Raw genomic sequence first — 107,401 nt, forward strand, 5'->3', positions numbered from 1 at the left:
CATTTCCACCAGGAAGGCCTGGGCGGTGCTCAGCAGCGCGTGAGGGTAGGTGGAGAATACCGACGCCAATTCCAGACTGGCTTGGGTGCCGCGGACCATGTGGTGAGTTTGTTCGTAATCGAAAAACAGGTTGCTGTAGAGGGTGTACACCAGCGCGGCCGAGCAGAAGGCGCCGGCGACTTGGGCAAGAATGTAGAAGGGCAGTTTGCGCTTTTCGAAATCCGCGAAAATACACAGGGCGATACTCACCGCTGGGTTGAGGTGAGCCCCGGAGATGCCGGCGCTCAGGTAGATCGCCATGCTGACGCCGATCCCCCAGATGATACTGATTTCCCATAACCCAAAGCTGGCACCCGCGACCTTGAGCGCAGCGACACATCCCGTACCGAAGAAGATCAGAAGCGCAGTCCCCAGGAACTCAGCCATGCATTGGCTTGAAAGTGAAGGCTGTTGAAGAGCAGTTGTCATGGAAAACCTCGATTGTTGTTCTTGTCTGGCGCACGGCCTCAACGGGCGGTTGCGCGATTTTCACCGTGACGAGGATCCCCATCCAAGGCACGGCTTACTGCTGGAACTCTGTAGAGGTATTCCTACAGTATTCGGAAACGAAAAAATATAGACAAGAATGACGGCTGTCAAAGGTCGAAAGTGAACTGTTGGTCACTTTCGAACTATTGGTTTGATGAATGATCACGCTCCCTGCGTTAAGTCTTGTCGGCGGGGAGGGCGGACTAGAGCGTTTTGCGCGGGCTTGGCCTAGAATTGGCCATCTTTTTGCCACGCCCGGAGAGGTCATGACCCCCGCATTGGATTTGTTGAAAAAAGTTCGCGCCGAACATCGCATCCACAGTTATGAACATGACCCCAAGGCGGCCTCCTATGGCCTGGAGGCCGCAGAAAAATTGGGCCTCGACCCGGCGCAGGTGTTCAAGACCTTGCTGGCCAGCAGTGAGAAAGGCGAATTATTGGTGGCCGTGGTGCCGGTCGTCGGAAGTCTGGACCTCAAAGCCCTTGCTCATGCGGCGGGGGTAAAAAAAGTCGAGATGGCGGATCCAGCCGCGGCGCAGCGTTCTACCGGTTACCTGCTGGGCGGTATCAGCCCGCTGGGGCAGAAAAAGCGTTTGCGCACATTTATCGACGTGACGGCGCAGCCGTTTGCGACAATTTTTGTGAGTGCGGGGAGAAGGGGGCTGGAGGTGGAGTTGTCCGCCGCGGTGCTGGCGGAACATACCCAGGCCAAATTTGCAGAAATTGGCCGGGTGTAATTCCTAGCCACTGGAGAGCCAATGTGGGAGGGGGCAAGCCCCTCCCACACGTTGATCATCGACTCAGCCAGCCGGGCTATAGCGCCGTACGCCGGACTCGGATCGAGGCACCTGCGCCGCGATGCTGCCTGACGCCTGGAACAGCACCAAATGCTCAGCGGCTACGCGAATGCCCACCTCGGCGCCCACCTGATGGTCGGCATGGCTCGGGAAAATCGACTCCAGCTGCGCGCCGGTCGGCAGTTGCAGGCGGTACAAGGTCGACGCGCCGAGGAAGGTCTTGCCGACGATCCGCGCTTTCAAGGAGCTGTCCGGCGCGTAGACGATGTCGTCCGGGCGTAGCAAGACGTCAACTGCACCGCCCGTAGGCCAGGTGTAGGCCCGGTTACCGCGCAGGTCCCCCAGTTCGGTATGGACGGAATCGGGCGAACTTAATTGGCCGCGGATGAAATAGCCCTGCCCAATAAAGCTGGCGACATAAGGCGTCAGTGGTTCGTGATAGAGGTTGTAGGGCGTGTCCCACTGCTCCAGGCGGCCTTCCTTGAAGACTCCGACGTGATCACTCACGGCGAACGCCTCTTCCTGGTCATGGGTGACCAGGATCGCACTGGTGCCCCGCGCCTTGAGGATATCGCGTACCTCGTGGCTGAGCTTGCGCCGCAGTTCGCCGTCGAGGTTGGAGAACGGCTCGTCCAGCAGCAACAGTTGTGGTTCCGGCGCCAGGGCGCGGGCGAGGGCGACGCGTTGCTGTTGGCCGCCCGACAGTTCGTGGGGGAATCGCTTGCCCAGGTTCTTCAGGTTGACCAATTCCAGCAGTTCGGCGACCACGCGGTCTTTTTGCGGGTGTTTGCGAATGCCGAAGGCGATGTTGTCGGCCACGCTGAGGTGGGGAAACAGCGCGTAGTCCTGGAACACCATGCCGATGCGACGTTTCTCCGGTGCCAAGGTGAAGCCGGCGCTGGAGATCACTTCGCCGGCGAGGCTGATTTCGCCTTCGTGCACCGGCTCAAATCCGGCAATTGCCCGCAACGTCGTGGTTTTGCCGCAGCCCGAAGAACCGAGCAGGCAACCGATATCGCCGGCGTTGAGGTGCAGATTGAGGTTCTGCACCACCCGTTGATCCTGATAGCCGCATGCCAGATTGCGCAAGTTCAGCAGTAAGGGCTGGCTCATGCGTGGTGGTACGCCGGCTCGACGAGGAATTCGAGCAGGGCCTTCTGGGCATGCAGGCGGTTTTCGGCCTGGTCCCAGGCCACGGAGCGCGGGTCGTCGAGCAGGTCGAGGCTGATCTCTTCGCCACGGTGTGCCGGCAGACAGTGCATGAACAGTACATCTGGCGCGGCCAGGTCGAGCAGTTCCCGCGTAACCTGGTAGGGAGCGAACATAGCGAGACGCTTGGCCGTTTCGTCTTCCTGGCCCATCGAGGTCCAGACGTCGGTGCTGACCAGGTGCGCGCCGATCACTGCATCCTTTGGATCGCGCAGGATTTGCACGCGGCCATCGGCCTTGGCCAGGAACTCGGCAGCCGGCTCGAAGCCTTCCGGGCAGGCAATGCGCAGGTGGAAGTCGAACTGAATCGCCGCTTCTATATAGCTGTTGCACATGTTGTTGCCGTCACCGATCCAGGCCACGGTCTTGCCCTGGATCGAGCCACGGTGCTCAAGGAAGGTCTGCATGTCGGCCAGCAACTGGCACGGGTGCAGGTCATCGGACAGGCCATTGATCACTGGCACGCGGGAGTAGGCGGCGAATTCGGTCAGGGTGCTGTGGGCGAAGGTACGGATCATCACCGCATCGAGCATGCGCGACATGACGATGGCGCAGTCGCTGATCGGCTCGCCACGGCCCAGTTGGGTGTCACGCGGCGACAGGAAGATGGCTTGGCCACCCAGCTGGATCATGCCGGCTTCGAAGGACAGGCGAGTGCGGGTCGACGACTTCTCGAAAATCATCCCGAGCACGCGGTTTTTCAAAGGCTCGAACAGTACGCCGCGGTTACGCAGGTCTTTAAGCTCAATGCCTCGACGGATCACGCTGACCAGCTCTTCGGGCGTGCAATCCATCAGGGAGAGAAAGTGCCTTGCGCTCATCATTAACTACCTTTTTGCAACAGACCGCAGATACTCAAAGCCTTGTTTATTGTGACAACGGGCGAGACCTGCGGCGAAAGCCGCACGGGGCGACGAAATAGGGGAAGGCGCGATCTTATAATTAAATGTCGCGTCTTACCAATAGGGCTACGGTTTTTACGGATGTTCAGACGGGCGCGCTAGCGCTTTTGAAGACGATTTCCAGACAGCAGCGGGCCATTTGTACACTGACGCCGCAACCTTTTGCAATGCGCGGGGGCGGGCTTGGGCCAGGCTGCGTCGGTTTCAGGGGTTGATTACAGGTTCTGTAACATTTGCTCATGTTTGCTCATGGCCTGGCTTGATGGCTCTCGATTCACAGGACTAACGATGCTGGTGCCTGTCAGGGTCACGGCCCATAGTCAGGCCAAAGCCCAATAAAGAGACTGGCCATGACCAAGACTCTCCACCACCGTGCATGCCATCTGTGTGAAGCCATTTGTGGCCTGACCCTGGAAACCACCCAAGCCGAAGACGGCAGCCTGGCGATCACCTCGATCAAGGGCGACGCGCTGGACAGCTTCAGCCGTGGCCACATCTGCCCGAAGGCTGTGGCGTTGCAGGACATCCAGAATGATCCTGACCGCCTGCATCAGCCCATGTTGCGGGTGGGCAGCGAATGGCAGCCCATCCCGTGGGATGAGGCGTTTGCCCTGGTCGCCGAGCGGCTGGCGGGCATCCAGGCGCGGCATGGGCAGAATGCGGTGGCGGTGTACCAGGGCAACCCCAGCGTGCACAACTATGGGCTGATGACCCACAGTAACTACTTCCTGGGCCTGCTCAAGACGCGCAACCGGTTTTCTGCCACCTCCGTTGACCAGTTGCCCCATCACCTCACCAGCCACCTGATGTACGGCCACGGCCTGTTGCTGCCGATTCCGGACATCGACCACACCGACTTCATGCTGATTCTGGGAGGCAACCCGTTGGCCTCCAATGGCAGCATCATGACCGTGCCCGATGTGGAGAAGCGCCTCAAGGCCATCCAGGCCCGGGGTGGCAAAGTAGTGGTGGTCGATCCTCGGCGCAGTGAGACGGCGGCGATCGCTGATCAGCACCTGTTCGTGCGGCCTGGTGGGGATGCGGCGCTGCTGTTCGGGGTACTCAATACGCTGTTTACCGAGAACCTGACGCGCGACAGTCATTTGCCGGTAGAAGGCCTTGAGGAGGTGCGTCGTGCAATTGCCGGTTTTACCGCCGAAGCCATGAGTCGCCAGTGTGCAGTGCCTGCCGGGCAGATCCGCCAGTTGGCGCGGGATTTCGCTGCTGCGAATAAAGCGGTGTGCTACGGGCGTATGGGGGTGTCGACCCAGGCGTTCGGCACGCTGTGTCATTGGCTGGTGCAGTTGATCAATTTGGTCACCGGTAACCTCGACCGCGAGGGCGGTGCGTTATGCACCAGTCCGGCGGTGGATTTGGTCGCGTCTACCGGTGGCGGGCATTTCAATCGCTGGCAGAGTCGCGTGTCCGGGCGCCCGGAGTACGGTGGCGAGTTGCCAGTGTCTGCATTGGCAGAAGAAATGCTCACCGGCGGCGAAGGACAGATCCGTGCGCTGGTGACGGTGGCGGGCAACCCGGTGCTGTCGACTCCCAATGGCCGCCAGTTGGAGCAGGCGCTGGACGGCTTGGAGTTCATGGTCAGCGTCGACCTCTATATCAACGAGACCACGCGTTATGCCGATCTGATCCTGCCCTCCACGTCGGCACTGGAAAACGACCACTACGACACCACGTTCAATATGTTCGCCGTGCGCAATGTCACACGTTTCAATCGCGCGATCCTGCCCAAGCCTGAGGGGGCGCTGCATGACTGGGAGATTTTTGTCGGCCTGGCCACGGCATTCGCTGCGCAGACCGGTATGGCGCTCAAGCCAACCATGCCGCCTGCGCAAATGATCGACTTCGGGTTGCGCGCCGGTGCTTATGGTGATGCGTCGAGCCATAAGTTGTCGGTGGCGAAGCTGGCGGATCATCCTCATGGCATGGACCTGGGGCCGCTCAAGCCCAATCTTGCCGCGCGCTTGAAAACCGTGGATGGCAAAGTGCAGGCAGCACCGGCAGTGATTCTGGCGGATCTGGCGCGCTTTGCGGCGCAGCCGATGCCGGTGGCTGGCGAGTTGTTGCTGATCGGCCGTCGCCATGTGCGCAGTAATAATTCCTGGATGCATAACTATCACCGGCTGGTGAAGGGTAAGTCTCGGCACCAGCTGCATATGCATCCCGACGACCTGGCCAGTCGCCAGTTGGCAGATGGGCAGCGGGTGCGCGTCAGTTCACGTATCGGCATGATCGAGGTGGAGGTGGTCGCCAGCCTGGACATGATGCCCGGCGTGGTCAGCCTGCCCCATGGTTGGGGCCACGGCCGTCCGGGCGTGCAGATGACCATCGCCAGCGAGCTACCGGGGGCGAGCGCCAATGACTTGACCGACGAGCGGCAATTGGATGAGTTATCGGGCAATGCGGCATTGAATGGCGTACCGGTCCAAGTCGCTGCCGCATAAGGCGTCCGAGCACCGCGTTGGAATTTTGCGTTACAATGCGCCACCGTGCCGACCTGTGAGTCGCAAAGTTCCAGCCGAGGTGTTCCATGGATATCATCGAAACGATCAAAGAGCAGATTGCCAACAACACCATTCTGCTTTACATGAAGGGCGCACCTAACGCTCCTCAGTGCGGTTTCTCCGCGAAGGCTTCCCAGGCTGTGATGCAGTGTGGCGAGAAGTTCGCTTACGTGGATATTCTGCAAAACCCGGAAATCCGCGCCAACCTGCCGAAGTACGCCAACTGGCCTACGTTCCCACAACTGTGGGTAGCCGGTGAACTGGTCGGCGGTAGCGATATCATCACTGAAATGGCAGCTGATGGTTCGTTGCAGGCGTTGATCAAAGATGCAGCGGCAAACGCGGCGGCCAAGACCGACGCTTGATTCGCCTGCAATAAAAAGCCCCGCTTCTCGTGAGAGAGCGGGGCTTTTTTGTACCTGTGAGCGGGGGGGTTATTCGCCCATCTGCGATTGCAGGTAGTTCTCCAGGCTGACTTTGTCGATCAGGCCCAGTTGGGTTTCAAGCCAGTCGATATGTTCTTCCTGGTCTTCCAGGATGTCTTCCAGCAGTTCACGGCTGCCGAAGTCGCCTTTGGTTTCGCAGTGCGCAATGGCGGCCTTGAGGTCGCTGTGGCTCTTGCGCTCGAAGCCCAGGTCGCTGCTGATCATTTCCTGGGTGTGCTCGCCGATGTTCAGCTTGCCCAGGTCCTGGACGTTCGGCAGCCCTTCCAGAAACAGGATGCGCTTGATCAGCGCGTCGGCGTCCTTCATGGCCTTGATGGATTCTTTGTATTCGCGCTTGCCCAGCTTTTCCAGGCCCCAATCGTCGTACATGCGCGCATGCAGGAAGTACTGATTGATCGCGACCAGTTCATTGGCAAGGATTTTGTTGAGTTGCTGGATGACTGAGATGTCGCCTTTCATGACTGGGGTCCTGCCCTGTAATAGCTGTGTATAAGGCGGAGTTTGAGCGGCGAAAACCCTAGTGTCAAACCTAAGTTATTGAATAATAAATGAAAATTAATCGGAATAAGAATGTTTGTGTTCCGCGTCTTGGCGCTAACTAATTGAATTAAAGGCATAAAAAAACCGGACACTAAGTCCGGCTCTTTAAAACACGCCAATTATGCGTGTGTAAATTCTGCTGTGTAGGGGAGCGCAGCCTGGGCTGTTTGCAGCTGCGTCAGGGTTTCCCGTACCACTTGCTTGGCGAGGCAAGCACATTTACCACACTGGCTGGCAACGCCGGTGGTTTCACGTACTTCCTTGTAGCTGCAGCAACCTTCGTAGATCGCTTCGCGGATTTGTCCGTCGGTGACGCCAGTACACAGGCACACATACATAAGGGAGAACCGTCGCGGGTTTAAGGCTTAAGTGCGATGGATCTTAATGTTAACGAGAATGATTGTCAAAGTAGATTCGTAGGGTATTTGCCTGCGTTGCCCTCACGCTGACGAACGGTTTTTTCAGTGTATGATGGTCGGTCTTCGCGAAGCGTGACTGCGTCACAGGGCTGTCGCTTGAATGCGGCAGACTCAGGGCCGGTCCTTTTACTTCAATCGTCACCTTTACATCAGGAGATACCCAATGAGCGTACTCGTCGGCAAACAAGCCCCGGATTTCGACGTACCTGCCGTGCTCGGCAATGGCGAAATCGTTGACAGCTTCAAACTGTCTGAAGCCATCAAAGGCAAATACGGCCTGGTGTTCTTCTACCCGCTGGACTTCACCTTCGTCTGCCCTTCGGAGCTGATCGCTCTGGACCACCGCATGGACGATTTCAAGGCGCGTAACGTTGAAGTGGTTGCCGTTTCCATCGACTCCCATTTCACCCATAACGCCTGGCGCAATACTGCCATCAACGATGGCGGCATCGGCAAAGTCAAATACACCATGGCTGCCGACATGAAGCACGACATCGCCAAGGCCTACGACGTTGAGTCCGAAGGCGGCGTGGCTTTCCGTGGCGCGTTCCTGATCGACGACAAGGGCGTTGTACGCTCCCAGATCATCAACGACCTGCCACTGGGCCGTAACATGGAAGAGCTGATCCGTCTGGTCGACGCCCTGCAATTCCACGAAGAGCACGGCGAAGTCTGCCCTGCCAATTGGAAAAAAGGTGACAAGGGCATGAACGCTTCGCCAGAAGGCGTTGCGGCTTACCTGACCGAGAACGCTGGCAAGCTGTAAGCCAGATTCGCGGGACAAAAAAACCGGCCTGAGAAGGCCGGTTTTTTTATGCCGATTGGGATTTGACCTCAGTCGCCGAAGTCTTCCCAGCCGCCCATTTGTTTCCAGCGGTTGACGATGCCGCAGAACAATTCGGCCGTCTTCTCGGTGTCGTAGCGGGCCGAGTGGGCTTCGCGACCGTCGAAGTCGATACCGGCCGCCTGGCAGGCCTTGGCCAATACGGTCTGGCCATAGGCCAGGCCGGCGAGGGTGGCGGTGTCGAAACTGGAGAACGGGTGGAACGGGTTACGCTTCATGTCCAACCGCGTCACGGCGGCGTTGAGGAAGCCCAGGTCGAAGCTGCTGTTATGCCCGACCAGGATCGCGCGCTTGCAGCCATTGGCCTTCAAGGCCTTGCGTACGCCACGGAAGATATCGGTCAGCGCCGCTTCCTCACTGACTGCCATGCGCAGTGGGTGGTCGAGCTTGATCCCGGTGAATTCCAGGGCCGCTGCTTCGATGTTCGCGCCTTCAAACGGCTCGACGCGGAAGAAGTGGGTGTGCTCCGGGAACACAAAGCCCTGTTCGTCCATGCCAATGGTGGTCGCGGCGATTTCCAGCAGGGCGTCGGTGGCGCAGTTGAAACCACCGGTTTCTACGTCGATGACAACCGGCAGATAGCCGCGAAACCGCTCGGCCATCGGGTGGCGGGAGCCGCCACCACTGTGCTCGTGTTCGTCATCGTAATGGTCTTCACTCACTTGCTTTCCTCCAGCAGGCGCCAGCGCAGTGTTTCACCGGCGCGCAGCGGGATAACGGTCAGCTCGCCAAACGGCAGGCTGGCAGGGGCGGTCCAGTCTTCACGGACCAGGGTAATGCGGTCGGTATTCGCTGGCAGGCCGTAGAAACGCGGGCCATTGAGGCTGGCGAAACCTTCGAGTTTATCCAGGGCGTTGCGCTGTTCGAACGCTTCGGCATACAACTCGATGGCGGCGAACGCGGTGTAGCAACCGGCACAACCGCATGCGGCTTCCTTGGCGTGCTGAGCGTGGGGCGCAGAGTCGGTGCCGAGGAAAAACTTCGGATTACCGCTGGTCGCAGCATCCAGCAAGGCCACCTGGTGGGTATTGCGCTTGAGGATCGGCAGGCAATAGAAGTGCGGCCGAATCCCGCCCACCAGCATGTGGTTGCGGTTGTACAGCAGGTGATGAGCGGTGATGGTCGCGCCGACGTTGGTCGAGGCCTCGGTGACGAACTGCACGGCATCGGCCGTGGTGATGTGCTCGAACACCACCTTGAGGGTCGGGAACAGCTCGACCACACGGCGCATATGCTCGTCGATGAAAATCTTCTCGCGATCGAACACGTCCACATCACCACGGGTGACTTCACCGTGGATCAGCAGCGGCATGCCGACTTCGGCCATGGCTTCGATGGCGGGCAGGATCTTGTCGATGCTGGTCACGCCGGAGTCGGAGTTGGTGGTTGCGCCGGCCGGGTACAGCTTGGCGGCGTGCACGAAGCCGCTGGCCTTGGCCTCACGGATCTCGGAAGGTTGGGTACGGTCGGTGAGGTAGAGCACCATCAACGGTTCGAAGCGGCTGCCGGCCGGCCGTGCAGCGAGGATACGCTGGCGATAGGCGTCGGCTTCGGCGGCGTTACGCACCGGTGGTACCAGGTTAGGCATGATGATGGCGCGGCCAAACGTACGCGCTACATCGGCCACGGTTTGGGGCAACGCAGCACCATCGCGAAGATGAATATGCCAGTCGTCGGGACGCAGCAGGGTCAGGCGGTCGGACATTGGGGATTCCAGGCGGGTCAATCTGGTGGGAATGCTACCGGAAAAGACTCTTGCAGGCACTCGCTATCAAGTTTTGCGGGATGCATCCGATAGCCTTTCGTATGCCTTATCGATGTATGACGCTTTGAAGTGTTGTAGAAACCAGTGGAGCCTCCCGTGCGCCAGCATTATCTAGCCTTGCTCAGTGTGTTCGCCAGCCTGCCTGCGATGGCCCTCACGTTCCAGACACGTCTGGAGAACATTGAGTGGAAGGTAGAGGGGGACAAGTTCGAGTGCCGCCTGACCCAGCCGATCACCGACTTCGGTTCGGGTGAGTTCGTGCGCCGGGCCGGCGAGCAGGCGACGTTTCGTCTGAAAGCCTATAACGGATCGCTGGGTGCAGGGTCGGCCACCTTGTTGGCCGCCGCTGCCCCCTGGCAGCCCGGTCGGGGTGACATCAATCTCGGTGCCGTACGTGCCGGCAGCGGTGATGTGCTCTTCAATAGCTCTCAGGCCCAGGCCGGGCGTCTTTTCAACGGGTTGCTCGATGGACGCTCGCCCACTGTGCGGCACTATGGACGCGAGGGTGGCTATTCAGAGATTCGCCTGCTGCCGGTGAAATTCAACAAGGCCTACAGCGACTATCAGCTGTGCACGGCCAAATTGCTGCCGATGAATTACGATCAGGTCAAGCAGACCGAAGTGGGCTTCCCCGGTGGCGGCATCGAGCTGGACGCTGCGGCGAAGCAGAAGCTGGCGGTGATTCTCGAATTCATGAAGGCGGACCCGACCGTCAACCATATCGAGTTGAACGGTCACTCGGACAACAGCGGCAATCGCCTGAGCAACCGTGATGTTTCCCGCCGTCGCGCGCTGGCGGTGATGGACTACTTCAAGGCCAACGGTATCCCGGAGTCCCAGATCACCCTGCGGTTCCATGGCGAAAGTTACCCCTTGGCGCCCAACACTACTGCCGCCAACCGGGCCCGTAACCGCCGTGTGAATATTCAGCTCGAACGTGTGGCTGCCCCCGAGAAGCTGGCCCCCCAGGCCACTGGCCCGAGCAACCCTGCGCACACTTCGTAACGTGCGACCATCGGTCGCTCGCTCGACATAATCTGTCGCTTTATCTTCATTTGCTGTCGCGCCCCTGTAAATCCACGGTTTTGATCGGTAGAATCGACGCCTTTCCGTAAAACCCCGTGGAGTGATGGCATGGCCGACGTAAACAAGGTCGTTCTCGCGTATTCCGGCGGCCTGGACACTTCGGTGATCCTCAAGTGGCTGCAGGATACTTATAACTGTGAAGTGGTGACCTTCACCGCTGACCTGGGTCAGGGCGAAGAGGTCGAACCTGCACGTGCCAAGGCGCAAGCCATGGGCGTGAAAGAGATCTACATTGACGACCTGCGCGAAGAGTTCGTCCGCGATTTCGTCTTCCCGATGTTTCGCGCCAACACCGTCTACGAAGGCGAGTACCTGCTGGGTACTTCCATCGCACGTCCGCTGATCGCCAAGCGCCTGATCGAAATCGCCAACGAAACCGGCGCTGATGCCATTTCCCATGGCGCTACCGGCAAGGGCAACGACCAGGTGCGTTTCGAACTGGGTGCCTACGCGCTCAAGCCCGGCGTGAAAGTGATTGCCCCTTGGCGTGAATGGGACCTGCTGTCCCGTGAAAAGCTGATGGATTACGCTGAAAAGCACGCGATCCCGATCGAGCGTCATGGCAAGAAGAAGTCCCCGTACTCGATGGACGCCAACCTGCTGCACATCTCCTATGAAGGCGGCGTGCTGGAAGACACCTGGACCGAGCACGAAGAAGACATGTGGAAATGGACCGTCTCCCCGGAGAACGCTCCAGACAAGCCGCAGTACCTGGAACTGACCTACCGCAACGGCGACATCGTCGCGCTGGACGGCGTGGAAATGACCCCGGCCACTGTATTGGCGACCCTGAACCGTATCGGTGGCGAACACGGCATCGGCCGCCTCGACATCGTCGAGAACCGCTATGTGGGCATGAAGTCCCGTGGCTGCTACGAAACCCCCGGTGGCACCATCATGCTGCGTGCCCACCGCGCCATCGAATCCATCACCCTGGACCGTGAAGTGGCTCACCTCAAAGACGAGCTGATGCCCAAGTACGCCAGCCTGATCTATACCGGCTACTGGTGGAGCCCTGAGCGTCTGATGCTGCAACAGATGATCGACGCTTCCCAGGCCCACGTGAACGGCGTTGTGCGTCTGAAGTTGTACAAGGGCAATGTGATCGTTACCGGCCGCAAATCCGATGACTCGCTGTTCGACGCCAACATCGCCACCTTCGAAGAAGATGGCGGCGCCTATAACCAGGCCGACGCAGCGGGCTTTATCAAGTTGAATGCATTGCGCATGCGCATTGCTGCCAACAAAGGCCGTTCGTTGTTCTGAGTGTTTAGCCTGTTGTAAAAAATGGCCCCTTGTTCAAGGGGCCATTTTTTTTGCCTGGAGATTTTGATTAAGTCCACGTTGTTTAAACTTGTTTAATCAGTGCTCCAACTTATCGGGTCGCTGGTTTTTTTGTCGGGTGAATGATTTTTTATCATTTATGTAGGAACCAGTCTTACAGATAATTCACTCATATAGATGCGAGGAGTACGTAAGAAGTCAAAAATTCTGTAGGAAATAAGGATGTAAGTAAATATGTTAAATGGAACTGAAACTACCGATTTTTCTCTGCCAGCTCCGGCACCTGCAGTCGCCAGGCAAGGGGCATTTCCTGATAGTTGCGTACGGCACGTTTACCTTATCCCCTGGGGACTCTGGAAATTTCACTCAAAATATGTGATGCCCCGGAAAGTTCTGAAAGGCTCCATAAAACTGGAAACATCCGAATCGGTGTTTTTTTGTAGGGGATTTCCTTTATCGTTGTGGGGTGGGTCTCTGCTTGCTGTTGCTCGGGGGGGAACGCTATGCCAACTAGGAAACGACTAGGCTATTGTGTTTGCTCTAAATAATTCGAACAGCGAAATTGGACTTTCTCATGAATAAAGTGCTGATCGTGGATGATCATCCCGTCATTCGTCTTGCTGTGCGTATGCTAATGGAACGTCATGGTTATGAGGTCGTTGCCGAGACCAATAACGGTGTCGATGCGTTGCAACTTGCGCGGGAGCATATGCCGGACATTGTCATACTGGATATTGGGATTCCCAAACTCGATGGCCTGGAAGTTATTTGCCGGCTTTCGTCTACCAAACAGGCTGTACCGTTCAAGGTCCTGGTGCTCACCTCCCAGGCCCCAGGTCACTTTTCCATGCGTTGTATGCAGGCGGGCGCTGCTGGCTATGTGTGCAAGCAACAGGACCTGACCGAGTTGCTGAGTGCGATCAAGGCGGTTTTGTCGGGCTACAGCTATTTTCCAAACCAGGCACTCAACTCGGTACGCTCCACCATGGGCAATGCCAGTGAGGCCGATATGGTCGAGCGTCTGTCGGGCCGGGAGATGATGGTGTTGCAGCAATTGGCTCGGGGCAGAACCAACAAGGAGATTGCCGACGGTATGTTTCTCAGCAACAAGACCGTCAGCACCTACAAGACTCGTCTGCTGCTCAAGCTCAATGCCCGCTCTCTCGTGGACCTGATCGAGTTGGCTCAGCGTAACGGCTTGGTATAGGTGAGGGCACAGCACTGCACACAGGCCGCGTAACCGGCAGAAAAAAGCCTCCGTCAGGGAGGCTTCCGGCCGTCGACCGCTTGATTAGAGGTCGAAGTCGTAGTCGGCCAGTTGTTTTTGCAAGCGTCGTTCTTCCAGAAGGTTGTCGATAGTACGGCGTTTGCTCAGATTGGTCTTGGCGACCTCTGCCACAGGTGCCTCTGCGCCATCGTCCTCCGACTCAACGAGGTCGTCTTCTACGTCCAACTGTTCTTTGTCAGTGCTCATAACGTTAACTCCGGAGTAAGACTGCCGTTGGCGCTCCTTATAACGATAATCCATGAATGGGTAAAAAAGATTTTTTCAATCGGCTGATCGAGAAAACCAATGGACCCTCAATCGTCGGATGTCTTGTCCTTATATTCGCAAAGGTCTTCGATGCGACAGCTGCCGCAGCGCGGCTTGCGGGCCTGGCAAACATAGCGCCCGTGCAGGATCAGCCAGTGGTGAGAGTCGAGTAGGTATGGCTTGGGCACGAACTTCATCAGCTGCTTTTCCACTTCGACCACGTTCTTGCCACGGGCTATGCCGGTTCGGTTACTGACCCGAAAAATGTGGGTGTCCACGGCCATGGTCAATTGCCGGAATGCGGTGTTGAGCACCACGTTGGCGGTTTTGCGGCCCACCCCCGGCAGGGCCTCCAGCGCTTCGCGGGTTTGTGGCACTTCGCTGTCATGCCGTTCTATCAGCAAGCGGCAGGTCTCGATGACATTCTTGGCCTTACTGTTGTACAGGCCGATGGTCTTGATGTACTCCGATAACCCATCCACACCCAAGGCATAAATCGCCTCTGGCGTGTTTGCCACGGGGTAAAGCTTGGCCGTGGCCTTGTTGACGCCGACGTCCGTGGATTGGGCCGACAGGATCACTGCAATCAATAACTCGAACGGCGAGGAGTAGGCCAGTTCGGTCTTGGGCTCCGGATTGTCTTCGTGAAGCCTGCGGAAAATTTCCAGGCGTTTTGCGGCGTTCATGGGGTTCAGGCTTCCTTTCGGGCGGTCAGCGTAGTTTCGAATAATGGGGCCAGGCCTGGGAGCCTGCGAGCGGGATCAACCCGACGGATATCAATGTGGTGTCGGCGATGGACCGTAACAACCCCCAGGATTATTCAGTCATGCACCATGGGCGTCTACTTGGCGCTGCGCGTCATCGAGCTTGTGTTGCGCGTCGGCCAATTGTTGCGGATCAGCCTGTTGATCCAGGGCTTTCTTCAACTCGGCTCGGCGCATCGCCAGTTGGATTTTGGCGCGCTTGAGGTCGGGGTTGTTGACGGCAGGCAGCGGTGTCGCGGGTGTGTGATGCTGGTCCAAGGCTGCCAATACCTGCTCCGCTGCCTCGAACTGCTGTTGCAGGGCGATCAGCTGGGATTGCTGGTCAAAGGTCGGCGGGTGCCCAAAAGCCTTCAAGGATTTGTGCAATTGGGCGCGGCTCATGGCCACATTGATCTTGGCTTTTTTTACCGCCGCATCCTGGGTGGCCCGCACTGCGTCAAGTGGCAAGGGGGGCACTGGCGCTGAGCGCTGGGCCCGCGCCAAACGTTGGGCAATCCTGTGTTCTTCTTCCCGTCGCAGGCGCGCATTGCGTTGTTCAAAGCGTTGCCGGGCACGGTCGCGCTTGAAGCCTCGTTCACGGCGCTCGTTTTCGTTCGCTGCCAGGCCGCCAACGATCGGCAGCCCTGTGGCCAGTGGGCGCATCTCAATGCAGTCGACAGGGCAGGGCGCGACACACAGGTCGCAACCGGTGCACTCATCGATGATAACGGTGTGCATCAACTTGGCGGCGCCGACAATCGCGTCCACCGGGCAGGCCTGGATGCATTTGGTGCAGCCGATGCATTCGGCCTCGCGGATATAGGCGACCTGGGCCGGCGCTTCCCCGCGGCTGGTGTCCAGTTCCAGAACCGGCACACGCAGCAATAGCGCAAGGCCAGCGATGGTCTCCTGTCCTCCGGGCGGACACTTGTTGATCACCTCGCCGCGCGCGATACCTTCGGCGTAAGGCTTGCAGCCCGGGTGCCCGCACTTGCCGCATTGTGTCTGCGGCAGCAGCGCGTCGATACGTTGAATCAGATTCATGGAGTGATCATTGGCGTGCCGGTTGAACAAACAGGGTCTGATTATCCGGCAAGCGAGAAAGGGGGACTAGCTGAAAAGCCCCGTCGCAGAAACGACAGGGCTGTTTTGCAGGGCTTACTTGATACGTTGACCCGGCTTGGCGCCACTGTCCGGGCTCAGCAGGTAGATCTCTTCGCCGCCAGGGCCTGCCGCCATCACCATGCCTTCGGAGATGCCGAACTTCATTTTCCGCGGCTTGAGGTTGGCAATCATCATGGTCAGGCGACCATCGAGCTTGGACGGGTCCGGATAAGCGCTCTTGATCCCGGAGAACACGTTGCGTTGTTCGTCACCAATATCCAGTGTGAGGCGCAGCAGCTTGTCCGCACCTTCCACTGCTTCGGCCTTGATGATCAGCGCCACACGCAGGTCCACGGCAGCAAAGGCGTCAAAGTCGATTTCCGGAGAAATCGGGTCCTTGGCCAGCTCGCCGTTACCGGTCGGTTTCGATTCGCCGGTATCGGTCTGGCTGGCGGCCAGGTCTTCTTTCGATGCGTCGGTCATGGCCTGGACCTTGACTGGGTCGATACGGGTCATCAAAGGCTTGAATTCGTTCAACTGATGGTTGCTGAGCCAGGTGGCGTGGTCGTTCCAGGTCAGCGGCGCGACATTGAGGAACGCCTCGGCGTCGGCGGCCAGCAACGGCAGCACCGGCTTGAGGAAGATCACCAACTGGCGGAACAGGTTGACGCCGGTGGCGCAGATCGCCTGGACCTCAGCCTGCTTGCCTTCCTGCTTGTTCAGCGACCAGGGGGCCTTGTCGGCAATCCAGGCGTTGGCGCGGTCAGCCAGGCCCATGATCTCGCGCATGGCGCGGGCGAAGTCGCGGGCTTCATAGGCGTCCGCGATGCTTGGCGCGGCAGCCAGGAACGCGTCGGTCAGTTCCGGCGCGGCATTCTCGGCCACCAGCAGGCCCGCGTTGCCCTTGTGAATAAACCCGGCGCAACGGCTGGCGATGTTGACCACCTTGCCGACCAGGTCCGAATTGACCTTTTGTACGAAGTCTTCCAGGTTCAGGTCGAGGTCGTCCACACCACGGCCCAGCTTGGAGGCGTAGTAGTAGCGCAGGTATTCCGGCGACAGGTGATCCAGATAAGTGCGTGCCTTGATAAAGGTGCCACGGGACTTGGACATCTTCTGGCCGTTGACCGTCAGGTAGCCATGTACGGCGATGCCGGTGGGCTTGCGGTAGCCCGAACCTTCGAGCATGGCTGGCCAGAACAGGGCGTGGAAATTGACGATGTCCTTGCCGATGAAGTGGTACAGCTCGGCGGTGGAGTCCTTGCTCCAGAACGCGTCGAAGTCCAGCTCCGGCGTGCGGTCGCAGAGGTTCTTGAAGCTGGCCATGTAGCCGATCGGCGCGTCCAGCCACACATAGAAGTATTTGCCGGGCTCGCCAGGGATCTCGAAGCCGAAGTACGGCGCATCGCGGGAGATGTCCCACTGCTGCAGGCCTGCGTCCAGCCATTCGGCGATCTTGTTCGCCACGGCGTCCTGCAGGGTGCCGCTGCGGGTCCAGGTTTGCAGCATCTGCTGGAAATCCGGGAGCTTGAAGAAGAAGTGCTGGGAATCCTTGAGCACCGGTGTGGCGCCGGAGATCGCCGACTTAGGATCCTTCAGGTCGGTGGGGGCATAGGTGGCACCGCACTTCTCGCAGTTGTCGCCGTACTGGTCTTCAGTGCCGCATTTCGGGCAGGTGCCCTTGATGAAGCGGTCGGCCAGGAACATTTTCTTTTCCGGGTCGAAATACTGCGTGATCGAGCGCGTGGCAATGTGCCCGGCGTCTTTCAACCGCAGGTAGATCTGGCTCGACAGCTCACGGTTTTCTTCGGAATGGGTCGAATGGAAATTGTCGAAATCCACCAGGAACTCGGCAAAGTCGGCGCTGTGTTCAGCCTGCACATTGGCGATCAGTTGTTCCGGGGTGATCCCTTCCTTTTCGGCGCGCAGCATGATGGCCGAACCGTGGGCGTCGTCTGCGCAGACATAGATGCATTGATTGCCGCGATGCTTCTGGAAGCGCACCCATATATCGGTCTGGATGTACTCAAGCATATGGCCAAGATGGATGGAACCATTGGCATAGGGCAGGGCGCTGGTGACGAGGATCTTGCGTGGCTCGGACATGGGGCTCGGCTACTTGATGAAACGGAGGTCGGCCACTATAAAGCGCCGGGAAATTTATTTCACCCCGTGGCGCTGTTTCAGAATCTTCTGCATCTGCGAAAGCGTGCCGTAACGCCGCTGGAACGGTTAGGATAGCCGCCTGTTTCAGTCAGTCTTTTTTCGGGAGTAGCCCATGAGCGCCGTCAATCGCGCAGCGGTGGAAGCCGTTCTTCGCCAGTACACCGACCCCTATTTGAACCAGGACCCGGTCAGCGCCGGTTGTGTACGCGCCATCGAAATCCAGGGCGATCAGGTCTCGGTTCAACTGGAACTGGGTTATGCCGCCGGCCTGTTCAAGAGCGGTTGGGCGCAGATGCTGCAAATCGCCATCGAAGGCCTCGACGGTGTGCGTTCGGCCAGAGTCGACATCCAGTGCGTGATTGCCGCGCACAAGGCCCAGGCGCAGATCCCGGGCCTGGCCAATGTCAAGAACGTGGTGGCAGTCGCTTCCGGCAAGGGCGGCGTGGGCAAATCCACCACGGCGGCCAACCTGGCCCTGGCCCTGGCCCGTGAAGGCGCGCGAGTGGGGATTCTCGACGCCGACATCTACGGCCCAAGCCAAGGCGTGATGTTCGGCATCGCCGAAGGCACGCGACCTAAGGTCAAGGACCAGAAGTGGTTCGTGCCGATCGAATCCATGGGCGTGGAAGTCATGTCCATGGCGTTCCTTACAGATGACAACACGCCTATGGTGTGGCGTGGACCGATGGTCTCCGGCGCCCTGCTGCAATTGGTTACCCAGACCGCCTGGGGCGACCTGGATTACCTGGTGATCGACATGCCGCCAGGCACCGGCGATATCCAGCTGACCCTGGCGCAGAAAGTCCCGGTGGCCGGCTCGGTGATCGTGACCACGCCCCAGGATCTGGCGCTGCTGGACGCCAGGAAAGGCGTGGAGATGTTCCGCAAGGTCAACATCCCGGTGCTGGGTGTCGTGGAGAACATGGCGGTGCATATCTGCTCCAACTGCGGTCACGCCGAGCACCTGTTCGGCGAGGGCGGTGGCGAGAAGCTGGCGACCCAGTACGGCGTTGAACTGCTGGCCTCGTTGCCATTGGCGATGGGCATTCGTGAACAGGCCGACGGCGGCAAGCCCACTGTAGCGGCAGAGCCCGATGGTCAGATCGCCCTGATCTACCAGGAGCTGGCTCGTCATGTGGGCGCGCGGATCGTCCTGCAGGAAGCGGCCGCCCCGGCAATGCCGACGATTACGGTCAGCGACGACTGAACTCGCTGAAGGACAAGAAGCCTCGACGTTGTCGGGGCTTTTTCTTGCCTGGGGATCGGTCAACGGGGTTCCCTTGCGCTTTTACGCAATTGCTCGTGTAAGCATTCACTTACTTTCTCGTAAGTGTTTGGTTTTTTTGCTGGGGGGGTGCGTCTCGAATCCTTGAGAGATTTTTCTATCTGTTTGAAATATAACAATTATTTATATTTGTCTGTACGCTGAAGCCTGTCGGTGCCCGGGTTGGATCCCGTTGAACTTCCCTGGGAACTCTCTAACATCAGCCCTGTGTCCACGGATTGACACAGCCATCAAGGAACGATGGTTGAAGGAACGTCGCAGGATGCGATTCATCAGGATGATGAAAAGGAACACAGGGACTAGGGAAAAAATGTGGGCGGGTCATACCGCCCCTTTTTTTTGCCTGTAGAAAAGTGAACGCCTGCCCCTGAATGCAAAAAAGGCCCGCAAGGGGCCTTTTTGGGAGGGCAGCAGCGCGTTAGCGCTCAAGGTCTTTGATTTTGCCTTTCTTGCCATCCCACTCTTCCGCGTCTGGAAGCGGTTCTTTCTTCTCAGTGATATTCGGCCAGATTTCCGCCAGCTCGACGTTCAACTGAATAAATTCCTGCATATCCGCCGGGACTTCGTCCTCGGAGAAAATAGCGACGGCCGGGCATTCAGGCTCACACAGGGCGCAGTCAATGCACTCGTCCGGGTGGATAACCAGGAAATTCGGCCCTTCGTAGAAGCAGTCCACCGGACACACTTCTACGCAGTCGGTGTACTTGCACTTGATGCAGTTGTCGGTGACGACGAAGGTCATTTCTAATTCTCTCCTCAGGCGGCGGCAGCGAAACCCTTTGTGGTAGGGCTCGCGAGGTTTGAGAGCGATAGTCTGCAGGCCAGGCTAAAAGCCAGCAGCATCCCAAACCGCGCGAGAGTCTATCAGCTTGTAAGCGTCAGCGTTATATCCGAGTCTTCAGTGCATATAACATTTCTAGCGCTTTTCGCGGCGTCAAGTCGTCCAGGTCAAGCTTTGCCAACTCATCCAGCACCGGGTGGGGCAGGCTGGCGAACATATCGCTCTGGTGCGGCGCAGCGGGTTTGCGGCTCGTCTTGGCTGGGCTGGCAACTACGGTTTCATGGGGCAGGGCCGTGGTTTCCAGGCGGCTGAGGTGCTCGCGGGCACGGGTGATCACGTCGTTCGGCACGCCGGCCAATTGCGCCACAGCCAGACCGTAACTCTGGCTGGCGGGCCCGGGCAGCACGTGATGCAGGAACACGATGCGTTCGTTGTGCTCGGTGGCATTGAGATGCACGTTGGCCACCAACGGCTCGCTTTCCGGCAGCACGGTCAGTTCGAAGTAGTGGGTGGCGAACAACGTATAGGCACGCAGGTGCGCCAGCCGTTCGGCCGCAGCCCAAGCCAGGGACAGGCCGTCGAAGGTGCTGGTGCCGCGTCCCACTTCGTCCATCAGCACCAGGCTGCGCTCGGTGGCGTTGTGCAGGATATTCGCGGTCTCGCTCATTTCCACCATAAAGGTCGAGCGGCCACCGGCCAGGTCATCGCTGGAGCCGATCCGGGTGAAGATGCGGTCCACCAGGGACAGCTCGCAACTGGCTGCCGGTACAAAACTGCCGATATGCGCCAGCAGTACGATCAACGCGGTTTGACGCATGTAGGTGGATTTACCGCCCATGTTCGGACCGGTGATCACCAACATGCGGGTATCGTCATCCAGCGACAGGTCGTTGGCGACGAACGGCGTGGTCAACACCTGTTCCACCACCGGGTGACGCCCCTGCACGATGCGCATGCACGGCTCGCTGACAAAGCGCGGGCAGTTCAGGTCGAGGTTCAGCGCCCGCTCGGCGAGGTTGCTCAGCACGTCCAGTTCCGCCAGAGCAGCAGCGGTGTCCTGCAGCGGTGCGAGTTGGCTGATCAAGTCTTCGAGCAAGGCCTCGTAGAGCATCTTTTCCCGGGCCAGGGCACGGCTCTTGGCCGACAGCGCCTTGTCTTCGAACTCTTTCAGTTCGGGCGTGATGAAACGCTCGGCACCTTTGAGTGTCTGGCGGCGTTGATAGTCGATGGGCGCCGACTCGGCCTGCTTGCTCGGCAACTCGATAAAGTAGCCATGCACGCGGTTGTAGCCCACCTTCAGGTTGGCCAGGCCGGTGCGGGCTTTTTCGCGGGCTTCGAGGTCGATCAGGAACTGCCCGGCGTTTTCGCTCAGGGACTGCAGTTCGTCCAGTTCGCTGTCGTAGCCGGTCTTGAGTACGCCACCGTCACGGATGATCGCCGGCGGGTTGTCGATGATGGCCTTTTCCAACAGCGCTGCCAGTTCCGGGTAGGTACCAGCCGTTACAGCGAGCTGTTGCAGGTGAGGGGTATCCAGCTCGGTCATTGCCACTTGCAGTTGCGGCAGGGCGCTGAGGGCATCGCGCAGACGCGCCAGGTCGCGGGGCCGCGCATTGCGCAAGCCGATCCGCGCCAGGATGCGCTCGATATCGCCGATCTCCTTCAACTGCGGTTGCAGCTTTTCAAAGCGATAGCCGTCCAGCAGGCAGGTAATAGATGTCTGACGCGCTTGCAGTACCGTCAAATCCCGCAGTGGACGGTTCAGCCAGCGGGTCAGCAAGCGGCTGCCCATGGCCGTCTGGCAACGGTCGACCACCGATTGCAACGTATTATCGCGCCCGCCGGCCAGGTTAGTGTCCAGTTCCAGGTTGCGACGGCTCGCGCCATCGAGCACCACGGTGTCGTCCAGGCGCTCATGGCGCAGGCTGCGCAAATGCGGCAGGGCGGTGCGTTGGGTTTCCTTGGCGTAGCTGAGCAGGCAGCCGGCAGCGCCGATGGCCAGGGTCAGGGTTTCGCAGCCGAAGCCCTTCAGGTCTTGTACCGAGAACTGCTGGCACAGGCTTTTCAGCGCCGAATCACGCTCGAAATCCCACGGCGCACGACGCTTGGTCCCACGACGTTTTTCCGCTGGCAGATCCTTCGGCCAATCATCCGGGATCAACAACTCCACCGGGTTGATGCGCTCCAGCTCTGCCAGCAGGTTCTCCCAGCCCTTGATCTCCAACACGCTAAAATTGCCGCTGGTGATGTCCAATACCGAAAGCCCGAACAAGCGCTCATCGCCCAGCACCGCGGCGATCAGGTTATCGCGACGCTCATCCAGCAGCGCCTCATCACTCACCGTCCCCGGCGTAATAATGCGCACCACCTGGCGTTCCACTGGGCCCTTGCTGGTGGCTGGATCGCCGATCTGCTCACAGATCACCACCGACTCGCCTAGCTTCACCAGCTTGACCAGGTAGCCTTCCAACGAATGGTAGGGAATCCCGCACATCGGAATCGACTGCCCCGCCGACTGCCCGCGCGCGGTCAGGGTGATGTCCAGCAACTTGGCCGCCTTCTTCGCGTCTTCATAGAAGATCTCGTAGAAGTCGCCCATGCGATAGAACATCAACTGATCAGGGTGCTGGTTTTTCAGGCGCCAGTACTGCTGCATCATTGGGGTGTGGCTGGAGAGGTCGGTCATACGGGGGGTTCAGCTCTGCCTGTCTATTTGACGATTTACATCTGTCTAATACTACAGGCTTGTGGCGCGGTACGCTCACTGGCAAGAGGACGCGGAAAATTCATCTATTTAATCTATGCAATCGTGTTGGCGTGTAGCTACACTCCGCGCATGCGACGACGAGCATGGATACTCCTGTCTGCCGTATGCCTTCGACTCAATAGGGAAGTAGCGAGCACAAATGAATCAGAAAATCTCCTGGCAAACTGAATCCGTTAGGCTCACCTTGTTAGGTAGCGTGGAGGTTTCCCCGTACCTTTCTTGGATGGCGCTGACCGGCAAACAGCCTGAGTCAGTGACCAGCCGCCCTCAACAGCAATTGAACGTTGAGGAAGGCGCTTGGGAAAACGGCCATTTAGTTGTTAATTCGCAACCAGGTCGTGTGGAGATTTTGTTCAGTGCTATCCCTAGTGATCCGACGTCCAACCCCACACTTGGGGAGTTTCACGCCGTCCTTCCGAAGTTTGAAGCGCTAACCTCTAAAGCTAAGCTACCAACATGCGCGAGAATCGCTGTCGGTGCAAAGTTGAATGCTTTTCCGGGAAGTCAGGAACAGAGTGAGGTGTTGATTAATAACGCGCTCCCTGACGTAAAGCTTCCTAAGAATTGTTCGGACGTAGTTGTTCAATATAATGTTCCGAAGAAATTTGCGAAAATCGGAGGGTTGGTTGTAAATAGGATTGTAAAGTGGTCTCAGTTAATTGTGCATACTGTGCAGTTTGTAGGTGGTCAGCAGCTCGCAAATGCTCAGGAGCATATTATCCAACTTGATTTGGATATTAATACAAGCCCCTTGTCTAAGTTACCTCATTCGGATCAGTATCGAGTTGTACTTAAGGCATTGTTTGGCGAGGTTGAAAGTCTTAGCAAACTGGAGGGTGAGTGATGGGGTATGGTTCTCTTACTTGCTCGACAGCTGGGGCGCTATCGCTTGGTGAAGTTGTTGGTAATCGAGCCTATTTAGACAGCAGCAAAGATGCGAGTACGGTAGCGACTACTTCGTTTGTAGAGAGGTGGAACTCATCCGGCCCTTCGGTTTTTGCAGGGATTACTGGTTACGATCTAAGTAAGCAACAGTACTCGCTGAAAAATACAAGCTTGCGCCCTATGCGAGTTGTTGTTTCGCTCGAGGATCTTTCCTCGTCACTGCAGGTTAATCTCAGTGTTAGTAAGAATTTAAACGATATTTATGCTATCGATGCGGCTGCCTCTATTGATCCTGATATTAGCCGGTATGCCGTGCGTAAGGGTATCGATGTTGTTGAAGATTATATTGAGTTAGGTGACTTTCATTCTTTAAATGAGTTGCTTGCACGGGCTAAGCCCGAGATGATGCGTAGAGTAACTGCAGTGGCTTTACTTAGGACTGCCTATCGGCTTAGAGGTAAATTGAGCAAATGGATGCGCTTTTATACGGAGGTTTTTGCCCACTTGGAGGCAACCCATCAAGACCCCCAGCGCGCTCTCAAAGGTTTGGTACGTTCGCGAGTGTGATAAGTTTTGGAATATAATTTAATCGGTGATGTGGGAATGTTTGGCGTCGCTTTAGCTCAGTTTAATACTGGCTCTGCCTCGATGCCCGTCCAGAGGCACGCCGCGATCGTTTTTAGGGAAAAAGATAAAGAGAAGCTAAATATGCTTCATCTCGCAACGCATTATGACCTGAGGTGCGAGCCGTTAACTAATAAGTATAAGTGCGTTCCCGGTAGTTATTTTAATGATGAGGATTTGCAGATTCTTGCAGAGACAGCGTCAAGAATGTGGGATCAGAATAAAGAAAAAGGTATTCCTTATGGCTTTATTTATAATGGTGCAAGTGTCTTTAATGGTGACCTGAAGTTTAAGGATCAGGAGGGGGCAGGTCTGACTTGCGCCACGTTTTTGCTTGCTTTTTTCAGTGAGCTTGGCCACGACCTCATTAATATTGAGGGTTGGCAGTCGCGTGAAGATGATGAAGCTTGGCAGAAATTTATTTTAACTCAGCTTTCAGGCGCCTTGGGAGAAGTCAAGTCTAAGCTTATGGAGTCTAGTATTGGTGTCGCTTACCGGTTTCGGCCTGAAGAGGTCGTAGGAAGCTATGGTGGCTTTGAGGGTGATGCTTTAGATTTTAACGATGCTGTGGTTATGGGCGAAAATTTAATCTTGGAATACAACAATCCCTGATTTATCTTCATTATCATATCTATGTTAATTGTACTTTCATTTGTTTCCGCAGCTTGGTGACTAGCAATTTGCATCCTTTTATACGATTAATGTGGCATCGTCGGTGGAAATCCAATATTGGTTTTGCGCAGGCGTAAATAGCGCTTCGTCATCTTGGCGTCGGTATGGCCACCCAGTTTTTGCGCATCGTTGCCTTGGTCGTCCGTATCCGAAAGGGATTTTGCTCGAAGGTCATGAAGGCTCGCGTCCTCGACCCTGGCCTTTCTGCAACTGATGGCGAAGGCGTCCTTGACCGAGCTGTAGTGAACCGGTTTTCCGCCGCGCGGTGAGCAGAAAAGGGTGAGCCCGCGGATCTTCCGTGGTAGCGCCTTGACCCGGGCAATCAGCTCCTCGAGGTCGGGTGTCATCTGTACCAATAGCCTTGCATTGGTCTTTTCCTGCTTGAACGCGATCCCTTCGGCGCTGATGTCCGCCAGGCGGATGGCTAGGACGTCACCAATGCGCTGCCCGGTTAGATAGCACATCTCGTAAATCACCCGCATGTTGGCGCTGGAGTTGGCGCAGATGGCCTGGAATTCACCGTGGGTGATGTATCGGTCGCGCTTGTGCTCGAGGTGCCGGCGGACGCCGATGCACGGATTTGAGTCGACGATCTGCTGCTCCAGGGCGTAAGTGAACACAGCTCGTAGTACCGAGATCACCCGGTTCGACATATTTGGCGTGTCCGCCATGTGCAGCTTGAGCGCGACGACGTGCCGCTGAAGCACCTCGCGAGGCTCGAAGTCGGCGAAGTTTTCCTTCAGGCGTTCGCACGCAGCCTCGTACTGTTTGAGCGTATTCGGCTTGAGTGGTGGCTTCGTTCTGGTACGCATATGCTCGAGCGCATCGTCGATCAGCTTGGGCATTCCGCCCTGGGTGCCTTTGTCCAGCAACTTGGCGTACTCTGCCAGGGATGCCTGAAAGTCGGTGCCCAGGCGCTTCCACTTGCCCTTGCGGACCAGGTAATAAGCGCCATGCTTCTGGTACATGCACGCCGGCAGGTGCCGGTCCTTCTTGCGCGGACGCATCGATCTTCACCTCAACCTAGCCGAAGCTCCGGTCCTTTCCTTGATTGAATGCCACCCAGCCGCCCTATTACAACTTGGCGCAGTACCTTGGGGTGCCCATCACCACCTATCGCGAACCCGTAGCGTTCGGCAGTCAGCCACTTTATCTGCGCCCCTGGCTTTTTATAGCCGGTCAGGTCGGCAACTTCCTCTGCTGTCAGAAACATACCTACCCCCTTTCGTGTCGCGACACGTTTTCGTTATTCGCGAACCGTGTCGCGACATCCCACTTACCCATCGCTTGAACTCCCGCGGAAGTGATCAGCCAGCACCCGGCGCGCGTCGATCCCGCACGAAGCCGACATGGCGTATATCTGGCCGAAAGTGGTTTCTCGGCGCTGCAGGGCATTGAACAGCTCGATCAGGCGTTGGCCCTTGGTACCGTTGCGGCGGGTCATAGCTGTAGCCTCTCTTCACCTGGTGCGGGGGTGGCGGGCAAGAGTGCGTTTTTCTGCACCGAACTGGCCGGAGAGGCCCGGTTTTCCTCGTGTGAGGGGCTGGCGGTCTGCTGGTGCTGGAACGAGTTATCCGGCAGGCAACTGATACCGGTGTTGTTCAAGATCCAGCAGGTGACGCCTCGAACGCTGTCGTGCTGGACATCGATCAACTGCTCGCCGGCGGCCTGGCCAACCATCAGCAGCATTGCAATTGCGGCAATCAGCTTCATTGGTCTTTCTCCTTGGTGTTTGACGTTTGGCCAGGTTCTGGCGTGGTGATAAACAGAAATAGGCAAGCGCTCCCTATCAGCCAAACGGCGGTGCCGAAGAGGGCCCCGGCCACATCGAGACCGGATGCACTGTCGATCAGATGGGGGGCTGTGAAGAGCAGCCACCCCATGGAAACGCTGATGTAGATCAGGATCGACATAAGCACCTTGAACAGCCGGAACGGTGTGACCGGTTTGCGTGACATTCACTTTCTCCTGGCCGAACGAATCCCGGCCGACAATTTGACTTTCGGAAAACTTCGCTAAGCTTTAGTAGTTACTGACCTGATCCCGCGTCTAGAGAAGCCTTGCCTTGCCAGGTTTCACGCGACTCGTGTCGTGTTAGGTCTTCGCGCTGGCCGACCCTCACCATGAAGAGGGGAGCTGCTGGTTAAGCGGTAAAAATGCCTTGGAGCTGTTCTTCGCCTTTGGTGTGGTCGGGGCCTTTGCCTGGTCCCAAATTGCATGCGAACACTATCAAGCCCTGTCGAAATGCCTCTGCTACCAGGGCGCTGCGGCTGTTTACTCCGAGCTTATAGAAAGCGCGCTCAATGCATTTTTTTACTGTCCCCGGAGCGCAGCCCACAATACGAGCGATTTCCTTGTTGGCCATCCCCGAGCAAACTGCAAGGGCGGCACGCAGCTCTTGTTCGGCTAGAACGCCAGTCGTGCCCTGTAGCTTGCCGAAATTGATAACTGTGCTCATATCCGTCTCCATCGAAGCGTTTCAATGGCTCAAAATATAAGTAAATTGATATTTTTAGGCAAGTAGTATTTTTATGTTTTCTCTGCCGTTCTTATTTTTCCACCCGCACGGCGATAAAAAGCCCAGCAATGCTGGGCTTTTGCCGATCTCAAGTAGCTATCAGAAAAAGGATGCGCCCCAGAAAACTCGACCAATAACCTCGATCTCATTCTCGTTTAGTTGCTCTGGCGTATAGCTTTCATCCGGGTGTTCTGCATTGTTGTGGCTTTTCAGTCGTATGCCGCCGCCAGGCAGTCTGTAGAGAACCTTTACTCGCAGCTGGCCGCTGTGTTTGAGGGCGTACATCTTCCCGTCTACCACCGACTTCTGGCCCGTGTTGATTGCTACGGTGCTGCCATCATGAAGCACCGGTTCCATCGAGTTTCCCGAGATAATGACGCAAAACGCCTTATCGAATGGGACGCCGCGAGCACGGAGAGAATGTTTGTCGAATCTAAGTTTTGCCGTATGGCTTTGTTCGATCAAAGTATGCCCTGCTCCTCCAGGCAGTTGGATCTCGCGTAGGAAGGGGATCCCCACTTCATCGTCAAGCAGTGACTCGTCACCCCAAGCGCTAATGGGCGCAGCGCCGACGGTTGAAGCCATATTCTCATCGATGTCTCTGTGGGCAAGCTCCATACCCTCTTCGAATGCCTTCCATTGCTCCCTTCCCTCAAGATCAAAGGCCGCTTGCTCCGGGGGCATAACCATTCCGCCGATGCCTGAAGCCAGCCACATGACCGAGACACCGCAAGCTTCAGCGATCTGTAGAAGGTAAGAGGAACGAAGGGTCTTGCCAGATTCAAGCTGGCTTATAGCCGTTTGAGCAATGCCTACGTGGTCGGCGAGCTGGCTCTGGGTCAGCCCGGCATGTTTTCTCGCAGCTTTAATTCGGTCTGATAGTTCCATCCGTTGATCCTATAAACAAGCTTATGGGCTTGCAAAGAAGTCTGCTTATGTGCAGTCTATAAAAAGACTTATCAGAGACCTCCGTCATGGCTGAAAATATCAGCGAACTAATCAGTTACTTTGGAAGCCAGTCCTCTACTGCCAAGGCTCTGGGAGTTTCTCAGGCCACGATTTCTTACTGGCTGTCTGGTTTTCAAAAAGTGAGCCCTGAAAAAGCGCTGCTCGCTGAGGTTGTCACTCATGGAGCTATCAAGGCTTCTGGGCTGTGCGACCTGATTGCTCAGGTAGAGGCTCGCCACAAGGTAGGTGAATCATCCCCCAAATTTTCGATATCGGCACCTGGGTCGAATGGCTCTGTATGCGTATCCAGTACCGGGCGAGAGCTATGAAAACTTTCGCATGCGAAAACTTGAAATATTCCGCGCATGCGCTGAATTTTAGGTTTTTTATGCGTCGATTAAGCCAAATCGTATGCCGTTCCTGCCAATTAACCCCAAAGCCAAATTTTTACTCCTTATCGGGGACAGTCGGCCAGCACTACTTAGGAAACGGCAACAATTTCGGAGAAATCAAATGATGTCGCATATGTGCGCTTCCAGAAACTCGACCCTGATGAGGCCCTCGCTTAATGAGTACCTTACGGGTATGCACAGTTCCTGGCAAAAGGGAAGGCCCTCGCCAGGGCCTGATCAGCGACTTCCAATGTTTGGCTTTCGCCTGCCAAATGAAAAGGAATCCGGCATGAGCCAGCAAACTCCATCTCAGTTTTTGTTGTCGGGCTAAATCGCAGGCAACAAAAAGGCCCGCATTCGCGAGCCTTCTTAACCAGTCCACGCCAATGGACTTTTTTGAATCTTCGTTCTCGGAGAACGATTTCATGCACCCAAAAAATAGCACCCCCAAACAAACAGTGCAACTCCCGAAGCTAAAGCCTTGTGCTTTTGGAATGGAGTCCACCGATCTTTTTAGCATCAATCCGGACGCGAACTTGATCGACGCTCTCTCTGTTGCATCCGATCTTTCTGACGGAATCAGCCAGTTGTGCGGCCGTCTGGCCCATGCGATCAACGACGGCGAGATCGCTTACCTGTCTGAGGTTCGCACTCTGGGCTTCATCGGCGATGTCGTTTCTGCGCTTACCCGATCGGCAGAGCGCGGGCTCAAGGCAGCCTATGAAGAGGGGGCTACCCAATGAGCACCCACCTCCAGTCGATTACCGAGTTTGCCGAAGAAGTAGAGTTTCAGGTCTTAGCGACCATTGATGTTTGTAATTGGGTTGCAGCAATCGCTCGCGCCATCGCTCGTGATGTTGAATCTGGCGCGGGGGCAGATGTAACCGTGCTGACCGACCTTGCGAAGTATTTCGACGACATAGGCGCCTCCAGCTTGGATGCAGCGTTTGAACAGTTCAGGAAGATCGCTCAAGTCGGTCCTGCGCCACAAATCGTGCAATCCGGAAACGTGGCGCAGGAAAGCGGGGTGGCCGGCCATGAGTCGTAAAACCGTCCTTCCAGATCGCTTGGAAAGCGCGCTGCTCACTATCAACCAGCTCAGCAAAATTCTGATCAACAACGAAGCGTTGCGTGGCAGCGAGCCTGAGCCCCAGCTTGACCACCTGGATGTCGACGCGGTCATGCGGGCAGTGCTGCTGATCTCCGTCCAGGCGCACGACGACTTCTGCGAAATCATGAACTCCGTGGAGGGCGCCCAATGACCATCGTCATCATCAAAGACGGCGATGCCGTCACCACGACCCTGGCAATTGCCGAGGGCACACTTAACGATCACGCGAGCGTCATCGCGTTGGCAAGGCGGTACCAGGCTGATTTGGAAGACTTTGGCTTGGTCCGATTTGAAATCCGACCAAGAGAGTCCGGCCAGCACGGCGGTGGCGACACCGAGTTCGCGATTCTCAATGAACCCCAGTCCACGCTGCTGCTGACCTACATGCGCAACACGGACATCGTCCGGGCATTCAAGAAGACATTGGTTCGCGAGTTTTGGGAGATGGTTCAACAGCGCAATCGGCCTATGACGCCTGCTGAACAGCTTTTGGCCAACGCCCAGGTGATGGTGGACATGGAGCGGCGACAGGACCGGATCGACCATGTCGTTGCAGGGATAGAGCGGCGCGTAGAGGACTTGAGCCAGACAGTTGTGTGGGACCACTGTCCGCAGAACTGCCAATCGCTGACCCGCATCAAGGAAACGATGCTGGGGCGCCACGGACTGTCCGGCGCTGTCGTCGACTACGTGCTGAAGGTCTGGCCAAACCAGCCGAACCCGGCCGGCATGGTCCGCAACGGCCATGAGGAAGCGCTGGGCTCCCAGTACCTGGTCTGGTCCAAGAGCCACGTCACGGCCGCATTCCACCGGTTTGTTTCCGAATCCACGATGGTCACCGCCACCCAGGCGACCCACCCATATTTTGAGGGCCGGTTCCGCCTGGTCCAGAAGGCGCCCCAATGAACAACGTGCTCAACTTTCCGCAGCCTGAAGCGACCGTGCACATCAACGACGAAACCATGAGCCTTCTCACGAACGAACAACTTGCCTATCGCATTTGGGAACTGCTCGACAGCACGGGCGAGATGATCGGTTGCCCGGACGATCAAGAGTCTCGCGACAACTGGTACTTCAATCAGCAGGAAGCGTTCGGGAGCGCGCTAGAGGCGCAGATATGCGCTCGGGTATTGGCTCGCCGAATCATCGGTGTAGAGCCCCGTGAAATTCAGACTGAGCAAACCCGCCGCTTGCGCGAGAAGTGCGGCATTCCAAACGATGGGGGTGAAGCATGAAATCTCAGCCTAAAATCGAGCGTCAAGTTCACCACGATCAACCTTATTTCGAGAAGTTCGACAATCTAACTTTGGCGGCGATGGGTTTTAACCTGACAGACGACGCCTGCGACGAGCTTACCCACACGCAGGATCTGCGCCTTGACGCTGACACCGCCTGGAATTTGTCTGCATCCATCGCCAACGCGAACATGGCTCTTCGTGTCCTAGTGCTGAGACTTTCCAGTGGAACCGCTGAAGCGCGGGCCGCCGGCGTGTACCCGTTGCTTGGGGAGACGCTGCAATGACCACTCCAATGGAATCAACTACCGGAACCCCGGTAGTTTCCGCGACCACTGCCGATGTGGTCGCCGGCCCGTGGCCCTGCTATTCCAACTGCCGCCACCTGCCTGAGCGCGAGCGCTGGGAGATCTATGGCTTGGCCAAGGCTGGCCGTGGTGCCCTAGAGGATCGCGGTGTCGCTATGACCGAGACCTACGACGCGTTCATTGCGCGTATTACGCGGGAGATGGGCCTATGAGCATCATTCGCGCCCCTCGACCAGAGGGAAATTTCTACCTGCTCAACAAGTCGATCAGCGAGGACCTGCGACTCAGTTGGGGCGCTCGCGGGATGTTGGTGTTCCTTCTGGGCAAGCCCGACCACTGGGAAGTGTCCACCCACCATCTTATCGGCCAGACCAAGGACTGCCTGGGCAAGGCATCGGGCCGTGATGCTGTCAGGGGGCTGATCCGCGAACTGGAGCAGGCAGGCTATCTGCAAATCTTCCTTGAGCGCGCCGAAGGTGGCGAGTTCGGCGGACGGTCCTACACCGTGTCGGAATCACCGGCGACGGATTATCCGGGCCCGGTTGAACCGTCGCCGGTAAATCCCCCCCTAGTAAGTATTGAAGGTAAGCAAGGACTGAATAAAGCAGCAAGTACTGAAAAACCTATGGGTGATGCGGACCTTGTTCAAGCCTTTGAGGTGTTCTGGAAGCTGTACCCCAATAAAAAATCGAAGAAGGACGCACGCAAGGCCTGGGAGAAGCTCAAGCCAAGCGCAGATCTTCGCCAGACCTTGATGGCCGCTCTGGGCAGTCACCGCCTTTCCCGCGACTGGACCAAGGATGAAGGCCAGTACGTACCCATGGCGTCGACCTGGCTGAACGGCGAGCGCTGGACGGACGTACTCAAGCCGGCCAGCAACACACAGTCTCGCCACACCAACCTAGACCAGATCAACCATGAAGACGGCCTTGAGCAGCAGGCCGATGGCACCTATCGAATTGCGAGCGTGACCCCATGACCACAAAACCCAAGTACACCCTGGAAACCCGGGCGGGCGAATGCCGTGAGCATGGCCAGTTCCCTGACAACCTTGTGACGCAGTTCGGCGCTAATCCTGTTTGGTTCGGTTGCCCTCGCTGCCAGTTCGATGGCCGACACTCGCAAGACGTTCATCAGCGTTCGAAGGCGTCGGGGATCCACCGCGAAAGAGTGCTGAATGAGCGCCTGCTCGACGCTGGCATCCCGGCGCGCTTCACGGCCTGCACACTGTCCAACTGGAGCGCAGACGCACCTGCGAAGGCCCAGGCACTCGCTGCGTGTGGTGGGTTTGTCGAAGCGTTTGAGGAAAACTTTGCTGTAGGCCGGTCCGCGATGCTGTTGGGGACGGTGGGCACGGGCAAAACGCACCTGGGCACTGCGATGCTGCAGGCTGTGATTCGTCAACACGCGTTGGCTGGGCTTGTCGGGCTTTACGCTACCGCCGGCTCGATCATCCGCGACGTGAAGGCCACCTTCGGGAATCGCGGACGCACCGAGGCTGATGTCTACGCCGACCTGATTCGTCCCGACCTGCTGGTCATCGATGAAGTTGGCGTTCAGCACGGAACCGACTTCGAACGCCAGGTGCTGTTCGAGGTGATCAATGGCCGGTACGAAAAGATCAAGCCCACGATCGTGGTGAGCAACTTGGGCGTGACCGAGCTTCGCCAGTACCTGGGCGATCGAGCTGTTGACCGCCTGCGCGACAAGAGCGGCATTGTGGTGGTGTTTCGCTGGGCATCTGCGCGGGGTGCCGTATGAGCCGCGAACTGTTCAGCATCGAAGCCGAGCATGGCGTCCTGGGCGCGATCATGCTGAAACCGGATTTGTTCGACGAGGTCACCAGCAAGGTCAGCGTTTCCGATTTCCACGACCTGGAGAATGCCGCGCTCTACCAGGCAATCATTGACTGCCACGCCACCGGTGATCCGGTTGATCCGGTCACAGTTGGGCTTTGGCGGCCGAAGTTGCCTAGCGGCGATAGCACCCTGGCGTTCGCAGTCGAGATCGCCAATAACATAACCAGCACCGCCAACTGGAAGACATACGCCAAGCATGTTCGAGAGCGGGCCATCTTGCGGCGAGTGGTCGAAGCTGGCGATGTGATTCGGGAGCAAGCCACCGAAGACCTTCCGCTGGCGGAGATCATCGCACTTGCCCAGCAGGCTACCGCCGACCTTCGTGATCTGGACGACGACGGCCAGCGGGATTACTACAGGGCGAGCGAGATCCTACCTGGCGTGGTCGACACCATCGACTCGAAGTTCAACAAGACGATGCCTACAGGGCTTTCGACCGGGCTGAAAGATCTTGATGAGCTGGTGCGAGGGTTACGCCCTGGCAACATGATCGTTGTCGGCGGGCTCACAGGGTCGGGCAAGACCATTCTCGGCCTGCAGATCGCTCAGCACGTCACCTGCAAACTCGACGGTGTGGGTCTTGCTTTCTCCATGGAGATGACCAAGGAGGAATTGATCACGCGCGGCCTTGCATCGATCGGTAGCGTCAACCTGAGCAAGTTGGACAGTGGCGACCTTGAAGATCACGACTGGCCAAAGCTAACCAGCGCGGTCAGCGTCCTCAACGAAGCCAAGCTGTTCGTCAATGACCAGGCCGGCATGACGATGCCTCGCATCCGCTCAATTGCCCGGCAGTGCCAACGCCGTGAAGGGCTCAGCGTGCTGCTGGTCGATTACGTCCAGCTGATCACTGCCGAGGGTAGTGCCAATCGCTCTATCGAGGTCGGGAAGATCTCCACGGCCCTCAAGAACCTGGCCAAGGAGCTCAAGATCCCGGTGATCGTGCTGGCCCAGCTCAACCGCGGTTCAACCAATCGACCAGACAAACGTCCTCGTCCGAGTGACATCCGAGACTCCGGACAGATCGAGCAGGACGCTGATGTGGTGATCCTGGTGCACCGCGATATGGACAGCGAAGAGGGCCAGAACGGAGTAACCGAACTCATCGTCGGCAAGGTCAGGCACGCCAAGGTCGGTTCGTGCCTTGTGCAGCAGCAGGGCAAGTACGTCAGGTTTGTTGATTTCGGAGGTAAAGCACCAAGCACTGAAGAGGTGGAGATAGGGCGCGTATTGAAATTCACCGGCCGCGCAAAGGGGAGAAAAGACCATGAGTAACGTAGCAGCGGCATTGCCGCGCAAAAGCATGAGCGACCTAGAGCGGCGCTTTCTGAAGATCGCCGGTGAGGAGTTGGCCAAGGTCAAAGTCGGCGGGCCGAATGCGCTGGCTTACCTCCTGGACATGGTCGCCAGTTGGCACTGCACTCGTGTGCAGATCGGGTTTCATGATTTCGGCCAGCGTTGGCTGATCGAGGGGAACGCCAAAAACAAACCCGCTGACCGGTTGCTGCGTGACCTGTTTGGCCTGAGTGATCCAGATCCGAGGAAAGCCGCATGAATACTAGAAAACCAGCACGCCTCCCTTTGGGGGATACCGAATACATGCTTGAGCAGTGGGGCTTCTGGCGTTTGGATGGCATGGGCGTTCCCAGCTACGTCTCGCCCGCCTGGGCGATCATGCGCGACGTGACGCCGTCTACAAGCAAGTCGTACGTGATCACTGACGAGCTCGCCGGGGTTGTGGATGCGGCTGTGGCCCGCCTTTGCAAGCGAGATTGTCAAATGGGGGAGTTCGTCTGGCTCTACTACGGAGCCAAGTGGCCCGCCAAGCGCATCGCTGACAAAAACAGCATGAGCGAGGCGAGTGCTAGGCAGTTGATCAAGACCGGCGTGGGCTGGATTGATTGCGCTCTGGAGCGAATCCGGGAAGCGGCGTAAAAAAGAAGTTGCACGCGCGGAATAGCCCTGTTTTCATGGCACCGTGTTCAGCTTTGCAAGCGCGACACCACCTAAAAAGCCCGTCCCTCCGGTCGGGCTTTTTCACGCAAGCTATCGTCTATTGAGCGAAATCGGTTTCATACCCATGATATCGAGTCCTTTCTCAGTTAGGACTAGGCCATAATATCCGCTGTAGTGGGATGATTTTTTTGCGTGGATATAACCGGAAAGGAAAAGCCATTCGATCACTGGCCCGAAGAATTGCTCATCCTCCGTTTCGGGCTCTCCTCCAGTTGTACCGCCGCTTTCAGGGTCGTATTCACCTTTTGCGGAGATATCTAATCTCAGTGACTCCGGTCCTAGGTCTGAAGGGATGGGGAAAGACATTTTCAGGTATCCGAGAACCTTCTTTGCAACCTCGTCGAACTTCACAAGATTTTGTTCGTGCATATCTCTCCCCTTTCAATTTTTGGTGCCTCCACTCGAGAGTGATGGTTTCAAGCACATCGACGATAGCACGGGGCGGTAATTTCGCCACTGAGCGGGATTTTGTATTCAAATTCCGAGATACTCTCGTATCACTATGAGGGAGCAAGGGTTATGTTTAGTCTTGGAATTGGTCCAGTTTCGGTATCAGAACTAAATAGCGCGTGGATGGAAATATTCGAAATATTGACTTTCGAGTCACAGGCTCCTGAGGAGGTATGGGCGGTTTACTATCTGGGTAAGATCATCGCGATATATTTGACCTCTGATGAGGCTTATGCAGCCCTTAAGGCCGTGATGCAATTATTGGATACAGATCATGCACCACGTATTCAGGGCAGATTGGATGCCATCGACACATGGGATAAGGCCAAGAAAGCCCATGCAAAAAATACTGTTCAGGTCGGCAGTCAAGTCAAGCTGACGGTCTAACATCTGATCGAGCCCGCTGGTTGCCTCCATCACACACCGGTAAGCGTGTGTCCCTGGCTGTGTAGGCCTTAACGCTAGCCTTGTTGTCTACTGAAACTCATAGAGCCTCGGCATTCGCCGGGGCTTTTTGTTTTCGGCTCCACCACACCCGTTGCTATGGCCGGGAGTGCTGATGGGGCCGGATTTATCAATCTCCCCGAGAGGGAGGAAATCCGGATGCCACCCATGCCAGACAAGCCAGACACGTGGGCCCAAATCTGGCTGGCCCTCTCGAACCCGCTATGGCAGGGCGCAATCATGGCCGTCACGATTACTCTTCTTCGGGTGCTGTACGAAGCCAAAGAGCCAAACAAGTGGCGGATCATCTTGGAGGCGCTGATTTGTGGTGCTCTCAGCCTTTCTGCCAGCAGCATCATTGAATGGATGACCTGGCCTCCAAGCTTGTCCGTTGCTGCTGGTGGTGCCATTGGCTTCATCGGCGTGACGGCGATCAGGGACATGATCATCCGCTTCCTGGGCAAGAAGGTGGACTCGGCATGAAGGCGATCGCTGCGGCAATCATCATCGCGCTTGTGGGCCTTCTGTTGGTTGGCATTCAGCAACTGCGGGTCGAGGATCTTCGCGAAGAGAAGCTTGTCGAGACCCAGGCCAAGGATGAAGCCATCAAGGCCAACACCGAGAGCCAAGCCACCATCACCACCCTGCGCGCTGAAGCAAAGCGCAATGCCGAGTACCAGGCCGATCTGGCAAAGCGCCTCAGGGCCAGCCAGGACAAAGCGAAAAAGGCGGAGAAGAACTTTGAAGACCTCAAGCGCAACAGCAAGCCTGTTCGTGATTGGGCTGCTCAGCCTCTGCCTGACGGCCTGCGCGGCAGGGCCGGCGGTAGTGACAAAGGCCCAGGCAGTAAGAATCGAAGCCCCTGAACTGATCCCGTGCGAACGGGTTGATGAGGATGCCGCCGACCTTCGCCTGAATGGCGATGTGTGGGAGTTGAAGGACAGGGCAATCAACCTCCTCGACACGTGTGCCGACCAGGTGGACGCCCAGATCAAACGCAGCCAGAGCAAGTAACCAGCCGTGGTGCTCTCAGATGTTCCAGATCGATGCACGAACCAACATCGAAGAGCTATCGAAGGCGCTTCGAACGGTTGGTGAAAAACAACTGCCGTTCGCCTTCGCGCTGATGGCTACCCGCCTGGCTGTGCTGGTGAAGAAGGGCGAGTTGTCGGTACTGAAGGCCCGTATTGATAGGCCCACGACAACGACCCTCAATAGCCTTTATGTGAAGCCCGCCACGAAGGGTAAGCCTGAAGCCCGCACCTTCTTTAAGGATGCATGGACATCGGGCGTGCCCGCTGACACATACCTGCAGCAGGCCGTGAAGGGTGGCCGACGACCTCATAAGCGGTTCGAGAAAGCCCTGATCGCTAAAGGGATCATGAAGCCAGGGCAGTACGCGCTGCCAGCGGCGTCCGCGCTCAATCAGTTCGGCAACGTTTCTCGCGGCACGATCATGAAGATCCTGTCGGGCCTTGGTGCGGCTGAGACTGTCAGTGGTGTGCAGGCGAACGCGACTGGCAGCAAGCGCAGTAAGCGCAAGGGCAATGCCCAGAAGTATTTTGCCGGTGAAGTCGACGGCACCCAGGGTGTTTGGGAGCGGAAGAAGACGGCGTGGGGTGATGCAGTTCGTCCGGTGTTCATCTTCAGTGATGCTGAGCCTGGTTACCGAGTCATCATTCCTTTCTACAAGATCGCGGAAAACATCGTGAAGGCTAACCGGGTGCGCGAGTTCCAGAGCGCCATGGACACGGCTCTGGCTACGAAACGATAGGGGTTCTCAATTGCGGGCAGGTGTGACGCACCAAGGTGGTGCGCTACCCCCCTTTGGGTCCTTCCCCGGACCCCGGCCCCATGCGGGTAATTCGGGCCCCGCGCGCCAAATATGTATGACCTTTTTCCCACGGTTGGTTGTTGTTTAATCATGGCCAAAAACGAAACAACCAAACAGCGCGGGTGGTTGAACAAATCCGAGATGGCTTCGAGCCTCGGGATTTCCCCGCAAGCCTTTGACAAATGGGGGGTTGCGCCTGTCGCACGCATCGGTCGAGAGGCGTTCTATACCGTGCAGAACGTGGTGGAAAACCGCGTTGAACACGCGCAGAGGAAACAACAACCGACGGGGGATGGAACCGAAGGTCTCGATCCGCTGATCGAGTACAAGCTACTCGAAGAGCGCCGCGGCCTTACCGCCGCTCAGCGCATTGCCCAGGAGAAGAAGAACCTGGTGCTCGACAAGCAGCTCGTGCCTGTCCCATTCGCCACATTTGCCCTGGCAAAAATCGCCGCTCAGATCGGCTCGAAACTGGACACCGTCGGAAAGACCGTCACTCGACGCCACCCCGAGGTTGACCCTCGGATCATCGAGTCGGTCGAGCGGGAGATCGCGCTTGCTCGAAATATTGCCGCCAGCTTTGGTGAGCAACTTCCGGAATTATTAGATGAGTACGCTGAGTCCGTGGCTGAATGATCTGCGCAAGTCGATCAAGCTAGGGCTCCAGGCGCTCTATAAAGAACCACCGCAAACCGCCGTCGAGTGGGCGGACAAGAATTTCTACATGTCGGCTGAGTCCTCCTACAACGAGGGCAAGTGGACGACCGAGCCGTTCCAGGTCGCAATCCTGAACAGCATGGGCAACGACCTGATCAACGTCGTCAACTTCATCAAGTCGGCTCGGATCGGCTACACCAAGCTGTTGATGGCGAACATCGGTTACAAGATTCAGCACAAGCGCCGCAACGTGATGATGTGGAGTCCGACCGACCCGGACGCCGAGGACATCAGCAAGAGCCACGTCAACGGCATGATCCGAGACGTACCTGCGGTGGGTGACCTGGCGCCGTGGTTCGGCCGCAAGCACAGCGACAACACGCTCGACCAGAAGATATTCGCCAACCGCCGGACACTCTGGATCCGTGGCGGCAAGGCTTCGCGCAACTACCGCGAGAAGTCAGCCGACGAGGTGATCTACGACGAGTTGTCCAACTTCGACGAGAGCGTCGAAGGTGAGGGCTCGCCGATCACCCTGGGTGACAAGCGCCTCAACGGTGCGATCTACCCTAAGTCGATTCGTGGCTCAACGCCAAAGCGTGTGGGCTCTTGCCAGATCACCAAGGCGGTCGAGGAGTCGCCATACCTGCTGAAGTTTCACATCGACTGCCCGCACTGCCACCAGGAGCAGACGCTCAAGTGGGGCGGCAAGGATTGCGACTTCGGCTTGAAGTGGGAAAAGAACGCACTCGGCGAGGCGGAAAAAGCTTGGTACTTGTGCGAGCACGCAGCCTGCGTGATCTGGCACAACGAGATGGTCGAGGCCTCGAAGACTGGTCGCTGGATCTGCGAACACACCGGCATCTGGACCCGCGACGGGATGGACTGGTTTGGAGTTGACGGCGAAATCATGCGCACCCCGCGCTCCGTCAGCTTCAGCATCTGGGCGATTTACAGCACCTGGAGTACCTGGCTCAGCCTGGCCGAAGAATGGCTGAAGGTGAAAGGCGATGTCTCCAAGCTGATCACCTTCATGAACACCACGCGCGGCGAAACGTGGGACGACGACCAGGGCGAGAAGCTCGACTCCGAAGTTCTGTACGGGCGCCGCGAAGTCTATCCGCAGGTCCCAGGCCTTGGCCTTGTTCTTGTGGGTGGCATCGATACCCAGGATGACCGTTTCGAGGGGCGTGTTTGGGCATTCGGTCCCGGCGAGGAGGCTTGGCTTGTCCATCGCTTCATCCTTATGGGGGACCCGGCCAGCGAAGAGCTTCGCCGCAAGGTGGGGCTCGAACTGCACCGGCAATTCACCCGGGTTGACGGCACCGTCATGAAGGTTGAGCGCTGGACGTGGGACGCCGGCGGCCACTATGCCGACGAGGTATACGCCGAAAGCCGCAAGCATGGCGTGCACTGGGTCGTGCCAATCCGTGGTGCGACCATCTACGGCAAGCCGATCGCGAACTTCCCGCGCACGAAGAACAAGGTGCACAAGGTCTTCCTCACCGAGGTTGGTACCGACAACGCCAAAGAGTTGCTCTACAGCCGCATGGGTTTGCCGGTCGATACGGCTTCCTCTCAGGCCGGCGTGTCTCAGCCCGGGGTAGTTCACCTCCCGGCCAACGATGTGATCTGCGACGAGTCGGAGGTTAAGCAGCTCACCTCCGAAAAGAAAAAAGCGGCCATCTCCAAAGGCAAGCGCGTGATGCGTTGGGACAGCGGCGGACGACGAAACGAGGCGCTCGATTGCTTCGTGTACGCGCTCGCCGCCCTGCGCATCTGCCAACAACGGTTCGGGCTTGACCTGGATCTGCTTGTTGCAGCTGTCACCGGTGGCAACGAACCGGATGCCGCAGAACGTCCGCGTAAGAAATCCTCTCACTGGAATAAGAACTGATGGCCTACACGATCGAGCAATACAACGCCCTGCAGGCGGCAATCGCTGAAGGGGCGTTGTCGGTCAGGTATGCCGATAAGAGCGTCACTTACCGGTCACTCGACGAGATGATGCGCATCCTTAAGCTGATGGCCACCGACATGGGTCTGAACGCCTGTAACGACGGCGGACGCCGCTACACCTCATTCACCAAAGGATACTGCTCATGAGCATGCTCGACAGCCTGTTCCCTGGGTATGCAGCGAAGCGCTCCGAGATGCGGCTGAAGAAAGCGCGCACGGACATTGCGCTGAAGATGATCGAGCGCCGGTTTGAAGGTGCGGCAGGCGGCCGGCGCAATGATGGCTGGCGCGCCACCGGTGCCGACGCGAACGTTGAGAACGCGCCGGCCCTGGCCAAGCTTCGCAACCGCGCGCGTGACCAGCGGCGCAACAACCCGTTCGGTGAGCGCGGGATAACGGGCATTGCTGACAACGCTGTGGGCGCCGGCATTGTGCCGTTGCCGTTGGCGAAGCGGGATCGCGACGGCCTGAGGCTTATGGATCTGTGGAAGGCATGGGCCGAAACCACCGTTTGTGATGCTGACGGGCTGGATAATTTTTACGGCCTGCAGCACATGATCATGGAGGCCGTTGCTGAAAGCGGTGAATGCTTGGTTCGCCGCCGCCGGCGCTTCAGTTCTGACGGCTTGCCGGTACCCGTTCAGCTCCAGGTTCTGGAGGCCGACTTCCTCGACGAGTCAAAGGCGGACATCGTCGGGCTGAACCGGATTATCCAGGGCGTAGAGTTCGACGCGCTCGGCCGTCGGGTCGCGTATTGGTTGTTCGATGAGCACCCAGGCGCGAACGCAGTTTGGGGATCCCTACAATCGCGCCGGGTACCCGCCGAGGATGTAATTCACGTCTTCCTCCGCAAGCGCCCCGGCCAAGCTCGCGGCTATAGCTGGCTGGCACCTGTCATCCAGCGCATGCGCAACTTCGACGAGATGGAAGACGCGGTGATGGAGCAGGCGAAGATCGCCTCCTGCTTCGCTGCCTTCATCACCAAGGATGAAAATAACGCAGCGTCTGGCGGTAAGACACCACCTCTTATTGACCGGGTGGAGCCCGGCATTATTCAGGAGCTGGGATTCGGTGAAAGCGTCAGCTTCGGCACGCCACCGACATTCAACGGCTACACGACATACTCCTGGCAGCAGTTGCACGCCATGGCCGTCGGCCTGGGTGTTCCTTATGAGTTGCTCACCGGCGACTTAAAGGGCGTCAACTTTTCAAGCGGTCGGATGGGTTGGTTGAACTTCGCACGCCGAGTCGACGTTTGGCAGTGGCGGATGTTGATCCCACAGCTTTGCGATCAGGTATGGCGCTGGTTCATGGAGGCGCAGGTGCTCCTGCCCGGCGGCGTTACCGATGACGTGAAAGCCTATTGGGTTCCTCCGCGCCGCGACATGGTCGACCCAAAGGCGGAAACAGAGAACGTCATCACTCGGGTGCGCAACGGCCTCACTACCTGGCCAGACGCGCTGCGCGAACTTGGCATCACCGACCCCAAGCGGCACGCCGAACAAATCAAGAAAGCAAACGACATGATCGACGAGTACGGGTTGGTGCTGGACTGCGACCCGCGCCGAGTTGCGGCCGCAGGTTCGCCGAGTCAGCCACCATCCACCGAAGAGAAACCAGACGATGCCAACTCCGAACCAGGCGATGACACGCAAGACACATGAGACGCCGATGCTCAGCCTGCGCGCGGCCGTGCGGCCGGGCTCAGTCGACATTGATGCTCGAACCGTCGAACTGACCTGGACGACCGGCGCTAAAGGCCGGCGCTGGTCATGGGATGTCGGAAGTTACATGGAAGAGCTTGATGTCAGCGAGGGCGCGGTTCGCCTCGATCGGCTCAACAACGGCGCGCCACTGCTCGACACCCACAACCAGTACCAGCTGAGTGCGGTACTCGCCGTGGTAGAGCGAGCCTGGCTCGATGGTGGCGAAGGTCACGCTTTGGTCCGGTTCAGCAAGCGTGAAGACGCTGACGTGGTCTTCAAGGACGTTGTTGACGGCATCCTTCGAAACATCAGCGTTGGCTACGCGGTGCACCGATACGAAGTCGTGGAGGAGGAAGACGACAAGCTTCCCACTTACCGCGCTGTCGATTGGGAGCCTTTGGAGCTGTCTCTCGTCCCGATCGGTTTCGATGACGGCGCAAAAGTGCGCAGCGCCAAAACCCCAGCCGAGTACGAAGGCCAACGATTCCACACTATTTTTGAAGTTCGGTCGGCAGTTGAGCCGATCGTAGAACCGGCCGCCGTGCCTATTATCCAAGAGGAAGTTGCAATGACCGAAGAAGAGAAGCGCGCGGCCGACGAGAAGCTTCGCCGTGAATCGGCTGAAGAAGAGCGTAAGCGCAGCCTGACGATTCGCACCATGGCCCGCAAGGTTGGTCTCGATGACGAAGCCGTCGTCGAAGACTTGATCGCCCGCGGGGTTTCCGTGAGCGATGCGAGCGCAGCACTGATCGATGCCGTGGCCGAGCGCCAGAACAAAGATCAGCCACAAACCCGCAACAGCCAGCCAACCACCGTGAACGGTGGCCAGGATATCGCCATCCTGAACGCCAAACGCTCTGCCATGCAGAATGCTTTGCTGCACCGCTGCGACGCCACCGTCAAGCTGGAAGACGCGGGCCGCGAGTTCCGTGGCATGCGCCTGGTGGACATGGCTCGTGAGTTCGTCGAGATGGCTGGCGGTAACGCGCGGGGCATGACGCCGCAGGAACTGGCCCGCGCAGCATTGGGCTGTGATCGCCAAGCAGTGCGCGCGGCCGGCATGCACAGCACCAGCGACTTCCCGCTGCTGCTCGGTAGCACTGTGAACCGCACCCTGCGTGATGCTTACGCCAATGCCCCTCAAACCTGGCGCCCGCTGGGCCGTCAGACCACGGTACCGGACTTCCGCGCCGTAACCCGCGCAGCTCTGGGTGATATCTCCGCACTGGAAGCCGTCAAAGAACACGGCGAGTACAAGTACGGCACGCTGTCCGAGGACGGGGCGCCTATCAAAGTCGCCAAGTTCGGCAAGATCATCGCACTCACCTGGGAAACCATCGTGAACGATGATCTTGGCGCGCTCACCCGCATCCCGGCTGCGCTGGGTAATGCGGCGGCCGCGACTGAGTCGAATGTGGTTTGGGCCCTGTTGTTGGGTAACCCGAACTTCGCTGATGGCGTACCGTTTTACGACGCAAGCCACGGCAACGTTGCGGGCAGTGGCGGTGCGATCAACACCACTACCTTGGCTGCCGCTCGCGCCGCCATGCGCAAGCAGAAATCCAAAGCTGGCGAGTTCCTCAACCTGTCGCCGGAGTTCCTGGTGGTTGGTCCGGATAAGGAGCTGGAAGCCTTCCAGTTCACCAGCTCGGTTTACGTGCCGGCGAAGAACGCTGACATCAACGATGTGCGCAACGCCTCGCTGACTGTGATCGTCGACGCCCGCATCACTGGTAACCAGTGGTACCTGTTCGCTGCGCCAGGTTCCATCGACACCTTTGAATATGCATACCTCGAAGGCGAGCAGGGCGTGTTCACCGAAACCCGCGAGGGCTTCGAAGTAGACGGCATGGAAATCAAAGCCCGCCTGGTGTTCGGCGCCGGCTGGATCGACTACCGCGGCGCATACAAGAACCTGGGCGCTTAAGCCCGGCGTTCGCTCCAAACCCAAAAGGGCGCCGTGTGGCGCCCTTTTTGTTTTCCAGTTTTTGTCTCTAAAGGGGACCTTGCATGAAGACTTTCATCCAGCACGGCGACTGCCTGACTGTTCCAGCACCAGCCGGCGGCACTGTTTCGGGCGAGCTCTACAAAGTCGGTTCGATTGTCGGCGTGGCTGCTACTACCGAAGCAGCCGCTGCACCGGTGGTGCTCAAGCTCGACGGCGTGTTCGGCCTGAACAAAATCAGCGCCCAGGCCTGGGCAATCGGTGACCCGATCTACATGAACACCACCAGCCGTGCCCTGACGAACGTGTCGGCCACCGGCCTGGTGTTGGTGGGTATGGCGACTGAGGTTGCCGCTAACCCATCCGCCACCGGCGCCTGCCGCCTGAACGGCGTATCCGCGCCGGCGGCGGTGGCGTAAATGGGCTGGGCCTCAATGGCCCAGCGCATGCTCGGCGTTTCGATCCGCGCCTTCAGTGAGCCGACAGCAGAGCTTGATCCATTGGGCGCTGTGTACTGGCTGGCCGATGGTGTTGCGCCTGGTGTGCCGCTGGCGCAGGCGGTGTTCGATAGTGCCCACGTTACCGTCGATCCTGAGACGGGCGCGCCGGTGTCTTCTAACAACCCCACCCTCGGGGTTCGAGTGATTGACTTGCCGAACGAGCCTACGAACCGGGATCGCGTCCAGGCGCGTGGCGTTTTGTACAAGATCCACGACGTGCAAGCCGACGGTGTGGCGGGCGTAACTTTGTTCCTTCGCAAGGTTTGAATATGGCTCACCCACGAGAACTGATCCGCAAGCAGGCCGTTGCGGTGCTGCTGGGCGCCACAAATGCGGGGGCCAGCGTCTATGCAAGCCGCGTGGCTCCGCTCATTTCCAACGGATGGCAAAGCGAGCTACCAGCGATCATCGTCTACACGATGGATGAATCGGCAGAGATCTTTAACCAGGCCCCCAGGGAGTACAGGCGCCGCGTAGAGCTGGTGGTTGAAATACACGCCGAAGGCAACGAAGCGTTGGACGACACGCTCGATACGCTGGCCCGTCAGGTTGAGCGTCTCCTGCTTATGGACGACACGCTCGGCGATACGGTGAATGACCTGCAGTACGTGCGTTCGCGCATGGTTCTGCTGGACCAGTCGGAGCACCTGACGGGCGCGTGCCGCCTCATCTTCGACGCTGAATATTTTGATCGTCACCCTGACGACCTGTTCAACCAAAGCCTGCCAGACCTGAAGTCGGTTAAGACCGAATACAGCCTGGGCAACGCGCAGCCGAATCAGGCTGATCGCGCACAAACCATCATCGAGGACCTGAATCCATGACCACGCGCGTGCTCGTGAAACCGGCCGAGGGCCGCCTGGTGCGTCACCCCGACACCTATGAGCAGATCAAGCCAGAAGGCTTGCCTGTGGAACTCAACAGTTACTGGATCCGTAAGGAAAAGGCCGGTGACGTCGTCATCAAAGAGGCTGTAGTACCGGCCGAAACCAAGGGTGAAAAACAATGACCATCGGAATGGATACGATTCCTGGTGCCGGCGCGCTTCGCAAGCCTGGTGTCTACAGCGAGATCGACAACAGCAAGGCGGTGCGCGGCCCTCAGCCGGTCAGCTACCGTCGCCTGCTGATTGGTCAGAAGCTGGCCGCCGGCGCTGCCGCTGCCAACACCCTGATCCGCATCACCAGCCCGGCCCAGGCAGATGTTCAGTTCGGGAAGGGCTCGATGCTGGCTGGTATGGTTCGCGCGGCGATGGCGATCGATACCTATACCGAGCTGCAAGTGATGCCGGTGGTTGATAATCCAGCAGGCGTAGCAGCAGCCGCCACGCTGGCGTTCACCGGCCCCGCCACAGCATCCGGCACCATCGAGTTGATGATTGCCGGACGTCGCGTCTCTGTCGGTGTGATCAGTGCCGACACAGCAACCGTGATCGCGGCATCTGTGGTCGCCGCGATTACGGCCGCAGATGACATGCCAGTTACCGCCACGGCAGCAACGGGCACCGTCACGCTGACTAGTCGCCATAAGGGCGAGGCCGGTAACAGCTTGAACGCCCGTGTGAACTATTACACCGGACAGGTGCTGCCTTCCGGTGTCGCGGTCACCATCAGCGCTTTCACCGGCGGCTCTGGAAACCCAGAACTGGGTTCGGCGCTGGCGGCTCTGGGTGATGAGTGGTTCCAAGTATGGGGGCTGGCATATACCGACGCAGCCACCCTGGCGACGGTGAAGACTGAACTGAACAGCCGCTTTGCCTGGGATCGTGAAATCGAGGCCCACGCCTTCACAGCGGCGCGCGGCACTCAAGGCTCCCTTGGAACCCTTGGCGACAGCCACAACAGTCAGCACCTGGTCATCATGATGGCCAACGACGAGCCGATGCCAACGTACGAGAAGGCCGCGGAGACCATGGCCATTGCGGCCCTGTACGCCGCCATCGATCCGGCCCGGCCAATCCAGAATCTTCAGTACGCCTGGTGCCTGGCGCCTGCCACGGCGGACAAGTTCACCAACCAGGAACGGAACCTGTTGTTGTTCGACGGAATCGCGACCAGCAAGGTCAACAACGACGGCACCATGGTTGTTGAGCGCCTGATCACCACCTACAAAACCAACACCGCCGGCGGCACTGACATCAGCTACCTGGACAGCGAAACGCTGTTCACCCTGATGTACATCCGCCACGACTGGCGCGACTACATCCTGCGCAAGTACCCGCGGCACAAGCTTGCCAACGATGGCACGCGCTACGGCGTCGGGCAGCCAGTGGTAACACCGGTGGTGATGAAGGCCGAGGCGGTCTCGAAGTTCCGTGAGTGGGAGCGTCTGGGGCTGGTGGAGAACATGGAAGACTTCAAGGCCAACCTGATCGCCGAGCGTAACGAGAGCGACCCAAATCGCCTGGATCTGCTGATCCCGCCTGACCTGGTCAACCAGCTGCGAATCGTCGCCAACAAAATTCAGTTCCGCCTGTAACGGCGATTGCCAGGAGAAAGAACATGGCAGGAAAAAACCGTATTGGCGGACTCATCGCCTTGAAGGTCAACGGCGACATTTACTTCGCCAAGGGCGCTTTCACTTACAACCTCGGCAAGCCCAAACGCGAAGGCGTGGTGGGCTCCGACGTTGTCCACGGATACAAGGAAACCCCTCAGATTCCATTTATTGAGGGTGAGATCACCGATCGCAACGAGCTGAGTCTTGAAGACCTGGTCACGCTCGATGACGCAACCATCACGCTGGAACTCGCCAACGGCAAGGTCATCACCCTGAGTGAGGCCTGGTACGCAGGCGAGGGCACCGGCAACACCGAAGAAGGCAACATCGCTTGCCGCTTCGAAGGCATCTCTGCCGAGGAAATCAAGTAATGGCAAAGGAAAAAACGATTCAACTCGCCGAGCAAATCACGTTCGGCAAGGACACGTTCACTGAGCTGACCGTAACCCGCAAGCTGAAATACCTGCGCGGCCATGCGTTGCGTATCACTTCGGATGGCAAGGGCAACGGCGGCGCGGACATGGACTTCGCCACGCTGATTGACCTCGGCGCCAAGATGGTTGGCCATCCTCCTGCATTGCTCGACGAGCTGAGCGAGGACGATCAAGCCGCCGTCATCGGCGAGGCCCGGGATTTTTTGCTGAAGCACCTCGGGGGTGGGAGGGAGGCGTAACCGTCGTCGTCAAAGTTATGAGCGTTCAGCCGTCGGAAGTCATGGAAATGGATTTCGACGAGCTGAACTGGTGGCTTGAGCGCACCGAGGAGTGGGTTGGATGGCAGACAAAGGATACTCCCTAAACGTCATCATCGCGGCTGTGGACAAGATTACGGCGCCGTTGCGTGGGATCTTCGGCAAGGTAAAAGCGGCGAGCGCTGGAATTGCCGGTGCGCTTGATCGTACCGGTCTGCCGATTTTTGCGAACAGCCTGAAGAACGTTGGCGGTGCGATTGGTGGCGTGGGTAGTGCGGTTGCCTCGAGCACTCGCAAGCTGCTGGGGCTTGGGGCCACGCTGGGCATCACAGGCGCTGCACTGAACATGTTTTTCCAGGGCTTCGCTGATGCGACCGGCGCAATTGGTGACACTGCCGAGCGTACCGGCATCAGCCGCGAGCGATTCCAGGAACTCAGCTTTGCAGCGAAGCTCAGCGGATCGTCAGCGGAAACACTGGGCGGTGCGCTGCAGAAGATGCAAATCAACATCGGCGCAGCAACGGCGGGCTCGAAAGAGCTTTCGCAAATGTTCAAAGGCCTGGGCATCAATATCAAGGATTCGTCCGGCAAGCTGAAAAGCTCCGATGCTTTGTTCGACACCTTCGTTGATCGAATCTCGAAGATCAAAGACCCTTCCCTACAAGCGCAGGCGGCGGTGAAGATCTTCGGCAAGAGTGCCACTGAGCTACTGCCGCTTATCCGCGGCGGCAGTGCGGGGCTCAAGGAAATGTCAGACGAGGCTCGTCGCCTCGGCGTCGTCATTTCTGACAGCGCCGTTCGTGAAGGTGAGGATTTCGGAGATACGCTTGACACGATCCATGCGGCACTCGGCGGTGTCAGCAATAGCATCGGAAGCTCCCTGGTGCCGCAGTTGAATATGCTGGGCAAGCGGTTGATTGAGACGATCGTCAAGTACCGTCCCCAGATTGAAGCATTCGCCACGGCGTTCGCTGAAAACCTGCCTGGGAACATCGAACGAGTCACCGGCTTTCTTGGTGACCTGTACGACGGTGTTCAGCCGGTGATCGAGATATTCGGTTCGCTTTCCGAAACCTTCGGCACCGCCAACCTGATATTTACGGCGCTGGGCTTGTACATCGGCGGCGGCTTCCTGATGGCGGTGCTGAACCTGGCGCTGGCCCTGAAGGGGCTCGGGTTGGCTATCACTCTAACGCCGGTCGGCTGGTTCCTGGCGGCCATCGTGGCCATCGGCGCCGCGGCCTATGTCATCTACAAGAACTGGGACAACATCGTCGGGTTCTTCGAGGACAAATGGGCGGGCGTCAAGGCGGCCTTCAGTGACGGAATAATCAACGGTATCTGGAAGCTGTGGAAGGAATACAACCCCATCACTTTGATGATGGAAGGCTTCAACGGCCTCATCAAGTACCTGACCGGCTGGGACCTCGGCGCAATTATGGGGGCGAAAATCGCCGAGGCCGTATCGGCTATCAAGAACGGTCTCCCCGATTGGGCTAAGGAATTGCTGGGGATTGATGGAGTTAGCGTGACTGTTGGGCAAGGAGGCGCGCCGGAGTCCGGAAACGGTGGTCGTGAAAGCGCTTTGCCCGGACCGGGAACCGCCGCAGCCAACACAGATCTCGGTCGTCGTGCGGCACAGATTGGCAGGGATGCTGCCCAGCAACTGGCACCGGCACCGCAGGCGGTTAGGGTGCAGGTTGACCTGAATAACGTGCCAGCAGGATCCAAGGTTAAGACCGAGGGCAGCCAGGGCGCGACATTCGATACCGACATTGGCTACTCAATGATGGCCCCATAACCGGAGCTCCCCATGGCTTGGAGAGACAACTACCGCGCCGCGACTTTTCGCGGCGTTGGCTTTTTTGTGGCTACGGCAGACAGCAGTCACGGCCGGCGCCAGGCGGTACACGAGGCGGCACAGCGCGATATTCCCTATACAGAAGACCTTGGCCGTAAGTCGCGTGAGTTCGGTATCACCGGCTACCTGCTGGGCAAGGAATACGATGTAGCCCGGGAAGAGTTGATAAAGGTCTGCGAACAAGCGGGCCCTGGTGTGTTGGTTCACCCGTACCGGGGCGAGCTGACTGTAGTCTGCCGCGGCCTCACCGTTAGCGAGTCGTCGGACGAGGGGGGTAAATGCACGATCTCGATGACTTTCCTCGAGGCCGGCGAGGCGTCTTATCCGTCTGCCAAGGTCGACAGCGTCAATGCGATCAGCGCAAAGGCGGGCGAGGTCACCGAGGCCAGCAAGGAAAACTTCGTTGCCGACTTCCTCACCAAGGGTTACCCGTCGTTCGTAGCCGAGGCGGCCGCTACGCAGATAAAAGGGTTGAGCGATTTTTTGAGCTCGCCTGAGTTCATCGTTTCAAGCGACATACAGGCAGTATCCGACTACTACGACAAGGTCAAAGGCATCGGCTCTGATGCGTTCAATCTGATCCAAGCCCCGCTCGAGTTCGCTGGCCAGGTCGTTGACGCTATCAGCAGCATCCGGTCAGCCTTCGGCGGCAGCGCCTTCGGAATGCTTATGAGTCTTTACAGCCAGTATTTCCCAAGCTCCGACGGTACATCCTCTTCTGCTACGCCGAGCCGTCAGCAGGTCGTGAGGAACACCGGCGCTGTTTCCGCGCTCGTTCGTCAGGTCGCCATTTCTGAGGCAGCTGTCGCCGCAGTGGTCACGCAGGCAACTGAGGATGTTTCCAACGGCGGGACGAAAACAACCTCCGAGCCGACTAAATACGATAGCTACGAGGCGGCCGTTGCGGTGCGCACTGAGCTTTCCGACAGGTTGGACGAAGAGAGCGAGTCGACCAGTAACGACCTGGTGTACGTCGCGGTTACCGATTTAAGGACCGCCGTAGTTCAGGCCGTTCCTGACCCTGAACAGGACTTGCCCCGACTCGCGACATTCTCGCCCAAGCAGACGCTGCCGTCTCTCCTTGTTGCATATCAGCTCTACGGTGACGCCAGCAGGGCCGAGGATATCGTGTTGCGCAACGACCCGCGCCGCCCAGGCTTCCTGATCGGCGGCCAACAGCTTGAGGTTCTTGCAAATGGATGACCTTGAACTGCTGGTCAACGGCATGAATTACGCGGGGTGGACCCAGGTTGGAGTAACGCGTGCCGTTGATGCTTCCTCTGGCGCGTTCACTGTGACCCTTACGGAGCGCTGGGAAGGGCAGGAGGGCAGGGGCGCTCAAGTAGAACCCTGGCCCATCCTCCCTGGCGATAAGTGCGAGGTCCGTCTCGGCGGAATAACGATGGTGGTTGGCTATGTCGACATCTTCAAGCCTTCGTTCAGTGCGAATGACCACACCATCAATATCCAAGGGCGCGACCGGACATCGGACCTGATCGACTGTAGTGCCGTGCACACACCGGACGAGTGGAAGAACATTGACCTACTGCGCTTCGCTCAGGTCTTGGCCCAGCCATTCGGCGTCGGCGTTTCGGCTGATGTCCCGGTGGGCACTCCATTCACCGTCTGCAAGTTGCAGCAGGGCGAAACAGCGTTCGAGGCAATTGAGCGTTACGCCAAGCAGAGACGCCTATTGCTTACGACGGATGGCGCCGGCGGCCTACTAATCACCCGCGCGGGTAACAAGCGGGCCGACGTCGGACTGATTCAGGGTGAAAACATCCTCAGTGCCACCGGTAGCATCGATCACAGTCAGCGGTTCCGCAATTACCTGGTTAAAGGGCAGGCCGGATACAACCCAAACAGTGATGGAGGTACTGAGGCGCACGTCGAGGGCGGGGCAAGCGACAGCGGAGTCAGGCGTTATCGACCGATGCTGATCGTCGCTGAGTCCGGTGGATCGAACGGCAGCGCCCAAGAGCGAGCTACCTGGGAGGCCAACAGCCGGCTGGGAAAATCAGCTTCCGCTTCCATAACCGTCCAGGGCTGGCGGCAAAGCCCGGGGGGGGCAATCTGGGAGCCAGGAATGCTGGTGCAGGTCAGGTCGCCATGGTTGCGTATGGATGGGCAAATGATTATTCGGCAGGCCACCTACGAGCGGGGGGAGGGCGGTACCACTACCAAGCTCGACATCGTCAGCCCGCAAGCCTTTTCGCCGGAGCCTCCCGATTCGAAGAAGGGCAAATCTGGGAAAAAGGGCGGTCGGAATATTTGGGCGGAAGCCATCGGGGAAGAGGACAAAAAAGATGGGTAACCCAATTCGCGATCTCAGCAACCGCGTGATGATGATGTTTGCCCGAGGTGTTGTGCGCCGCGTCACCGACACGAACGGACGGCAGCAGTTGCAGGTGGAGTTGCTCAAGGACGAGTTGCGAGACGATATCGAACACATGCAGAACTACGGCTTCACCAGCCACGCAAAAGGTGGAGACGTAGCGGTGGCCTTCATTGGTGGCAACCGCGAGCAGGGGATTGTTCTCGCTGTTGATGACCGGCGCTATCGCATCACCCTGAAGGCTGGCGAGGTCGCGATGTACGACGACCTTGGCAACAAGGTTGAGCTGCTGCGCGACATGGTTAAGGTCACTGCCGTTCAGCATGCGGAGGTTCAAGCCCCGACCATCAAGATGATCGGAGAGATTGAGATGGTCGGTAACGTAAAAATCCAGGGGAATATTGATTCCACCGGCACCGTTACAAACAACGGTAAGAACATCGGCAGCACTCACCAGCATGGCGGCGTGTTGTCTGGACCTGCGAACACGGGAGCGCCCATTTAATGGCTGACGCCGCAATGGTAATGACCGAGTTTGGCGGTGACCTGGTGCTTTTTGGTTTCGACCTCGAGCGCGATGACGGCCTTGAAACTGCCGTGATCATCAGCCTATTCACCGATCGCCGCGCCAGTGCTGAGCAGATCCCGCCCGAATATGAGCAGGACGATTTGCGCGGTTACTGGGGTGATCTCACAAATGTCTCGGCGACCGACCAGACGGGCTCGCTGCTCTGGCTACTGGCCAGGGAGAAAGAGCTGCCCCAAACGCTGAGCCGCGCTGAGCAGTATTGCCGTGACGCCTTGGCCTGGATGATTGATGACATGGTGGCCACGACGATCGAGGTCGCCGCTTCATATCACTCGCGCGGCGTGATGCTGCTCGTTATCGACATCTATCGGCCGACCGGCCAGGCCGTTCGCTACCGATACAACTATGAATGGTCGGCCCAGGCCGGCAAGAGGGCTGCCTGATGCCATTTGCTAGACCAACCTTGCCTGAGCTCATTGACCGGGTTACCACCGACATCAGCGGCCGCGTGACTGGCGTCCAAAGCGCGGTGCTACGCCGTTCGCTGTTGGGTATCCTCGCCCGATCTGAGGCTGGCGCAGTGCACATGCTCTACGGCTTCCTTGAGTGGGCGGCCAAGCAGGCGATCATCGACACCGCCGAGAAGGAATACCTTGAGCGTTGGGCAGCGATCTGGAAAGTCTTTCGCAAGGCCGCTGATTATTCGACCGGCGCCGCGCTGCTTGCCGGCGCAATCGGCTCGCCGCTTCCGGCCGGGACAATCCTACAGCGGCAAGATGGTGTGCAGTACCGCGTCCTGGCTGATGCGGTGTTCACTGATATCACGCTCCAGCCGACTGTTGTCGCCGTAGAGGCTGGTGCCGCTGGCGATGCGCCGGCCGGAACGCCACTGTTTCTGTTTTCACCCGTGGCCGGTGTTCAATCGACCGGATCTGCGGCCACGGACATTGATGGCGGTCTTGATGTTGAGACGGACGAGCAATTGCTCAGTCGGCTGCTAAAGCGTATCAGGCATCCGCCACATGGCGGTGCAGCCTCAGACTATGAGCTTTGGGCTCTTGAGGTGCCAGGCGTTACCCGCGTATGGCCTTACCCACTTCAGATGGGCGCCGGGACTGTAACGGTCTTGTTCGTCTGTGATGGTGAGGCCGACATCATCCCGGACGCGGCGAAGGTCGCAGAGGTTCAGGCCTACATTGATGCGCGGGCCCCGGTGACCGCCGAAGTGTTCGTCGCGGCTCCTGTGGCGGATCCGCTCAATATGGCGGTGAAGCTGTCGCCAAACACGGCGGCTGTCCAGGCTGCAGTCCGAGCAGAAGTAGCCGACCTGATTGTCCGCGACTCGAAACCGGGCAGTCCGACATTGATCAGCCGACTGCGGGAGGCTGTTTCTATTGCTGCAGGCGAAGCGGACAACCAGATTACGGCCCCAACTGCGGACGTTGCGCACGCCACCGGACACATGGCAGTGCCCGGCACCATAACCTTCTCCAGCTTTTAAGGAGGCGTAATGCCAACAGCTGCCGACTACCTGGAGCAGCTGAAAACGCTGCTGCCTCCTGGACAAGCTTTCCCGCGAGAATCTGGAACCACGCTCCACAGCCTGCTTGATGGCATGTCAATTGAACTGGCCCGGGTAGACGGCCGGGGCGAAGCGCTTCCAATGGAGGCCAACCCATCCACCACCAGCGAGATGCTGAGCGACTGGGAGAGGGTCGCAGGCCTTCCTGATAAATGCTCGGGTGTTTTGGAAGAAACGCTGCAAGGCCGAAAGAACGCCCTGCTGGCGAAACTATCCAGCACTGGCGGGCAGTCGGCGGGCTACTTCATCGAACTGGCAGGCGCACTCGGTTACACGGTAACCATTGAAGAGTATCGGCCTTTCCGGGCCGGCTTCTCGCGCGCAGGCGACGCGCTCACCAACGGCGACTGGGTTTTCACCTGGTTGATCCGTGCTCCTGAAACATCGGTCATTTCGTTCCGTGCCGGGGTTTCGGCGGCCGGCGAGAGGCTGCGCACATGGGGGAACGACACCCTCGAATGCAAAATTAATCAATTGAAACCGGCGCATACGATTGCGCTATTCGCCTACGGAGAATGACGCATGCACAGAATTGACGGCCCTGGGGCTACAGTCGATAAAAAATTCACCGAGGGGGATCCGGTTGGAGGCATTCAGGCGACAGTTGTAACGGACGACTGGCTGAATGATGTCCAGGAGGAGGTGATGAGTGTCCTGTCTGCCGGAGGCGTCACGCCTGTAAAAGGCACCCAGGACCAACTCCTGCAGGCACTCTACAAACTACTCCAGGCTCAGAAGGCCACGGCGTTCTCCGCGGCTGGCACCGCCACGGTGCTGACGCTGACACCATCTCCAGCGATATCCGCATACGCCACGAATCAGCGCTTCACGGTGAAGTTCCCTGTGAATTCTGGTCTTAACCCCACGTTGAACGTATCCGGCAAGGGTGCCAAGAATCTCAAGCAGTACGATGCCATCGGCGCAAAAATTGCGGCGACATTCTTTGCCGATCAAGTTTCCGACGTGATGTACGACGGCACGGATCTTGTGCTGCTCGCACCAATTTCTTCAGTTGGTCAGGCTACTGAGTCGAATCTTGGGGCGTTAAGAGTTGCCTCTCAGCCGCAAACAAATGCAGGCTCGAATGACACAACGGCGATAACACCACAGAAGCTTATTGCTTGGGCGACGTCCGGCGTTACTGCGGCAACTGAAGCACTGTTCGGGTTTGCGAAAGTAGCTACCCAATCCGCCGTTAACTCTGGGACTGACGACGCAACCATCGTAACACCCAAAAAACTCAAGTTCGGCGTCTCTTATATCTTTTCAACAAATGGATATTTGATTCTTCCTTCTTGGTTAGGAGGCCTTATATTTCAGTGGGGTAGAATGTCGGTGGCATCAGAGGGCAGCGCAACGATTAATTATCCCGTTGTGTTTCCGTCCGCTGTACTGGCTTCTCTTGCAACAATAAACATGAACGCTGCCACAACTAACGGGAACTACTCTGCATACGCTAACGCTCTATCAAACTCGCAAATTGTAATTACAAACGATGTAAACGTTACTACTGGTTCAGCATCTCAGTTTATTTCTTGGTTTTCTATAGGGTTCTAGCACATGGCTATTTTCTATTCGTACATAACTTTGGGTTTTTACGATGATATGATTAATGTCATCCCCGAAGACGCCGTAGAGATTACGAGCGAGCTTAGAATGCTGTTGATCCGTGCACAATCTGATGAGGGGAAGATTATCGTAAAAGGTCCGGATGGGTTGCCTATGGCGTCTGATCCACCGCCACCGACTCCTGAACAAATCAGGACAAGAAACCTTATTCAGCAGGCAAATCTGCTTTATGACGCATCCAGCAAGATGGCTCCAGTGCTGGTCTCATTACAGCTTGGCGATGCAACGGATGATGAGACGGTTATTGCCAAGGCTTGGCAAGCGTATTACAGGGCGCTCAAGCTTGTTGATCTCACGGTAGACAGCCCGGACTGGCCGGAACCTCCTGTATCGCAGTAAGCGCAAACAGCACAGCCCGCCTCGGCGGGTTTTTTATCGCCTGGAGAAAACCATGCTCAATGTAGCCAAGGCCATATTCCAGTGGGTGTTTCTGCTCGCCTGCAATATCGTCACAGACCTGATCGGGCTGTTTATTGTGGCAATCGCTATTCCCTTTCGGGTTGACGACTTCAGCAAAAGTGACGGTCGGCCTATCGTGAATTTGCCGCGCTGGGCCTGGCTGTTCGGGAATGACTATGATGGCCTTCAGGGTGATCGACGCGGATGGTGGGCTGAGAACACGCCATTCGGCTGGAAGGTTGATTCGTTCATGGCGATGTGGTGGTGGGCTGCGGTGCGTAACCCGGTCAACAACATGCGGTTCGTCAAGCTGTGGCAGGCGCCGATCAAGGGCAGCACGGTCACTCATATCGGCGACTACACCGTTCGGGATCACCCTGGCGAGGCTGGCTGGCAGTTCGTGACCACCGAGAATGGCGGCAAGCACTGGTATGGTTTCTACCTCGTTCATCAATGGAGTGACACCCGAGCCTTCGTGATCCGCCTGGGCTTCAAGGTGCAGCCGGACGATGCAGGAACCGACGGCGAGCCTGTAGGAATGACCACGAAAATCAACTTCTACAAGGCGATCTGATATGCCTATCACCGAACAGCAACTGCTGCAGATCACCCCAAACGCCGGCCGCAATGCCGGCGTTTTTGTATCTGCGCTTAACCTGGCCATGGACCGGTACCAGATCAACACCAAGCTTCGGATGGCTGCGTTCATCGCCCAGGTCGGTCATGAGTCGGGCCAGTTGCGCTACGTGCGCGAGATCTGGGGCCCCACCGCGCAACAGGCCGGCTACGAGGGTCGTGCCGACCTGGGGAACACTGTGCCGGGCGATGGCTCCAAGTACAGAGGCCGGGGCCTAATCCAGATCACCGGCCGGGCGAACTACGGGGCGTGCGGTGAAGCGCTGGGCTTGGACCTGGTCAATCAACCCGCACTGCTGGAGCAGCCGCAGTACGCCGCGATGTCGGCGGCTTGGTTCTGGTCTATGAAAGGCCTGAACACGCTGGCGGATCAGGGTGAGTTCACGAAGATCACCCGCCGCATTAACGGTGGACTCAATGGCCTGGAAGATCGCCTGCAATTGTGGGCGCGGGCAAAAAACGTGCTGGCATGAACCCGATTTTGCTCAAAGTCTACGAGAATAGGCGGCTGTTACGGATAATTCGTCCGCCGTGACGAGAAATAGGGGATTCAAAGAATCGGTACATGAGCAGGGCTATGGCAATCGAAACGGCTATCCATCCGAATCGCCAGAGCTCCACACTCCATGCTGGCAGGCCTAGATATGCCTGTGTTGCCTTAGAACCCACGATTGTAAAAATCCCCCAGTGGAACAAATACAGGCTGAATGAGCAGTTACCGATCGCGTTCATGATGGAAACCGGGTTTGCAATAGCCTTGTTTTGGCTTCGTAGCCAGCCCCGTTTTTCGCTGTTTAATAGGGAAACTATCAGTAAGCTAGATGCTAGCGAAACACCAAATACTACGAAATAAAGCTCTCCATTACCTAAAGCTGCCGAAGGCGCATAAATGACACTTGCCAAAGTTGCCATGGAAAGGATTAGCGCCATTGCCGGGTGAATCCAGGAAAGTTTGTCTTGATAGAGGTATAGGGCTATTCCAGTGGCAAACAGAAGCTGAAACTGTGAAAAGAGGTGGTGCCCAAGCGGGTTTACGAGCCACGTATGACTCGGAGAAATTGAATACAGGATTGCTCCGATACCAAATAGCGAAAGAATAGTTAGCATGAGAATTTTGTGGTTGTATCGAATCAGCACAAGAGCTGAAACCAGATAGAACAGAACCTCGTAAATTAAAGTCCATCCCACCGAGTTTATTGGTTTTACGACGCTTGGAAGCAATAAGAACGACTTTATGTACGACTCCATATCAAATGGAGTGCCATATGCAAAAGAAACGTTGAAGATGTACAGACCCATCAGGGCAAATATAAATGACAGCCACCATATTGGGTATATCCTGATAATCCGCTTCGCTAGGAACGGACGGATTTTGAATTTTTCGCCAGATGTGACGTGAGTGATGATGAATCCGCTGACGACAAAAAACAGGTAAACAGCCCAATGACCGCGACTATACGCAAATGGTATGTTGACCTTATGATCGCCAGGCATCATATCTACAGCGATATGCGAGTGAAATAAGACGATTAGTAAGGCAGCTATGCCTCTTACAATCTGAATGGATACATATTGAATTTTATTTTCTGAAATCATTTTTTAGGATCGTCCTTTTCATGCTCGTCCATTGCTGATTAGGAGACCCAACCGGCAGCCGGCCAGAATACAGATTCGTGACTGCGGCGGCCACGGTAACGTTTTTTTGGGGGGATGCGGGTCTTCGACTTGAATGCGGAATGGACGCCACACGCTAGCGCTCTGGGCCCCCGCGCGCGGCCAACCACATCAGTAGCCGCTGATTCTCAATTAGCAGGTGATCACGCTGGCCGATAATAAGATCAATGGGGCGAAAGCTAAAATTATAGGGCGCCTGATCGTTAATGGCTGATATTCGCTCAAGTGCTTTTGCGAGCGCAGCCTCTGCGGAAGCCTTGCCACTTCTGATCTGCGGTTGTCAGTCCTCCCCTAGGATTCAGCCAGTGGCTGCAACGTGCCTGCCGACCCCGGCGCCCAAGGATTAACGCGCTACGAGCTTGCCAGGCATACGTCATGGCACTCGTTCCTCAGCGTTAAGAGTCAATCAACAACCCAGATCGTTGCCATGGAAATCAAAGAGAGCAATGAGCCAAGGATAAAGGTGAGTTGGCCCACTGTCGAAGAGGATGAGGCCAAATTTTCCTTATAAAATCTCTTTATATGGGAGTCAGTCAATCCGCATTCTCTAAAAGATTTGGCTTCCTTACACAATTTCGCCGCTACAAGAAAAATTGAGATTAGAAGCGCTATTTTGAAAGAAAGGATAAGCCCGATTATGTACATACGACGTTCCCTTCGTTTTATTTATCTCGGTGCACAATCTGTAGTGCGTGTCATCATTCCGTCATGATATCAGACGGAGTTAGCCTTACGCACTATGTGGTCTTATTGGGATTCAATCAGGGCGTAGACCGCGATCTGGGCCGAAGATGTCCTGAGTTTGTGTTCATCGGCAGGATGCCGGGGAGGGTGGTTTGCTGTCTAAGAACCAACAACACATCAAGGAATCATCCGATGCCCAGCGCAACCAGGCTCTCCTGCGTGACCGTCTTGCTACCGATGGTGTCCGGCTGTCAGTCCTTCTCGCCGAGGATCCAACCAGAGGCTGCAACGTGCCTGCCTCCACCGGCGCCGGCGGCGTGGTTCATGCAGCCCGTCGAGCCCAACTTGACCCGGCGCATGCTCAACGAATTCTCGCCATCACCGGTGACGGTGACCAAGGACTGATTGCTCTGCGGGCGTGCCAGGCATATGTAAGGACTGTTGTTCCCGCTTCCGCTCCATCAGCAGCCGCTGGGTTTCCCTGAACAGGTGGTCGCGCCGGCCTACACATCCGTCAACGGTAAGGGGGCCAGCATCCATTTATCTATTTCTGATTGCCGCCAAGCAACTGAATTAGCGCCGATTCGGGTTTGTCTGGGGAAGGTTCCTTCTCTGATCCTTCGATATATCGTATTGCGACCCAGACCAGTGACGTGTAGCACCTCGGCGAGACGAAGGAATCGATCAATGGTATGTGTCATGGTCATGTTTTGTCTCCACCGAGGTAGACGACAGTAGTCGGTAATAAACGATCTTTATTTTTTCGCAGGCATACACTTGCGATCATTCTTTGCCGCAGGCTTACCCCGAATGCTTTCCAGCACTCTATAGAATTCGTCTGAGGTTTGCTGCCTATGGGCGGATACGCTTTCGTTCAAATCGGTCGTAATTGGGCCCCGCTTTTTGCGCTTTGATTGCTGATTGTCGATTGGAGGCGGCGGGGATTCTGTATTTGTTCTCTTGTGGACCGAATACGCTGCGATGTGCGTATCTGCCCATTGGTCGAGCTCTATGCGGTCGAAGCCAACGCCCTGCTTACCTATCGGAAATTCATGTACATAGGGTCGCACGGTCTTGTTAAAGACATCCCGGCACATTCCCAGATAACCAGGTGCTTGATGAGCTCTTAGAAATCGTGGCTGGATTGTAAGTTTGCTCATTCGCTCCGTATCCAAAGGTGAGGCGCGACCTCGTCGATGTGCGCAGCGAGCGCCATGTCGGGTATTTGGAAAGAGGTCGCGTCAGAGTTAAATCCTAGCATCACCTTGGTGGACGAGATGGCCAGCCGATCAACGGCCGATACTTTTCAAGGTGGGCGGCACCTGCCGTTTCCTGCCAACCCTTGTGGGCTTGGTCTGGATCTTGCCATCCCTATAATCGAGTAGGAACTGCATCACATCTGCTCTTAGCCAGCAATGCTTGACCCCCATTCTGAAGCCCTTGGGCAACCAAGAAGCTTGGCGGCGAATTCCCTCTCTAACTGATACCTCAGTTCGGCCCAGGATTCTCGCCAGATCTGCAACGTAAATTACCTCAGATTCCTCGTTCATAACGTCCTCTATTTTTTTACTATGCACCAGGCTTTTGCCTCAGCCGTGCCAAGCCCTGTTTGATATGTCCGGCGTTCTCACCAATGGTGTGCAGGGCTCCACGTACGTTATCACCGGCCTCGGCGTTACCTTGGCTTTCGACGAGCAGCGTCAGCTCCATCAGTGCAGCCTCGAGGGAAAGCTGGTTCTGGTAGATTCGTTCCAGGGTGTCGGGAAGAGAGTATTCGTCAGCTTTCATTATGTCGATTCCTTTCTAGGAAGCGATAAAGGATAGCAGTGAGTTTCAGAATTGGGTGTTGTTAGAAAGCGCGGATTGAGGAGCTCAGACAAAAAACATTTGACCGACGGCTCTATTATTTCAGAAAGATTCTAACGGTTTTCAAATATTCAAAAAATCGCGTCTATTCTGACTGAGCGGTAAGTTGGCAACCTCATATAATTAGCAAGCTATGGAGAAAACCATGAATGTGAAAATTGCTCTAGCGGTTTTTGCGGTTTTTTTAAGCGGGTGCGCTACAAAGGTTGATAATGACAGCGATGCGGACAGAAGCGTCCAGCCTCCAGATTTTGTATCGGTGTCTCCGGAAAGCTCAGAGTGGATTGAAGAGACTGGATCAAAAGGCGTGAAAAGGATTTTTTGGAGAGAGCTTTCGAATTCGGAGGTTAACAAACGACTTCCCTTGGAAATGCAAACGATCTCTGTTCTAAAGATTGACAGTGAGACTAGCGCAGGTTTTGCTTCTGCGAAAATGTCTGCAAGTGCTGGTACATACCAAGTTATTATGGATTATGCAAAATATACAGATAGTATGGGAAGTAATAAACGTATGACTAGGGTTGGAGTCGGTGTTAGGATTATTGCAGATGTGAAGACTGCTAAAGCGAATATTGATCTAGGCAGCCTTTTTGCAATTTCGGCAGCGGCTAAAGCAGGTCTTCTATCTGGAAGAATTACCGTTTTGAAGATTGGAATGGACTCTCAAAAGCTAAGTGTAGCGCTACCAACATTAGCTGATATTAGTGATGCTACGCTCCAGAACTCACTACTTGCGGTAGGTGCTATCAAAGCTAGGGTTTTTGAGCCGGATACAGTACTTACACCATTTATAATTGCTGAGAGATATTCCGGCGAGAAGTTAAAGCCAGTATCAAGTGGTAAAAAATAATTTTCCTGATTTTTAGTGTGTGCGTTTTACTACATGGCGTAGTCGGCGCACACCGTAAACAAGAAGCCCGGCGCTGGGCCGGGCTTGATTACTCAAAAGGTATTGGGTGCTGGCGTAATCCGTCAGGTATATCAAGATCGCTTATCGCTAAGCCTTTTACATTATGCCTTCCGCACTCGGTGAGCATCGGCTGATCATTGGTAAGAACCAATCGAGCATTGTTCACGATAGCTATAGCAATAATCTGCCAGTCAACTTTAACCGCCTGGCGCCCGCGGTCTTTTGTTGTACTGGCTTTTCTGGCTGCTTGCCCGCGTCTAGCGACCTGCGATGTTTCTATCGCGGCGCGCATGTCGTAGCTCAAAAGCTTGAAGGCATTTGTCTTGAATAGGGCAATACTTTGGGCGGCCTCGTTTTCGGTGGCCGCCTCTAGGAATTCAGCCCAAACCTGAGCAGGGATTCCGATAGCTTCACGTTTACGCGCTAGCTCAGCGACCAAACCTTTAACTCTGAGGTGATCATCTGGAGAAAGTCTGTTGCTGAAGTAAAGCGCGAGGATGTTGGTGTCCCAGATTACCAATTAATGCCCCTTTCTTATTTCAGCGCATCGCTCTTCAATATCAGCAACATCTCTCCAGCCGGAAGCTAGTTTGCCCATGAGATCATATGCAGCATCCCAATCCGTTGAGAGCGCTGTCCAAGCGGTAACGATCAGATTCTCAAGAATCCATCGCCCTTCATGCGTGCGCCGCCATCTTCCCTTCCCGGTGACCTCGATGGGGTCTCCTAGGTAGTGCGAGGATATTTCCCTGGCGAGATCTTCGCCTTTCACTGTGCAGCGATATTCCGTGCCGTCTGAGTCTTTAAGCAGCAGGGGAATGGTGTCGTCGCGCCCGCCGATTTTGATTACACGGCCGGTGACTGTACTTTCCTGATCAATGACGAGCTCTTTATCGGGCCTGATCTTTTGGTTACCAGGAAAAGGGTAAATCACAGCTCCTGACGGATTCTTAAGCTCGCCTTTTTTACCGTCCTGACTTAGCAGTTCGTTGATTCTTGATAATGCCTTGGTGGCTTCTTGGTCGGCATCATCGCTGTTACTTACAGCTAACGATACACGTTCAGATACGGCTGGAGCGGCTTCAGGCTCAGCCCATGCACGTAGGGCTGCGCTTCCGACGGCAACCCTGTCCAAGTGGACAAGCTCTTTCTCACCCATGAGTTTGGCCAATTCGGCCAAATAGAGTGCCAGCCGATCAAGCGGGAGCTTGTTCGGGTGAGAACCCTTAATCCTGAGTGTGTAGGTATTGAGCTTTTTCATGAGTCGATTATAGGTTTGATCCAGGCGTTTCATCCATGGCGAATATCTTACAAATCCGATTTTGCTCCATCTACACCTGGCGGGCACGTGTTATTTGGCCCGCCTTCACCTCATCCGCATAACCCGCCAGATTGTCCTCGGTCAACTGAAAGCTCATTGCGATCTTCATCAGCTCCATGGCGCCTTGCTCGTCGCCAGCAGCCATCATTCGCTTGGAGACGACATACAAGTCCACGCCCGCCCATTTGAGCAGTGCTGCAGCCTCTTTCAGGTCGCGGCGCAGTTGCTGGTTGGGTTTGGTGAGAGGCATCGTCAGGAATCCCGTTTAGCTCGGCCAGTCAAAATCCACTGCACGAGCCGGCCGGTTACCCTGTCATACAGGACTGACAAGAAAATCCCAATTATCACCAGGTAGCTTCCATAAAAGACCGCAGGATATTCCCTAATGCGGTACTTATTCCAACAGATCACGTCTAGCCAGCGTTCGAAAAAGCGCGATGAGCTCAGGTAGCGCCCACCCATATCGTAAAGACCAATCGATAGGATAATCATGCCGACGAGCAACAGAACAATACCTATGCGCTTTGTGACGGAATCTGTGAGCTTTTCCACGCTGGCCTCCTGTCAGCTGACCATGCAATGCGGCATGACCGATCTATGATCCATAAAATTACTGTAGCGCCTGCAAAACCAGGGGCACAGAGTACTATGCCCGAAATAGTCGCGCTGGTAAGCACCACTCCAAACGCCTTGGGGCCGCTAGCGATGGAGGAACGATACTTATGGCTGGTCATTTGGAATCGATGTTTATCAGCTCTCAAGACCTTGCGGAGCTTACTGCTAGTAAGCACTCGGCTATCCAGGCTCGATGGCTGCGCGCAAATGGGTTCCCATTCATTCTAGGTGGTGACGGCGTGCCCAAAGTCGTTCGGCAAACACTCCTCGACAAGGTTGGTATCGCTGACCCTGATAATCAACTACCTCTAGAGCCTACGCCCAGCCTCGTCGAGATAACAGACAACTGGGACAAGGTCACCGAAAGCATGATGGCCGAGCTATTGGGTGTGACACGGCGATCCCTAGAAGGAAGGCGTTATACCGGAGCAATCCCCGCGGATATCTGGAGAAAGGTCGATGGGCGAGTGATGTACAGCATGAAGCGTTATGAGGCTTTCCTTGAAGGTCACTGGTCACCATTTTTCGAGCCCGTAAATAGTCCAAGCAAGAAGCCGGCTCACAGAAAGAAAGCAACTCAAGGAAAGAAAGAAATTATTTATCAATTGGTCTGATCCGCTCACAGCGACAGACCTATTGAGGACCAGCTCAAGAATCGCCATCACCGACGACGGGGATAACGCCGTGATCGCACTGCGGGCGTGCCAGGCTTACGTCAGGGCTATTACGCGCTGACTTTCTCGGTTCGAGAGTATCTAGCCAAGTCGTGATGTTCGCCTTTGGTCTGGGTGTATGTTTCGCCGAGATTCGATATTCGGCTTATTGATGGGCTTGTGAGTTTTGAGCTGATATTAAAATAAGGATATTGGCCGCGAATGTCAGGATGCAGGTGCGCAGCGACCTCTACGTCGGAACTGGAGACATACCGGCCAGCCCACCGCTGAATCAGATGCTTTAAGTCATATGGCTTTTTTTGCAAGCCCTTAGTTTTTGTTTGTGCATCAAGCCATTCATAAGCAAAGCGCACGCAGTCACGGTGTTCATGCAGTCGGCTCTCGCCTGGTGAATGTGGCGCTGCTTTTATTGCGTCATCGATCTGCTGGTCAGTAAGCATTGTGCGGCTCTCCCTGCTTTGAATGTAGTCAAAAAGCTATCATGCCACACGCCAATCAAGATCGGTAACGGGGGATTTGCTGTCTAAAACTACCTCAACCCACTGCGCAATCATTGGGCGTAAAGCCTCATAAATGACGGTAGAGTTTTAGACATAGCGTCGCTGAAAGGTACGCACCGCAAGGCCTGCGCACCTCTTAAGCCCATACTGCTGCATCATCGGGGTGTGAGAGGACAGATCGGACGTGTTTTTACTCATTGGATAATAGGCAAATTCGTTGAAAGGAGTGGGGCAAAGGTGGGGCGCTCGGCCCTGCTGATTTTGCAATGGCCGCAAGGTTAACACGCGAGGTCGGCCCTTCGCAGGTCGCAAGCGGATAGGTAAAACGCAAAGGGGGTGGTGCATTAATTTAAATGCGCAAGGCTTCGTTGCAGGGGCCGAGCAGCCTTACTTGATTGGGGCGGCTTTAACGTTGTACTACAGCGCCTGACTCATGCGTTTGCCCCATAAAAATGGTTCAGCGCTGTCAATTCAATCACTGCGACGAAAACGCATAGCACAATAAATCCCGGGCTGAAGACGCGCTTGCGATTGGATGAGCCCCCGTCGCCCAGCGAGCTAAGATCTGAGCCATCGGAAATTATCATGAAGAGTGCCAGCAGAGCATAGATCCATGCCTTGCCCCAGAAGCTCTGATTTCGCCATTGGGTCATTCTTGGTTTTCCGCATACCGCTTCAAATGGGCTAAAGGGGGCTCTTGGCCCGGCATGTTTTGTGATGGCGGCAAGGTTAGCACGCAAGGTTGAAGGCGACGCAGGCATGGCAAGTGCATTATTAATGCATGGATTATGCAAATTAGCATTTGCCAACCTCGAAAACTCCCTTCACTATCCCCGCTATGCAAAAACGCAACGTTTCTATCGTCTTGAGAGAGCTGCTGGACCGCGACCGGATCTCCCCTACGGAGCTTCACCGGCGTACTGGCGTGCCTCAATCCACGTTGTCCCGGATCCTCAGCGGCAAGATCGTTGATCCGTCGGATAAACACATCTCGCGCATCGCCGAGTACTTCCGCGTCAGCACCGACCAACTGCGCGGGCGCGCAGCAGTGGGGGCTTTGCGCGATGACGGGCGCGACCCGATGCATTCGGAACTCAAGGATATAAGCCTGTGGGACGACGACACCCCAGTTAATGATGACGAGGTGTCGATCCCCTTTCTGCGCGAGGTTGAATTGGCTGCTGGATCAGGAAGATTCGTCATCGAGGAAAGCGAGAAGGCCAGCCTGCGTTTTGGAAAGCGCAGCCTGCGGCATAACGGTGTGCAGTTCGACCAGGCCAAGTGTGTGACGGTGCGCGGCAACAGTATGTTGCCGGTACTGCGCGACGGCGCGACGGTCGGCGTGAATGCTGGCAAAAGTGGCATCGGCGACATCGTCGATGGCGACTTGTATGCCATCAATCACAACGGCCAGTTGCGGGTGAAACAGCTCTATCGCCTGCCTTCCGGGATTCGCCTGCGTAGTTTCAATCGCGATGAACACCCGGATGAGGACTACAGCTTCCAGGATATTCAGGATGAGCAGATCAGCATCCTTGGCCATGTGTTCTGGTGGGGGATGTACGCCCGTTAACCTTCTTGTGTAAGAGAAAGCCCGCCATCGAGCGGGCTTTTTTTCGTCTCTAGAAAATCGTCAAACCCTTTACCCGTAAGGTCGGAAATGCATCCATGCATGAGTATGTCGAAAATAAATGCATTTGTGCATTGACTGTATATGCATACATGCATATTCTTCATCTCAAGCCAGCCAACAAGGCCTGGTGGAGGCGGCAAGGATGCTGCCAAGGAAGACAAGGAAGGCACGCAACATCGGCAAGGACGCCATCAGAGCGATGGCAGGGATGCCAGGCAACACCGGCAAGGATGCCGACGCTCTTTAGTTTCACAGCTTTGCAAGAACAGGCAGCGATGAACCGGCCTTAACGGTTCAGAGGGTTGGCAACTGACCCGGGTGTGCAGCGTAAAGCACCAGAAGCAGTTATCCGGCAGACAGGGATCGTGGTCGGAAAAACATTGAGGAAAGATCCGTACCGCGCCAGTAGCGCCGAAAGATCGAAGCTGGACCGCATTACTGAAAAGCCCGGGCAACCGGGCTTTTTGGAATGCCTACCTATAAATGGATTTACCCGAAAGCCGGCCCTTCGCCGGCATTGCTCAGCCAGGAGGCGTGACATGACAAACGAGCAGCAAGCGTTAGCGGAAATGCCTATCTGGCTGGTGATCGCACTGGCCCTGATCGGCGGCGTATCCGGCGAAATGTGGCGCGCCGACAAGGAGGGCGCCCGCGGTTGGTCGCTGGTCCGGCGCCTGGCCCTACGGTCCGGGGCATGCATGGTCTGCGGGGTCTCGGCATTGATGCTGTGCTACGCCGCCGGCATGTCGATCTGGACCGCCGGCGCCATTGGCTGCCTGACCGCCATGGCCGGCGCAGACGTCGCCATCGGCCTTTATGAACGCTGGGCGGCCAAGCGCATCGGGGTCAACGAAGCGCCGACGTCCCGACCGGATCAGCAGTAACTGCTGCAAGGACGCAACTGATGACACATATCGAAAAACCATCCCAACTGCCTGTAGCGATTGAGGACGCGCTGAAGCGTGCCTTCCCACAATTACAGGTAGGCAACCACCAGGACTTTGCCGGCGCCGGGGATCACACCGGCGTGCTGATCAGCATGGAGCGTAACGGTCCCGGGGTTCGTTCCCCTGAAGGGCGCAAGGCGCATGTTTTGTCGGTTTCACTCAAGGCTACGGTCGCCAGCGGCGCGGCACCCTTTGACGCGTGCGACCTGGCCAGCCAATTGATGGACCTGGCCCTGGATAACCGCTGGGGCCTGCCGCCGGATCAGTGCGATTTACCCACGTCCATCGTTGCGGCGCCTTCCGGATTTTCCAGTGCCGAAACGGACTACGACACCTGGGTCGTTTCCTTCACCCAAACCCTCTATCTCGGCCCGTCGTTGCTCCAAGATCCCACAGGTACGCCGCTGTTTGCCCGCACCTGGGAAGTCTCGGACATCGACGATCCGGATCAATATCGGCCCCTGCAGGAGTAGTCCATGTTCGACGCATTGTTACGCATGCAACTGGGGCCGATTGTCGAGCGCCTGGCGGAAATGGAAGCCCAGCTCGAAGACTTGTATCGACGCGCGGAAAGTTTCTGCCGCATTGGCGTGTGCCAGGAGGTCGACGCTGCCAGCAATACCTGCAAGGTCAGCCATGGTGAGTTGCTTACCCCGGCGATTCGATTCTTCAACCCCAGTGCCGGTGCGCAGACCGAAACCCGTATTCCATCGGTGGGCGAACAATGCCTGCTGCTCAACTACGGCGGTGGGGAAGGGGGCACGCAGTCTGTGGCACTGTTCGGACTGAACAGTAGTCTGTTTCCACCGGTGTCCAGCGTGGCCTCGCTGACCCGGCGGCGCCATCAGGATGGCACCCAAAGCGACTACGACGACGCCAGCCACACCTTCAACTGGATTAACGGCCCAACCACGTTCAGCGGTTCTCGCGAACAGGTCGACATCAAGGTCGGCGCTGCCAGCCTGACCATGAGTGCCCAGAGCATCACCCTGCAACTCGGCGCCACCGGCCTCTCGCTGGATGCCGCCGGCGTGCATTTGAGCGGCCCGGTGGTGGATCACCAGGGGCGCGTGATCAGCCGCGCATAAGGAGTTGCCATGATCGGAATCGATAGGAACACGGGGGCAGCCGTCGATGACTGGCTGCAATTCGTACAGCGTGCCACCCGAGCGCTGACCACCCCCTTAGGCACTCGTCAGAAGCGCCCGATGTACGGCTCGATGATCCCGCAACTGCTCGGCCAGAACCTCGGCGACGACCTGCTGATCCTTGCTCAAAGCCATGCCGCGCAAGCCTTCTATAACACCCAGAACGGCATTGCCGACTTTCAACCCCAGGTCATCGTCGCCACCCGCCAGGGCGCCGGTTTATTGCTGCGTTTTGCCGGCACCTGGAAAAACCGCCAACAATCCTTCGAGGTCGTGACATGAGCATGCTGATCCCAGGCCAGAACCAACTGGCGGAGCCGGCGATTATCGCGGTCGATGAATTCGAACCGCTGCTGGCGGAATTCAAGGCGTTTGTCGTCGATTACGTCGCCACCCGCGCGCCGCAAAGCGCGGCCAAACTCAAGGTCAGCCTCGACAACGAAAGCGAGCTGCTGACCCTGGCCCTGGAAGCTTTTTGCGTGCGCCTGCAAACCCACGAACGCAAGTACAACGCCCGCATCAAGCAGATGCTGGCGTGGTGGGCCACCGGCAGTAACCTGGATGCACGCCTGGCCGATATGGGCCTGGAGCGCCAAGTGCTCGACCCCGGTGATCCGGCGGCTTTCCCGCCTGTACCGCCGACATTGGAGAGCGATGACGACGCGCGGCTGCGTTATTACCTGGCACCCCATGCGCCGGCGGCGGGTTCGCGTATGCAGTATCGCCGCGAAGTCTTCACCCTTGGCGAGCGGCCGTCGGTCAAGGTGCAAAGCGCCACGCCAGGCGTGGTGACTGTCAGCTACACCTTCGATCCGGACGGCTACGCCGCCCAGGTCAAGGACGGCAACGGTCGACGAACCGCGCCCGGCGAAGTGATGGTGACCGTGCTTTCCAGGGACGGCGACGGAGCACCTTCCGCCAATTTGCTTGACGGTGTTCGCCGACATTTCGCACGGCCGGATGTACGACCAGAGACCGATCTGGTCAGCGTGCAAGCTGCGCAAATCCTGCCTTACAAAATCCGCGTGATCGCGAAGATCAACGCCGGTCCGGATTCCGGACTCACTCAAGTCGCTGCGCAGAAACTGCTGCAAGACTACGCAGAGTCCTGCCATCGCCTGGAAGGCCGTGTGGACCCAAGTTGGATCGACTATGCGATCCACAGCGCTGGCGCCGCGCAACTGCAGATCCTCGAGCCGCTGGCGCCGATCATCAGCACGGCATTCCAGGCCCCATATTGCACGGGCGTCGAGGTGGAGGTGCGCACGCTATGAGTGAACCCAAAGCGAGTTTGTTGCCCGCCAACAGCTCACCACTGGAAAAGGCCTTGGATTTGGGGTTTGGGACGTTGCTGGAGCGGGTTGTACCACCTTTTCCTGCCTTGATGAATCCGCTGCAGACGCCCACCGAATTTCTTCCTTACTTGGCCGCCGACCGTGGCGTCAGCGAATGGGATGCAGACGCCAGCGAGACCGAAAAACGTCTCACCGTGGCCTTGTCCTGGCAGATTCAGCGCCAGGCGGGCACACCAAAATCGTTGAACCACGCGGTGGAATCGCTGGGTTTCACCCCCAACATCAGCGCCTGGTATCAGCAGCGGCCATTGGGCGTGCCTTACACCTTTGATGTGCAGGCGATCATCGGGCGCAGTTGGTCCAGTGGTGATCACAATCGGCTGATTCGCCGTATCAATGCGGCTCAGAGTGAGCGGGATCGAGCCACGATCACCGTAGTGCATGAGACGCAAGGTCGACTTGCCTTGACCGCGTTTGTTCACGCCCCGTTCAGCGACAGCGAGTTAAGCCTGCGAGGTGCACTACCTGAATTGGCATTGGTTGCTCGACTAAACAGTGCAGGCGTCGCCCAGCACTACACCATTAACGACTACGACCTTAGGGCGCAGCCATGACAGATGACATTACGCGCCTGGTGCGCTTCACCTCCAAGGGTTTGGATGAAGTGCTGCAGGCCAAAAACCAGGGTTTGAAAGGCGAAATCACGCACATCGGCGCCGGTACCGGCCGCTACAACCCTGAGGGCACAGAGCTGGCCTTGCGCGATGAGCGCCAGCGGGCCGCCATTGTGGATTACGAAGACCTGGGCGACCGCCAACTCAGGATGGCCGCGCTGTTTGATGGCGAGGCTGAGTATGAAATTGGCGAGTTTGGTTTTTACCTCGCCAGTGGGACTTTGCTGGCGGTGTATTCCGTGGCGGGGAAGTTGCTGACGTATAAAGCGGCGGCAGCTCGGGTACTGCAAAAGTTTACGTTGGATGTTTCGCCGTTGCCGGCGGATAGCGTGACAATTGTGGTAGGGAGTGAAAATCTTAATGTGTTGTTGGTCGATGAGTTGGCGGCTCTCTCTGCCGCGAGTGTCGACAATATGGCCAGAGGGGTCGGGCTCTTATTTCGAGTAATGGTACTTGAGCGTAAGGGTAGTACTTTTTAGCAGTGAATTTTTTGTAGTGGTTAATTAAGTTTTTCTGAGTGATCAAAACAGATAAGGAGATCGTATTTTGAGTACAGAACAGCAGCTGGCTGCCGTCGTCAGTGCGGCGAATAGTCTTACCAATGTAATCACTGGAAAGGTCGGTGAGATTGATAAGGCGATTGCGGATGCTCGGCGCGCCTACGATGCACAGCTTTTAGATTTGAAAAGCCGTTTGCCCAGGCTTGCGGTGACTAAAAATTTCAATTTGTACCCCAGCGCCGATGGAAAGTTGATCGATAACTGGGGGATTCATGGCGAGGTGGCATGTAACAAGCTTCGTTCAATCACCACTGCCTCTCAAGCTACAGGTCGTCCGCAGGCAGATGTGGATTTTCTGCTGCAGGTCCAGGCAGACGTGCGCGAACAATTCCCCGGCTTCAATATCAGAGCCAGTGAGTACTTTCGAACTATTGTAAACGTGTGGCAATTGAAGTGGGCAACCGCCGACGCTGCTCCTTGGCTCGCTTTCCCTTATACGGTTGATACGGCGCTTGCTAATGGAACGGGCGCGGTTCCACTCAACTCCTATATTACATTGGGCGCTTTCGTCCGTGTCTTGGAGGGTTCAATTACTGGCGCTTGGAGTGTCGGTGCAGAAAAAGGCAAGTGGCGCTGGTGCTCGACGGTGGTTGCGCCCAGTGAACTGTTTGGCGCCTATTACCACCTTCATCCAATGCGGACTTCTGCTTCCGGCATTGTCGAAGTGATGTTGGCAGGCGCGTGCACAGGTGTTGTTACCAGTCCAGGCGACTGGGGAACTATGTTGGCGTTGAGCTAAGGAGAGACTATGAAACCAATTTTTGTGCCTGCCGAACTTCACCCACTCATTAAGTGGCAAGTCATTCGTAGTGCTCGTGATCAGGATTTGTCTGCCAGTGATTATGCGGCGATGCCCGACTATCCAATGTTGGATAAAAATAAAGCTGTGTTCTTGGCGTACCGTCAGGGCCTGCGAGATATTCCAGATCAAGGGAGCGATCCTGATGCCGTTGTATGGCCTCCTAAACCGGAGTTCCTAAAGTAACCCTCCGCGAAAGCGGTTTTTTTTCGCCTCCCCAAAGCCCCTCCCGCAGGGGCTTTGGCGTTTTCCACTCGGAGAATTCCACTCATGCCCACCCGCCAAACCTACACCGTCCTCATCCCATTCCCAACCGGAGGTGGCCACTGGTCCACCGTCGGCGAGGAACTGGAACTGCTGGACGTGGAAGCATCCGCCCTGCGCACCGCTGGCCGCCTGGAACTGACCAGCGTCTTCAATGTCACCCCGGCCAAAAAGGCCACTACTAAGAAGGCTGACTAACCATGGCTGAGGTTCTGAACTTCGAGCACAACGGCATCACTGTGAATGCCACCGAATCCCCCGAGGCCATGGGTGGCCTCGGCGACAACGTGATCGGCCTGGTCGGCACCGCGCCGAATGCCCATGCGTCGATCCCGAAAAACGCGCCGTTCCGAATCAACAGTTTCACCACCCAGGCGCTGCTGGACCCTACTGGTGCGGAGACTGGCACGCTGTTCCACGCGGTCTACCAGATCCTCAAAGTGGTCAAGGTTCCAGTCTACGTGGTGATCGTGGAAGAGGGCGCCACCCCGGCGGACACTATCAACAATGTAATCGGCGGCAACGAGCCGGTCACCGGTCGCAAGCTGGGCCTGGCCGCACTGGCCAGCGTGCCGGAAGACCTGACCATCATCGGCGCTCCAGGCTTCACCGGCACCAAGGCCGTGGCCGGTGAGTTCGCTGCCTTCGGCAGGCGCATCAAGGCCCGGGTAGTGCTGGATGGCAAGGACGCAAGTGTCGCCGATCAGGTGACCTACAGCGGCGAACTGGGCGGTGCCGACCTCGGTTTCGACCGTTGCCTGCTGGTGCACAACATGCCGTCGGTGTACTCCAAGGCGGCGAAGAAAAACGTGTTCCTTGCGCCGTCGTCCCTGGCGATCGCTGCGCTGGCCAAGGTCAAGCAATGGGAAAGCCCGGGTAATCAGGTGACGTTCGCCGAGGACGTTTCCCGCGTGGTCGAGTACAACATCCTCGACACCTCCACCGAAGGCGACCTGCTCAACCGTTACGGCGTGAGCTACTACGCCCGCACCATCCTCGGCGGTTTTTCGCTGCTGGGTAACCGCTCCATCACCGGCAAGTTCATCAGCTACGTCGGCCTGGAAGACGCCATCAGCCGCAAGCTGGTCAAGGCGGGTCAAAAGGCCATGGCCAAGAACCTCACCAAGTCCTTCATGGACCAGGAGGTCAAGCGCATCAACGACTGGCTGCAAACCCTGGTCGCCGACGAAACCATTCCCGGCGGCAGCGTGTACCTGCACCCGGAACTCAACAGTGTCGAGAAGTACAAGAACGGCACCTGGTTCATCGTCATCGATTACGGCCGCTATGCGCCGAACGAACACATGATTTATCAACTCAACGCCCGCGATGAAATCATCGAGCAGTTCCTGGAGGACGTTCTCTAATGTTTACCAACCGAGTCAGACAGGCCATTGCGGCCACCCTTCAAGGCCTGCCGTTGTCCGCGACGGTCAACTCGTTCACACCGCCGAAGATCGATTTCGACATGGAGTCGATGACCGGCGGACGCTTTATCGGCGAAGAAATGGCCAAGAGCGCCAAGGTGCTGAATGCCACTTTGGAACTGCAAGGCGCGGGTCCGGAAATCATGCTAGCCCTGGGCGTAACCTTGGGCGAGGACATCCTGCTGAACGTGCGTGAAGCCGGCCAGGACCAGGACGGCAGGACGTATTTCACCTACCACACCGTCGGCGGCAAGCTGAAGTCCCTGGGCGAGGCCGCGCTGAAGATGGGCGAGAAACCCACCACCACCCTGGAGCTGTCCTGCCGCACCTACAACCGCTTGGAAAACGGCATTCCGGTGATCGACATCGACGTGCGCACTCAGAAATTCGTGCTCAACGGTGTCGACATTCTCGGCGATGCGCGCCGCGCCGTGCTGATGCCGTAACCCCCGGGGGGCGGGCGTGCTCGCCCCCATACTTAACCAAGGAATTGCTCCATGGCCTGGATGCCTCCGCTGCATAGCCTGCTGTCCCCGATCACCGCCGACACAGGCGCGCCGATCCAGCAGGTTCAACTCAAACCGCTGTACTACGCCGCGCAAAAAGAAGCGCTGGCCCGGGCCGGTGACGACGAGGACGACCAGTTCTTCGAACTGGCGAAACTCGCCACCGGCCTGTCGGAAAAAGAGCTCGACCAACTCAAGCGCCCGGACTACGTCAGCATCGCCCAATACGTACACGAGATGTCGACGCGTCCTGCGTCGTTTTTTCTGGATGAGCAAGCGACGGCAACCCACGACCAGCCCGTCCAATTGTTGCTGCCTCTCGACGCGGCCGGTCGGACGCTCACTGAACTGCCCTTGGAAATGCCCGCTCTGCGTGCCACCAAGGTAATGAAAAAACTCGTCACCAACAAAGAGCGCGCCGAGTTCATTACCGCCCATTGCACCGGCTTGATGATCCCCGACCTCGCCAACCTGACCGTGCCCGACTGGACCGAACTGCAAGGGCACATCGACGATTTTTTAAACAAACCGGCGGACTTCTTTCGGAGCGCGACATCGAAGTAATCCTCGATGTGGTGCCGCTGATTTATTCGGTCAATGAGGCTGAGATCCTTGACTGGGACGCCGGCAAAGCATTGCGCCGCTACGACATCGCGATCACTCGCCTTGGCGTTAAACAGGAGTAAGCGGGATGCAAGAGACTCAATATCAGACCAGGCTCGCCCAGGAAGACAAGCGCTGGATGATCGGCGATGTGGAGCTTGGTAGTGTGCTCGCGCCGTTTTCCGCAAGCCTTGCCACTCCTCTGAGTCTGGAGGCGGCGCCGCAGCCGCAGTCCGAACTCAGCTCGGCGCTGATCACCGTCAGTGTGGATATCAACGCCTTGACCCTGGAGCAAGTGCGGCTGCGTGAAACACTGGAAACGCTCAACAGCACATTGTTCATTACGAGCGCAGCACTGGCGGGCACGGCTGGCGGCTCCACCGGCAGTGAAGCGAAAAACACGCCGAAAGAAAAAGCGTCTGCCGACGAATCCTCGATCACACAGTTGCTCAAGTGGTCGGGTGAAGGCCTGGCGGAGTCGGCCAGGACCAAGGTTTCAGACAAAACACTTGAGGTGACGCTTGGTAAAATTCCCGGCGTTGGCGCGTTGTTCAAGGGCGCCAGCAAGGGGAGCGACGGTTGCTGCCCAGGCGTCAGCGAGGCGCTACGTGGGCGCGAGCGCTTCGGACCAAAGTACACGAGCGGGCGCAAAAATTCGGGTAGACCAAGGTTGGCGAGGTTGAGGAACACCTCTACCTCCAGTAAAGCGACCAGTGGGTTTAACGCGACGGTGCGCAACCTGTTCGAGAAGGTGAGCAAGGTATTGGAAGCCCCACGATTAGGCTTTCATGGCGGCGCAACAACTCAGCGTGTCTCCCCAAGTTCGCCGGACACTCGGCTGGGGAGCAGTGCCGTGCGCAATCTGGCGCCAGGCAGGGGCGTCGGGTTAATTGACGCGTTGGAACGAGGCTTGATTCCGATGCCCGGCCAAGTGGGTGCGAATACTCCCCAACCTTTATCGTCCAGCCCTTTGAGTCATTCCACTGGAGATGTTGTCCGCGTACCAATGCCGACAACCTCCCGCCTGGCTGACACGATGAACCGGCTGGAGTCGGTCGGCGCCCGCCGTCTCGGTCCGCTGCGGTACGTCGACGCTGCAGTCAATGTGGTTCAAGGCGTGCGCAATGGTGACGTAAAAGCCGTCGGCTCAGGCCTCAGCACCGCCGGTGGTGCCTGGGCCGGTGCCTCCGCAGGCGCCGCTATCGGCACTCTGGTTTTCCCCGGCGTTGGCACCGCTGTCGGTGGCGCAATTGGCGGTTTGCTGGGCAGTGAGGCGGGCGCCTGGCTGGGCGACAAATTGTTCAGTTCAAGTGATCGCCTGCCTGCACCCAATGCGGTGAGCAAGGAACTCAACGCGGCGCGCACGGATAACGTGCAAGTCACCCTCGCCCCGAGTATCCAGATCACCGGTGTAAACCCCGCCGATGCCCAGCAGGTCGTCAACCAGGTGATCCAGGCGCTGCAGTTCCAATGCATGCCGATGCTCACCGACAGCCTGGGCATCCGACGCAACGCGGCACTGGCCGATCCTCCAGGAGGTGACTGATGCGACAACAAATGGTGCTCGGCGACTTTATCTTTGGCTTGTCCCGAGGATTTGCCTATTCCTCGTTGATCCGTGCCAGCGACGGCGGCTGGAGTGACCTGGCGATTATTGCCAGCAAGTCGCAGTCGCGGCAGAGCGGTCAGAAGCTGGAAAAACTCACATTCAGCGGCACGGCCATGTACGGCGTAGGCATGCAGCGCTTGGACGAGTTGCGCGCGCTGCAAAACACGCGTGCGCCGTTGCCTTTGGTTGACGGCATCGGCCGTAACTGGGGCTTGTGGCGGATTAATTCGGTGGTGGAAACCCAGAGCAATGTGATCGATGACGGCACCGCTATGGTCATGGCCTGGACGCTGGAGTTAGAGGAATTCGTCAATGCGTAGAGTGCGAAGTATCGCCGGTGATTCGGTCAATCTGTTGCTTTATCGGGAGTTGGGCCGTTGCGATGACGCAGCGGAAGAAACCCTCTGGCGCCTGAACCCCGAGCTTGCCGAATATGGCCCGGTGCTACCGGCCGGCGTGTGGGTGATCGTGCCGGAATTGCACGCTCGGTCAGGTGCTGCGCGACCCGTTTTGGCCTGGGATTAAGGAGGCTGCATGGCACAGGGATTTACGCCTATCGTCGAGTTTTATGGCGCCAACGCGGCGCTGCTCAATCAACGCCTGATGCGCTGGAGCCACACTGACGCTGCGGGCATTGAGACTGACCGGCTGGAGCTGACCCTCAATATCGAGGGGCTGGACGGCCTGCCCACTCTGAACGGCAAGATCGGCTTGCGTGTCGGTTACCTGGAATCGGGGTTGGTGGAGAAGGGCGAGTTTGTCGTCACCCAACGGACCCCGGTGCTGTTTCCCATGCGCTTGATGATCGTAGCCACCGCAGCGCCCTTCAGCGTGGTCGATGCAACGGGTTACCGCCAGCGTCGATCCGCCAGTTACGGTCCGACCACCCTGGGCGCGCTGTTTCGCCGACTGGTCAGTCGTCACGGCTATTCACCGCGAGTGGCGCCAGCGCTGGAGGGGATTGCGATCGCGCACATCGACCAGTCCAACGAAAGCGACATGGCGTTCATTTCGCGCCTTGCCCGACTCTATAGTGCGGTGACCAAACCGTTTAACGAACTCTATGTGTTGGCCGAAGCCGGCCGAGTCAAGTCGCTCTCCGGCCAGCTACTGCCGGAAGTGAAGCTGTCCGTGACGGATGATAACCGCCCCGGTGAACAGAGCTTCATTACCGCCAAACTCGACGAAAAATCCCGCTCGAAATACGAAGGCTGCCGCGCCAGTTGGTGGGATGCCTCAGCCGGCAAGCAGCGCGTAGTCCAGGTGGGGAACGCCCCGTTCAAAACCTTACGCCAACGCTACCAGAACGAAGCCGAAGCCCGCGCCGTTGCCGAAGGCGAACTACGCCGTGTGGGGCGTGAAAATGTGAAGTTGCTGATCGATTGCCCGGGCAATCCATTGTTGGCCGCGGAAGGGCTGTTAGTGCTGGATGAGAGCTGGCCGTCCTATATGCAGGGACGATGGTCGATAAGGCAGGTGGTTCATGTCGGCGATCCGGTGACGGGATACCGCAGTTCGATTACGGCCGGTGGGTTGTCGAGATAGCTACTTTTCGAGAGTAAAACCAATGGTGATAACACTCCCCCAACTGCTTGGCGTTATGCCGGATGCCCGCCTTAGAGCGGGCCTTTTTTTAGCGCCCTTGAATGCGGCTTTCGTTCGTTTCGAGATCAACCGTGCGAAGCGCATCGCCGCCTTCCTCGCCCAGATTGGCCACGAATCCGGCGAACTGCGTTACGTCCGTGAACTGGGCAGCGATCACTACCTGAGCAAATACGACACCGGCAGCCTGGCCGCGCGCCTGGGCAACACCTCTGAAGCGGATGGCGATGGTCAGTTGTACCGGGGCAGGGGGCTGATCCAGATCACCGGTCGGCGCAATTACCTGGCATGCAGCCAGGCGTTGTTTGGTGATGATCGTCTGTTGAGATATCCCATGTTGTTGGAGCAACCACAATGGGCGGCTGAGTCGGCCGCCTGGTTCTGGCAGAGCAATGGCCTGAATGAGCTGGCAGACAAGGATCAGTTCACCGCCATCACACGGCGGATCAACGGCGGGTTGAATGGGCTCGAGGATCGCTTGCGATTGTGGGCGCTGGCGAAGGCGGTGTTATGCGCTTCCTAGGGGCTTGGCGATTGATCGGCGTTTGCCTGTTAGTGGCGGTGACCTGGCAAGTACAGGCTTGGCGATTGGGGGCGCAGTTGGAGCGGCAAGCGGCTGTCCATGCCCAGGCGCTCAGTCAACAAACCCAGGCAGCCCTGCGCCAGCAACAGGTACAGCAGGACAAACGGCTGGCCCTGGAGCAACAGCTCAGTGCCAGCGCCCAACACCATGCTCGGGAGTTAAGCGATGCGCAACATAACCAGGCTGCTCTGCGCGACCGCCTGGCCACTGCTGATGTGCGGTTGTCAGTCCTTCTCGACGCAGCCGAGCCCGCCAGTGGCTGTGCAATGCCAACCGCCGCCACCGCCGTCCGCGTGGTTCATGCAGCCGCGCGAGCCCGACTTGACCCGGCGCATGCTCAACGAATTATCGGCATCACCGATGCCGGCGACCAAGGACTGATCGCCTTGCGCGCTTGCCAGGCTTATGTGCGCGCTGTCACCCGCTAATCTCTTGTTCCCGTCTGTCGCTTGCATGAGCGATTTGCTCCTGTAGGGTAGGCAAACCCCCGCCCACTTCTGGAGACCGTCGTGAAGGAAATCACTCAACTTGCCGCTGAACTGGGTCGCCGCCTGCAGGTGCTCAATGCCCACGTCACCACGGCCGAATCCTGTACCGGTGGCGGTATCGCCGAGGCCATTACGCGGATCCCTGGGAGTTCGGCCTGGTTCGAGGCGGGGTATGTCACCTATTCCAATCGGCAGAAGACCCGGCAGTTGAATGTGCCGGAGACGTTGTTTCCAAAGGTTGGGGCGGTCAGCCAGGAAGTGGTGGAGGCCATGGTGCGCGGCGCCCAGGAGAAAAGCCTGGCGCGCTTTGCCGTGGCGGTCAGCGGTGTGGCGGGGCCGGATGGTGGTTCGGCGGACAAACCGGTGGGCACCGTATGGTTGGCCTTTGGTGTTGGCGAGGAGGTCACGGCCGAGCTTGCGCACTTCCCCGGCAACCGCGATGAGGTCCGCCGACAAACGGTGAAGGCCGCGCTGGAGGGCTTGTTGCGACGAGCTGCAGCAGAAATAGAAAATCAGGGGTAGGCGATCTCTGATCTTTGTGGAACAATACTGTCTACTTATACAGGTGTTGGCCGTCAGGCCTTATTGATTACGTGAGGACTTTAATGGACGACAACAAGAAGAAAGCCTTGGCTGCGGCCCTGGGTCAGATCGAACGTCAATTCGGCAAGGGTGCCGTAATGCGTATGGGCGATCACGACCGTCAGGCGATCCCGGCTATTTCCACTGGCTCTCTGGGTCTGGACATCGCGCTCGGCATTGGCGGCCTGCCAAAAGGCCGTATCGTTGAAATCTACGGCCCTGAATCTTCCGGTAAAACTACCCTGACCCTGTCGGTGATTGCCCAAGCGCAAAAAATGGGCGCCACGTGCGCGTTCGTCGACGCCGAGCACGCCCTGGATCCTGAATACGCCGGCAAGCTGGGCGTCAACGTTGACGACCTGCTGGTGTCCCAGCCGGACACTGGTGAGCAAGCCCTGGAAATCACCGACATGCTGGTGCGCTCCAACGCCATCGACGTGATCGTGGTCGACTCCGTGGCAGCTCTGGTACCCAAGGCAGAAATCGAAGGCGAAATGGGCGACATGCACGTGGGCCTGCAAGCCCGCCTGATGTCCCAGGCGCTGCGTAAAATCACCGGTAACATCAAGAACGCCAACTGCCTGGTGATCTTCATCAACCAGATCCGTATGAAGATCGGCGTGATGTTCGGCAGCCCGGAAACCACCACCGGTGGTAACGCGCTGAAGTTCTACGCGTCGGTCCGTCTGGACATCCGCCGTACTGGCGCGGTGAAAGAGGGTGATGAGGTTGTGGGTAGCGAAACCCGCGTCAAGGTCGTGAAGAACAAAGTGGCTCCGCCTTTCCGCCAGGCTGAATTCCAGATTCTCTACGGCAAGGGTATCTACCTGAACGGCGAGATGATCGATCTGGGCGTGCTGCACGGCTTCGTCGAGAAGTCCGGTGCCTGGTATGCCTATAACGGCAGCAAGATCGGTCAGGGCAAGGCCAACTCGGCCAAGTTCCTGGCGGACAACCCGGATATCGCTGCCACGCTTGAGAAGCAGATTCGCGACAAACTGCTGACCCCAGCACCAGACGTGAAAGCTGCCGCCAACCGCGAGCCGGTTGAAGAAGTAGAAGAAGCCGACACTGACATCTGAAGCAAACGATGACTGTTGTACTGGATACACTTGTCGCCGTTCGGCGCACCGCAATGGACCTGCTCGCTCGCCGCGAGCACGGTCGAGTCGAGCTGACGCGTAAACTGCGTCAGCGCGGCGCGGAACCCGAGATGATCGAAACTGCCCTTGACCGTTTGACGGAAGAGGGGCTGCTTTCGGAAGCCCGTTACCTCGAAAGTTTTGTCTCCTACCGAGCTCGCTCCGGCTACGGCCCCGCGCGGATTCGCGAAGAGCTGAGCCAGCGCGGTTTACAGCGCGCCGATATCGACCTTGCCTTGCGTGAGTGCGGTATCAGTTGGCAGGCGCAACTGGAAGACACCTGGCGTCGCAAATTTTCTGGTCATCTCCCCATCGATGCCAGGGAACGTGCGAAGCAGGGGCGTTTCTTGAGTTATCGCGGTTTTTCGATGGAAATGATCAGCCGCTTACTCAGCGGTCGAGATATGGACGACTGAACACTTTGTTGTGTGATGAACGGCCTTGTAGTGTGGTGAATGGGCTTGTTGTGGCGAGCGGGCTTGCCCCGCGTCGGGCTGCGAAGCAGCCCCAATGGCCTTACCTTCGATCTAAACCTGAAACACCCAAAAAAGGCCCGCTATGAAAATAGCGGGCCTTTTTTCGTTTCTGGATTCTGCGTTTCTGGATTTCACGCCGGCTGCGGCGCTACCCGCTGTTGCGTCTTCCCCTGGGCCTGCGCCCAGTTCTCCGGCAAGTTGATGTAATCCACCAGCTCCCGCAGCCGGCCCTGGTCGCGGCCATTGAAGTTGAACACCAACCGCGTCAAATGGCTGAACTTCGGCTCATCATGCTCCTCGCCCGTATAGGCAAGCTGCTGGAATTCTCCACTCAACCGCAGGCTGGAAAATTCACTCTGCAAATGAGCCAGCGCTCGATCACTGAGCGGGTGATTCATGCGCACCACAAACTCACGTTTCAACCAGCGCGTGGAATGGAAGTTGGCATAAAACCTATTGATCTCTTCCACTGCCTCTTCAGCGCTGTACACCAGGCGTACCAGCTTGAGGTCAGTGGGCAGGATGTAGCGATTGGCTTCCAGTTGGCTACGGATAAAGTCCAGGGCCCCCTGCCAGAAACCGCCACCCGGCGCATCCAGCAACACCACCGGCACCAGCGGGCTTTTGCCGGTCTGGATCAGGGTCAATACTTCCAGGGCTTCATCCAGTGTGCCGAAACCACCCGGGCACAGCACCAGCGCATCGGCTTCCTTGACGAAGAACAGCTTGCGGGTAAAGAAGAAGTGGAAGGACAGCAGGTTCTCGGTGCCATCGATGGTTGGGTTGGCATGCTGTTCAAACGGCAGGGTAATGTTGAAGCCCAGGCTGTGTTCCAGGCCAGCCCCTTCGTGGGCTGCCGCCATGATGCCGCCGCCGCCACCGGTGATCACCATCAGGTCCGAGCGTGCCAGTGCGGCACCCACCTCGCGGGCCAAGGCGTACAGCGGGCTTTCCACCGGGGTGCGTGCCGAGCCGAACACTGTGACTTTGCGGCGCCCCTTGAACTGTTCGAGTACGCGGAAGGCGTGGTCCAGTTCGCGAATGGCTTGCAAGGTGATCTTGGCGTTCCAGCGGTTGCGGTCGTCCTGGGCCATGCGTAGCACGGTCAGAATCATGTCGCGATACAGGGGGATATTCGGGCTGTTGGGGGCGATCTGCTGGAGTTGAGCTTCGACCTGCTGCGTAAGGTCAGCGCCGTTTTCTTCAAAATGCCGGATCAGGCTGTCATTCGGTTCGTAAGGCATTCAACTTCTCCTTCTTCACAGAGGCTGGGCCTGCGGCGAGAAATTCGTCCGGGGCCACGACACTGCTTGTGTCGCTGCATGCCCAAGGCATTGCACATGTTTGCCAGGCGACAAACGGGCTCTGTATGTTCCTTGTGATTTAAAAAACCTTTGCACTGCAAGTCGCAGGAGGGCAACCCTGTTTTGCTCAGAAATTGTTACAGAACAGCACGGGAGCCGTTATGAACGGGCGATTGGGATGACTTGATGATGGGCCGAAAAACCCTTGGCTGGCAACCGCTTATTGGTCGCTCATCAGGTAGTTCAGCGATGTTCAGGGAGTTGACGCGGGGGAGTGCGCGCTACTGGACAGCAGCGCGCGAGGGGCTAGCGAAGATTACTTTTTCTTCTTGGCGGCAGCCGGTGCCGGGCAATCCGCTTCCACGAACTTCACCGATGCCACAGGACGGTTGGTCTTGTTCTCGGTGATTTCGTAGCGCATCACTGCGCCCTTGGCCATCAGCTCGCGATAACCTTTGTTCAGGCACACGCTTTGCCCGAGTTGGAAGTACACAGCCTTGGGGTTGGCGCGCATTTGTTCGGCACGGTCGGGCAAGACGCTCAGGTGATCGATCAACTGCATGCCTTCAACGGTGTAGGCGACTTCGAGGGTTTTTTCGTCGATTTCCCGGGGCAGGTCCTTGTTACTTTCAGCAGCGACGCTTTGCAGCTTCCGGTTCATTTGGGCCTCCAGCAGCGAGGCCGCCTGGGCGCCCACGGGCAGTACCAGCGCAAGTGCGATGGATGGGGCGGCAAGACGCAGCATGGAACGCAGCATGAAACTCTCCTGATTCGGTTACTGGTGCATAGACCAGCCACTGCGCTGTGCGTTCAGTGGCGCGCAATTATAGGTGACGCCTTGCCACTACAGCCAGGCGTATCGCTGGTAAACTGCGGCCACTTCAGCCTTTCACGAGTTTTGTCCGTGTCGATCTACCCCTCTGTACGGCGCATCCGATGAGCCACGCCGTCTCCCGCCTGCGTACCCAGCGACTGGCACGCGCGATCAAGCCCTTCGTCAATCGAGGCTCCCGTGCCGAACGCTGTCCCGGCTGCCGGGTCATTCCCGAGTATTGCCTGTGCGCCTGGCGCCCCCGGGTCGCAGCCAGGTCTGCTATGTGCCTGCTGATGCACGATGTCGAACCGATGAAGCCCAGCAACACTGGCTGGCTGATCGCCGATGTTATCGACGACACTACCGCCTTCGCCTGGTCGCGCACCGAAGTCGACCCGGATTTGCTCACCCTGCTCGCTGACCCGCAGTGGCAGCCCTACATCGTGTTCCCCGGCGAATTTGTAGCACCCGAACGTGTCGTCAGTACAGTGACGGTGGCAGAAGGCAGGCGCCCGCTGTTCATCCTGCTGGATGGCACCTGGAGCGAAGCGCGCAAGATGTTCCGCAAGAGCCCTTATCTGGAGCATCTGCCGGTATTGAGTCTGGCGCCGGAGCAGCTCTCGCGCTACAAACTGCGCCGCTCCAAGCGCGACGACCATTTCTGCACCGCCGAAGTCGCGGCCCTGTGCCTGGAGCTGGCCGATGACGCCGCGGCAAGCGAAGTGCTGGACGCCTATCTTGACGTATTCAGCACCCATTACCTGGCCGCAAAGTTCCAGTTGCCACTGGATCCGGCCGACAGCGTCCATACTCGTCTTGCACCCTATATATAAGCGCGATAGCCAGGCGACGTTTGCATGATGGCAGCGTAAACCCGCACCTCGCTAAAATGCCCATGGGCGTAGTGCTTGACCCCCCAGGCTGCGCTGGGCATGCTGGGCGCCGATTGGGGCGCAACCGTGAATTTTCGACGTCGATTCAGGTGCTTTTGACGTTGAACCTGCCCTGTGGCAATGGCTGCCTGGCCGTTGCCTGGTGTACTGGCGAACCCTGAACCCATCAGGGCTGCCATAAAAAACAGGATCATTTAATCAATGGCCACATACGAAATCCTGATAGCCGATGACCACCCGCTGTTTCGCAGTGCGCTGCATCAGGCCGTGACCCTGGGTCTTGGCCCCGACGTGCGCCTGGTTGAAGTGGCCAGCATTGCCGAGCTGGAAGCCCGCCTTACTGAAAAATCCGATTGGGACCTGGTGCTGCTCGACCTGAACATGCCTGGCGCCTACGGTTTCTCGGGGCTGGTGCTCCTGCGTGGGCAATACCCTCAGATCCCCGTGGTGATGGTCTCTGCCCAGGAAGACGCCGACGTAGTGGTGCGCTCCAAGGAATTTGGCGCCAGTGGCTTCATTCCAAAGTCCAGCGCGATGGAAGATATTCAGAAGGCCGTGCGCGCAGTGTTGGACGGTGATGTTTCCTGGCCGCCCCAAGCGTTTGAACAAATCAACGTGTCCGACGAAGCCAAGGCCGCCCGCGATGGCCTGGCCAGCCTGACGCCCCAGCAGTTTCGAGTGCTGACCATGGTCTGCGAAGGTTTGCTGAACAAGCAGATCGCCTACGAGCTGAGTGTGTCGGAAGCGACCATCAAGGCTCACGTCACGGCGATCTTTCGCAAATTGGGGGTGCGCACGCGGACCCAGGCGGCGCTGCTCTTGCAACAACTTGAGTCTATTTCGCAGCATTAAGTTGTTACCGATTCACGCTTTTTTGACTTTGCGTGATCTAGTTTCCCCACTTCTTTGGTTCAGTTGCCTACGTCTATGTCGCCTTTCAAGGGTCAAACCGGTCTCAAACGTATCTTTAATGCAGGGGGCTATTCCCTGGATGGCCTGCGCGCGGCTTTCACCGGCGAGGCGGCGTTCCGTCAACTGGTGCTGTTGAACGTCATCCTGATCCCGCTGAGTTTTTTCCTGCACGTCAGCCGTGTTGAGCGGGCGCTGCTGATTGCGGTGTGCCTGTTGGCCTTGATCGTTGAATTGCTCAATTCGGCGGTAGAAGCGGCGATCGACCGTATTTCTCTTGATCGCCATCCCTTGTCGAAAAACGCCAAGGACATGGGCAGCGCCGCGCAATTCGTGGCACTGACCATGATCACCCTGGTGTGGGCAGTGATTCTGATCTAACGATCAGGCAATGCTTGGCAGCACGATCTCGTCGCTGCGCTGAACCCCGGCGGTGAAGGCGCGGCACAGCTCCAGGAACTCGCGCATCGCTGAGGTTTGGTATTTCTGTTTATGCCAGATGAAGTAGAACTGCCGGGCCAGGTCCAGGTCCGGGGTTTCTACCGGCACCAGGCTGCCACGGCGAAATGCATCGCGCAGCGCCAGCCGGGAAATACACCCAATCCCCAAACCCGATTCCACCGCCCGTTTGATCGCCTCGGTATGCTCCAGCTCCAGGCGGATATTCAGCGCACTGCGGTGATGACGCATGGCTTGGTCAAAGGTCAGACGGGTGCCGGAGCCTTGCTCCCGCAGGATCCATGCCTCATGGGTCAACTCTTCCATGGTGGCCACGCCGCGCTTGGCCAGGTGGTGCTGAGGCGCGCAAAACACCACCAGCTCATCTTCCACCCAAGTTTGCACCTCTATATCGGGGTGGCTGCAGTCGCCTTCGATTAGACCCAGATCAATTTCGTAGTGCGCAACCTGGTGCACGATATTGGCAGTGTTCTGCACATGCAGCTTCACTTGGCTTTCCGGGTGCTGCTGCATGAAGCTGCCGATCAGCAGGGTGGCCAGGTAATTGCCAATGGTCAGGGTAGCGCCGACCGCCAGGGAGCCGAAGCCGGACTTACCGTTGAGCAGGTCTTCGATCTCCTTGGCCTGGTCCAACAGCGCCACCGCTTGAGGCAACAGCTGATGGCCCAAAGCGTTGAGACTCAGGCGTTTACCGGCGCGGTCGAATAATTGGCAGCTGGATTGGCGCTCCAGCTCGGTAATCGAGGTGCTGGCGGCGGATTGAGATAAGGCCAGAAGGCCAGCAGCGCGGGAGACGCTTTCCTGCTGGGCGACGGCGACGAAGACTTGCAGTTGACGGAGAGTAAATCGCATATCGATATAACCGATAACCCTTATCTTAATAATCCAGTTAACAGATATTGTCGCCGCCATTAGAATGCTGTGCAATTGCGCACTTCATCTTTGGCGCAGACCCATTCCCAGGAGTCCCCCGTACATGAGCAACATGAACCACGAGCGTGTCCTCAGTGTTCATCACTGGAACGACACTCTGTTCAGCTTCAAGTGCACCCGCGATCCGGGCCTGCGCTTCGAGAACGGTCAGTTCGTGATGATCGGCCTGCAACAGCCCAACGGCCGCCCGCTCATGCGCGCTTACTCCATTGCCAGCCCGAACTGGGAAGAGCATCTGGAGTTCTTCAGCATCAAGGTGCCGGATGGCCCGCTGACTTCCCAATTGCAGCACTTGAAGGAAGGCGACGAGATCATCATCAGCAAGAAACCGACAGGCACCCTGGTGCTTGACGATCTGAAGCCGGGTAAACACCTGTACCTGCTCAGCACCGGTACCGGCCTTGCTCCGTTCATGAGCGTGATCCAGGACCCGGAAACCTACGAGCGTTTCGAAAAAGTGATCCTGTGCCACGGCGTGCGTTACGTCAACGAAGTCGCTTATCGCGAATTCATCACCGAGCACCTGCCGCAGAACGAGTTCTTCGGCGAGGCCCTGCGTGAAAAGTTGATCTACTACCCGACCGTGACCCGCGAGCCTTTCGAAAACGAAGGCCGCCTGACCGACCTGATGCGCAGCGGCAAGCTGTTTCGCGACATCGGCCTGCCACCGATCAACCCCGAGGACGACCGCGCCATGTTGTGCGGCAGCCCAAGCATGTTGGATGAGACCAGCGAAGTGCTGAACAGCTTCGGCCTGAAGGTTTCGCCACGCATGCGTGAGCCGGGTGATTACTTGATCGAACGCGCGTTCGTCGAGAAATAACTGCGGTAAAAAATATGGGAGGGGGCTTGCTCCCGATGGCAGTGGATCAGTCAACTTGTATATCGACTGACCCACCGCCATCGGGAGCAAGCCCTCTCCCACATTTGGTTTCCGGTTTATCCCGCCGGAACCACTTCCAGCACACAAATCATCCCCGCCTCAGGATAGTGCCAGCGCACATCCACATCCCAGAACTGCGCCCCGTATTCGCGCTCAGGCCCAGGCGTCTGGTACGCCGGCCGTGGATCCTGTGCCAGACACTGATCGATCAACTCCACCAATGGCTCTCCAAGGCGCTGAGCGTGGCCTTGTGCCTGCTGCAGAGCCGTCTTCAGCCACTGCACGGGAATCAACTGCGGCGCTCCACTGGCGATGTTGTTGGTGGCCGTGTCGATGATGTCGGCGTAGGGCACATACGGCTTGATATCCAACACCGGTGTGCCATCGAGCAAATCGATCCCGGAAATCCACAGCCGCCCCGGCTCCACTTTGTCCAGCTTGACCACTGACTGGCCAATCCCGTTGGGCCGATGAGTCGCGCGGGTCGCAAACACGCCCATGGACGTGTTGCCGCCCAGGCGTGGCGGGCGCACTTTCAGACGAGGTTTATCTTCCAGGGCCTGGTGGAACAGGAACAACAGCCACACGTGGCTGACCTGTTCCAGGCCCTGTACCGCCTCACCCTGGTCGAACGGCGCCACCAACTCCAGCACGCCCCGCGCGGCAGGCGCCAGTTGCGGTTGGCGCGGGATGGCGAACTTTTCCTTGAAGCAGGAACGTACGAAACCGACGGGCGAGACCTGGTAACTCATGGCTTACGCACGAACCCGCAGCGTCAGGCCCTTGAGGAAGTTGCGCAGCAACTGGTCGCCACAGGTGCGGTAGTTGGTGTGGCCGAACTTGCGGAACAGTGCGCTCAGTTCAGGCTTGGACACCGGGAATTCGGCAGCCTTGAGGATGGCGTGCATGTCGTCTTCCTTCAGTTCGAAGGCCACGCGCAGCTTCTTGAGGATGATGTTGTTGGTTACCGGGGTTTCGATCGGCTGCGGCGGACGGCTTTCGTCCTTGCCGCGTTTGAAAATCACCAGGCCATCAAGGAAGTGGGCCATGACGTCATCCGGGCAGAACACAAAACCTTCTTCCTCATCTTTCTTGAGGTAAGTCAGCAGGTCTTCCTTGGTCACTTCCATGCCGCCGAGCTTGATCAGCTCGACCATCTTGTTGTCGCTGATGTCGAGCATGTAGCGCACGCTGCGCAGTACGTCGTTGTGAATCATGGTGGGCAATCCTGGTTTTCAACGGTGGGCGCCGCCGGGTGGGGCGGTGCCTGGAAAGGGGAGGCGGCTTAGAACTTCTCTTTGCCGGACAGGTAACGCCATTGGCCGACTGGCACTTTGCCGATGGACACGCCGCCGATGCGAATGCGGCGGATGGCAACGACTTTCAGGCCAACGGCTTCGCAGAACAGGGCGATCACGCCCGGTTGCGGGTTCTTCATCGCAAAGCGCAGGCGATTTTCGTTCTGCCAGCTGGCTTTCACGGCTGGCAGCTCTTTGCCTTTGTAGGTCAGGCCGTGGTTCAGGCGGTTGAGGCCGTGGGCAACCATGTCGCCTTCAACCTCCACCACGTATTCCTGCTCGATCTTGGCGGCATCGGCGGTCAACTTGCGCAGAATCTTCCAGTCCTGGGTAAACACCAACAGGCCGCTGGCCTTGGCTTGCAGGTCGGCGCTGGCGGTCAGGCGCAGGAAGTGGCCCTTGAGCGGACGCTTGCTGAAGCGGTGTTCTTCGGACAGGGTTTCGGCGCTGATCGAGGCCATTGCCGTCTCTGCATCTACACCGACCGGGGCGTGGAACAGGATGGTCACCGGCTCTGGCGCGGTGGCCTTGGCCTCTGGGTCCAGTTCGACCTTCTGGGTGGTGATCTTGAATTGCGGTTCGTCGATCACTTCACCGTCCACCGAGACCCAGCCGCCTTCGATAAACAGCTCAGCCTCCCGACGGGAGCAACCGACCAGTTCGATAAGGCGTTTGGAGAGGCGTATGGGGTCAGTCATGACAAGGGCCGTAACAAAAGGGGGCGGCTATTGTACCTGTGTGGGCGCGGTTAATCCCGGCCCCATTTCATTTAGCCCTGACGGGCCTTTTGTTGTTGCTGGCGCAGCCGCAGGTGCAGCAATGGATAAGGCTGCCCCAAGCCATCATGCTCGGTGCGCCCGATCACTTCGAAACCCTGCTTGAAATAGAACCCCAAGGCCTGGGGATTCTGCTCGTTAACGTCCAGTTCGTCGGCGTTCATGCTTTCGATTGCATAACGCAGCAACTGCCGGCCGAGGCCCTGCCCGCGGTATTGCGGGTCGATAAACAGCATCTCCACCTTACCGCACGCCACCCCGGCAAACCCGGTGATGCGTTGGCGCGGGTCACGGGTGCAGATCAGCATCACCGAATCCAGGTAGCGGGTCAGCACCAGGTTTTTCAGCAACTCGATGTAGCTGTCCGGTAAAAAATCATGGGTGGCCCGCACCGAGGCCTCCCAGATGCGCGTCAATTCTGCGTAGTCGCCGGTTTTAGGTGTGTGGATAACCGAATGCTGGCGCATGCCCGCTGCCCCTTGCCATGATGGGTGCCGATGGGCAAAACAATAGACCTAAAAAAGCCCCGCATCTTGTCCAGAGGCAGGGCTTTTCAAGTTTTTTTGATCAGTCGCGCTTTTCAGCCCACAGATCGTACTCATCAGCGTCGGTCACGGTGCACCAGACCTTGTCACCCGGCTTCAAGCCGCTGGCATCGTCGATAAACACATTACCGTCGATTTCCGGTGCATCGAAGAAGCAACGGCCGACTGCGCCTTGCTCGTCCACTTCGTCGATCAGTACTTCGATTTCCTTGCCGATACGCAGTTGCAGGCGCGCCGAGCTGATTGCCTGTTGGTGCGCCATGAAGCGCTCCCAACGGTCCTGCTTGACGTCATCCGGGACCACGGCCAGGTCCAGCAGGTTGGCCGGCGCACCTTCCACGGGCGAGTACTGGAAGCAACCCACGCGGTCCAGTTGCGCTTCGGTCAGCCAGTCCAGCAGGTACTGGAAGTCTTCTTCGGTTTCGCCGGGGAAGCCGACGATGAAGGTCGAACGGATGATCAGCTCGGGGCAGATCTCGCGCCAGTTCTTGATGCGCGCCAGGGTCTTGTCTTCGAAGGCCGGGCGTTTCATGGCCTTGAGCACTTTCGGGCTGGCGTGCTGGAACGGGATGTCCAGGTACGGCAGGATCTTGCCGGCGGCCATCAATGGGATCAGCTCGTCCACGTGCGGGTACGGGTAGACGTAGTGCAGGCGCACCCACACGCCCAGGCTGCTGAGGGCTTCGCAGAGTTCGGTCATGCGGGTTTTCACCGGCGCGCCGTTCCAGAAGCCGGTGCGGTATTTCACGTCGACGCCGTAGGCGCTGGTGTCCTGGGAGATCACCAGCAGCTCTTTGACGCCGGATTTGACCAGGCGCTGGGCCTCGTCGAGTACGTCACCCACCGGACGGCTGACCAGCTTGCCACGCATCGACGGGATGATGCAGAAACTGCAGCTGTGGTTGCAGCCTTCGGAAATCTTCAGGTACGCATAGTGACGCGGGGTCAGCTTGATGCCTTGGGGCGGCACCAGGTCGATCAGCGGGTTATGATCCTGGCGCGGCGGCACCACGTCGTGCACGGCATTGACCACCTGCTCGTACTGCTGCGGGCCGGTCACGGCCAGCACGCTTGGGTGCACGTTGCGGATATTGCCTTCTTCCACACCCATGCAACCGGTCACGATGACCTTGCCGTTTTCCTTGATGGCTTCGCCGATCACTTCCAGGGACTCTGCCTTGGCCGAGTCGATAAAGCCGCAGGTGTTGACCACCACCACGTCGGCGTCCTGGTAAGTGGACACAACGTCATAGCCTTCCATACGCAGTTGCGTGAGGATGCGCTCGGAATCGACGAGAGCCTTCGGGCAACCCAGGGAAACAAAGCCAACCTTGGGGTTGGCTTTTGCGATGGTGGTGGACATGTCTAACCTCGGTATTGAATGACGCCGCCAGTCGGGCACGACAGGGCTGCGGACGGGCGCTTGCTGCGCCTCTGATCAAAAAGTGCGCAATTCTAGCGACGGGCAACGCACTTGACCAGCTTTATGCAGGGAAATGCGACGAGTGCTGCGCTATGCTTCGCGCCGTTGCGCACGGGTAAAACCCTTGGGTCAATAAAACGTCTGTTACGAGAAGTAAAACAGCGCATGCTAGGGTCAGCTTAGACGCGTTGTTTATAAGAGACCTCAGGTCAAAGGGCAGGAGTGGTTGATGGGTCAGGCAAGTAGTCAGGCAGCAGGTGCCGAGCATTCCAACGCAAAGCCGATCGGCATGCTGGTGGCAGCGGTCGGGGTGGTTTACGGCGATATCGGTACCAGCCCGCTCTATACCCTCAAAGAGGTGTTCAACGGTGGTTATGGGGTGCAGGTCAACCATGACGGCGTGCTGGGGATCTTGGCGCTGATCTTCTGGTCGTTGATCTGGGTGGTGTCGATCAAGTACATGCTGTTTGTGCTGCGCGCCGATAACCAGGGCGAAGGCGGCATCATGGCCCTGACCGCGTTGGCGCGAAGGGCGGCAGGGGAGCGCAAGAAGTTGCGCAGTTTCCTCGTGGTGTGCGGCCTGTGCGGTGCGGCGCTGTTCTATGGTGACAGCATGATCACGCCGGCGATTTCCGTGCTGTCGGCCATTGAAGGCCTGGAACTGGCGTTCGACGGCCTGGAAAAATGGGTGGTGCCGATCGCCTTGGTGGTGCTGGTGGCGCTGTTCCTGATCCAGAAGCACGGTACTGACCGCATCGGCAAGCTGTTCGGGCCGGTGATGGTGACTTGGTTCCTGGTGCTGGGTGGCCTCGGCGTGTATGGCATTACCCTGCACCCTGAAGTGCTCAATGCCCTGAACCCGATGTGGGGCGTGCGTTTCTTCGAGGCCCACCCTGGCATCGGCGTGGCGATCCTCGGTGCGGTCGTGCTGGCGTTGACCGGTGCCGAAGCGCTGTATGCCGACATGGGCCACTTCGGTCGCAAGCCCATCGCCCGCGCCTGGTTCATCCTGGTGTTGCCGGCGCTGGTGCTCAACTATTTCGGCCAGGGCGCCATGCTGCTGGGCGATCCGGAAGCCGCGCGCAACCCCTTCTACTTGCTGGCGCCGAGTTGGGCGCTGATCCCGCTGGTGGTGTTGTCCACCCTGGCCACGGTGATTGCGTCCCAGGCGGTGATTTCCGGTGCGTTCTCGTTGACGCGCCAGGCGATCCAGCTGGGTTATATCCCGCGCATGCATATCCAGCACACCTCAAGCGCCGAACAGGGCCAGATCTATATCGGTGCGGTGAACTGGTCGTTGATGGTCGGCGTGATCCTGCTGGTGCTGGGTTTCGAGTCCTCCAACGCGCTGGCGTCGGCCTACGGCGTGGCGGTGACGGGGACCATGCTGATGACCACTATCTTGGTGTCGGCAGTCATGCTGTTGCTGTGGAAATGGCCCCCGATTCTGGCCGTGCCGGTCCTGGTCTGCTGCCTGTTGGTGGACGGGCTGTACTTCGCGGCCAACGTGCCGAAGATCATCCAGGGTGGCGCCTTCCCGGTATTGGCGGGGATTGTGCTGTTCGTACTGATGACCACTTGGAAGCGCGGCAAGCAATTGCTGGTGGACCGCCTCGACGAAGGTGGCCTGCCGTTGCCGATCTTCATCAGCAGCATTCGCGTGCAGCCGCCGCATCGCGTGCAGGGCACGGCGGTGTTCCTCACCGCCCGCCCGGACGCCGTGCCCCACGCGCTGTTGCACAACCTGCTGCATAACCAGGTGCTGCATGAACAGGTGGTGTTGCTGACGGTGGTCTACGAAGACATCCCGCGTGTCCCGGCCTCACGGCGCTTCGAGGTGGACTCCTACGGCGAAGGGTTCTTCCGCGTGATCCTGCACTTCGGCTTTACCGATGAGCCGGACGTGCCCGAAGCCTTGAAGCTGTGCCATTTGGACGGCCTGGATTTCAGTCCGATGCGCACCACCTACTTCCTCAGCCGTGAAACAGTCATCGCCTCGCGCATCAAGGGTATGGCCCGTTGGCGCGAAGCGTTGTTTGCGTTCATGCTCAAGAACGCCAACGGCAACCTGCGGTTCTTCAAGCTCCCGGTCAACCGGGTGATCGAGCTGGGCACCCAGGTCGAAATGTAAGCGCTGCGGTACGGGAGCCGGCAATCGGCTCCCGCTTTGCTTCTGAACCCTGTGCAATCCACTGTTGTCGACTAGGCTCTAAGCACTGTTGTGTAGGAGCGGGCTTGCCCGTGAAAAACGTTACGGTAACGCGTTAATCCTGGATAAACGCGGCGCCTATGAGACCTTCGCGAGCAAGCTCGCTCCTACAAAAGTGCCCAAAAGCCAAGAAGAGGTGCGCCATGAGTCAGCTGCTCGAACCCTATACCCTGCGCCAATTGACCCTGCTCAACCGCATCGCCGTGTCGCCAATGTGTCAGTACTCAAGTGTCGATGGTCTGGCCAACGACTGGCACCTGGTCCACCTCGGCAGCCGCGCGGTTGGCGGCGCCGGGTTGATATTCACCGAGGCCACTGCCGTGACCGCCGATGGCCGTATCACGGCCGAAGACCTGGGCCTGTGGAACGACGAACAGATCGCCCCCCTGCAACGCATCACCCGCTTTATTGCCGCCCAGGGCGCGGTGGCGGGCATCCAGCTGGCCCATGCCGGACGCAAGGCCAGCACCCACCGGCCGTGGATCGGCAAGCACGGCAGCGTCAAGCCGCAGGACGGTGGCTGGGTGCCGGTGGGGCCGTCGCCGATTGCCTTTGACCCGCAGCACACACAACCCAAGCCATTGGATGAGGCGCAGATCCAGCAGGTGATCGCCGACTTTGTCGCCGCCGCCAGGCGCGCCCTGACCGCCGGTTTTGAAGTGGTGGAAATCCACGCTGCTCATGGTTACCTGCTGCATCAATTCCTCTCGCCCATCAGCAACCAGCGTCAGGACCAATACGGCGGCTCCTTCGAGAACCGTATCCGCCTGGTGCTGCAAGTGACCGAAGCCGTGCGCGAAGTCTGGCCCCAGGAGCTGCCGCTGTTCGTGCGGGTGTCGGCCACCGATTGGGTGGAAGATGGCTGGAACCCCGATGAAACCGTGGAACTGGCGCGCCGTCTCAAAGACCTGGGCGTCGACCTGATCGACGTATCCTCCGGTGGCACTGCCGCCAACGCCGAAATCCCCACCGGCCCTGGCTACCAGACGCGCTTTGCCGAGCGCGTGCGCAAGGAGTCGGGCATCGCCACCGGCACCGTCGGCATGATCACCGAACCGGTCCAGGCAGAGCACATCCTGCGTACCTGCCAGGCCGACATCATCTTCCTGGCCCGTGAACTGCTGCGTGATCCTTACTGGCCGTTGCACGCCGATGATGATCTGGGCGGGCGCAAGGCCATTTGGCCGGCTCAGTACCAACGGGCGACCCATCGGGACCAGCCGATTCATGAGTCTGACTTGAGGGATTGATCCAGCATCGGCTCCATCGAAACCCACCTTGAATCGGTGGGTTTTTTTTGCCTGATGCTGTGGGATGAGGTTGTAGGTATTTGTTACCGAAGTGATTTTTTAAGTGAATACTCTAAAAAAATCCCACACGTGACGAGATTGTTTCTACGCTTAGGTTAGGACTGATTTCTGGCCCAGGGAGTCAGTCTGTTTGTCCACGGGGGCATTGCGCTTCACGGGAAACGGTTTGTGGGCACAGGAGTATTTGATCGATATCAGGAGAAACAGTCCATGGCCAAGTCCTATGGTGTAGCGGGTGTGGTGGCGTCTTTTTTCACCCGCAGGGTGTCCTTGCGTGGCCGCAGGTTAAGTTCGGACGAAGCCGAATTACTGGCGCAGTATCGCGCCCTGACCGAGAGCGATCAGGTGGCGATGCGCTATCTGATTGGGGCGATGAAGAGTGTGTCGCGGTTCTGATGCCGTGCTGAAGGATCGTTCCCACGCAGGGCGTGGGAACGATCTGGATCAGGTGTACTTACGTTGGTCCGGTGCAGGCGGGAAGTACTGATACAACCAGGTTTCACTCAGGGTGCGGTCCTGGGTGCGGATAAACAGACGCAGTTCCACCGGCTCTACGCTGTCGCTGGTAGGGTACCAATCGAACAGAATGCGATAGCCCTTGATGTTGTCGAGCACCAGCACGCTGAAATCCTTCACTTCACCGTGGGAGCAGGTCACCACCGGCTCGATCCCGGTGCCGGCTGGCAGACGGTCCAGGCCGCCACCCTTGAAGTCCACGGCAAAGCGGCGTGCCCACACTTGCGGGTAGTGCTCGCCCGGCGCCCAGCCTTCGGTAAAGCCGCCCATGCCGGAACGGGTCGCGTCGACTTGCGCCAGCGGCGTGCTCACTGGTGGCAATGCGCTCCAGTACAGCTTGTAGCCATAGTTGAGTGAGTCGCCGGCCGCCACGGGTTTTTTCGGGGTCCAGAAGGCCACGATGTTGTCCAGGGTCTCGCCGGTGGTGGGGATTTCCAGCAGGTCGATCGAGCCTTCGCCCCACGCGGTGGTCGGTTCGACCCACAGGCTTGGGCGCTTGCTGTACCAGTCGACGGTGTCCTGATAGCTGGCGAATTCATGATCGGTCTGCACCAGGCCGAAACCTTTCGGGTCGGTGTCGGCGAACGCGTTGAACTGCAACTTGGCCGGGTTGTTCAACGGGCGGCAGATCCACTCGCCGTTGCCACGCCACATCGCCAGGCGGTCCGAATCGTGGATTTGCGGATGGATGGTGTCGCACATGCGCCGCTCATGGGTGCCGCAGCTGAACATGCTGGTCATGGCTGCAATGCCCAGCTGTTCGATGGCGGTGCGGGCATTGATGTTGGCGTCGATGGCCATCACCACCTGGTTGGCCTGGCAGTCGATATCGAAACGATAGGCACCGGTGGCGCTCGGCGAGTCGAGCAGGGCGTAGACCACAAAGCGGGTCGCGTTCTTGTCCGGGGTCTCGAACCAGAACTGCGTGAAGTCGGGGAACTCCTCGCGTTTTTTCGCGTAGGTATCAATCGCCAGGCCACGGGCGGAGAGGCCGTACTGGCCGGTGGAGTCCACCGCGCGGAAGTAGCTGGCGCCGAGAAACGACAGCACGTCATGGCGATCCAGCTCCGGCGCCTTGAACAACTTGAAGCCGGAGAAACCCAGGTCGCCGGTCAGCTGTTTGGTGTCGACAGTGGTTTTTTCATAGTTGAACAGCGAAGGACGGAAATGCACCTCACGGGCTTCACGGGTCTTGGGGTCGACGCTGTGCATGCGCACCGGCGTCTTGAAGCCCATGCCGACGTGGAAGAACTGCACGTCGAGTTGGCCGTTCAATTCCTTCCACAGCGAATGGTTGCCGTCGTAGCCGATGGCATTGAAATTCTGCGGGGTCATGGTCGCCAGTGTGGGCGGCAGCACCTGTTTGGTGTCTTTATACGCGGTGCCGGCGAGCTGCTTGGCTTGGGCCTTGAGCGTTTCAAAATCGAACGCCACGGCCTTGCCATCGGCGGCACGGTTACCGGCCCAGGCCTGCGCGGCAAGCAGGCCGCTGGCTGACAAACCGGTGTAGGCCGCAATGGCCATGGAGGCTTTGAGCAAATTCCTGCGGTGCATAGAGACAACCTGTCGTGAGCAAATCCCGCGCCGTTCCTGGCACGTGCTGGATCAGAAATTACGGTTCGGACATGCCTTCGGCCAAACACAACGGACATTAAACAGACGCCGGATAGCTTAAGCGGTTCGATGACGTAGGAAAATTGATTGATGGCTGGGTGATGGCATTGCATGTGAAACAAGACATTTCCAGCGCTGTGAGTGGACACATTACCTGGGAATTATGAAGATCGAAATGTGGGAGGGCGGATGGCGACGCCGTTGAGGAAGTCGCGGCGGGTGATGTCCATGGGGGAAGCCTGTAGGAGCGAGCAAGCTCGCTCCTACAATAAAGCGTTACGGCGCTTGGGGGGATCAGTGCTTGAACATCACATGGCGAACCGTGGTGTAGTCCTCCAAGCCGTACATGGACATGTCCTTGCCATACCCCGACAGTTTCTGACCACCGTGAGGCATTTCGCTGACGAGCATGAAATGGGTGTTTACCCAGGTGCAGCCGTATTGCAAGCGCGCGGCCAGGCGATGGGCACGTCCTACGTCGGCGGTCCACACGGACGACGCCAACCCGTAGTCCGAATCATTGGCCCAGCCCAATACCTGGGCCTCATCGGTGAACTTGGTCACCGACACCACCGGCCCGAACACCTCGCGGCGCACGATCTCGTCATCCTGCTGCGCGTCAGCCAGGACGGTCGGCTCAAAGAAGAAGCCATTGCCTTCCACCGCCTTGCCACCGGTGACCAGGCGGATATGCGGTTGTGCTACGGCGCGTTCGACAAACCCGGCGACACGGTCGCGGTGTTGCGCGGTGATCAGCGGGCCCAGCTCGGTCGCCGGGTCATCCTGCACACCATATTTGATGCTGGCGACCGCCGCGCCGAGCTTTTCGACAAACGCATCGTAGATATCCGCTTGCGCATAAATCCGGCACGCAGCGGTGCAATCCTGGCCGGCGTTGTAGAAGCCGAAAGTGCGAATACCTTCCACGGCGGCATCGATATCCGCGTCGTTGAAGATGATCACGGGGGCCTTGCCGCCCAACTCCATGTGCATGCGCTTCACGCTGTCGGCGGTGCTGGAGATGATATTGGCGCCAGTGGCGATGGAGCCGGTCAATGACACCATGCGCACTTTCGGATGGTTCACCAGCGGACTGCCCACGGTAGGCCCACGGCCGAATACCAGGTTGAGTACACCGGCCGGGAAAATCTCCGACGCCAGTTCGACCATGCGCAGCGCGGTCAGCGGGGTTTGTTCCGATGGCTTGAGCACCACGGTATTACCGGCGGCCAAGGCGGGGGCGATTTTCCAGGCGACCATCATCAGCGGGTAGTTCCATGGCGCGATGGACGCGATCACGCCCACCGGGTCGCGCCGGATCATCGAGGTGTGGCCAGGCAAGTATTCACCCGCCGCCGAACCGCTCATGCAGCGGCTGGCGCCGGCGAAGAAGCGGAACACGTCGGCAATCGCCGGAATCTCATCGTTCAGGGCGGCGCTGTAGGGCTTGCCGCAGTTGTCCGATTCCAGCTTGGCCAGCTCTGCGCCATGGGCTTCGATCACGTCGGCCAGTTTCAGCAGCAACAGCGAGCGATCCTTGGGCGCAGTTTGCGACCAGCCTTCGAAGGCCGCATCGGCGGCGCGCACGGCGGCGTCGACCTGGGCTTCGCTGGCTTCATTGATTTCCACCAGCACACGGCCAAGCGCCGGGTTGAACACCGCTTGCGCCGGGCCTTCGCCTTCGACCAGGTGGCCGTTGATCAAGAGTTTGGTTTGCATGGTTCAGTCCTCCAAAAAGCGATCGTTATGTCACTGAATAAACCGGCTCTGAATGTGGGAGGGGGCTTGCTCCCGATGACAGTCTTTCAGTCACATCATCTACAACTGACACACTGCTATCGGGAGCAAGCCCCCTCCCACATTTGAGCTCGGTGTCTTCAACAAAAAATTATTTACCACCACTCCCGGCCACGCTTTCACCGCCGCGGGTCAGGTAATAGGCACCGAGGATCGGGAACATCGTCACCAGCATCACCAGCATCGCGACCACGTTGGTCACCGGCACATCCCGTGGCCGGCTCAACTGGTTGAGCAACCACAGCGGCAACGTACGTTCATGGCCGGCGGTGAAGGTGGTGACGATGATTTCGTCGAACGACAGTGCAAACGCCAGCATGCCGCCGGCCAGCAGCGCCGAGCCGAGGTTGGGCATGATGATGTAACGGAAGGTTTGCCAGCCGTCCGCACCCAGGTCCATCGAGGCTTCGATCAGGCTGTGGGACGTGCGGCGCAGACGGGCGATCACGTTGTTGTAGACGATCACCACGCAGAACGTCGCGTGGCCGACGATGATGGTGAACATCCCCGGCTCGATGCCCAGGGTCTTGAAGGTCGCCAGCAACGCAATACCGGTGATGATCCCCGGCAGCGCGATCGGCAGGATCAACATCAGCGACACGCCTTGCTTGCCAAAGAACTCGCGGCGATACAGCGCCGCCGAGGCCAGGGTGCCAAGCACCATGGCAATCAGGGTTGCGATGGCGGCGATCTGCAACGACAGCTTGATCGCTTCCAGTACGTCCGGCCGGGCGAAGGCCACGCTGAACCACTTCAGGGTAAAGCCCTGGGGCGGAAAGCTGAACGCGGCTTCTTCGGTGTTGAAGGCGTAGAGGAAGATGATCAGGATCGGGAAATGGAGAAACACCAATCCACCCCAAGCAGCGATCTTCAGGCCAATAGACGATTTTTCAGAGTGCATCGAAGGCCCCCAGGCGTTTGACGATGGACAGGTAAACCGCGATCAGCACGATCGGCACCAGGGTGAACGCCGCGGCCATGGGCATATTGCCGATGGCACCTTGCTGGGCGTACACCATGCCGCCGACGAAATAGCCCGGCGGGCCCACCAGTTGCGGCACGATGAAGTCGCCCAGGGTCAGCGAAAACGTGAAGATCGAGCCGGCGGCAATCCCCGGCACCGAGAGTGGCAGAATCACCTGCATGAAGGTCTGGCGCGGCTTGGCGCCTAGGTCGGCGGAAGCTTGCAGCAGTGACGGCGGCAAGCGCTCCAGGGACGCCTGGATCGGCAGGATCATGAAGGGCAGCCAGATATAGACGAACACCATGAACCGCCCCAGGTGCGAGGTGCTCAAGGTGCTGCCGCCCACGCCGGGAATGCCCAGCACGAATTGCAACACCGGCTCCAGGCCCAGATGCTGCACGAACCATTGCGCTACGCCGCCCTTGGCCAGCAGCAAGGTCCAGGCATACGCCTTGACGATATAGCTGGCCCACATCGGCATCATCACCGCGATATAGAAGAACGCCTTGGTCTTGCCCGTGGTGTAGCGCGCCATGTAGTAGGCAATCGGGAAGGCGACGATGGCGCTGGCGATCGACACCACGATCGCCATGCTCAAGGTGCGCAGGATGATGTCGAAGTTCGACGGCTGGAACAGCGCGGCGAAGTTGGCCAGGGTCAGGTCCGGCGTGACCGCCATGGTGAAGTCGTCAAAGGTGTAGAAGCCTTGCCACAGCAGGGTCAGCAACGAACCCAGGTAGATCGCGCCGAACCAGATCAGCGGCGGTATCAGCAGCATCGCCAGGTATAGGTTGGGCTTGCGGTACAGCAGGTTGGAAAACCTGCGCATCGGCGGTTGGGAAAGGGCCAGGCTCATGTCACACCTCGCCTGCGCGGTCAGTCAGCGGCGTCATGGCTTCCCGTGCCCAACGGGCGGTGATGGACTGGCCGACCTGATGGCCGCTGCTGATGTCCAGCCACTGGTTGTTGGCCTGGCTGATATTCAGCGCCTGACCGTTTTCCAGTTTCAGTTCATAGCGGGTGGCGCTGCCCTGGTACTGGATGTCGTGCAGCAAGCCGCTGATTTCCACTTCGCCAGCACCCAGCGGTCCCTCGGCAAAACGCACGTGTTCCGGGCGAATCGAGAACGGCTGCGCACTGCCGCTGAGGCGCTGGGCCAACTCGCCGCGAATGACGTTGGAGGTGCCGACGAACTCGGCGACGAACGCGGTGGCCGGTTTCATATACAGGTTGCGCGGGGTGTCGACCTGTTCGATCCGGCCTTTGTTGAACACCGCCACACGGTCGGACATCGACAGCGCTTCGGTCTGGTCGTGGGTGACGAAGATAAAGGTAATGCCAAGCTGGCGTTGCAGCTTCTTCAGCTCGCTTTGCATTTGTTCGCGCAGCTTGAGGTCGAGGGCGCCCAACGGCTCGTCCAATAGCAACACACGCGGGCGATTGACCAGCGCGCGGGCCAGGGCCACCCGTTGGCGTTGGCCGCCGGAGAGCTGCACCGGCTTGCGCTCGCCATAGCCACCGAGGGCGACCATCCCTAAGGCTTCTTCGGCGCGGTTGCGGCGTTCGCTCTTGCCCACGCCCTTGACCTTGAGGCCATAGGCGACGTTGTCGCGCACATTCATATGGGGGAACAGCGCGTAGTCCTGGAACACAGTGTTTACATCACGCTGATACGGCGGCAAGCCGGCGGCTTCCTCGCCATGAATCCGGATCGAGCCTGCGCTGGGCTGCTCGAAACCGGCGATCAGGCGCAGACAGGTGGTCTTGCCCGAGCCGGATGGGCCGAGCATGGAAAAGAACTCGCCGTCCTGGATATCGATGGAAACCCGGTCAACGGCTTTCACTTCGCCGAACTGACGGGAGACGTGGGTGAATTGGACTGCAAGCGTCATGGTGCGGTGCTCCAAAAGGGCGCGGGTCGTCGCAGCGGCCCGGCCTGGACTTCTGAAAAGTCAAAACATCTGTGAATGCGGTCAATGTGGGAGGGGGCTTGCCCCCCTCCCACAGGGGATCTATGCCGTCTGCAGGGTTTTACCTGCCGCCCATGATCGCGATGTAATCCTGGGTCCAGCGGCTGTACGGCACGAATTTGCCGCCCTCAGCTTGCGGGGTTTTCCAGAAGGCGATCTTGTCGAACTGGTCGAAGCCGTTGGTCTTGCAACCCTCGGCGCCGAGCAGTTCGCTTTCCTTACAGGCTGCAGGCACCGCCGGCAGCGAGCCGAACCAGGCGGCGACATCGCCCTGGACCTTCGGCTGCAGCGACCAGTCCATCCACTTGTAGGCACAATTGGGGTGTTTGGCCTCGCTGTGCAACATGGTGGTGTCGGCCCAGCCGGTGGCGCCTTCCTTGGGAATGGTCGAGGCAATCGGCTGCTTCTCGTTTTGCAGGCCGTTGACCTGATACGGCCAGGCGCTGGAGGCCACCACGCCTTCGTTCTTGAAGTCACTCATTTGCACGGTGGTGTCATGCCAGTAGCGGTGGATCAACGGTTGCTGCGCGCGCAACAGCTCGAGCACGGCTTTGTACTGGGTCTCGGTCAGCTCGTACGGGCTCTGGATGCCCAGCTCAGGCTTGGTGGACTTGAGGTACAGCGCCGCATCGGCGATGTAGATCGGCCCGTCATAGGCCTGCACGCGTCCTTTGTTCGGCTTGCCGTCCGGCAGGTTTTGCGCATCGAACAGCACGTTCCAACTGGTCGGCGCGGTCTTGAACACGGTGGTGTTGTACATCAGCACGTTCGGGCCCCACTGGTACGGGGTGCCGTAGGTCTGCTGGCCCACCACATACCACGGCGCATCCTTGAGGCGCGGGTCGATGCTCTTCCAGTTGGGGATCAACGCCGTGTTGATCGGTTGCACACGCTTGCCGACGATCAACCGCAGCGACGCATCGCCCGACGCGGTGACCAGGTCATAACCGCCCTTGGCCATCAAACTGACCATTTCGTCAGAGGTGGCGGCGGTTTTCACGTTGACCTTGCAGCCGGTTTCCTTCTCGAAACCTGTGACCCAGTCGTAGGCCTTGTCGCTTTCGCCACGTTCGATATAGCCGGGCCAGGCGACGATATCCAACTGGCCTTCACCGGCGCCCACCGCCTTGAGCGGTTCGGCGGCCTGGATACTGACGCTGGCCAGCAGCGCGGTGGTCAGGGCACTGAGCAGTGCGGTCTTATGCGCAGACATGGGGGTTCCCTCTTCTTTAATTATGGTCGGGGCAGTGTGTGAAGCCGTAACGCATGAGCTTAGTTGTTGTTTTAAAGGTGCTGGCCGTGGCGGGCCATGATGTGGCGCACCACGCTGTAGTCCTGTAGAGAATCGCTGGACAGATCTTTCCCATACCCCGAGCGCTTCAACCCGCCATGGGGCATTTCGCTGACCAGCATGAAATGGCTGTTGATCCAGGTGCAGCCGTATTGCAGGCGCGCGGCAACCTGCATGGCCTTGTCCAGGTTCTGGGTCCAGACGGAGGAGGCCAGGCCGTACTCGGAATCGTTGGCCCAGTCCACCGCCTGTTCCAGTGCGTCGAAGCGGGTCACGGTGACCACCGGGCCGAACACTTCGCGCTGGACGATTTCATCGTTTTGTTTGCAGCCGGCGAGCAGCGTCGGCTGGTAATAGAAGCCGGCCCCCGAATGCACGGCGGCACCGGTGACCCGCTCGATATGCGGTTGGCCGAGGGCGCGCTCGACAAAGCTGGCCACGCGGTCGCGCTGGCGTGTGCTGATCAGCGGGCCGAGTTCGTTATCGGCATCGCGCTTGCCGGCAAAGCGCAGGCTGCTGACCGCCGCGCCCAGTTCGGCGACCAATTTGTCGTGGATGCCCGCCTGAGCGTAGATGCGGCACGCCGCGGTGCAGTCCTGGCCGGCGTTGTAGTAGCCGTAGGCACGCACGCCTTCGACCACGGCTTGCAGGTCGGCGTCGTTGCACACGATCACCGGCGCCTTGCCGCCCAATTCCAGGTGTGTGCGTTTGAGTGTCTTGGAGGCGGCTTGCAGGATTTTCTGGCCGGTGACGATGTCGCCGGTCAGCGACACCATGCGCACCTTCGGGTGGCTGACCAAATGGCTGCCGACGCCTTCACCGCCGCCACACAGAATGTTGACGACCCCGTGTGGTAACAAGTCCTTCATGACCGGGGCCAATGCGAGGATCGACAGCGGCGTATGTTCCGACGGCTTGAACACCAGGGTATTACCGGCCGCCAGCGCCGGGGCGATCTTCCATGCGGCCATCATCAAGGGGTAGTTCCACGGCGCAATCGAGGCCACCACGCCAATTGGATCGCGGCGCACCATGCTGGTGTAGCCCGGCAGGTACTCGCCGCTGAGCTGGCCGGTCTGGCAGCGCACGGCGCCGGCGAAGAAGCGGAACACATCGACGGTGGCGCTCAAGTCATCCTGGCGCGCCAGGTGCAATGGCTTGCCGCAGTTCAGCGATTCCAGGCGGGCCAGGTAGTCGGCTTGTTTCTCGATGGCGTCGGCGATGCCCAGGAGGATGTTCGAGCGTTGTTGCGGCGTGGTCCGCGACCAACCGGCAAAGGCGCGGTGGGCGGCGAGGATGGCGCTTTCGACCTGCTCGGTGCTGGCTTCGGCGATCCGGGTGAGCACTTCGCCGGTGGCCGGGTTGAGGATCGACTCGGCAACGCCCTGGCCCTGGACCAGTTCGCCGTCGATCAACAACGCAGTGAGCAGCGGGGTGGGGGCGCCGGACATTTTTCGCGATCTCTTTTCTTGTGTGGTCATGGGCGTTCTCCTACGAGGCGCCTCACCTTCTCTTATGGATAGAGAGAGACTAGAGGTCAGGCGCGAGGTCAACAAATACTAAATACTGAACGCAGCATTCGATTAAATAGATGGCTTGCGTGGGTGTGGCTGTTCCCGCGCTACGGTGAGGAACGGATCCACCAATGCCGGGCGTGCAGTGCCCCGACGCCAAGCCAGGCCGACGTCCAGGGTCTGGCTGAGGTCGGCAATCGGTCGCGCTTCAATAATGTCGCCCTCCAGGGACCAGGGGCGGTAGGTCATGTCCGGTTGAATCGACACGCCCAGGCCTGCCGCCACCAGGCTGCGCACGGCCTCGGTGGAGGCGGTGCGCAGGGTCACGCGCGGTTGCAGGCCGGCACCGGTCCACATGCGCTGGGCGTTATGCCCCATTTCGTCGACGTTCAGCTGAATCAGCGGCTCGCTTGCCACGTCGGCGAGGTTGATGCTGTCGTGCTCCAGCAGCGGGTGTTGCGCCGGCAGCCACAGGCGGTGGGGCGAGTGGGTGAGGACCTCGGTCTGCAGGGCGTGGCGATCTTCCAGGTTGGAGAGGATCAGCACGCCCACGTCGATTTCACCGCTGACCAGCAAATGCTCGATATACGGGCGCTCGTCTTCCATCACGCGGATCTCCACGTTGGGATAGGCACGCTGGAAGCGGGTGAGCAAATCTGCCAGGTAATAGCCAGCGACCAGGCTGGTCACGCCGACGATCAACTGCCCGGCTACCTGATCGGTGCTCTGTTGCAGGCTGCGCTTGGCATTGTCGACGGTGGCGAGGATAAGGTGCGCCTGGCGCAAAAACTGATGGCCCTGATGCGTGAGGGTCATGCCCTTGGCATGGCGGTTGAACAGGTTGATGCCGATTTCCTGCTCCAGTTGCTGGATCGCCAGGGTCAGCGTGGACTGGGAAATGAACGCGGTCTGCGCGGCTGCGGAGATCGAGCCGGTCTCGGCCACGGCGATAAAATGCCGGATTTGACGCAAGGTCATCATGCTGGAATTACCGGTGGGGTGTTTTTATAGATTTGTCCGAGTGTATATCGGTTTTAGCGAACGGCAGCGACAAGCTATAAGCGGCCAGCGCGGCGTTACATCTGGAAGCACTCTAGATCGCGGCTTTTTGGCACTTAGTTTTACGCTGAGGGCCTATTGGTCCTATGAACCCTAGTGTCTGGAGGCTACGAATGAATACCCGTGGATTGCTCGATCAGTTGCTCAAGTCCGGCCAGGACATGTTGCAGAACAAAACCGGCGGCCAGCGCAAGCAGGACGATAAAGGCGCCCTCGGTGGGCTGCTCGGCGGCGGCGGTCTGGGTAGCTTGCTCGGCGGTGCGGGCGGCGGCGCCCTGGCGGCGGGTGCCATGGGCCTGTTGCTGGGCAACAAGAAGGCGCGCAAGTTTGGCGGCAAGGCCCTGACCTACGGCGGGCTGGCCGCGTTGGGCGTGATTGCCTACAAAGCCTACGGCAACTGGCAGGCCAAGCAGGCCAACGTGCCTCAGGGCGAGCCGCAAACCATCGACCGCCTGCCACCGGCCCAGGTCGAGCAGCACAGCCAGGGGATCCTCAAGGCCCTGGTCGCTGCAGCCAAGGCCGACGGGCATGTGGATGAGCGTGAACGCGCACTGATCGAAGGTGAATTCACCAAGCTGGACGACGACCGCGAACTGCAAAGCTGGCTGCACGCCGAGTTGAACAAACCGCTGGACCCGACCGACGTCGCCCGCGCCGCCAGTACCCCGGAAATGGCCGCCGAGATGTACATCGCCAGCGTGATGCTGGTGGACGAGGAGAACTTTATGGAAAAGGCCTATCTGGACGAATTGGCCCGCCAACTGAAACTCGAGCCCGGCTTGAAGCTAGAGCTGGAAAAGCAGGTACGGCTTAGTCAATAACCACCGGGTGTACGCAAAACCATAGATGTGGGAGGTGGCTTGCCCCCTCCCACAGGTGTTTTTGCATTTATGTCGGCACAACACCAAAACCCATTGATAAATGAGGGCTTCTGCTCAGCTATACTCCCCTCCATTTGAATGGCCCTTCGAGGAAGTACTGTGAAGAATTGGACCTTGCGCCAGCGGATTTTGGCGAGCTTTGCGGTCATTATCGCGATCATGCTGCTGATGGTTGTGGTGTCCTACTCACGGTTGATGAAGATCGAAGCCAGTCAGGAAGCGGTGCGTGACGATGCGGTGCCGGGGGTTTATCTCAGTTCGATGATTCGCAGCGCGTGGGTCGACAGCTATTTGCAGACCATCGATATTATTGGCCTGCGCGAGGATAAAACCCTCACCAGTAGCGATAAGTCGGACTACAGGGCCTTCGAATCGCGTATCGAGCAGCAGATGGCCAACTACGAAACAACGGTCCATAGCCAGGCCGATCGCATGGAGTTCGATAACTTCAAGGCCGCTCACATCAACTACAACAAGGTGTTGGGCCAGGTGCTTGAGCGCGTCGAAGCTAATGACA

General features: G+C 58.1%; 132 protein-coding genes and 2 pseudogenes (2 of these 134 running past the window's edge). 88 read left to right on the forward strand and 46 right to left on the reverse strand.

Annotated elements, in window-relative coordinates; all coding sequences use genetic code 11:
* Positions 1-468, reverse strand: partial view of an MIP/aquaporin family protein gene (locus M2397_RS02385; RefSeq protein WP_167654813.1) — the 5' portion only. It extends 387 nt beyond the left edge of the window; the window shows 468 of its 855 coding nt (coding positions 1-468); it begins with the start codon at positions 466-468; its stop codon lies off the left edge, out of view.
* Between the two features lie 326 nt (positions 469-794).
* On the opposite strand from M2397_RS02385, the gene ybaK reads away from it, so the two are divergent.
* Positions 795-1,265 carry a Cys-tRNA(Pro) deacylase gene (gene ybaK / locus M2397_RS02390; RefSeq protein ID WP_167654880.1) on the forward strand — a complete coding sequence of 157 codons (471 nt, stop codon included), beginning with the start codon at positions 795-797 and terminating at the stop codon, positions 1,263-1,265.
* A 63-nt stretch (positions 1,266-1,328) separates the two neighbouring features.
* Here the strand turns inward: ybaK and M2397_RS02395 are convergent, their stop codons facing one another.
* Both M2397_RS02395 and argF read right to left on the reverse strand, forming a co-directional pair.
* Positions 1,329-2,438 (reverse strand): ABC transporter ATP-binding protein, encoded by a 1,110-nt coding sequence (locus M2397_RS02395; protein ID WP_259242209.1) that lies wholly within the window; start codon positions 2,436-2,438, stop codon positions 1,329-1,331.
* Positions 2,435-3,355, reverse strand: a complete 921-nt coding sequence (gene argF / locus M2397_RS02400) for an ornithine carbamoyltransferase (protein ID WP_145335132.1) — start codon at positions 3,353-3,355, stop codon at positions 2,435-2,437. The genes M2397_RS02395 and argF overlap by 4 nt, the downstream gene beginning before the upstream one ends.
* A gap of 431 nt (positions 3,356-3,786) precedes the next feature.
* Between argF and M2397_RS02405 the strand changes: the two genes are divergently transcribed.
* Positions 3,787-5,895 carry a molybdopterin oxidoreductase family protein gene (locus tag M2397_RS02405; protein ID WP_259242210.1) on the forward strand — a complete coding sequence of 703 codons (2,109 nt, stop codon included), beginning with the start codon at positions 3,787-3,789 and terminating at the stop codon, positions 5,893-5,895.
* A gap of 86 nt (positions 5,896-5,981) precedes the next feature.
* Entirely contained in the window at positions 5,982-6,320 is a 339-nt protein-coding gene (gene grxD, locus M2397_RS02410; protein WP_027604591.1) for a Grx4 family monothiol glutaredoxin, read from the forward strand.
* 69 nt (positions 6,321-6,389) lie between these two features.
* Here grxD and bfr read toward each other — a convergent pair whose 3' ends face one another.
* Together bfr and M2397_RS02420 are read right to left on the reverse strand one after the other, a co-directional pair.
* Positions 6,390-6,860, reverse strand: a complete 471-nt coding sequence (gene bfr, locus M2397_RS02415) for a bacterioferritin (RefSeq protein WP_012722487.1) — start codon at positions 6,858-6,860, stop codon at positions 6,390-6,392.
* Between the two features lie 200 nt (positions 6,861-7,060).
* On the reverse strand, positions 7,061-7,279 hold the full coding sequence (locus tag M2397_RS02420; RefSeq protein WP_078740971.1) for a bacterioferritin-associated ferredoxin: 219 nt from the start codon (positions 7,277-7,279) through the stop codon (positions 7,061-7,063).
* Between the two features lie 244 nt (positions 7,280-7,523).
* Between M2397_RS02420 and M2397_RS02425 the strand changes: the two genes are divergently transcribed.
* Positions 7,524-8,126: a peroxiredoxin gene (locus M2397_RS02425; protein WP_003172097.1), complete on the forward strand. Its 603-nt coding sequence runs from the start codon at positions 7,524-7,526 to the stop codon at positions 8,124-8,126.
* 68 nt (positions 8,127-8,194) lie between these two features.
* Here M2397_RS02425 and rnt read toward each other — a convergent pair whose 3' ends face one another.
* Positions 8,195-8,866, reverse strand: coding sequence for a ribonuclease T (gene rnt / locus M2397_RS02430; RefSeq protein ID WP_078740972.1), 672 nt, complete (start codon positions 8,864-8,866; stop codon positions 8,195-8,197).
* Positions 8,863-9,909, reverse strand: coding sequence for a dihydroorotase (pyrC, locus tag M2397_RS02435; protein ID WP_131697372.1), 1,047 nt, complete (start codon positions 9,907-9,909; stop codon positions 8,863-8,865). The genes rnt and pyrC overlap by 4 nt, the downstream gene beginning before the upstream one ends.
* Positions 9,910-10,065: 156 nt before the next feature.
* Here pyrC and M2397_RS02440 point away from each other — a divergent pair, with 156 nt between their 5' ends.
* The 3 genes from M2397_RS02440 to M2397_RS02450 all read left to right on the forward strand — a co-directional run bounded on the left by M2397_RS02440 (position 10,066) and on the right by M2397_RS02450 (position 13,546).
* Positions 10,066-10,974, forward strand: a complete 909-nt coding sequence (locus M2397_RS02440; protein ID WP_259242211.1) for an OmpA family protein — start codon at positions 10,066-10,068, stop codon at positions 10,972-10,974.
* 129 nt (positions 10,975-11,103) lie between these two features.
* Positions 11,104-12,321: an argininosuccinate synthase gene (locus tag M2397_RS02445; RefSeq protein WP_012722490.1), complete on the forward strand. Its 1,218-nt coding sequence runs from the start codon at positions 11,104-11,106 to the stop codon at positions 12,319-12,321.
* 592 nt (positions 12,322-12,913) lie between these two features.
* Positions 12,914-13,546, forward strand: a complete 633-nt coding sequence (locus M2397_RS02450; RefSeq protein WP_027604587.1) for a response regulator transcription factor — start codon at positions 12,914-12,916, stop codon at positions 13,544-13,546.
* Positions 13,547-13,630: 84 nt separating this feature from the next.
* Here M2397_RS02450 and M2397_RS02455 read toward each other — a convergent pair whose 3' ends face one another.
* The 4 genes from M2397_RS02455 to metG form a co-directional block, all read right to left on the reverse strand.
* Positions 13,631-13,813 (reverse strand): PA3496 family putative envelope integrity protein, encoded by a 183-nt coding sequence (locus M2397_RS02455; RefSeq protein WP_090408779.1) that lies wholly within the window; start codon positions 13,811-13,813, stop codon positions 13,631-13,633.
* A gap of 107 nt (positions 13,814-13,920) precedes the next feature.
* Complete coding sequence (nth, locus tag M2397_RS02460; RefSeq protein ID WP_131697371.1) at positions 13,921-14,559, reverse strand: endonuclease III; 639 nt, start codon at positions 14,557-14,559, stop codon at positions 13,921-13,923.
* Between the two features lie 138 nt (positions 14,560-14,697).
* Positions 14,698-15,660 (reverse strand): electron transport complex subunit RsxB, encoded by a 963-nt coding sequence (gene rsxB / locus M2397_RS02465; protein ID WP_259242212.1) that lies wholly within the window; start codon positions 15,658-15,660, stop codon positions 14,698-14,700.
* Between the two features lie 114 nt (positions 15,661-15,774).
* Positions 15,775-17,826 carry a methionine--tRNA ligase gene (gene metG, locus M2397_RS02470; protein WP_259242213.1) on the reverse strand — a complete coding sequence of 684 codons (2,052 nt, stop codon included), beginning with the start codon at positions 17,824-17,826 and terminating at the stop codon, positions 15,775-15,777.
* A 172-nt stretch (positions 17,827-17,998) separates the two neighbouring features.
* Between metG and apbC the strand changes: the two genes are divergently transcribed.
* Entirely contained in the window at positions 17,999-19,093 is a 1,095-nt protein-coding gene (apbC, locus tag M2397_RS02475; RefSeq protein ID WP_259242214.1) for an iron-sulfur cluster carrier protein ApbC, read from the forward strand.
* Positions 19,094-19,589: 496 nt separating this feature from the next.
* Here the strand turns inward: apbC and fdxA are convergent, their stop codons facing one another.
* Together fdxA and mutS are read right to left on the reverse strand one after the other, a co-directional pair.
* The gene (fdxA, locus tag M2397_RS02480; protein WP_053137462.1) at positions 19,590-19,913 is read right to left on the reverse strand and encodes a ferredoxin FdxA; all 324 of its coding nucleotides are present in this window, start codon (positions 19,911-19,913) and stop codon (positions 19,590-19,592) included.
* Between the two features lie 142 nt (positions 19,914-20,055).
* Complete coding sequence (mutS, locus tag M2397_RS02485) at positions 20,056-22,635, reverse strand: DNA mismatch repair protein MutS (RefSeq protein ID WP_259242215.1); 2,580 nt, start codon at positions 22,633-22,635, stop codon at positions 20,056-20,058.
* 220 nt (positions 22,636-22,855) lie between these two features.
* Between mutS and M2397_RS02490 the strand changes: the two genes are divergently transcribed.
* Genes M2397_RS02490 through M2397_RS02500 form a run of 3 tightly spaced genes read left to right on the forward strand, consistent with a single transcriptional unit; the run spans position 22,856 to position 24,837 of the window.
* On the forward strand, positions 22,856-23,560 hold the full coding sequence (locus M2397_RS02490; RefSeq protein ID WP_259242216.1) for a hypothetical protein: 705 nt from the start codon (positions 22,856-22,858) through the stop codon (positions 23,558-23,560).
* Positions 23,560-24,168, forward strand: a complete 609-nt coding sequence (locus M2397_RS02495) for a hypothetical protein (RefSeq protein WP_259242217.1) — start codon at positions 23,560-23,562, stop codon at positions 24,166-24,168. Before M2397_RS02490 ends, M2397_RS02495 begins: the two co-directional genes overlap by 1 nt.
* A 6-nt stretch (positions 24,169-24,174) precedes the next feature.
* Positions 24,175-24,837 carry a hypothetical protein gene (locus tag M2397_RS02500; RefSeq protein ID WP_259242218.1) on the forward strand — a complete coding sequence of 221 codons (663 nt, stop codon included), beginning with the start codon at positions 24,175-24,177 and terminating at the stop codon, positions 24,835-24,837.
* An 86-nt stretch (positions 24,838-24,923) separates the two neighbouring features.
* On the opposite strand, the gene M2397_RS02505 is transcribed toward M2397_RS02500, so the two are convergent.
* The 7 genes from M2397_RS02505 to M2397_RS02535 all read right to left on the reverse strand — a co-directional run bounded on the left by M2397_RS02505 (position 24,924) and on the right by M2397_RS02535 (position 28,303).
* Positions 24,924-25,904: a tyrosine-type recombinase/integrase gene (locus M2397_RS02505; RefSeq protein WP_259242219.1), complete on the reverse strand. Its 981-nt coding sequence runs from the start codon at positions 25,902-25,904 to the stop codon at positions 24,924-24,926.
* Positions 25,905-25,915: 11 nt separating this feature from the next.
* Positions 25,916-26,110, reverse strand: a complete 195-nt coding sequence (locus M2397_RS02510) for a DUF4224 domain-containing protein (RefSeq protein WP_179606526.1) — start codon at positions 26,108-26,110, stop codon at positions 25,916-25,918.
* Between the two features lie 63 nt (positions 26,111-26,173).
* Positions 26,174-26,341 carry a hypothetical protein gene (locus tag M2397_RS02515; RefSeq protein ID WP_259242220.1) on the reverse strand — a complete coding sequence of 56 codons (168 nt, stop codon included), beginning with the start codon at positions 26,339-26,341 and terminating at the stop codon, positions 26,174-26,176.
* Complete coding sequence (locus M2397_RS02520; RefSeq protein ID WP_259242221.1) at positions 26,338-26,610, reverse strand: hypothetical protein; 273 nt, start codon at positions 26,608-26,610, stop codon at positions 26,338-26,340. The genes M2397_RS02515 and M2397_RS02520 overlap by 4 nt, the downstream gene beginning before the upstream one ends.
* A complete protein-coding gene (locus tag M2397_RS02525) occupies positions 26,607-26,855 on the reverse strand; it encodes a hypothetical protein (RefSeq protein WP_259242222.1) in 249 nt (82 codons plus the stop codon). The genes M2397_RS02520 and M2397_RS02525 overlap by 4 nt, the downstream gene beginning before the upstream one ends.
* Before the next feature lie 185 nt (positions 26,856-27,040).
* Positions 27,041-27,355: a helix-turn-helix transcriptional regulator gene (locus tag M2397_RS02530; protein ID WP_259242223.1), complete on the reverse strand. Its 315-nt coding sequence runs from the start codon at positions 27,353-27,355 to the stop codon at positions 27,041-27,043.
* Positions 27,356-27,514: 159 nt separating this feature from the next.
* Positions 27,515-28,303, reverse strand: a complete 789-nt coding sequence (locus M2397_RS02535) for a helix-turn-helix transcriptional regulator (protein WP_259242224.1) — start codon at positions 28,301-28,303, stop codon at positions 27,515-27,517.
* Positions 28,304-28,389: 86 nt separating this feature from the next.
* On the opposite strand from M2397_RS02535, the gene M2397_RS02540 reads away from it, so the two are divergent.
* From M2397_RS02540 to M2397_RS02600, 13 genes are all read left to right on the forward strand, one after another.
* Positions 28,390-28,692: a helix-turn-helix domain-containing protein gene (locus M2397_RS02540; RefSeq protein ID WP_259242225.1), complete on the forward strand. Its 303-nt coding sequence runs from the start codon at positions 28,390-28,392 to the stop codon at positions 28,690-28,692.
* A 449-nt stretch (positions 28,693-29,141) separates the two neighbouring features.
* A complete protein-coding gene (locus M2397_RS02545; protein ID WP_259242226.1) occupies positions 29,142-29,498 on the forward strand; it encodes a hypothetical protein in 357 nt (118 codons plus the stop codon).
* Positions 29,495-29,803, forward strand: a complete 309-nt coding sequence (locus tag M2397_RS02550; RefSeq protein ID WP_259242227.1) for a hypothetical protein — start codon at positions 29,495-29,497, stop codon at positions 29,801-29,803. Before M2397_RS02545 ends, M2397_RS02550 begins: the two co-directional genes overlap by 4 nt.
* A complete protein-coding gene (locus tag M2397_RS02555) occupies positions 29,793-30,017 on the forward strand; it encodes a hypothetical protein (protein ID WP_259242228.1) in 225 nt (74 codons plus the stop codon). Before M2397_RS02550 ends, M2397_RS02555 begins: the two co-directional genes overlap by 11 nt.
* Positions 30,014-30,772 (forward strand): Rha family transcriptional regulator, encoded by a 759-nt coding sequence (locus M2397_RS02560; RefSeq protein ID WP_259242229.1) that lies wholly within the window; start codon positions 30,014-30,016, stop codon positions 30,770-30,772. The genes M2397_RS02555 and M2397_RS02560 overlap by 4 nt, the downstream gene beginning before the upstream one ends.
* A complete protein-coding gene (locus M2397_RS02565; protein ID WP_259242230.1) occupies positions 30,769-31,101 on the forward strand; it encodes a hypothetical protein in 333 nt (110 codons plus the stop codon). Before M2397_RS02560 ends, M2397_RS02565 begins: the two co-directional genes overlap by 4 nt.
* Positions 31,098-31,388 carry a hypothetical protein gene (locus M2397_RS02570; RefSeq protein WP_259242231.1) on the forward strand — a complete coding sequence of 97 codons (291 nt, stop codon included), beginning with the start codon at positions 31,098-31,100 and terminating at the stop codon, positions 31,386-31,388. The genes M2397_RS02565 and M2397_RS02570 overlap by 4 nt, the downstream gene beginning before the upstream one ends.
* Complete coding sequence (locus M2397_RS02575; protein ID WP_259242232.1) at positions 31,385-31,621, forward strand: hypothetical protein; 237 nt, start codon at positions 31,385-31,387, stop codon at positions 31,619-31,621. Before M2397_RS02570 ends, M2397_RS02575 begins: the two co-directional genes overlap by 4 nt.
* Entirely contained in the window at positions 31,618-32,388 is a 771-nt protein-coding gene (locus tag M2397_RS02580; protein ID WP_259242233.1) for a hypothetical protein, read from the forward strand. Before M2397_RS02575 ends, M2397_RS02580 begins: the two co-directional genes overlap by 4 nt.
* Entirely contained in the window at positions 32,385-33,170 is a 786-nt protein-coding gene (locus M2397_RS02585) for an ATP-binding protein (RefSeq protein ID WP_259242234.1), read from the forward strand. The genes M2397_RS02580 and M2397_RS02585 overlap by 4 nt, the downstream gene beginning before the upstream one ends.
* The gene (locus tag M2397_RS02590; protein WP_259242235.1) at positions 33,167-34,543 is read left to right on the forward strand and encodes a replicative DNA helicase; all 1,377 of its coding nucleotides are present in this window, start codon (positions 33,167-33,169) and stop codon (positions 34,541-34,543) included. Before M2397_RS02585 ends, M2397_RS02590 begins: the two co-directional genes overlap by 4 nt.
* Entirely contained in the window at positions 34,536-34,823 is a 288-nt protein-coding gene (locus tag M2397_RS02595; protein WP_259242236.1) for a hypothetical protein, read from the forward strand. Before M2397_RS02590 ends, M2397_RS02595 begins: the two co-directional genes overlap by 8 nt.
* On the forward strand, positions 34,820-35,203 hold the full coding sequence (locus M2397_RS02600) for an antiterminator Q family protein (protein WP_259242237.1): 384 nt from the start codon (positions 34,820-34,822) through the stop codon (positions 35,201-35,203). The genes M2397_RS02595 and M2397_RS02600 overlap by 4 nt, the downstream gene beginning before the upstream one ends.
* Positions 35,204-35,314: 111 nt before the next feature.
* On the opposite strand, the gene M2397_RS02605 is transcribed toward M2397_RS02600, so the two are convergent.
* Positions 35,315-35,653, reverse strand: coding sequence for a hypothetical protein (locus M2397_RS02605; protein WP_259242238.1), 339 nt, complete (start codon positions 35,651-35,653; stop codon positions 35,315-35,317).
* A gap of 150 nt (positions 35,654-35,803) precedes the next feature.
* On the opposite strand from M2397_RS02605, the gene M2397_RS02610 reads away from it, so the two are divergent.
* The 28 genes from M2397_RS02610 to M2397_RS02745 all read left to right on the forward strand — a co-directional run bounded on the left by M2397_RS02610 (position 35,804) and on the right by M2397_RS02745 (position 57,413).
* Entirely contained in the window at positions 35,804-36,121 is a 318-nt protein-coding gene (locus M2397_RS02610; protein ID WP_259242239.1) for a hypothetical protein, read from the forward strand.
* Between the two features lie 216 nt (positions 36,122-36,337).
* Positions 36,338-36,661, forward strand: coding sequence for a phage holin, lambda family (locus tag M2397_RS02615; RefSeq protein WP_033901767.1), 324 nt, complete (start codon positions 36,338-36,340; stop codon positions 36,659-36,661).
* Positions 36,658-37,044 carry a hypothetical protein gene (locus tag M2397_RS02620; protein WP_259242240.1) on the forward strand — a complete coding sequence of 129 codons (387 nt, stop codon included), beginning with the start codon at positions 36,658-36,660 and terminating at the stop codon, positions 37,042-37,044. The genes M2397_RS02615 and M2397_RS02620 overlap by 4 nt, the downstream gene beginning before the upstream one ends.
* Positions 37,007-37,192: a hypothetical protein gene (locus M2397_RS02625; RefSeq protein ID WP_259242241.1), complete on the forward strand. Its 186-nt coding sequence runs from the start codon at positions 37,007-37,009 to the stop codon at positions 37,190-37,192. Before M2397_RS02620 ends, M2397_RS02625 begins: the two co-directional genes overlap by 38 nt.
* Before the next feature lie 19 nt (positions 37,193-37,211).
* Complete coding sequence (locus tag M2397_RS02630) at positions 37,212-37,952, forward strand: hypothetical protein (RefSeq protein WP_259242242.1); 741 nt, start codon at positions 37,212-37,214, stop codon at positions 37,950-37,952.
* 150 nt (positions 37,953-38,102) lie between these two features.
* Positions 38,103-38,648: a terminase small subunit gene (locus M2397_RS02635; protein WP_065890650.1), complete on the forward strand. Its 546-nt coding sequence runs from the start codon at positions 38,103-38,105 to the stop codon at positions 38,646-38,648.
* Entirely contained in the window at positions 38,620-40,566 is a 1,947-nt protein-coding gene (locus M2397_RS02640) for a phage terminase large subunit family protein (RefSeq protein WP_259242243.1), read from the forward strand. Before M2397_RS02635 ends, M2397_RS02640 begins: the two co-directional genes overlap by 29 nt.
* Entirely contained in the window at positions 40,566-40,775 is a 210-nt protein-coding gene (locus tag M2397_RS02645; RefSeq protein WP_259242244.1) for a phage head-tail joining protein, read from the forward strand. The genes M2397_RS02640 and M2397_RS02645 overlap by 1 nt, the downstream gene beginning before the upstream one ends.
* Positions 40,772-42,292, forward strand: coding sequence for a phage portal protein (locus tag M2397_RS02650; protein ID WP_259242245.1), 1,521 nt, complete (start codon positions 40,772-40,774; stop codon positions 42,290-42,292). The genes M2397_RS02645 and M2397_RS02650 overlap by 4 nt, the downstream gene beginning before the upstream one ends.
* On the forward strand, positions 42,252-44,261 hold the full coding sequence (locus M2397_RS02655; RefSeq protein WP_259242246.1) for a prohead protease/major capsid protein fusion protein: 2,010 nt from the start codon (positions 42,252-42,254) through the stop codon (positions 44,259-44,261). Before M2397_RS02650 ends, M2397_RS02655 begins: the two co-directional genes overlap by 41 nt.
* An 83-nt stretch (positions 44,262-44,344) precedes the next feature.
* Complete coding sequence (locus M2397_RS02660) at positions 44,345-44,698, forward strand: DUF2190 family protein (protein WP_122711681.1); 354 nt, start codon at positions 44,345-44,347, stop codon at positions 44,696-44,698.
* Complete coding sequence (locus M2397_RS02665) at positions 44,699-45,046, forward strand: hypothetical protein (protein ID WP_259242247.1); 348 nt, start codon at positions 44,699-44,701, stop codon at positions 45,044-45,046.
* A 2-nt stretch (positions 45,047-45,048) separates the two neighbouring features.
* Entirely contained in the window at positions 45,049-45,603 is a 555-nt protein-coding gene (locus M2397_RS02670; protein WP_259242248.1) for a hypothetical protein, read from the forward strand.
* Positions 45,600-45,788: a DUF2635 domain-containing protein gene (locus tag M2397_RS02675; protein WP_025858885.1), complete on the forward strand. Its 189-nt coding sequence runs from the start codon at positions 45,600-45,602 to the stop codon at positions 45,786-45,788. Before M2397_RS02670 ends, M2397_RS02675 begins: the two co-directional genes overlap by 4 nt.
* Complete coding sequence (locus M2397_RS02680) at positions 45,785-47,257, forward strand: phage tail sheath subtilisin-like domain-containing protein (RefSeq protein ID WP_259242249.1); 1,473 nt, start codon at positions 45,785-45,787, stop codon at positions 47,255-47,257. Before M2397_RS02675 ends, M2397_RS02680 begins: the two co-directional genes overlap by 4 nt.
* Positions 47,258-47,280: 23 nt before the next feature.
* Positions 47,281-47,649 (forward strand): phage tail tube protein, encoded by a 369-nt coding sequence (locus M2397_RS02685; protein WP_184743380.1) that lies wholly within the window; start codon positions 47,281-47,283, stop codon positions 47,647-47,649.
* Complete coding sequence (locus M2397_RS02690; RefSeq protein WP_259242250.1) at positions 47,649-47,951, forward strand: hypothetical protein; 303 nt, start codon at positions 47,649-47,651, stop codon at positions 47,949-47,951. Before M2397_RS02685 ends, M2397_RS02690 begins: the two co-directional genes overlap by 1 nt.
* A gap of 100 nt (positions 47,952-48,051) precedes the next feature.
* Complete coding sequence (locus M2397_RS02695; protein ID WP_259242251.1) at positions 48,052-49,770, forward strand: hypothetical protein; 1,719 nt, start codon at positions 48,052-48,054, stop codon at positions 49,768-49,770.
* 12 nt (positions 49,771-49,782) lie between these two features.
* Entirely contained in the window at positions 49,783-51,033 is a 1,251-nt protein-coding gene (locus M2397_RS02700; protein WP_259242252.1) for a DNA circularization protein, read from the forward strand.
* Positions 51,026-52,144: a phage baseplate assembly protein gene (locus tag M2397_RS02705; protein WP_259242253.1), complete on the forward strand. Its 1,119-nt coding sequence runs from the start codon at positions 51,026-51,028 to the stop codon at positions 52,142-52,144. The genes M2397_RS02700 and M2397_RS02705 overlap by 8 nt, the downstream gene beginning before the upstream one ends.
* Positions 52,137-52,670: a phage baseplate assembly protein V gene (locus M2397_RS02710; RefSeq protein WP_259242254.1), complete on the forward strand. Its 534-nt coding sequence runs from the start codon at positions 52,137-52,139 to the stop codon at positions 52,668-52,670. The genes M2397_RS02705 and M2397_RS02710 overlap by 8 nt, the downstream gene beginning before the upstream one ends.
* A complete protein-coding gene (locus tag M2397_RS02715; protein ID WP_221461876.1) occupies positions 52,670-53,137 on the forward strand; it encodes a phage GP46 family protein in 468 nt (155 codons plus the stop codon). Before M2397_RS02710 ends, M2397_RS02715 begins: the two co-directional genes overlap by 1 nt.
* A 143-nt stretch (positions 53,138-53,280) precedes the next feature.
* Entirely contained in the window at positions 53,281-54,195 is a 915-nt protein-coding gene (locus tag M2397_RS02720; protein WP_259242255.1) for a baseplate J/gp47 family protein, read from the forward strand.
* A 9-nt stretch (positions 54,196-54,204) separates the two neighbouring features.
* Complete coding sequence (locus tag M2397_RS02725) at positions 54,205-54,795, forward strand: YmfQ family protein (protein WP_259242256.1); 591 nt, start codon at positions 54,205-54,207, stop codon at positions 54,793-54,795.
* A gap of 3 nt (positions 54,796-54,798) precedes the next feature.
* Positions 54,799-55,833 carry a gp53-like domain-containing protein gene (locus M2397_RS02730; protein ID WP_259242257.1) on the forward strand — a complete coding sequence of 345 codons (1,035 nt, stop codon included), beginning with the start codon at positions 54,799-54,801 and terminating at the stop codon, positions 55,831-55,833.
* 3 nt (positions 55,834-55,836) lie between these two features.
* On the forward strand, positions 55,837-56,244 hold the full coding sequence (locus M2397_RS02735) for a tail fiber assembly protein (RefSeq protein ID WP_259242258.1): 408 nt from the start codon (positions 55,837-55,839) through the stop codon (positions 56,242-56,244).
* A gap of 52 nt (positions 56,245-56,296) precedes the next feature.
* Positions 56,297-56,878: a hypothetical protein gene (locus M2397_RS02740; protein WP_259242259.1), complete on the forward strand. Its 582-nt coding sequence runs from the start codon at positions 56,297-56,299 to the stop codon at positions 56,876-56,878.
* A gap of 1 nt (position 56,879) precedes the next feature.
* A complete protein-coding gene (locus tag M2397_RS02745; protein ID WP_259242260.1) occupies positions 56,880-57,413 on the forward strand; it encodes a glycoside hydrolase family 19 protein in 534 nt (177 codons plus the stop codon).
* Positions 57,414-57,432: 19 nt separating this feature from the next.
* On the opposite strand, the gene M2397_RS02750 is transcribed toward M2397_RS02745, so the two are convergent.
* A complete protein-coding gene (locus M2397_RS02750) occupies positions 57,433-58,536 on the reverse strand; it encodes an acyltransferase (RefSeq protein WP_259242261.1) in 1,104 nt (367 codons plus the stop codon).
* Between the two features lie 923 nt (positions 58,537-59,459).
* Between M2397_RS02750 and M2397_RS02755 the strand changes: the two are divergent.
* Positions 59,460-59,783, forward strand: a pseudogene (locus tag M2397_RS02755) (hypothetical protein); the annotation flags it as partial.
* Between the two features lie 18 nt (positions 59,784-59,801).
* Here M2397_RS02755 and M2397_RS02760 read toward each other — a convergent pair.
* Together M2397_RS02760 and M2397_RS02765 are read right to left on the reverse strand one after the other, a co-directional pair.
* The gene (locus M2397_RS02760; protein ID WP_259242262.1) at positions 59,802-60,005 is read right to left on the reverse strand and encodes an AlpA family transcriptional regulator; all 204 of its coding nucleotides are present in this window, start codon (positions 60,003-60,005) and stop codon (positions 59,802-59,804) included.
* A gap of 862 nt (positions 60,006-60,867) precedes the next feature.
* Entirely contained in the window at positions 60,868-61,086 is a 219-nt protein-coding gene (locus M2397_RS02765) for a hypothetical protein (protein ID WP_259242263.1), read from the reverse strand.
* 223 nt (positions 61,087-61,309) lie between these two features.
* On the opposite strand from M2397_RS02765, the gene M2397_RS02770 reads away from it, so the two are divergent.
* On the forward strand, positions 61,310-62,014 hold the full coding sequence (locus tag M2397_RS02770) for a hypothetical protein (protein ID WP_259242264.1): 705 nt from the start codon (positions 61,310-61,312) through the stop codon (positions 62,012-62,014).
* Between the two features lie 88 nt (positions 62,015-62,102).
* Here the strand turns inward: M2397_RS02770 and M2397_RS02775 are convergent, their stop codons facing one another.
* Genes M2397_RS02775 through M2397_RS02790 form a run of 4 tightly spaced genes read right to left on the reverse strand, consistent with a single transcriptional unit; the run spans position 62,103 to position 63,947 of the window.
* Positions 62,103-62,594: a nuclease gene (locus M2397_RS02775; protein WP_252117249.1), complete on the reverse strand. Its 492-nt coding sequence runs from the start codon at positions 62,592-62,594 to the stop codon at positions 62,103-62,105.
* Entirely contained in the window at positions 62,595-63,368 is a 774-nt protein-coding gene (locus M2397_RS02780) for a hypothetical protein (RefSeq protein WP_259242266.1), read from the reverse strand.
* 37 nt (positions 63,369-63,405) lie between these two features.
* On the reverse strand, positions 63,406-63,645 hold the full coding sequence (locus M2397_RS02785) for a hypothetical protein (RefSeq protein WP_259242267.1): 240 nt from the start codon (positions 63,643-63,645) through the stop codon (positions 63,406-63,408).
* Positions 63,646-63,647: 2 nt separating this feature from the next.
* Entirely contained in the window at positions 63,648-63,947 is a 300-nt protein-coding gene (locus M2397_RS02790) for a hypothetical protein (RefSeq protein ID WP_259242268.1), read from the reverse strand.
* Between the two features lie 170 nt (positions 63,948-64,117).
* On the opposite strand from M2397_RS02790, the gene M2397_RS02795 reads away from it, so the two are divergent.
* Together M2397_RS02795 and M2397_RS02800 are read left to right on the forward strand one after the other, a co-directional pair.
* The gene (locus M2397_RS02795) at positions 64,118-64,624 is read left to right on the forward strand and encodes a DUF4224 domain-containing protein (RefSeq protein WP_259242269.1); all 507 of its coding nucleotides are present in this window, start codon (positions 64,118-64,120) and stop codon (positions 64,622-64,624) included.
* 40 nt (positions 64,625-64,664) lie between these two features.
* Positions 64,665-64,745 (forward strand): annotated as a pseudogene (locus M2397_RS02800) (lysis protein); the annotation flags it as partial.
* Here the strand turns inward: M2397_RS02800 and M2397_RS02805 are convergent.
* On the reverse strand, positions 64,735-65,124 hold the full coding sequence (locus tag M2397_RS02805) for a hypothetical protein (RefSeq protein WP_259242270.1): 390 nt from the start codon (positions 65,122-65,124) through the stop codon (positions 64,735-64,737). The pseudogene M2397_RS02800 and the gene M2397_RS02805 overlap by 11 nt on opposite strands.
* 491 nt (positions 65,125-65,615) lie before the next feature.
* Positions 65,616-65,837, reverse strand: a complete 222-nt coding sequence (locus tag M2397_RS02810) for a hypothetical protein (protein ID WP_145335648.1) — start codon at positions 65,835-65,837, stop codon at positions 65,616-65,618.
* Between the two features lie 176 nt (positions 65,838-66,013).
* Here M2397_RS02810 and M2397_RS02815 point away from each other — a divergent pair, with 176 nt between their 5' ends.
* The 23 genes from M2397_RS02815 (at position 66,014) to recX (ending at position 81,462) form a co-directional block, all read left to right on the forward strand.
* Positions 66,014-66,757: an XRE family transcriptional regulator gene (locus M2397_RS02815; protein WP_178116720.1), complete on the forward strand. Its 744-nt coding sequence runs from the start codon at positions 66,014-66,016 to the stop codon at positions 66,755-66,757.
* Positions 66,758-67,356: 599 nt separating this feature from the next.
* Positions 67,357-67,701: a phage holin family protein gene (locus M2397_RS02820; protein ID WP_131697366.1), complete on the forward strand. Its 345-nt coding sequence runs from the start codon at positions 67,357-67,359 to the stop codon at positions 67,699-67,701.
* A 20-nt stretch (positions 67,702-67,721) separates the two neighbouring features.
* On the forward strand, positions 67,722-68,237 hold the full coding sequence (locus M2397_RS02825) for a hypothetical protein (RefSeq protein WP_259242271.1): 516 nt from the start codon (positions 67,722-67,724) through the stop codon (positions 68,235-68,237).
* A 3-nt stretch (positions 68,238-68,240) separates the two neighbouring features.
* Positions 68,241-68,852 carry a phage baseplate assembly protein V gene (locus tag M2397_RS02830; protein WP_259242272.1) on the forward strand — a complete coding sequence of 204 codons (612 nt, stop codon included), beginning with the start codon at positions 68,241-68,243 and terminating at the stop codon, positions 68,850-68,852.
* Positions 68,853-68,861: 9 nt separating this feature from the next.
* Entirely contained in the window at positions 68,862-69,194 is a 333-nt protein-coding gene (locus M2397_RS02835) for a phage baseplate protein (protein WP_099601229.1), read from the forward strand.
* A complete protein-coding gene (locus M2397_RS02840; RefSeq protein WP_145335116.1) occupies positions 69,191-70,186 on the forward strand; it encodes a baseplate J/gp47 family protein in 996 nt (331 codons plus the stop codon). The genes M2397_RS02835 and M2397_RS02840 overlap by 4 nt, the downstream gene beginning before the upstream one ends.
* Entirely contained in the window at positions 70,183-70,821 is a 639-nt protein-coding gene (locus tag M2397_RS02845) for a phage tail protein I (RefSeq protein ID WP_259242273.1), read from the forward strand. Before M2397_RS02840 ends, M2397_RS02845 begins: the two co-directional genes overlap by 4 nt.
* The gene (locus M2397_RS02850; RefSeq protein WP_259242274.1) at positions 70,818-71,360 is read left to right on the forward strand and encodes a hypothetical protein; all 543 of its coding nucleotides are present in this window, start codon (positions 70,818-70,820) and stop codon (positions 71,358-71,360) included. The genes M2397_RS02845 and M2397_RS02850 overlap by 4 nt, the downstream gene beginning before the upstream one ends.
* 67 nt (positions 71,361-71,427) lie before the next feature.
* Positions 71,428-72,180, forward strand: coding sequence for a hypothetical protein (locus M2397_RS02855; protein ID WP_145335114.1), 753 nt, complete (start codon positions 71,428-71,430; stop codon positions 72,178-72,180).
* Between the two features lie 9 nt (positions 72,181-72,189).
* Positions 72,190-72,426 carry a tail fiber assembly protein gene (locus tag M2397_RS02860; protein ID WP_131697358.1) on the forward strand — a complete coding sequence of 79 codons (237 nt, stop codon included), beginning with the start codon at positions 72,190-72,192 and terminating at the stop codon, positions 72,424-72,426.
* A gap of 84 nt (positions 72,427-72,510) precedes the next feature.
* Positions 72,511-72,702 carry a hypothetical protein gene (locus M2397_RS02865; RefSeq protein ID WP_259242275.1) on the forward strand — a complete coding sequence of 64 codons (192 nt, stop codon included), beginning with the start codon at positions 72,511-72,513 and terminating at the stop codon, positions 72,700-72,702.
* 2 nt (positions 72,703-72,704) lie between these two features.
* On the forward strand, positions 72,705-73,871 hold the full coding sequence (locus tag M2397_RS02870; protein WP_259242276.1) for a phage tail protein: 1,167 nt from the start codon (positions 72,705-72,707) through the stop codon (positions 73,869-73,871).
* Positions 73,871-74,377, forward strand: a complete 507-nt coding sequence (locus tag M2397_RS02875) for a phage major tail tube protein (protein WP_145335110.1) — start codon at positions 73,871-73,873, stop codon at positions 74,375-74,377. Before M2397_RS02870 ends, M2397_RS02875 begins: the two co-directional genes overlap by 1 nt.
* A 51-nt stretch (positions 74,378-74,428) precedes the next feature.
* Positions 74,429-75,001, forward strand: a complete 573-nt coding sequence (locus M2397_RS02880; protein ID WP_145335108.1) for a phage tail assembly protein — start codon at positions 74,429-74,431, stop codon at positions 74,999-75,001.
* Positions 75,002-75,128: 127 nt separating this feature from the next.
* Positions 75,129-76,586: a hypothetical protein gene (locus M2397_RS02885; protein ID WP_145335106.1), complete on the forward strand. Its 1,458-nt coding sequence runs from the start codon at positions 75,129-75,131 to the stop codon at positions 76,584-76,586.
* A complete protein-coding gene (locus M2397_RS02890; protein WP_131697353.1) occupies positions 76,586-76,969 on the forward strand; it encodes a phage tail protein in 384 nt (127 codons plus the stop codon). Before M2397_RS02885 ends, M2397_RS02890 begins: the two co-directional genes overlap by 1 nt.
* Positions 76,962-77,174 carry a tail protein X gene (locus M2397_RS02895; protein WP_131697352.1) on the forward strand — a complete coding sequence of 71 codons (213 nt, stop codon included), beginning with the start codon at positions 76,962-76,964 and terminating at the stop codon, positions 77,172-77,174. Before M2397_RS02890 ends, M2397_RS02895 begins: the two co-directional genes overlap by 8 nt.
* A gap of 9 nt (positions 77,175-77,183) precedes the next feature.
* On the forward strand, positions 77,184-78,194 hold the full coding sequence (locus M2397_RS02900) for a contractile injection system protein, VgrG/Pvc8 family (RefSeq protein WP_259242277.1): 1,011 nt from the start codon (positions 77,184-77,186) through the stop codon (positions 78,192-78,194).
* Positions 78,195-78,216: 22 nt separating this feature from the next.
* On the forward strand, positions 78,217-78,774 hold the full coding sequence (locus M2397_RS02905; protein ID WP_131697350.1) for a glycoside hydrolase family 19 protein: 558 nt from the start codon (positions 78,217-78,219) through the stop codon (positions 78,772-78,774).
* Entirely contained in the window at positions 78,762-79,262 is a 501-nt protein-coding gene (locus M2397_RS02910) for a lysis system i-spanin subunit Rz (protein WP_131697349.1), read from the forward strand. Before M2397_RS02905 ends, M2397_RS02910 begins: the two co-directional genes overlap by 13 nt.
* A gap of 81 nt (positions 79,263-79,343) precedes the next feature.
* Positions 79,344-79,844 carry a CinA family protein gene (locus M2397_RS02915; RefSeq protein WP_131697348.1) on the forward strand — a complete coding sequence of 167 codons (501 nt, stop codon included), beginning with the start codon at positions 79,344-79,346 and terminating at the stop codon, positions 79,842-79,844.
* 83 nt (positions 79,845-79,927) lie between these two features.
* Positions 79,928-80,986: a recombinase RecA gene (recA, locus tag M2397_RS02920; protein ID WP_048720087.1), complete on the forward strand. Its 1,059-nt coding sequence runs from the start codon at positions 79,928-79,930 to the stop codon at positions 80,984-80,986.
* Between the two features lie 8 nt (positions 80,987-80,994).
* Positions 80,995-81,462 (forward strand): recombination regulator RecX, encoded by a 468-nt coding sequence (gene recX, locus M2397_RS02925; protein ID WP_016977936.1) that lies wholly within the window; start codon positions 80,995-80,997, stop codon positions 81,460-81,462.
* 191 nt (positions 81,463-81,653) lie between these two features.
* Here the strand turns inward: recX and M2397_RS02930 are convergent, their stop codons facing one another.
* The gene (locus tag M2397_RS02930; protein WP_184744495.1) at positions 81,654-82,766 is read right to left on the reverse strand and encodes a TIGR00730 family Rossman fold protein; all 1,113 of its coding nucleotides are present in this window, start codon (positions 82,764-82,766) and stop codon (positions 81,654-81,656) included.
* Positions 82,767-83,142: 376 nt separating this feature from the next.
* Positions 83,143-83,583 carry a PA3611 family quorum-sensing-regulated virulence factor gene (locus M2397_RS02935; RefSeq protein WP_065903274.1) on the reverse strand — a complete coding sequence of 147 codons (441 nt, stop codon included), beginning with the start codon at positions 83,581-83,583 and terminating at the stop codon, positions 83,143-83,145.
* A 179-nt stretch (positions 83,584-83,762) separates the two neighbouring features.
* On the opposite strand from M2397_RS02935, the gene M2397_RS02940 reads away from it, so the two are divergent.
* From M2397_RS02940 to M2397_RS02950, 3 genes are all read left to right on the forward strand, one after another.
* Complete coding sequence (locus M2397_RS02940) at positions 83,763-84,473, forward strand: tRNA-uridine aminocarboxypropyltransferase (RefSeq protein WP_259242278.1); 711 nt, start codon at positions 83,763-83,765, stop codon at positions 84,471-84,473.
* 261 nt (positions 84,474-84,734) lie between these two features.
* Positions 84,735-85,385, forward strand: a complete 651-nt coding sequence (erdR, locus tag M2397_RS02945; RefSeq protein ID WP_131697345.1) for a response regulator transcription factor ErdR — start codon at positions 84,735-84,737, stop codon at positions 85,383-85,385.
* A 75-nt stretch (positions 85,386-85,460) separates the two neighbouring features.
* Complete coding sequence (locus tag M2397_RS02950) at positions 85,461-85,823, forward strand: diacylglycerol kinase (protein ID WP_065938722.1); 363 nt, start codon at positions 85,461-85,463, stop codon at positions 85,821-85,823.
* 3 nt (positions 85,824-85,826) lie between these two features.
* On the opposite strand, the gene M2397_RS02955 is transcribed toward M2397_RS02950, so the two are convergent.
* Positions 85,827-86,753 carry a LysR family transcriptional regulator gene (locus M2397_RS02955; protein ID WP_042944277.1) on the reverse strand — a complete coding sequence of 309 codons (927 nt, stop codon included), beginning with the start codon at positions 86,751-86,753 and terminating at the stop codon, positions 85,827-85,829.
* A 124-nt stretch (positions 86,754-86,877) separates the two neighbouring features.
* Between M2397_RS02955 and fpr the strand changes: the two genes are divergently transcribed.
* On the forward strand, positions 86,878-87,657 hold the full coding sequence (gene fpr / locus M2397_RS02960; protein ID WP_024073760.1) for a ferredoxin-NADP reductase: 780 nt from the start codon (positions 86,878-86,880) through the stop codon (positions 87,655-87,657).
* A gap of 116 nt (positions 87,658-87,773) precedes the next feature.
* Here fpr and tsaA read toward each other — a convergent pair whose 3' ends face one another.
* The 5 genes from tsaA to rimO all read right to left on the reverse strand — a co-directional run bounded on the left by tsaA (position 87,774) and on the right by rimO (position 91,699).
* A complete protein-coding gene (gene tsaA, locus M2397_RS02965) occupies positions 87,774-88,469 on the reverse strand; it encodes a tRNA (N6-threonylcarbamoyladenosine(37)-N6)-methyltransferase TrmO (protein ID WP_131697344.1) in 696 nt (231 codons plus the stop codon).
* Between the two features lie 3 nt (positions 88,470-88,472).
* Entirely contained in the window at positions 88,473-88,934 is a 462-nt protein-coding gene (locus M2397_RS02970; protein WP_131697343.1) for a DUF1456 family protein, read from the reverse strand.
* 68 nt (positions 88,935-89,002) lie between these two features.
* Complete coding sequence (locus tag M2397_RS02975) at positions 89,003-89,713, reverse strand: rRNA pseudouridine synthase (protein ID WP_027604539.1); 711 nt, start codon at positions 89,711-89,713, stop codon at positions 89,003-89,005.
* A 71-nt stretch (positions 89,714-89,784) separates the two neighbouring features.
* Positions 89,785-90,258 carry a GNAT family N-acetyltransferase gene (locus tag M2397_RS02980; RefSeq protein WP_131697342.1) on the reverse strand — a complete coding sequence of 158 codons (474 nt, stop codon included), beginning with the start codon at positions 90,256-90,258 and terminating at the stop codon, positions 89,785-89,787.
* A 100-nt stretch (positions 90,259-90,358) separates the two neighbouring features.
* A complete protein-coding gene (gene rimO, locus M2397_RS02985; RefSeq protein WP_005785474.1) occupies positions 90,359-91,699 on the reverse strand; it encodes a 30S ribosomal protein S12 methylthiotransferase RimO in 1,341 nt (446 codons plus the stop codon).
* Between the two features lie 289 nt (positions 91,700-91,988).
* Here rimO and M2397_RS02990 point away from each other — a divergent pair, with 289 nt between their 5' ends.
* The 3 genes from M2397_RS02990 (at position 91,989) to M2397_RS03000 (ending at position 95,674) form a co-directional block, all read left to right on the forward strand.
* Positions 91,989-93,890, forward strand: a complete 1,902-nt coding sequence (locus M2397_RS02990) for a potassium transporter Kup (RefSeq protein WP_027604535.1) — start codon at positions 91,989-91,991, stop codon at positions 93,888-93,890.
* Positions 93,891-94,111: 221 nt separating this feature from the next.
* On the forward strand, positions 94,112-95,218 hold the full coding sequence (locus M2397_RS02995; protein ID WP_259242279.1) for an NADH:flavin oxidoreductase/NADH oxidase: 1,107 nt from the start codon (positions 94,112-94,114) through the stop codon (positions 95,216-95,218).
* A 270-nt stretch (positions 95,219-95,488) separates the two neighbouring features.
* Complete coding sequence (locus M2397_RS03000; RefSeq protein WP_131697307.1) at positions 95,489-95,674, forward strand: hypothetical protein; 186 nt, start codon at positions 95,489-95,491, stop codon at positions 95,672-95,674.
* Between the two features lie 48 nt (positions 95,675-95,722).
* Here M2397_RS03000 and M2397_RS03005 read toward each other — a convergent pair whose 3' ends face one another.
* The 8 genes from M2397_RS03005 to M2397_RS03040 all read right to left on the reverse strand — a co-directional run bounded on the left by M2397_RS03005 (position 95,723) and on the right by M2397_RS03040 (position 105,925).
* Positions 95,723-97,348: a glucan biosynthesis protein D gene (locus M2397_RS03005; RefSeq protein WP_131697306.1), complete on the reverse strand. Its 1,626-nt coding sequence runs from the start codon at positions 97,346-97,348 to the stop codon at positions 95,723-95,725.
* Between the two features lie 354 nt (positions 97,349-97,702).
* Positions 97,703-99,127, reverse strand: a complete 1,425-nt coding sequence (locus tag M2397_RS03010) for a gamma-aminobutyraldehyde dehydrogenase (protein WP_184744493.1) — start codon at positions 99,125-99,127, stop codon at positions 97,703-97,705.
* Between the two features lie 169 nt (positions 99,128-99,296).
* Entirely contained in the window at positions 99,297-100,106 is an 810-nt protein-coding gene (locus M2397_RS03015; protein WP_016977919.1) for an ABC transporter permease, read from the reverse strand.
* A complete protein-coding gene (locus tag M2397_RS03020; RefSeq protein ID WP_090408657.1) occupies positions 100,096-101,025 on the reverse strand; it encodes an ABC transporter permease in 930 nt (309 codons plus the stop codon). Before M2397_RS03020 ends, M2397_RS03015 begins: the two co-directional genes overlap by 11 nt.
* 1 nt (position 101,026) lies before the next feature.
* Positions 101,027-102,061: an ABC transporter ATP-binding protein gene (locus M2397_RS03025; RefSeq protein ID WP_259242280.1), complete on the reverse strand. Its 1,035-nt coding sequence runs from the start codon at positions 102,059-102,061 to the stop codon at positions 101,027-101,029.
* A 139-nt stretch (positions 102,062-102,200) separates the two neighbouring features.
* Entirely contained in the window at positions 102,201-103,352 is a 1,152-nt protein-coding gene (ydcS, locus tag M2397_RS03030; RefSeq protein WP_131697301.1) for a putative ABC transporter substrate-binding protein YdcS, read from the reverse strand.
* Positions 103,353-103,423: 71 nt separating this feature from the next.
* On the reverse strand, positions 103,424-104,881 hold the full coding sequence (locus M2397_RS03035; RefSeq protein ID WP_178116712.1) for a gamma-aminobutyraldehyde dehydrogenase: 1,458 nt from the start codon (positions 104,879-104,881) through the stop codon (positions 103,424-103,426).
* A gap of 132 nt (positions 104,882-105,013) precedes the next feature.
* Complete coding sequence (locus M2397_RS03040; protein ID WP_131697299.1) at positions 105,014-105,925, reverse strand: LysR family transcriptional regulator; 912 nt, start codon at positions 105,923-105,925, stop codon at positions 105,014-105,016.
* A 191-nt stretch (positions 105,926-106,116) separates the two neighbouring features.
* Here M2397_RS03040 and M2397_RS03045 point away from each other — a divergent pair, with 191 nt between their 5' ends.
* Entirely contained in the window at positions 106,117-106,824 is a 708-nt protein-coding gene (locus M2397_RS03045; RefSeq protein WP_131697298.1) for a tellurite resistance TerB family protein, read from the forward strand.
* Between the two features lie 159 nt (positions 106,825-106,983).
* On the forward strand, positions 106,984-107,401 hold the 5' end (the start) of the coding sequence (locus tag M2397_RS03050; protein WP_145335091.1) for a methyl-accepting chemotaxis protein. It continues 1,205 nt past the right edge of the window; the window shows 418 of its 1,623 coding nt (coding positions 1-418); the start codon lies at positions 106,984-106,986; the stop codon falls past the right edge of the window.

Origin of the sequence: Pseudomonas sp. BIGb0381 (assembly GCF_024809815.1) — a bacterium.
GTDB lineage: Bacteria > Pseudomonadota > Gammaproteobacteria > Pseudomonadales > Pseudomonadaceae > Aquipseudomonas.

What these genes read in the sequence shown, in the direction of transcription:
- ybaK (WP_167654880.1), top strand. Translation starts at nt 795, where the DNA reads ATGACCCCCGCATTGGATTTGTTGAAAAAAGTTCGCGCCGAACATCGC.
- M2397_RS02450 (WP_027604587.1), top strand. Translation starts at nt 12,914, where the DNA reads ATGAATAAAGTGCTGATCGTGGATGATCATCCCGTCATTCGTCTTGCT.
- M2397_RS02905 (WP_131697350.1), top strand. Translation starts at nt 78,217, where the DNA reads ATGGTGATAACACTCCCCCAACTGCTTGGCGTTATGCCGGATGCCCGC.
- M2397_RS02930 (WP_184744495.1), bottom strand. Translation starts at nt 82,766, where the DNA reads ATGCCTTACGAACCGAATGACAGCCTGATCCGGCATTTTGAAGAAAAC.
- M2397_RS02940 (WP_259242278.1), top strand. Translation starts at nt 83,763, where the DNA reads ATGAGCCACGCCGTCTCCCGCCTGCGTACCCAGCGACTGGCACGCGCG.
- M2397_RS02705 (WP_259242253.1), top strand. Translation starts at nt 51,026, where the DNA reads ATGGATGACCTTGAACTGCTGGTCAACGGCATGAATTACGCGGGGTGG.
- M2397_RS02900 (WP_259242277.1), top strand. Translation starts at nt 77,184, where the DNA reads ATGGCACAGGGATTTACGCCTATCGTCGAGTTTTATGGCGCCAACGCG.
- M2397_RS02560 (WP_259242229.1), top strand. Translation starts at nt 30,014, where the DNA reads ATGACCATCGTCATCATCAAAGACGGCGATGCCGTCACCACGACCCTG.
- bfr (WP_012722487.1), bottom strand. Translation starts at nt 6,860, where the DNA reads ATGAAAGGCGACATCTCAGTCATCCAGCAACTCAACAAAATCCTTGCC.
- M2397_RS02635 (WP_065890650.1), top strand. Translation starts at nt 38,103, where the DNA reads ATGGCCAAAAACGAAACAACCAAACAGCGCGGGTGGTTGAACAAATCC.
- M2397_RS03045 (WP_131697298.1), top strand. Translation starts at nt 106,117, where the DNA reads ATGAATACCCGTGGATTGCTCGATCAGTTGCTCAAGTCCGGCCAGGAC.
- M2397_RS02735 (WP_259242258.1), top strand. Translation starts at nt 55,837, where the DNA reads ATGGCTATTTTCTATTCGTACATAACTTTGGGTTTTTACGATGATATG.
- M2397_RS02580 (WP_259242233.1), top strand. Translation starts at nt 31,618, where the DNA reads ATGAGCATCATTCGCGCCCCTCGACCAGAGGGAAATTTCTACCTGCTC.
- M2397_RS02710 (WP_259242254.1), top strand. Translation starts at nt 52,137, where the DNA reads ATGGGTAACCCAATTCGCGATCTCAGCAACCGCGTGATGATGATGTTT.
- M2397_RS02805 (WP_259242270.1), bottom strand. Translation starts at nt 65,124, where the DNA reads ATGCTTACTGACCAGCAGATCGATGACGCAATAAAAGCAGCGCCACAT.
- M2397_RS02700 (WP_259242252.1), top strand. Translation starts at nt 49,783, where the DNA reads ATGGCTTGGAGAGACAACTACCGCGCCGCGACTTTTCGCGGCGTTGGC.
- M2397_RS02835 (WP_099601229.1), top strand. Translation starts at nt 68,862, where the DNA reads ATGATCGGAATCGATAGGAACACGGGGGCAGCCGTCGATGACTGGCTG.
- M2397_RS02490 (WP_259242216.1), top strand. Translation starts at nt 22,856, where the DNA reads ATGAATCAGAAAATCTCCTGGCAAACTGAATCCGTTAGGCTCACCTTG.
- fpr (WP_024073760.1), top strand. Translation starts at nt 86,878, where the DNA reads ATGAGCAACATGAACCACGAGCGTGTCCTCAGTGTTCATCACTGGAAC.
- M2397_RS02830 (WP_259242272.1), top strand. Translation starts at nt 68,241, where the DNA reads ATGTTCGACGCATTGTTACGCATGCAACTGGGGCCGATTGTCGAGCGC.
- M2397_RS02550 (WP_259242227.1), top strand. Translation starts at nt 29,495, where the DNA reads ATGAGCACCCACCTCCAGTCGATTACCGAGTTTGCCGAAGAAGTAGAG.
- M2397_RS02970 (WP_131697343.1), bottom strand. Translation starts at nt 88,934, where the DNA reads ATGATTCACAACGACGTACTGCGCAGCGTGCGCTACATGCTCGACATC.
- M2397_RS03035 (WP_178116712.1), bottom strand. Translation starts at nt 104,881, where the DNA reads ATGTCCGGCGCCCCCACCCCGCTGCTCACTGCGTTGTTGATCGACGGC.
- rimO (WP_005785474.1), bottom strand. Translation starts at nt 91,699, where the DNA reads ATGTCCACCACCATCGCAAAAGCCAACCCCAAGGTTGGCTTTGTTTCC.
- M2397_RS02605 (WP_259242238.1), bottom strand. Translation starts at nt 35,653, where the DNA reads ATGCACGAACAAAATCTTGTGAAGTTCGACGAGGTTGCAAAGAAGGTT.
- M2397_RS03010 (WP_184744493.1), bottom strand. Translation starts at nt 99,127, where the DNA reads ATGCAAACCAAACTCTTGATCAACGGCCACCTGGTCGAAGGCGAAGGC.
- M2397_RS02445 (WP_012722490.1), top strand. Translation starts at nt 11,104, where the DNA reads ATGGCCGACGTAAACAAGGTCGTTCTCGCGTATTCCGGCGGCCTGGAC.
- argF (WP_145335132.1), bottom strand. Translation starts at nt 3,355, where the DNA reads ATGAGCGCAAGGCACTTTCTCTCCCTGATGGATTGCACGCCCGAAGAG.
- M2397_RS02665 (WP_259242247.1), top strand. Translation starts at nt 44,699, where the DNA reads ATGGGCTGGGCCTCAATGGCCCAGCGCATGCTCGGCGTTTCGATCCGC.
- rsxB (WP_259242212.1), bottom strand. Translation starts at nt 15,660, where the DNA reads ATGAATCTGATTCAACGTATCGACGCGCTGCTGCCGCAGACACAATGC.
- M2397_RS02880 (WP_145335108.1), top strand. Translation starts at nt 74,429, where the DNA reads ATGGCCTGGATGCCTCCGCTGCATAGCCTGCTGTCCCCGATCACCGCC.
- M2397_RS02740 (WP_259242259.1), top strand. Translation starts at nt 56,297, where the DNA reads ATGCTCAATGTAGCCAAGGCCATATTCCAGTGGGTGTTTCTGCTCGCC.
- M2397_RS02585 (WP_259242234.1), top strand. Translation starts at nt 32,385, where the DNA reads ATGACCACAAAACCCAAGTACACCCTGGAAACCCGGGCGGGCGAATGC.
- M2397_RS02725 (WP_259242256.1), top strand. Translation starts at nt 54,205, where the DNA reads ATGCCAACAGCTGCCGACTACCTGGAGCAGCTGAAAACGCTGCTGCCT.
- M2397_RS02850 (WP_259242274.1), top strand. Translation starts at nt 70,818, where the DNA reads ATGACAGATGACATTACGCGCCTGGTGCGCTTCACCTCCAAGGGTTTG.
- M2397_RS02840 (WP_145335116.1), top strand. Translation starts at nt 69,191, where the DNA reads ATGAGCATGCTGATCCCAGGCCAGAACCAACTGGCGGAGCCGGCGATT.
- recA (WP_048720087.1), top strand. Translation starts at nt 79,928, where the DNA reads ATGGACGACAACAAGAAGAAAGCCTTGGCTGCGGCCCTGGGTCAGATC.
- M2397_RS02980 (WP_131697342.1), bottom strand. Translation starts at nt 90,258, where the DNA reads ATGCGCCAGCATTCGGTTATCCACACACCTAAAACCGGCGACTACGCA.
- M2397_RS02640 (WP_259242243.1), top strand. Translation starts at nt 38,620, where the DNA reads ATGAGTACGCTGAGTCCGTGGCTGAATGATCTGCGCAAGTCGATCAAG.
- M2397_RS02875 (WP_145335110.1), top strand. Translation starts at nt 73,871, where the DNA reads ATGTTTACCAACCGAGTCAGACAGGCCATTGCGGCCACCCTTCAAGGC.
- M2397_RS02950 (WP_065938722.1), top strand. Translation starts at nt 85,461, where the DNA reads ATGTCGCCTTTCAAGGGTCAAACCGGTCTCAAACGTATCTTTAATGCA.
- M2397_RS02795 (WP_259242269.1), top strand. Translation starts at nt 64,118, where the DNA reads ATGGCTGGTCATTTGGAATCGATGTTTATCAGCTCTCAAGACCTTGCG.
- pyrC (WP_131697372.1), bottom strand. Translation starts at nt 9,909, where the DNA reads ATGTCCGACCGCCTGACCCTGCTGCGTCCCGACGACTGGCATATTCAT.
- M2397_RS02810 (WP_145335648.1), bottom strand. Translation starts at nt 65,837, where the DNA reads ATGACCCAATGGCGAAATCAGAGCTTCTGGGGCAAGGCATGGATCTAT.
- M2397_RS02785 (WP_259242267.1), bottom strand. Translation starts at nt 63,645, where the DNA reads ATGCCTCTCACCAAACCCAACCAGCAACTGCGCCGCGACCTGAAAGAG.
- M2397_RS02575 (WP_259242232.1), top strand. Translation starts at nt 31,385, where the DNA reads ATGACCACTCCAATGGAATCAACTACCGGAACCCCGGTAGTTTCCGCG.
- M2397_RS02715 (WP_221461876.1), top strand. Translation starts at nt 52,670, where the DNA reads ATGGCTGACGCCGCAATGGTAATGACCGAGTTTGGCGGTGACCTGGTG.
- M2397_RS02645 (WP_259242244.1), top strand. Translation starts at nt 40,566, where the DNA reads ATGGCCTACACGATCGAGCAATACAACGCCCTGCAGGCGGCAATCGCT.
- M2397_RS02995 (WP_259242279.1), top strand. Translation starts at nt 94,112, where the DNA reads ATGAGTCAGCTGCTCGAACCCTATACCCTGCGCCAATTGACCCTGCTC.
- apbC (WP_259242214.1), top strand. Translation starts at nt 17,999, where the DNA reads ATGAGCGCCGTCAATCGCGCAGCGGTGGAAGCCGTTCTTCGCCAGTAC.
- M2397_RS02685 (WP_184743380.1), top strand. Translation starts at nt 47,281, where the DNA reads ATGGCAGGAAAAAACCGTATTGGCGGACTCATCGCCTTGAAGGTCAAC.
- M2397_RS02610 (WP_259242239.1), top strand. Translation starts at nt 35,804, where the DNA reads ATGTTTAGTCTTGGAATTGGTCCAGTTTCGGTATCAGAACTAAATAGC.
- M2397_RS02660 (WP_122711681.1), top strand. Translation starts at nt 44,345, where the DNA reads ATGAAGACTTTCATCCAGCACGGCGACTGCCTGACTGTTCCAGCACCA.
- M2397_RS02975 (WP_027604539.1), bottom strand. Translation starts at nt 89,713, where the DNA reads ATGACTGACCCCATACGCCTCTCCAAACGCCTTATCGAACTGGTCGGT.
- M2397_RS02395 (WP_259242209.1), bottom strand. Translation starts at nt 2,438, where the DNA reads ATGAGCCAGCCCTTACTGCTGAACTTGCGCAATCTGGCATGCGGCTAT.
- M2397_RS02680 (WP_259242249.1), top strand. Translation starts at nt 45,785, where the DNA reads ATGACCATCGGAATGGATACGATTCCTGGTGCCGGCGCGCTTCGCAAG.
- M2397_RS02780 (WP_259242266.1), bottom strand. Translation starts at nt 63,368, where the DNA reads ATGAAACGCCTGGATCAAACCTATAATCGACTCATGAAAAAGCTCAAT.
- M2397_RS02525 (WP_259242222.1), bottom strand. Translation starts at nt 26,855, where the DNA reads ATGTCACGCAAACCGGTCACACCGTTCCGGCTGTTCAAGGTGCTTATG.
- M2397_RS02530 (WP_259242223.1), bottom strand. Translation starts at nt 27,355, where the DNA reads ATGAGCACAGTTATCAATTTCGGCAAGCTACAGGGCACGACTGGCGTT.
- M2397_RS03020 (WP_090408657.1), bottom strand. Translation starts at nt 101,025, where the DNA reads ATGAGCCTGGCCCTTTCCCAACCGCCGATGCGCAGGTTTTCCAACCTG.
- M2397_RS02885 (WP_145335106.1), top strand. Translation starts at nt 75,129, where the DNA reads ATGCAAGAGACTCAATATCAGACCAGGCTCGCCCAGGAAGACAAGCGC.
- M2397_RS02515 (WP_259242220.1), bottom strand. Translation starts at nt 26,341, where the DNA reads ATGACCCGCCGCAACGGTACCAAGGGCCAACGCCTGATCGAGCTGTTC.
- mutS (WP_259242215.1), bottom strand. Translation starts at nt 22,635, where the DNA reads ATGACCGACCTCTCCAGCCACACCCCAATGATGCAGCAGTACTGGCGC.
- M2397_RS02540 (WP_259242225.1), top strand. Translation starts at nt 28,390, where the DNA reads ATGGCTGAAAATATCAGCGAACTAATCAGTTACTTTGGAAGCCAGTCC.
- M2397_RS02670 (WP_259242248.1), top strand. Translation starts at nt 45,049, where the DNA reads ATGGCTCACCCACGAGAACTGATCCGCAAGCAGGCCGTTGCGGTGCTG.
- M2397_RS03005 (WP_131697306.1), bottom strand. Translation starts at nt 97,348, where the DNA reads ATGCACCGCAGGAATTTGCTCAAAGCCTCCATGGCCATTGCGGCCTAC.
- M2397_RS02825 (WP_259242271.1), top strand. Translation starts at nt 67,722, where the DNA reads ATGACACATATCGAAAAACCATCCCAACTGCCTGTAGCGATTGAGGAC.
- M2397_RS02570 (WP_259242231.1), top strand. Translation starts at nt 31,098, where the DNA reads ATGAAATCTCAGCCTAAAATCGAGCGTCAAGTTCACCACGATCAACCT.
- M2397_RS02590 (WP_259242235.1), top strand. Translation starts at nt 33,167, where the DNA reads ATGAGCCGCGAACTGTTCAGCATCGAAGCCGAGCATGGCGTCCTGGGC.
- M2397_RS02695 (WP_259242251.1), top strand. Translation starts at nt 48,052, where the DNA reads ATGGCAGACAAAGGATACTCCCTAAACGTCATCATCGCGGCTGTGGAC.
- M2397_RS02745 (WP_259242260.1), top strand. Translation starts at nt 56,880, where the DNA reads ATGCCTATCACCGAACAGCAACTGCTGCAGATCACCCCAAACGCCGGC.
- M2397_RS02675 (WP_025858885.1), top strand. Translation starts at nt 45,600, where the DNA reads ATGACCACGCGCGTGCTCGTGAAACCGGCCGAGGGCCGCCTGGTGCGT.
- M2397_RS02770 (WP_259242264.1), top strand. Translation starts at nt 61,310, where the DNA reads ATGAATGTGAAAATTGCTCTAGCGGTTTTTGCGGTTTTTTTAAGCGGG.
- M2397_RS02555 (WP_259242228.1), top strand. Translation starts at nt 29,793, where the DNA reads ATGAGTCGTAAAACCGTCCTTCCAGATCGCTTGGAAAGCGCGCTGCTC.
- M2397_RS02520 (WP_259242221.1), bottom strand. Translation starts at nt 26,610, where the DNA reads ATGAAGCTGATTGCCGCAATTGCAATGCTGCTGATGGTTGGCCAGGCC.
- M2397_RS02655 (WP_259242246.1), top strand. Translation starts at nt 42,252, where the DNA reads ATGCCAACTCCGAACCAGGCGATGACACGCAAGACACATGAGACGCCG.
- M2397_RS02425 (WP_003172097.1), top strand. Translation starts at nt 7,524, where the DNA reads ATGAGCGTACTCGTCGGCAAACAAGCCCCGGATTTCGACGTACCTGCC.
- M2397_RS02690 (WP_259242250.1), top strand. Translation starts at nt 47,649, where the DNA reads ATGGCAAAGGAAAAAACGATTCAACTCGCCGAGCAAATCACGTTCGGC.
- M2397_RS02750 (WP_259242261.1), bottom strand. Translation starts at nt 58,536, where the DNA reads ATGATTTCAGAAAATAAAATTCAATATGTATCCATTCAGATTGTAAGA.
- M2397_RS03025 (WP_259242280.1), bottom strand. Translation starts at nt 102,061, where the DNA reads ATGACGCTTGCAGTCCAATTCACCCACGTCTCCCGTCAGTTCGGCGAA.
- M2397_RS02860 (WP_131697358.1), top strand. Translation starts at nt 72,190, where the DNA reads ATGAAACCAATTTTTGTGCCTGCCGAACTTCACCCACTCATTAAGTGG.
- metG (WP_259242213.1), bottom strand. Translation starts at nt 17,826, where the DNA reads ATGTCCGAGCCACGCAAGATCCTCGTCACCAGCGCCCTGCCCTATGCC.
- M2397_RS02895 (WP_131697352.1), top strand. Translation starts at nt 76,962, where the DNA reads ATGCGTAGAGTGCGAAGTATCGCCGGTGATTCGGTCAATCTGTTGCTT.
- M2397_RS02890 (WP_131697353.1), top strand. Translation starts at nt 76,586, where the DNA reads ATGCGACAACAAATGGTGCTCGGCGACTTTATCTTTGGCTTGTCCCGA.
- M2397_RS02620 (WP_259242240.1), top strand. Translation starts at nt 36,658, where the DNA reads ATGAAGGCGATCGCTGCGGCAATCATCATCGCGCTTGTGGGCCTTCTG.
- M2397_RS02990 (WP_027604535.1), top strand. Translation starts at nt 91,989, where the DNA reads ATGGGTCAGGCAAGTAGTCAGGCAGCAGGTGCCGAGCATTCCAACGCA.
- M2397_RS02910 (WP_131697349.1), top strand. Translation starts at nt 78,762, where the DNA reads ATGCGCTTCCTAGGGGCTTGGCGATTGATCGGCGTTTGCCTGTTAGTG.
- M2397_RS02455 (WP_090408779.1), bottom strand. Translation starts at nt 13,813, where the DNA reads ATGAGCACTGACAAAGAACAGTTGGACGTAGAAGACGACCTCGTTGAG.
- M2397_RS02405 (WP_259242210.1), top strand. Translation starts at nt 3,787, where the DNA reads ATGACCAAGACTCTCCACCACCGTGCATGCCATCTGTGTGAAGCCATT.
- M2397_RS03040 (WP_131697299.1), bottom strand. Translation starts at nt 105,925, where the DNA reads ATGATGACCTTGCGTCAAATCCGGCATTTTATCGCCGTGGCCGAGACC.
- M2397_RS02865 (WP_259242275.1), top strand. Translation starts at nt 72,511, where the DNA reads ATGCCCACCCGCCAAACCTACACCGTCCTCATCCCATTCCCAACCGGA.
- M2397_RS02595 (WP_259242236.1), top strand. Translation starts at nt 34,536, where the DNA reads ATGAGTAACGTAGCAGCGGCATTGCCGCGCAAAAGCATGAGCGACCTA.
- M2397_RS02820 (WP_131697366.1), top strand. Translation starts at nt 67,357, where the DNA reads ATGACAAACGAGCAGCAAGCGTTAGCGGAAATGCCTATCTGGCTGGTG.
- M2397_RS02535 (WP_259242224.1), bottom strand. Translation starts at nt 28,303, where the DNA reads ATGGAACTATCAGACCGAATTAAAGCTGCGAGAAAACATGCCGGGCTG.
- recX (WP_016977936.1), top strand. Translation starts at nt 80,995, where the DNA reads ATGACTGTTGTACTGGATACACTTGTCGCCGTTCGGCGCACCGCAATG.
- M2397_RS02545 (WP_259242226.1), top strand. Translation starts at nt 29,142, where the DNA reads ATGGACTTTTTTGAATCTTCGTTCTCGGAGAACGATTTCATGCACCCA.
- M2397_RS02845 (WP_259242273.1), top strand. Translation starts at nt 70,183, where the DNA reads ATGAGTGAACCCAAAGCGAGTTTGTTGCCCGCCAACAGCTCACCACTG.
- nth (WP_131697371.1), bottom strand. Translation starts at nt 14,559, where the DNA reads ATGAACGCCGCAAAACGCCTGGAAATTTTCCGCAGGCTTCACGAAGAC.
- M2397_RS03000 (WP_131697307.1), top strand. Translation starts at nt 95,489, where the DNA reads ATGGCCAAGTCCTATGGTGTAGCGGGTGTGGTGGCGTCTTTTTTCACC.
- M2397_RS02600 (WP_259242237.1), top strand. Translation starts at nt 34,820, where the DNA reads ATGAATACTAGAAAACCAGCACGCCTCCCTTTGGGGGATACCGAATAC.
- M2397_RS02765 (WP_259242263.1), bottom strand. Translation starts at nt 61,086, where the DNA reads ATGAAAGCTGACGAATACTCTCTTCCCGACACCCTGGAACGAATCTAC.
- tsaA (WP_131697344.1), bottom strand. Translation starts at nt 88,469, where the DNA reads ATGAGTTACCAGGTCTCGCCCGTCGGTTTCGTACGTTCCTGCTTCAAG.
- M2397_RS02650 (WP_259242245.1), top strand. Translation starts at nt 40,772, where the DNA reads ATGAGCATGCTCGACAGCCTGTTCCCTGGGTATGCAGCGAAGCGCTCC.
- M2397_RS02870 (WP_259242276.1), top strand. Translation starts at nt 72,705, where the DNA reads ATGGCTGAGGTTCTGAACTTCGAGCACAACGGCATCACTGTGAATGCC.
- M2397_RS02730 (WP_259242257.1), top strand. Translation starts at nt 54,799, where the DNA reads ATGCACAGAATTGACGGCCCTGGGGCTACAGTCGATAAAAAATTCACC.
- fdxA (WP_053137462.1), bottom strand. Translation starts at nt 19,913, where the DNA reads ATGACCTTCGTCGTCACCGACAACTGCATCAAGTGCAAGTACACCGAC.
- M2397_RS02565 (WP_259242230.1), top strand. Translation starts at nt 30,769, where the DNA reads ATGAACAACGTGCTCAACTTTCCGCAGCCTGAAGCGACCGTGCACATC.
- M2397_RS02615 (WP_033901767.1), top strand. Translation starts at nt 36,338, where the DNA reads ATGCCACCCATGCCAGACAAGCCAGACACGTGGGCCCAAATCTGGCTG.
- M2397_RS02630 (WP_259242242.1), top strand. Translation starts at nt 37,212, where the DNA reads ATGTTCCAGATCGATGCACGAACCAACATCGAAGAGCTATCGAAGGCG.
- M2397_RS03015 (WP_016977919.1), bottom strand. Translation starts at nt 100,106, where the DNA reads ATGCACTCTGAAAAATCGTCTATTGGCCTGAAGATCGCTGCTTGGGGT.
- erdR (WP_131697345.1), top strand. Translation starts at nt 84,735, where the DNA reads ATGGCCACATACGAAATCCTGATAGCCGATGACCACCCGCTGTTTCGC.
- M2397_RS02720 (WP_259242255.1), top strand. Translation starts at nt 53,281, where the DNA reads ATGCTCTACGGCTTCCTTGAGTGGGCGGCCAAGCAGGCGATCATCGAC.
- M2397_RS02505 (WP_259242219.1), bottom strand. Translation starts at nt 25,904, where the DNA reads ATGCGTCCGCGCAAGAAGGACCGGCACCTGCCGGCGTGCATGTACCAG.
- ydcS (WP_131697301.1), bottom strand. Translation starts at nt 103,352, where the DNA reads ATGTCTGCGCATAAGACCGCACTGCTCAGTGCCCTGACCACCGCGCTG.
- M2397_RS02935 (WP_065903274.1), bottom strand. Translation starts at nt 83,583, where the DNA reads ATGCTGCGTTCCATGCTGCGTCTTGCCGCCCCATCCATCGCACTTGCG.
- M2397_RS02760 (WP_259242262.1), bottom strand. Translation starts at nt 60,005, where the DNA reads ATGACCATGACACATACCATTGATCGATTCCTTCGTCTCGCCGAGGTG.
- M2397_RS02495 (WP_259242217.1), top strand. Translation starts at nt 23,560, where the DNA reads ATGGGGTATGGTTCTCTTACTTGCTCGACAGCTGGGGCGCTATCGCTT.
- M2397_RS02510 (WP_179606526.1), bottom strand. Translation starts at nt 26,110, where the DNA reads ATGTTTCTGACAGCAGAGGAAGTTGCCGACCTGACCGGCTATAAAAAG.
- M2397_RS02955 (WP_042944277.1), bottom strand. Translation starts at nt 86,753, where the DNA reads ATGCGATTTACTCTCCGTCAACTGCAAGTCTTCGTCGCCGTCGCCCAG.
- grxD (WP_027604591.1), top strand. Translation starts at nt 5,982, where the DNA reads ATGGATATCATCGAAACGATCAAAGAGCAGATTGCCAACAACACCATT.
- M2397_RS02420 (WP_078740971.1), bottom strand. Translation starts at nt 7,279, where the DNA reads ATGTATGTGTGCCTGTGTACTGGCGTCACCGACGGACAAATCCGCGAA.